Consider the following 94034-nt stretch of genomic DNA (forward strand, 5'->3'; position numbering starts at 1 on the left):
CTGCCGGCACCGCAGATCCACGCCGAAATGCCTTTGGATGATGCTTTCGCCGCAATCATGTGGCACCTGTTGGGCAGCAGCCAGCGCCTGGCCGAGCAATACCGTTTCAACGGCCACTGGCGCTTGCTGCAGGACTGGGTCGAGAACCTGGGTGAGTTGCGCGCGCTGATCGGCAGCCTCGGCCAGGCCGCGCCGCGCCAATCCACCAGCGAACTGCGCAGCGCCCTGGATGCACTGCTGGAGGACTGGCGTCCGCTGGTCCAGGCCGGTGACGACGATGAAGACATTCGCAAAGCCGCGCCGGAGCAGTTCATTGAAGAGTTGCAAGACGTACGCTGGGGCCTGTTCTCACTGAACACCTCGCGCTGGCTGCTGGCCCGCACCTGGACCGCCGAGCGTAACGTGCGCGGCAACCGCCAGGGCGCTGCGCAAATCACCAACTGGCTGCCACGCCTGCTGGCCGACGACGCCGTCGCCCTGCAACTGCCGCGCTACCAGCAACAGCCCGAAGACCTGGCCGAGCAACTGCCGCGCATCGAACGCATCCAGGCCTGGCTGCACCATGCGCGCCATGTGGTAGACATTGCGGAACTGGACCGTTTGTACGGCGAGCTGAACAAGCTGGCGCAGTTGGCTAACCAGCCGATCACCGATGAATCGCTGGATGCGCGTATGCACCAGGCGATTGCGGTGTATCAGAACCGGGCCTGGAAGACCCTCCTGCGCCTGTAAAAACGCCATCGGGAGCAAGCCCCCTCCCACATTGTGTGGGAGGGGGCTTGCTCCCGATGAGGCCCGCCCTGTCAGCGCAATACTGGCAAGCTAGTGGTGGACTTGATCTCCGACAACGCCACGATGGAGTTGACCTCCTGGATCCCCGGCACCATCGATAACTTCTCGAAGAAAAACCGCTCATACGCCTCGATGTCCGAAGTGACGATGCGCAGCAGAAAATCCACCGACCCCATCAGCACATAACACTCCAACACCTCCGCAAATCCGCGAATCGCTTCGGTGAACTCAGTGAAGTTGGAGCGGCCGTGAGCGTTGAGTTTGATCTCGGCGAAAATCTGCGTGTTGAGCCCGATTTTCTTGCGGTCCAAGAGGGTGACCTGGCCCCGGATCACGCCCTCTTCCTTGAGCCGCTGAATGCGTCGCCAGCACGGAGACTGCGACAGGCCGACCTGCTCGGCGATCTGTGCGCTGGAGAGCGAGGCGTCCTCTTGCAGCAGGGCCAGAATGCGGCGATCGTAGACGTCCAACTCGCTGTGCATAGAAATACCTGTGGGTGTGTATTTTTTGAATTGATTGATTCGATAATGCGCCAATAAGGCTCATCTTAGATAAGAAATCTCCGTAGGCGAATGTGAAAATTCCTCCAGTCGATTTTGGAGAGTCAGTATGCACGCCGTCGAAACCGCCCACCCTGTCACCCGCGTCGATGCGTGGGCCGTCAACAGCGCCCAGTGTCAGGCGCACTATCGGATCGTCGCCGAGGCTGAGCCCGACGTGCTGTGCCGGGTGCTGAACTACTTTGCGCTGCAGTTCCTGACGCCAGCCCACGTCAATATGAGCCGGGACGCCGACCTGCTGAATATCGATATCGTGATCGACGGCCTTAGCTGGCACCGTGCCCAAGTCATCGGTGAAAAGATTCGAAACCTGATCAGTGTCTGCGACCTGGAGTTGTGGCCGGCTGATGCCGAGCGGCCTCAGGCACTGGCGGCGACCGCGCGGTAAAAACCTGCAATACACCTGGGAACGAGGATTTCCAGCGGCTGACTAGTCTGGGATTACACCCCAAACCGCCCAGGAAACCTGCATGACCGCTGCCTCCCTCGACCACCCCTTGGAACTGCACCAGTTATTGCCGGCGTTGATCGAGCAAGGGCTGATTACCGCGCAGGCGGCACATAGCATTCAGGCAGCATCTTGCACTCAACATCCCCTGGAATGCATCGCAGCCCAAGGCCCTTGTCTTGAGACCCTGACCCAATGGCTGGCACAACATGCAGGTCAGCCTTACCTGCGCATCGACCCGTTGAAGATCGACGTGGCGAGCGTGGTGCCGTTGATGTCCCATGCCTTCGCCCAGCGCCACGGCATTCTTGCGGTCGCCGTGGATGCCCAAAGCGTCACGATCGCCAGCGCCCAGCCGTATATCAGCGCCTGGGAAGCCGGGCTCGCTCAAGTGCTCAAACGCACCATCAAGCGCGTGGTGGCCAACCCCCGCGAAATCCAGCGTTGCCTCCACGAGTTTTACCGCTTGGCCAAGTCAGTCAGCGGCGCCGATCAGAAAATGGCGATACCCGGCAACGTCGAACTGCTCAGCCTCGGCGCCAGCGACAAGGAGCCCGATGCCAATGACGCGCATATCGTCAATATCGTCGACTGGCTGTTGCAGTACGCCTTTGCCCAACGGGCCAGCGATATTCATATCGAACCCTGTCGCGATCAGGGCCGGGTGCGTTTTCGCATCGACGGGCTGTTGCATGACGTCTATCAATTTCCGCCTCAGGTCACCACCGCAGTGGTCAGCCGCTTGAAAAGTCTTGGGCGAATGAATGTGGCCGAGAAACGCAAACCCCAGGATGGTCGCGTCAAGACCAGGAACCCGGCAGGCGCCGAAGTGGAATTGCGCCTTTCGACCCTGCCGACGGCGTTTGGCGAAAAGCTGGTGATGCGGATTTTTGACCCTCAGGTGCTGCTCAAGGACTTCGACCAGTTGGGCTTGTCGAGCGCCGATCAGCAGCGCTGGCACGCCATGACTGGGCAAGCCAACGGCATCATCCTGGTCACAGGCCCGACCGGCTCGGGCAAGACCAGCACCCTCTACACCACCCTCAAGCAACTGGCGACCCGAGAGGTCAACCTGTGCACGGTAGAAGACCCGATTGAAATGGTCGAGCCGGCGTTCAATCAAATGCAGGTCCAACACAATATCGACCTCAGCTTTGCCAGCGGCGTCCGCGCCCTGCTGCGCCAGGACCCGGACATCATCATGATCGGTGAAATCCGTGACCGGGAAACCGCCGAAATGGCCATACAGGCCGCACTGACCGGGCACTTGGTGTTCTCGACCCTGCATACCAACGATGCGCCCAGCGCCATCAGCCGACTGCAGGAGCTTGGCATTGCTCATTATTTGATCAAGGCCACACTCATAGGCGTCATGGCGCAGCGTCTGGTGAGGGTTTTGTGCACCCACTGCAAGCGTCCGACGGGTGTGGAGAACATAGGCTGCTACAAGGCCGTCGGTTGTGTGGAATGCCGTGACAGCGGTTATCGAGGCCGAGCCGGGCTGTATGAAATCATGCCGTTGGACCCAGCGCTCAAGGCGCTGGTGACTCCCGGTACGGACATACAGGCGCTACGCCGTGAGGCGCTCGCGCAGGGCATGAACAGCTTGCGCATGGCCGGCATCGATAAAGTGAACGCCGGCGTGACCACAATGACGGAAATATTACGGGTCACGCCTGGGGATTCAGAAACAAATCCTTTATTTGTTGGGCCGTGAAACCGTCCTTATCGGTGACCAGACCGCTACAATCGGCCCAACGTCGTTCACTGAAATCTTCAGATAAGGAATCGCTATGCAGATCGGAACCGTACTGCTTCTTTTCGTGGGCTTGGCCATCGCCATCCTGTTCATGGGTTTCAAAGTGGTGCCCCAGGGCTACCAATGGACCGTCGAACGTTTCGGCCGCTACACCAACACCCTCAAGCCCGGCCTGAACATCATCATCCCGGTCATGGACCGCATCGGTCGCAAGATCAACGTGATGGAAAGCGTGCTGGACATTCCGCCCCAGGAAGTCATCACTGCCGACAACGCCACCGTGCAGATCGATGCCGTGTGCTTCTTCCAGGTGGTCAACACCGCCCAGGCGGCCTACGAGGTCAACAACCTCGAACACGCGATCCGCAACCTGCTGCAAACCAATATCCGTACCGTCCTGGGCTCCATGGAGCTTGATGCCATGCTCAGCCAGCGTGATGGCATCAATGAGAAGCTGCTGCGCACCGTGGACGAAGCCACTGCGCCGTGGGGCATCAAGATCACCCGTATCGAGATCAAGGACATCAGCCCACCCGCCGACCTGATGGCCGCCATGTCCGGCCAGATGAAAGCCGAGCGAATCAAGCGTGCACAGATCCTTGAAGCCGAGGGCCTGCGTGCGTCGGCAATCCTGACCGCCGAAGGCAAGAAGCAGGCGCAGATCCTCGAAGCCGAAGGTAGCCGTCAGGCCGCGTTCCTGGAGTCCGAAGCGCGTGAGCGTCAGGCCGAGGCCGAAGCTCGGGCGACACAAGTGGTGTCCGAAGCCATCGCGTCGGGCAATGTGCAGGCGGTCAACTACTTCGTCGCGCAAAAATACATCGATGCCTTGGGCAAGCTGGCGTCGGCCAACAACAGCAAGGTCATCCTGATGCCGCTGGAAGCCAGCCAGGTGATTGGCGCCGTGGGCGGTATCGGCGAAATCGTCAAGGCGACTTTCGGCAACCAGAAAGGCTGAGGCCAACACCATGTGGGACTTTTTGCTGCATTTGTCGTTCTGGGACTGGTTGGCGCTGGGCACTGTGCTGTTGATTCTTGAGGTGTTCGGCGCCGGTGGGTACCTGCTGTGGATGGGTATCGCCGCGGCCGCAGTGGGGGTGATCAAGTTCCTGGTCCCGCCGCTCGGGCTTGAGTGGCAGCTGCTGCTGTTCGCCATGCTGTCGATCCTGACGGCCGTGTATTGGTGGAAGCGCCAACGCAGCAGCGCCAAGGTCAGCGATCAACCGGGGTTGAACGAGCGTGGCTCCGAATTGATCGGGCGCACCTTCATGGTGCATCAGGCGATTGTGGATGGCCGGGGCAAGATTAAAGTCGGCGATGGCGTGTGGATGGTCACCGGTGCCGATGCCCCAGCAGGCGCTCAAGTACGCGTGGTTGGCCAGGATGGGGTGATTTTAGAGGTTGAAACTGTTTAGTCAGTGATGGAACTGGATCGACTTAACTACAATCAAAACGTACAGATAACCCACCGGAGTCACCCATCATGCGTCTTAAATATGCTGTCGCAACCCTCGCTGTGCTTTCCCTACCTGTCGGCTCAGCCATGGCCGATAGCTTTTGGCGTAATGTCATCTCGTCGGGCGCCACCACTGGCTCGACTTACCTGACATTCAAGGACCACAAGCTGGTAGTCGCCGCCCAGGACGACGCCGGCAGCTTCGTCGCCAGCGACGGCGGCATCCGCGGCCCGTACCTGGAAGCGGCCATGCAGAAGGTCCGCGCCGACAACCCTGGCCTTCAGGCCACGGACATGGAACTGGCTAACGCCATCCTGGCGAAGAATGCTGTAACCGAGTAACAGCCGCACCGATAAAAAATGCCGCTTTTTCAAGCGGCATTTTTTTGCCTGCCCTATGACGAATCGTTCATAAGCGACAGGCTATATTCAGTCTTGCCGTGCAACCATGCGTTACTGACACGTTTAACATTCATCGCCTATCTTGAACGGATGCCTTCTTCGTCATGAGCCAACAGCCTTTCCTGCCGTTTTCCAAACCGACCATTGATGAAGCCACCATTTCGGCAGTCGGCGATGTCCTGCGATCCGGCTGGATCACCAGCGGGCCAAAAGTGCAGGCGTTCGAGGCGCAGTTGTCGGAATACTTTGGCGGGCGGCCGGTGCGCACCTTCAACTCGGGCACCTGCACCATGGAGATCGCCTTGCGCATCGCCGGTATCGGGCCTGGGGATGAAGTCATCACGACACCGATTTCCTGGGTGGCCACCGCCAACGTCATCCTCGAAGTCGGCGCTACTCCAGTGTTCGCCGATATCGACCCGATTACCCGCAACATTGACCTGGCCCAGGTTGAGGCGGCAATCACACCACGTACCAAAGCGATCATCCCGGTCTACCTGGCGGGCTTGCCCCTGGACATGCCGATGCTTTACGCGCTGGCCAACAAGTACAACCTGCGTATCGTCGAAGACGCCGCGCAAGCCTTGGGCTCCAGCTGGGACGGGGAACGCATCGGTGCAACCGGTGACTTCGTGTCGTTCAGCTTTCAGGCGAACAAGAACATCACCTCATCCGAGGGTGGCTGCCTGGTGTTGAACAACGCCGAGGAGGCTCGCCTGGCAGAGAAGTATCGCCTGCAGGGCGTGACCCGCACCGGTTTCGATGGCCTGGATGTGGATGTCCTGGGTGGCAAGTTCAACATGACCGACATCGCCGCCGCCATTGGCCTGGGGCAGTTTGCACATATCGAGAAGATCACGGCCCACCGCCAGCACCTGGCACGCCACTACTTCCAGTGTTTTGGCAGTGACTTCGAAGAGAAATATGGCGCGCAACTGCCGCCGGCGGACTTCGAGAACAGCAACTGGCACCTGTTCCAACTGGTGTTGCCGGAGCGCCAAGACGGCTTGCCTGCTCGCGCAACGTTCATGGAGCAGATGCAGGCCCACGGCGTTGGCATTGGCTATCACTACCCGCCGATCCACTTGCTGAGCCTGTATCGGACACAGGGTTTCAAGGAAGGCATGTTCCCGGTGGCGGAGCGTGTTGGGCGTTTGATCGTGTCGTTGCCGATGTTTACGGCGATGACAGAGGCAGATGTGGAGCGGGCTGTAGCGGCGGTTAAAGCGGTACTGAAAAAAGACTGAACACAACCAGCAGGCACACCCCAATCAACTGTGGGAGCTGGCTTGCCTGCGATGCGGGCACCTCGGTGTATCGCTGATACACGGGTGATCCAATCGCAGGCAAGCCAGCTCCCACATTGATGTGTGCTGTTGCAGCTATTGCGTTTAGTCGCCGATAGCGGCTTTGTAGCCGGCAGCGTCGAGTAGCTTGTCCAGTTCAGCCTTGTCGCTTGGCTTGAGCTTGAAGATCCAGGCGCCGTAAGGGTCAGAGTTCAGCAGCTCAGGGCTGCCACTCAGCTCTTCGTTGACAGCAATCACTTCGCCGGCAATCGGCGAGTAGATATCCGAAGCAGCTTTCACCGACTCAACCACACCCGCCTGGCCTTGCGCTTCAAAATTGGCACCCACCTCTGCCAACTCAACAAACACCACATCACCCAAAGCTTCCTGTGCATGGTCGGAGATGCCGACAGTCACGGTGCCATCAGCTTCCAGACGGGCCCATTCGTGACTTTCGGCAAAACGCAGGTCGGCAGGGATATTGCTCATAGTCTGTGTCCTCAAGAAGAAATGTCAGCGGCCATTGGCCTGCCGGAAAATAGTTAGATCAAGGTTTTGCCATGGCGTACGAAGGTCGGCTTGACCACTCGAACCGGGTACCACTTGCCGCGGATTTCCACTTCGGCCCGGTCGGCAGTCGCCGCCGGTACGCGCGCCAGGGCAATGGATTTGCTTAGCGTAGGCGAGAAACTACCACTGGTGATCTCTCCTTCGCCAACATTGGCGATACGAACCACCTGGTGAGCGCGTAAAACTCCACGCTCTTCCAGCACCAGCCCGACCAATTTGAACTGCACACCGGCTGCCTTTTCCGCTTCCAGCGCAGCACGACCGATAAAATTGCGCCCGGCAGGTTCCCAGGCAATGCTCCAGGCCATATTGGCCGCCAGGGGCGATACCTGCTGATGGATATCCTGGCCGTACAGGTTCATGCCGGCCTCCAGGCGCAAGGTATCGCGGGCACCGAGGCCGATAGGTGAAATGCCCGCGCCCACCAGATCGTTGAAAAAACCCGGTGCCTGGTCGGCGGGCAGGACAATTTCCAGACCGTCTTCGCCGGTGTAGCCGGTACGGGCGATAAACCAGTCGCCGTCGGCGTGGCCTTCGAACGGCTTGAGCTGGTGGATCAGGATGCCACGGGACTGAGTGACCAGTTCGGCGATTTTATGCCGGGCGTGGGGCCCTTGGATGGCAAGCATGGCCAATTCGGACCGCTCATGCAGCTGCACCTGGTAAGCGCCCAGTTGCGCCTGCATCCAGGCCATATCCTGATCGCGGGTGGCGGCATTGACCACCAACCGGTAACCGGTTTCGGTGCGGTAGACGATCATGTCGTCCACCACTCCGCCTTGCTCGTTGAGCATGGCGCTGTACAGCGCACGGCCGCAGCCGTGCAATCGATCGACATCATTGGCCAGCAGGTGCTGAAGCCATTCCTTGGCCTGAGGGCCGGTGACATCGATTACGGTCATATGAGATACATCGAACACCCCACAGTCGCGCCGCACCTGATGGTGTTCTTCAACCTGCGAGCCGTAATGCAAAGGCATATCCCAACCGCCAAAATCGACCATTTTCGCGCCGAGGGCGAGATGCAGGTCATACAAAGGCGTACGCTGTCCCATGGGTTTCTCCTTCCGGGCTTGGCGAAGGTGCGCAGAGCTGCCACTTGCGCCGAACACCTTGATTTACAAGGCCCACAGCCACATACAGCAGGTCGATCCGAAAGACGGAGCGCACCGAATGCCGCGCATTGTAGCCTCAAGCCGTAGGACTGGCACCTAACCGATTTGCCGAGCAGAGCGACGGATCAGCCCGATGACCGGCAACAACCCGACCAGCACCAGGGTCAACGCCGGCAAAGAAGCCCGCGCCCATTCACCTTCACTGGTCATCTCGAAGATCCGTACCGCCAGCGTGTCCCAGCCAAACGGGCGCATCAGCAATGTCGCGGGCATTTCCTTGAGTACATCCACGAACACCAGCAGCGCCGCGCTCAAGGTGCCGGGCAACAACAACGGCAGATACACTTTGCAAAACAGTCGTGGACCGCTCACCCCAAGGCTGCGTGCAGCTTCGGGCAATGACGGGCGAATGCGCGCCAGGCTGTTTTCCAAAGGCCCGTAGGCCACTGCCAGGAACCGTACCAGGTAAGCCAGCACCAATGCCGACAGGCTGCCCAACAGCACGGGCCTGCCCGCGCCGCCCAGCCAGCCGGACAGTGGCACCACCAGCTCGCGGTCCAGGTAACTGAACGCCAACATGATCGACACCGCCAGCACCGAGCCCGGCAAGGCATAACCGACATTGGCCAGGCTGATGCCGGAGCGAATCGCCCGGGTCGGCGCCAGGCGGTTGGCAAAGGCCAGGATCATCGCCACGCTGACCGTAATCAGCGCGGCAATACCGCCCAGGTAGAGGGTGTGGACGATCAGGCCCGTATAGCGCTCATCCAGGTCGAAGCGCCCGCGCTGCCAGAACCAGGCCACCAGTTGCAGCATCGGGATCACAAACGCACAGGCAAATACCAGGCCGCACCAGGCGCTGGCCGCCACGGCCTTGAATCCGTGCAGGTGGTACAACGCCTTGCCGCGTGGCCGCTCATTGCTCGGTCGGCTGGCTCCACGCGCGCGCCGTTCGCCATACAGCACCAACATCACAACCAGCAGCAACAGGCTGGCCAGTTGCGCGGCGCTGGAAAGGCTGAAAAAGCCATACCAGGTTTTGTAGATAGCCGTGGTGAAGGTGTCGAAATTGAACACCGAGACGGCGCCGAAATCTGCCAGGGTCTCCATCAACGCCAGGGCCACACCGGCACCAATCGCTGGTCGCGCCATCGGCAACGCCACGCGCCAGAATGCTTGCCATGGCGATTGCCCCAATACCCGCGCCGCTTCCATCAAGCCTTTGCCCTGGGCCAGGAACGCCGTGCGCGCCAGCAGGTAGACGTAAGGATAGAACACCAGCACCAACACGATGATCACGCCGCTGGTGGAGCGCACTCGCGGCAAACGCAGCCCATTGCCGAACCATTCGCGCAGCAGAGTTTGCACGGGCCCTGCAAAATCCAGCAGACCGACGAACACGAAGGCCAGCACATAAGCCGGGATCGCAAAGGGCAGCATCAGCGCCCAATCGAGCCAACGTCGCCCGGGGAATTCGCAGAGGCTGGTCAGCCAGGCCAGGCTGACGCCCAACAGTGTCACGCCAAGACCGACGCCGAGCACCAGGGTCAAGGTGTTGCCCAGCAATCGAGGCATCTGGGTATCCCAGAGATGGGACCAGATCTGATGGTCAATGCTCTGCCAGGACAGCAGCAGCACGCTCAGCGGCAGCAGCACCAGGGCGGCGACGGTGAAGACCGGCAGGTACCAGCGGCGTTGGGCGGGGTGGGCCAAGGAAAAGCTCTCTATAGAACAGACTATTTGAAGACAAACTCAAAACAATGTGGGAGGGGGCTTGCTCCCGATAGCGGAGTGCCAGTCAATGATGATTAGACTGATACCCCGCTATCGGGGGCAAGCCCCCTCCCACATTTACATCTGTGGCAATTTACACATTCAGTTCCAGCCAGCGCGATCCATCAGCCGGATTGCCTCAGCCTGGCGCTTGCCCGCCACTTCTACCGGTAAGGTATCGGCCACGAACTTGCCCCAGCTCGCCACTTCCGCCGATGGCGGTACCGCCGGGTTGGCCGGGAACTCCTGGTTCACGTCGGCAAAGATTTTCTGCGCCTCAGGCGTGGTCATCCACTCCACCAGCGCCTTGGCTGCTTGCGGGTGCGGCGCGTGCTTGGTCAGGCCTATGCCCGACAGGTTCACATGCACGCCACGGTCGCCCTGGTTCGGCCAGAACAGTTTCACCGCCAGATCCGGCTTCTGCTTGTGCAGGCGGCCGTAGTAGTAGGTGTTGACGATACCCACGTCGCACTGTCCGGCATTGATGGCTTCCAGCACGGCGATGTCATCGGAGAACACGTCGGTGGACAGGTTGTTGACCCAGCCCTTGACGATCTCTTCGGTCTTGGCCGCGCCATGGGTTTCGATCAACGTGGCGGTCAGTGACTGGTTGTAGACTTTTTTCGCGGTACGCAGGCACAGGCGGCCTTCCCATTGCTTGTCGGCCAGGGCTTCGTAGGTGGTCAGTTCGCCCGGTTTCACCCGCTCGGTGGAATAGGCGATAGTGCGCGCACGCAGGCTCAAGCCGGTCCAGGCGTGGGCCGATGAGCGATATTGCAGCGGGATATTCTTGTCGATCACAGCGGAAGTGAACGGTTGCAGGATGCCCATTTGCTCGGCCTGCCAGAGGTTGCCGGCGTCGACGGTGAGCAGCAGATCGGCGGTGGCGTTCTCACCCTCGGCCTTGATGCGCTGCATCAGCGGCGCTTCCTTGTCGGTGATGAACTTGACCTGCACCCCGGTCTTCTGGGTATAGGCATCGAATACCGGCTTGATCAGCTCGTCAATGCGCGAGGAGTAGACCACGACTTCGTCGGCTGCCTGCACGGTGGTGCTGCCGATCAGGGTGAGTGCCAGGGCAGTCAGGAGGCGCTTGGGTGCCAACATGGGTGCGGTCTCTCATTTGCAAATTGAGGGCAAATGATAAGGACTCACATTTGGTAACGCTCGGCGGAGGCGTTACCAGATGTTGCACAGCCCGAATATGCGCGAGGGTTGAGGGCCTCATCGGGGGCAAGCCCCCTCCCACAGGGGACTGTATTTCAATTCAGGGTTTAGCGAGTTCTGGTAGATCGCCAGTCAAACCTAGCGCCTGGCGCACAAACACTGCCTTGGCTTCAGGCATCTGGTCGACGATTTTCAGGCCGGCATTACGCAGCCAGCGCAGCGGCAGTTGATCGGCCTGGAACAAGCGCTCGAAGCCTTCCATCGCCGCCATCAGCGCCAGGTTGTGGGGCATGCGCCGCCGCTCGTAACGGCTCAGCACCTTCACATCCGCCAGGCGCTCGCCGCGCTCGGTGGCCGCCAACAACACCTCGGCCAGTACCGCCGCATCAAGAAAGCCCAGGTTTACGCCCTGCCCCGCCAACGGGTGAATCACGTGGGCAGCATCACCGATCAGTGCCAGGCCCTCGGCCACGTAGCGTTTGGCATGGCGCTGGCGTAACGGCACGCAAACGCGCGGGTCGGCACTGACCACAGTGCCCAGGCGCCCTTCGAAGGCGCACTCCAGCTCCCGGCAGAAGCGTTCATCATCCAGGGCCATCAGGCGCTCGGATTCAGCCGGCGTGGTCGACCAGACAATCGAACACCAATCTTCCTGCCCATCCCGTACCAGCGGCAGGAACGCCAGCGGGCCGGTATCGGTAAAGCGTTGCCAGGCCGTGCGCTGGTGCGGCTGGCTGCTGCGCACGCTGGTCACGATCGCGTTATGCAGGTAATCCCACTCGCGGGTCGGGGTGCCGGTCAGGCGGCGTACTGCGGAGTTGGCGCCATCGGCGGCCACCACCAGCGGCGCACGCAATTTGCGCCCATCAGCCAGGGTCAGCAGCCAGTCATCGCCGGAGCGGCGCATCTGCTCAAGGCGCGCATTGGCCAGCAGGCCGAGGTCGCAGTCGTGCAAGCGCTCCAGCAAGGCATCCTGCACCACACGGTTTTCGACGATATGCCCGAGCACCTCGGCATGCACGCTGGCTGCCGAAAAGTGAATCTGCCCGGTACCGCTGCCGTCCCACACCTGCATCTCGCCGTAAGGGCTGGCGCGACGCGCGACGATACCGTCCCACACGCCCAGGCGTTCGAGGATGCGCTGGCTGGCCGCCGACAACGCGCTCACCCGCGGCTCAAACGCCGCCTGCGGTTCAAACGGTTTGACGCTTAGCGGGCTGCCGTCGAGCAGCAGCACCTGCAAGCCGCTGCCCTGCAATGCCAGCGCCAGGGCGCTTCCGACCATTCCGGCCCCGACAATCAGCACATCTGCGCGCATGTCCATGCTTTAAGCCTTGTCTCGTGTGCGGCACAGGCCGCCAATAAAGTGATGGGCCGGCTCAAACATCAGAGCGCACCCCCAGCCCCATTGCCTGGCGGGCGAACCAGCGTTTGGCCGGCGGCAACAGGTCCAGGCCGAGCAGGCCCAGGTTACGGCCCAGCGCCATTAGCGGCTGGCCGCTGCCAAACAAGCGTGTGACCTGATCGGAGAAGCCTACGGTCAGTTGTTGGTCCAGGCGCTGGCGATCCCGATAGCCTTGCAACGTCGCCAGGTCACCTGGCACTGCCGGGCCGGCCAACAAGGCTTCGGCCAAGGCATTGGCATCGCGCAGGGACAGGTTGAACCCCTGCCCGGCAATCGGGTGCAGGCTGTGGGCGGCATTGCCGAGGACCGCAAGATTCGAGCGCACTTGCTCTTCGGCTTCCACCAGGGTCAGCGGGTACAGATGACGGGCGCCCACTTGCTTGAGGGTGCCCAGGCGATAACCGAATACGCCCTGCAACTCGCTCAGGAAGCTGCGCTCGTCAAGATCGGCCAGGCGCTGGGCGTCCATGCCGATGCGGGTCCAGACCAGCGCACAGCGGTTGTCCGGCAGCGGCAACAAGGCCATCGGCCCCTCATCGGTAAAGCGCTCGAACGCTTCGCCATTGTGGGCTTCGCTCGGGGTGATATTGGCGATCAGTGCGCTCTGGTTGTAGGGCCGGGTCTTCACGCCAATGCCCAGTTGCTCACGCAGGCCGGAGCGGCCGCCGTCGGCCAACACCGCGAGGTCGCATTCCAGCACGGTTTCATCGTTGAGGGTCAGGCGATAGCCATCAGGCAGCGGCTCCATGCGCGTGACTTCCGCGGGGCAGCGCCAGCTGACGACGTCTTTATCCAGGCCTTGCCACAGGCATTGGCCCAGCCAGGCGTTTTCCACCACATAGCCCAGGGCCGGTACGCCCTCTTCCATGGCGGACAAGCGCGCGGTAGAGAAACGCCCGCGGTCCGATACGTGGATCTGCTTGATCGGCTCGGCGCGGCGGGCAATGTCCTGCCACAGGCCCAGACGCTGATAAATCTGCCGGGCACCAAAGGACAGCGCCGAAGAACGCGCATCGTAACTGGGCTGGTAGCTGTCGCCCGGGGCAAAGGGTTCGATCAGCACGATCTTCCAGCCACGTGCCTTGGCCCCAGCCTGCAACGCCAGGGCCAGGCTGGCACCCACCAGGCCACCACCAATAATCGCCAGGTTGACCCGGCTCATCGGGCAGCCGCCATCAGTGCTTCGATCTCGGCAACGGTCTTGGGCACCGCGCCGGTCAGGATTTCACAGCCTTGCTTGGTCACTATCACGTCATCCTCGATGCGTACGCCAATGCCACGCCATTTCTTTGCCACGTTCTGGTTGTCCGGGGAAATATAGATGCCCGGTTCCACGGTCAAGGCCATGCCGACTTCCAGCACTCGCCATTCACCGCCGACCTTGTACTCGCCCACATCATGCACATCCATGCCCAGCCAGTGGCCGGCGCGGTGCATGTAGAAGGCGCGGTAGGCTTCGCTGGCGATCAGTTCGTCAACGTCACCTTGCAGCAACCCCAACTTCACCAACCCGGCGGTGATGACCTGCACGGTAGCTTCATGGGCCTGGTTCCAATGCTTGTTCGGTGCGATCTGCGCGAAGGCGGCTTCCTGGGAGGCCAGCACAATCTCGTAGATCGCCTTTTGTTCGGGCGAAAACTTACCGTTGACCGGCCAGGTGCGGGTGATGTCGCTGGCGTAGCAGTCGATCTCACAACCGGCGTCGATCAGCACCAGGTCGCCGTCCTTGAGCAGCGCGTCATTCTGCTGGTAATGCAGGATGCAGCTGTTGCGCCCGGCGGCGACGATGGAACCGTAGGCTGGCATTTTCGCACCGCCCTTACGGAACTCGTAATCCAGCTCGGCCTCCAGGCTGAACTCATGCAAACCCGCACGGCTGGCCTGCATCGCCCGCACATGGGCCGCGCAGGAAATGCGCGCCGCTTCGCGCATCACCCTCACCTCTGCCGCCGATTTATACAGGCGCATATCGTGGAGCAGATGATCCAGGGCAACGAATTCGTTCGGCGGCTGGGCGCCCAGGTGCGCTTTGGAACGGATCACGTTGATCCACTCCATCACATGCCGGTCGAATTCGGCGTTGCTGCCCATGGCCGAATATACCCGGTCGCGGCCTTCGATCAGGCCGGGCAGGATGTCGTCGATATCAGTGATAGGGAATGCGTCGTCGGCGCCAAAGTCGCGGATCGCGCCTTCAGTGCCGGCGCGCAGGCCGTCCCACAGCTCGCGCTCAGCGTTGCGCTCACGGCAGAACAACACGTATTCGCCATGCTGGCGACCGGGCATCAGCACGATCACCGCTTCGGGCTCGGGGAAACCGCTGAGGTACTGGAAGTCGCTGTCCTGGCGGTAGACATGCTCGACATCGCGGTTGCGGATCGCCACGGCGGCGGCCGGCAGGATCGCGATGCTGTTGGGTTCCATCTGCGCCATGAGCGCCTTGCGGCGACGGGTGTATTCCGCTTTGGGGATATGGATCATGGGCAGATGGGGTTCCTTTCTTAATGCAGCGAAGGCTTGGGTGCAGCAGGTTCAGCAGACTTTTTGGTCTCGGTGAACAGCAGCAACGGCGCGACGCGCAGGTATTCCATCACTTCCATATAGTCGCCTTCGCCGTCTTCGGACTCTTCCAGGGCATCTTGCACCTGGGAGATGGCCGCCAGGTCCTGCAGCACTTCCTTGGCGTCGTTGCTAAGCTCCAGGCCACCGGCGTTCACGCCGAAACCGTGGAGGAAACCCTGGCACCATTGGCCCAGCGCGGCAGCGCGCTCAGTGAGCGGGGCGTCGTCGGTCGGCAGCAGCAGAACCACGGTGACGTCGTCACCGGTCAGCTCGCCCTTGACCATCTCTTGCAGGCCGATCAGCGCGTTACGCACGTTTTCGGTCGGTTCGGTTTCGAGCAGCTCGGCCACGTCGGCCAACCAGTTGTCGGCATCAAAGCCCACACCAGTGCAACTGCGGCCCAACAGCACGCCGTGCAGTTCGGCAGGCGAGCATGGGTGACCGCTGGTGCTCAGCAGTTTGGAAAAAGCGTCGTACGGGGAATTCTGAATGGGCATGGTGAGCTAGGCGCCAGACGGCGCAATGTCTAGAATGGAGCGCTGTATCCTAGCACCGGCAGACGCACCAAGACTATCGAGGGCGTCAGATCGTTTATCCTGCAGTTGCCATTCATCAGACAAATCCAGTGGAACCCAATGGAAGACACCGACCTGCAAGCGCTGATGGCCAGACTCGAACTGCTAATTGATCGGGTCGAGCAACTAAAGAGTCAAAACGGACTCCTATTAGCTCAGGAAAAGACCTGGCGCGAGGAACGCGCTCACCTCATTGAAAAAAACGAAATCGCCCGGCGTAAGGTCGAATCGATGATTTCGCGCCTGAAGGCCCTGGAGCAAGACTCATGAGTTCAAGCAATAGCGTTACCGTGCAGATCCTCGACAAAGAATATTCGATCATCTGCCCCCAGGAAGAACGCAGCAATCTGGTGAGCGCTGCCCGTTACCTGGACGGCAAGATGCGCGAAATCCGCAGCAGCGGCAAAGTGATCGGCGCCGACCGCATCGCCGTGATGGCCGCGCTGAATATCACCCACGATCTGCTGCACAAGCAGGAACGCCCTGACGTGCAGGCCAGCGGCTCGACCCGCGAGCAAGTGCGTGACCTGCTCGAGCGCGTGGATCTGGTGCTTTCCACCGATTCCGACGCACCCAAGGGCTGATTGCCGAGTCTGTTTAAGGTATACTCACCCCACTCCCTGGCGTGTTTGCCAGTCGGCGATGTCCCTGAGCCGATTCGCACTACCCTGGAAGTTGCACGTTGGGCTGGTGTGCATGTCCGCTAGACGGAAAGCCTTAAAGCCTACTGCTTCTTCCACCTTGAACTTTCGGGTTCAAGGGCTAAGTCGACAGCGGCTCTGTCGGGGAGCCTGAATTCCCAAACTCAATGCCAGTCCCAGGACTGGCATTGTTTTATGAGCCGATAAGCCATGACCGAACCTGCGCCGCTGTCCCGTCCGCAACTTCGACGCATGTTGCGCAAGGCCCGCCGTGCCCTCACGCCGAGCGAGCAGCGCCAGGCCGCCCTTGGCCTGTACCGGCAACTGGCACAGCACCCGCTGTTTCGCCGGTCCAAACATATTTCCTTATACCTGCCGACGGACGGTGAAATCGATCCGCGCCTGCTGCTGCGCGCGGCGCAGCGCCGTGGCAAGGCCACCTATCTGCCGGTACTGAGTGCCTGGCCGCGCACCAAGATGGTGTTCCAGCGCGTGCGGCCTGGGGATAAGTTGTCGCCCAACCGCTTTGGCATTCTTGAGCCGCGGGTCAATGTCCACCAGCAGCGCAAGGTCTGGGCGCTCGACCTGGTGCTGTTGCCGTTGGTGGGGTTCGATCGCGAAGGCGGGCGCCTGGGCATGGGTGGCGGATTCTACGACCGCAGCCTGGCTTACCTGGCCAGGCGCAAAAGCTGGCGCAAGCCGACCTTGCTGGGGTTGGCCCATGAATGTCAGCAGGTAGACCGCTTGGCGCAGGCAAGTTGGGACGTGCCGCTGGCGGGCACTGTCACCGATAAGCACTGGTATGTTGCAGAAACGTCGCTGGAACCAGCGACGCCTTGAAGCCGTATTAACGCTTGAATTGTTGCTGCACTGGCGAGAGTTCAACCGGTGCGTCGGCCTTGTTCGACCACAAGCTCTGGGCATACCCGGTGGTCACAACGCCCAGACCAAACAAAATAACCAAAATCCATAGTAAATCCGGTTTACGTTGCATCGATTGCCCCCCTTCAGGCACCTCGTACACGATGACAACAACGTTCCAAAGTAGTCCGTTGCAGCTGCGCCAAGCCTAAAAGCGCGCATTCTGCGGTAACGTGAACCAACACGCAAACCTTGACGCCAACCGACTGTCGGTTTGTCATGCAATTGCCCGACAACTTGCCCAATGCCTTTTTCAGGAGCCCAAAAATGGCCTACTGGCTGATGAAATCCGAGCCTGACGAATTGTCCATCAAGGACCTGGAAAAGCTCGGCGAAGCCCGCTGGGATGGGGTGCGCAACTATCAGGCGCGCAACTTTCTGCGCGCCATGGCGGTGGGCGATGAGTTTTTCTTCTATCACTCCAGCTGTCCGGAGCCTGGCATTGCCGGCATCGGCAAAATCGTCGAGGCCGCCTACCCGGATCCTACAGCGCTGGAACCGGACAGCCACTACTTCGACGCCAAGGCCAGTGCGGAGAAAAATCCGTGGAGTGCCATCACCGTGGGCCACGTCAACACCTTCCCCAAGGTGCTGGGCCTGGGCTATCTAAAGCAGCAAACCGCTCTTGCCGAAATGCCGCTGGTGCAGAAAGGCAGCCGGCTTTCGGTCATGGCGGTCACGCCTGAACAATGGGCGGCCATCCTTCAGCTGCTTTAACTGACCGATATCAAGACCCTCACGGGCCAAACCCATCACACTGGACGCTAACGCCGCAGGATGCAGCCATGTCTACGAACCACCATACGTCCCGTCTGTTCGCCATCGCCCTGATCGTCCTCCTGCTGGGGGCGGGGGCCTTTGGCTACTGGCGTTCGACCCAGGATCGCCTGCCCGAGGGCTTGAGCATGGGCAACGGGCGCCTGGAGTCCACCGAAGTACAAATCGCCGCCAAGATCCCCGGGCGCCTGGCCGAAGTGCACGTGGATGAAGGCGACAAAGTGCTCAAGGGCCAGTTGCTGGCACGCATGGACACCCGCACCCTGCAAGCCCAGCGTGCCCAGGCCGAAGCAGAGGTGTTACGCGCCAGGGAAAACTTCGCCTCTGCTGAAGCCAACGTGCGGTTGCGCCAAAGCGAGCAACTGCTGGCCAGCCAGGAACTCAAGCGCACCCAAGAGCTGTACCGGCGCGGCTTTGCCAGCAGCCAATTGATCGACCAGCAGCAAGCGCGCCAAAACACCGGCAACGCGGCAGTGATCGCCGCCCAAGCCCAGGTCAACGCGGTGAAGGCCGCCATCGGCGCAGCCCAGGCCCAGGTGGCCCAACTCACCAGCGAAATCGACGACAGCAGCCTGCGTGCGCCCATCGACGGCATCATCCAATTGCGCTTGGCCGAGCCGGGCGAAGTGCTCGGCGCGGGTGGGCGCGTGTTGCTGCTGATTGACCCCAATGACCAGTACATGAATCTCTACCTGCCCGCCTCCGTCACCGGCCGCCTGACCGTCGGCAGTGAAGCACGCATCCTGCTCGACGCCCTGCCCCAGCAAGCGCTACCGGCCAAAATCAGTTTTGTCGCGGCCAAATCGCAGTTCACTCCCAAGGAAGTCGAAACCCGCGATGAGCGACAGAAACTGGTGTTCCGCGTCAAATTGCGCCTGACTCAGCCCAGCGCCGTGCCACAAGCCAAACCGGGCATGCCCGGCGCGGGCTATGTACGCACGGCCGATGTCGACTGGCCGGCCCACCTGCAATGAGCGGCCTGGCGCTGCACGCCACGGGGATCAACCACCGCTACGGCAAGCAACAGGCACTGCTCGACATTGCCTTCAGCTTGCCAGCCGGTACCCGCTGCGGGTTGATAGGTCCGGACGGCGCCGGCAAGTCGAGCCTGCTGGGTCTGATCGCCGGGGTTAAAAAGCTGCAAAAGGGCCAGTTGCAGGTGCTCGGCGGTTCCATCCAGAACCGTCGCCACCGCAATAGCTTGTACCCGCGCATTGCCTTTATGCCCCAGGGCCTGGGCGGCAATCTGTACCCCGAGCTGTCCATCAGCGAGAACATCCGTTTCTTCGCCACCTTGTTCGGCCTGTCGAAAGCCGATTGCGACCAGCGCATGCACAACCTGCTGCTCGCCACCGACCTCGCACGCTTTGCCGAGCGCCCGGCAGGCAAGCTCTCTGGCGGGATGAAACAGAAGCTCGGCTTGTGCTGCGCACTGATCCATGATCCGGACCTGTTGATCCTCGACGAGCCCACCACCGGCGTCGACCCGCTGTCACGCCGGCGTTTCTGGGAGCTGGTAGACAGCGTACGCAGTGAGCGCCCGCAACTGACACTGCTGGTGGCCACCGCCTACATGGAAGAGGCCGAGCAATTCGAGCATTGCCTGATGCTCGACCGTGGCAGGTTGATCGCCGATGGACTGAGCCGCGAACTGGCGGCGATAACGCCCAGCGGCAAACTGGATGAGGCCTTCACGCACTTCCAGGGCGACAGTGCCCACGACAGCCAGCCGCTGGTAATTCCACCGCGCACAGGCGGCAACGCCGATATCGCTATCCAAGCCCACGACCTGACCCTGCGCTTTGGCGATTTCACCGCGGTGAACAACGTCAGCTTTGCCATTGGCCGCGGCGAGATCTTCGGCTTCCTCGGTTCCAACGGCTGCGGCAAGACCACCACCATGAAAGTCCTGACCGGGCTGATGCCGGCCACCGAGGGCAGTGCAATCCTGCTGGGCAAACCGGTAGACGCCAAGGACCTGGCGACCCGCAAGCGCGTGGGCTTCATGTCGCAGAGCTTCTCGCTGTATGGCGAGCTGAGCGTGCGCCAGAACCTGGTGCTGCATGCGCAACTGTTCGACTTGCCCAAGGCCGACAGCGGTCCGCGCATTGATGAACTGATCCAACGTTTCGACCTGGGTGAAGTGGCCGAACAGCCCTCCGGCGAGTTACCCCTTGGCCTGCGCCAGCGTTTGTCCTTGGCGGTTGCGGTGCTGCATCGCCCGGAAGTGCTGATCCTCGATGAGCCCACCTCGGGCGTCGACCCGGCGGCGCGGGATGATTTCTGGCGGTTGCTGATCGAGTTGTCGCGGCAACAAGGCGTGACCATCTTCCTGTCCACCCACTTTATGAACGAAGCCCAGCGCTGCGACCGCATCTCCTTGATGCATGCCGGCAAGGTGTTGGCCTGCGACACGCCCGAGGCGCTGCAACAGCAGTTCCACGGCGATACCCTGGAGGCGGCTTTCGTCACCTGCCTGGAGCAGGCCCAGGGCGAACCCGAACCCAGCGCGCCCCGTGCAACGGTCAACGATGCCCACGCGCCGCCCGCGAGCACACACGGCTTCAGCCTGGCGCGGTGGTTAGCCGTGGCCAGCCGCGAAGGCAAGGAGCTGCTGCGCGACAAGGTACGCATGGCCTTCGCCCTGCTCGGGGCGATGTTCATGATGGTGATCTTCGGCTACGGCATTTCCCTGGACGTGGAAAACCTCGCCTTCGCCGTCTACGACCAGGACCAGACCCCGCAAAGCCGCGCCTATCTAGAGGCATTTCGCAGTTCGCGCTATTTCGCCGAGCAAGCACCCATTCGCGACGCCAACGAATTGCACCGGCGCCTGCAACGTTCGGAAATCAAGCTGGCCCTGGAGATCCCACCCGGCTTTGGCCGTGACCTCTACGCCGGCCGCCAGCCCACCGTCGCGGCCTGGCTCGACGGCGGCATGCCGTTTCGCGCTGAAACCAGCCGCAACTACGTGGAGGCCGTGCACCAGGGCAACCTTGCGCAACTGGCTGAACTCAGTAGCTTACCCTTGAACAACCGGGCCGCCGTCAAGCTTGAAACACGCTTTCGCTACAACCAGGACGTGGTCAGCGTGAATGCCATTGGCCCTGGCGTGATGGCGCTGATCCTGGCGTTCATTCCGGCCATGCTCACCGCCCTCGGCATTGTGCGCGAGAAGGAGCTGGGGTCGATCACCAACTTCTATGCCACACCACTGACACGCCTGGAGTTTTTGTTGGGCAAACAGGCGCCCTACCTGGTCATCAGCCTGGTCAACCTGGCACTGTTGGTGGCGATGAACCGCTGGTTGTTCGGTGTACCGTTCAAAGGCAGCGGCCTGACCCTGGCTTTCGGTGGCCTGTTGTACGTGCTGGCGACCACGAGCATGGGCCTGCTGATCTCGGCGTTCACCCGCACCCAGATCGCGGCGATCCTCGGCACCATGATCATCACCAGCCTGCCGACCATCCAGTTTTCCGGGCTGATCGTGCCGCGTTCGTCCCTGGAAGGTGCGGCAGCGCTGATGGGCATGCTGTTTCCGGCCGGGCACTTTCTGGATATCGCGGTGGGCACCTTCACCAAGGCCCTGGACCTGCGCCAGTTGTGGCCACAATGCCTGGCCTTGTTCGGATTTTTCGTCGGTTTTACCGGGCTGAGCCTGGTGATGCTCAAGAAGCAGGAGGCCTGATGCACAAGCTCGCCCATATCCTGCGCCTGGGGCTCAAGGAACTCACCAGCCTGCGCCACGACAGCGTGTTGCTGCTGTTTCTGGCCTACGCCTTCACCGTGGCGATCTACATGCCCGCTGCCGGTTCGGTGATTGGCGTGCACAACGCCAGCGTGGCCTTTGTCGATGAAGATCACAGCGCGCTCTCGCGGCAAATGGCCGAGGCCCTGCAACCACCGGAATTCCAGGCGCCGGCGCCACTGGCCTACGACCAGCTGGACAGGGTCATGGACAGCGGCCAATACACTTTCGTCGTCAATGTACCGGCGAATTTCCAGGCCGACCTGTTGGCGGGGCGCCAGCCGGGAGTGCAGGTGAACATCGATGCCACGGCGATGAGCCAGGCATTCATGGGCGCGGGTTACATCGGGCGGATTTTCCAACGCGAACTGCTGACCTACAGCGGCCAGGCCGACGCTGCCGGCAAAGCTCCGGCCCTGCTGACTACTCGGGCGTTGTTCAATACCAACCTGGAAGGTGGCTGGTTCCTGGCGGTGATCCAGATCGTCAACAACATCACCATCCTCGCCATCGTGCTGACCGGTACGGCCCTGCTGCGTGAACGCGAGCACGGCACCCTCGACCATCTGCTGGTGCTGCCCCTGACCGCGCTGGAGATCATGCTGGCAAAAATCTGGAGCAACATGCTGGTGGTGGTGTTGTGTACGTGGCTGTCCCTGGAACTGGTGGTCAAAGGCTTGCTCGGCGTGCCATTGGCCGGGTCGTTGAGCCTGTTCCTGTTGGTGACGGCCCTGTATTTATTTGCGAGTACTGCGTTGGGGATCTTCCTCGCCACTCTCGCCCGCTCGACGCCGCAGTTCGGCCTGCTGGCGATCCCGGTGATCATTCCCATGCTGTTGCTCTCTGGCGGCAGTACACCGCTGGATAGCATGCCCGAATGGTTGCAGTGGGTGATGCAGGGCTCGCCATCGACGCATTTTGTGAGCTTGAGTGCCGCGATTCTATTCAGGGATGCGGGGTTGAGCGTGGTGTGGCCAGACTTGCTGGCCCTGACGGGAATTGGCTTGGTATTTTTTGCGGTGGCGTTGGCGCGGTTTCGCAAGAGCCTGGCTTCCTGAGGCGCCTGGCAGGACCTCGCGAATGGCGCTAAGCGCCGGCTTCACTGGATGATCAGATTGTTGAAGAGCAAATCTTCCACCATCGGCTTGCCGGTCTCGTCATTCATCACTTGCTGGGTTTGTTTCAGGGCTTCCTGACGCAGCTTTTCCTTGCCTTCGACCGTACTCATGGCCTCGCTGGTCTGCTGGGTAAACAGCGCCACCAGCTGGTTGCGGATCAACGGATCGTTGGCTTTGACCGCCGCGGCTGCTTCGGTGCCGGTCACGCGCAGGGCGATATCGGCCTTGTAAACCTTGAGCTTGGCCGTGCCATCCAGGCCGTAGTTGCCCACAAACGGCGGGGTCAGGCTGATATAGCTGACTTTCGGTGCCTCGCCTTCCTTGGCCTCTTCGGCCTGGACGGCCATCGGCAACGTCAGGGCCAGCATCAACAGGATCCACGCTTTCACAGTTCATTCCTCGAATTCGTTTGCCCGGTAGCATAACGCTAGCAAGGCTGAGCACAAGCTTATGGGGGCTTATCAGGCGCGGGTATGCTCGTTGACCCACGGGCGCACCCTCCTACACTTATCGGCCACGATGCCAAAAGGAATAGTCCGATGAAAGCTGTGCTGTGCAAAGCCTTCGGCCCCGCCGAAACCCTGGTGCTGGAAGAGATCGCCAGCCCTGCGATCAAGAAGAACGAAATCCTGCTGGACGTGCACGCGGCCGGGGTGAACTTCCCGGATACCCTGATCATCGAGGGCAAGTACCAGTTCAAGCCGCCCTTTCCATTCTCACCCGGTGGCGAAGCGGCAGGCGTGGTCAGCGAGGTGGGTGAGAAAGTCAGCCACTTGAAGGTCGGTGACCGCGTAATGGCGTTGACCGGCTGGGGCAGCTTTGCCGAGCAGGTCGCGGTGCCTGGCTATAACGTGCTGCCGATTCCGCCGAGCATGGACTTCAACATCGCCGCCGCCTTCAGCATGACCTACGGCACCTCGATGCACGCGCTTAAACAGCGCGCCAACCTACAACCCGGTGAGACCCTGCTGGTGCTAGGCGCCTCCGGCGGTGTGGGCCTGGCCGCGGTGGAAATCGGCAAGGCCATGGGCGCACGTGTGATCGCCGCCGCCAGCAGCGCCGACAAACTCGCGGTGGCCAAGGCGGCCGGGGCTGATGAGTTGATCAACTACAGCGAAACCAGCCTCAAGGACGAGATCAAGCGCCTGACCGATGGCAACGGCGCTGACGTGATTTACGACCCGGTGGGTGGCGACCTGTTTGACCAGGCCGTGCGCGCCATCGCCTGGAACGGCCGCCTGCTGGTAGTGGGGTTTGCCAGCGGGCGCATTCCCGAATTGCCGGTGAACCTGGCGTTGCTCAAGGGCGCGGCGGTAGTCGGGGTGTTCTGGGGCTCGTTTGCCCAGCGCCAGCCGCAGGATAACGCGGCGAATTTTCAGCAGTTGTTCACGTGGTATGCCGAGGGCAAGTTGAAGCCGTTGGTGTCGCAGGTGTATCCGCTGGAGCAGGCTGCCCAGGCGATTAATGATCTGGGGCAGCGCAAGGCAGTGGGTAAGGTCATCGTACAACCCCGCTGACCGAAGTGAAATGCGATCCTTGTGGGAGCTGGCTTGCCTGCTCCCACAGTTGATCTCTGCGGGCTCTGAGGAATTCGTTACGACCACAACTTATCTATTTACGACATGTTCGTAAAAGAACATGCAATTGCTCTCGTTTCCTGTGTTTGCAGATAAGAGGCGATGCTATTTTCGGTAACGAAACTGTAACATTCGCATCCGCAGTCAAAACAAGAAATTTGGAGCTCTTGAATGTTTGCTTTCTTTCGACCTGCCGCACACCAGGCGCCCCTGCCTGAAGAAAAAATAGACAGTACCTACCGACGCCTGCGCTGGCAGATCTTCGCTGGTATTTTCTTCGGTTACGCCGGCTACTACCTGCTGCGCAAAAACTTCTCCCTGGCCATGCCCTACTTGATCGACGAGGGTTACACCCGTGGTGAACTGGGCCTGGCGATGTCGGCGATTGCGATTGCCTACGGTTTGTCCAAGTTCCTCATGGGGCTGGTGTCCGACCGTTCCAATCCACGTTACTTCCTGCCGTTCGGCCTGCTGGTTTCAGCGGGGGTGATGTTCATTTTCGGTTTCGCACCTTGGGCAACCTCCAGCGTGACCATGATGTTCATTCTGCTGTTCATCAACGGCTGGGCCCAGGGCATGGGGTGGCCGCCGAGTGGGCGGACCATGGTGCACTGGTGGTCGCAGAAAGAGCGCGGCGGCGTGGTGTCGGTGTGGAATGTGGCGCACAACGTCGGCGGTGGTCTGATCGGCCCGCTGTTCCTGCTGGGCATGGCGTGGTTCAACGACTGGCATGCTGCCTTCTACGTGCCGGCCACCGTGGCCCTGGCGGTCGCGGCGTTCGCCTTCATCACCATGCGCGACACCCCGCAATCGGTGGGCTTGCCGCCTATCGAGAAGTACAAGAACGATTACCCGGAAGGCTACGACGCCAGCCACGAAGACGAATTCAGCGCCAAGGAAATCTTCGTCAAGTACGTGCTGCGCAACAAGATGCTCTGGTACATCGCCTTCGCCAACGTGTTTGTCTATCTGCTGCGCTACGGCGTACTGGACTGGGCGCCGACCTATTTGAAAGAAGCCAAACACTTCACGGTCGACAAGTCGTCCTGGGCGTATTTCTTCTACGAGTGGGCAGGCATCCCGGGTACGCTGCTGTGCGGCTGGATGTCGGACAAGATCTTCCGTGGCAATCGCGGCCTGACCGGCATCGTGTTCATGGCTCTGGTGACGGTGGCAACACTGGTTTACTGGCTCAACCCGCCGGGCAACCCGATGGTCGACATGATTGCGCTGTTCTCAATCGGCTTCCTGATCTACGGCCCGGTCATGCTGATCGGCCTGCAGGCGCTGGAGCTGGCACCGAAAAAAGCCGCCGGCACTGCCGCGGGTTTCACCGGCTTGTTCGGTTACCTGGGCGGTTCGGTAGCAGCCAGTGCGGCCATGGGTTATACGGTTGACCATTTCGGCTGGGACGGTGGGTTCGTACTGCTGATTGGTGCCTGTGTACTGGCGATCGCGTTCCTGATCCCCACGCTGTGGCACACCAACAGCGTCAGCTCGGCGCGTTAATCGGCAGAGCAATCTTTGGCACAACGCTTGAGCCGCGCCTCCAGGTTTTTATCTGGCATGGCGTGGCTACGCAGGGCGTTCACGGTCTGCTCGACATAATCGCGAGTCGTGCCGTAACGCCCGCAAGCGCTTTGCAGCACATGATTAAGCACAATGTCGGGCAAGTTGCCGGCATAGCTAGGCAAGTGCCGCTCCAGAACAAACCCCAACGCCTGCACGGTGCTGCCATCTTCCAATCGGCAACTGAGCCAGTGCGGCCGGTACGAGGGGTAAGGCATCTCACGTTGCCATAAAGCGTAAAGCGAGGCCTCCAACTGGTCTTCCGGCAAGCGGTAGGCAAACCCGCTGCAGGAACCACCGCGATCCAACCCAAACACCAACCCCGGCAGCTCCGGCGTACCGCGATGCTCGTGTGACCACAAATACAGGCCACGGTGATAACCGTGAACCCGTGCCCGCACCCGCTCGGTCGACGAGCACTCAGGGCGCCAGATCAGCGAACCATACGCAAACAGCCACACCGGCCCCCCCTTGTGCCGAGCCATGGTGGCTTGCATCGAGCTCATCAATTGTTCGTGAGTGAGTTGCGGCCCCAGATCGAGCCGCGGAGGGTAAGCCAATTGCAGAAGATCGGTTTCAATGGCGGTCATGGCGAAAAGCGGTGCGCCTCCTGTGTGTTACCAGTTGTAAGCGACTTTACCGTAATAGAACGCGCCGCTGTAACCGTACGGCGAAAAAGTGCTGTAGGCGAGATTGCCGCTGCTGCTGGCGTAAGCATTAACCTTCTCTGGGTATTTGTCGGTAACGTTGTCGCCACCCAGAGTGAAGGTCCAGTTCTTGAGCTTGTAGTCGGCTGACAGGTCCAGCACCCAGGCGGCCTTGAAGGTCTGGTCGTTGACCTTGTCCGCCTGATAACTGGTGAACTCACCATAGCGCACCAGGTTAGTGTGCAGCGCCCAATTACCGAAGGTGAAGTCGTTGCCCAGGCTCAGCTTGTGCTGGGGCGTGGTATCGCCCAGCAAACCGATACGCTCGCGGCGGTCCACCCGCATCAGGTTGGCCCCCAGGCTGTCGAGAATCGCGGGGTTGGCTTTCACGTCGGTGACTTTGGTGTGGTTGTAGTTGTAGCCCACGGTACTGTTCCAGCGAATGCCGTTATCGAACTGGTAGCGATAATTGGCCACCAGGTCGACCCCATCGGTGCTGGTGTCCGTGGCGTTGGTGAAGTACCGGGCCGTGGTGTAGTTGATATTGCCGACGCCATTGGCTTGCAGGTAAGCCACCGTGGCCGGGTTGAGATTGAGGTTAGACGACAGGCTGATGCGGTCGCGGATGTCGATGCGGTATACATCGAGCGTGACGGTCAGGTCATCGGCCGGCTCCAGCACCAGGCCGAGGCTGTAGTTGCGCGACTTTTCCGCCTTGAGGTCTTCGGCACCGAGCAGGCGCGCCACCTGACTGTTGGCCGGGAAGGTGCCGGCTTCCTGGATGGTGCTGCCGATCAACTGCGATGAGGTGTAGGCAAAATTCTGCTGGGCCAGGGACGGCGCACGGAAACCGTTGGAGATGCTGCCGCGCAAGGCCACCTGGGGGGTGAAGTCGTAGCGGGCCGACAGCGAGCCGCTGACGTTGGAGCCAAAGTCACTGTAATCCTCATGGCGCACGGCGGCCGAGGCGCTGAGTTTTTCGGTGAAGTTGGTTTCCAGGTCCAGGTACTGTGCCCAGTTATGCCGCGTGCTGGTGCCGGCATCGGCATCGCGGAAACCGCCCAGGCCGGAGCTGCCGGTCTGGTAATAGGACGCAGGCTCGCCCGCCTCGATTTCATAGCCCTGATGCAGGTATTCACCGCCGAACGCCACGGAGACCGGATACGGCAGAAAGCCCACATCGAACTCACGGGACAGATCCAGGCTGACTTGCTTCTGATCGTTGCTCAGGGTGCCGTTGTTGAATTTACGCGGCGTTGCCAGGCCCAATGAGGTGTTGATGGTTTCAGTCCCCAGTTCGTACTGGTTCTTGCCGTAGTTGGCCGACAAGTCGTAATGCCAGTTGTAGGCCAGCAGGCCGCGCAGGCCCACCACCAGAGAAGTGTCTTCCAGGTTGCCCTTGATCAGCGGTAGGTAGCCGTTGGGGTTGAGTGCGGCAATGTTATTGGAGGCGTTGCTGGCCCGGTAGAACGCCGCTGTTTCACCGCGGCGCTTGCTGTAGCCACCGAAGGTGTAGAACTCGGCGGCATCGCTGAAGGAATATTCCGAGTTGAACTGGAACTTGCCTTCATTGGTGGCCGGCTCACCTTGGCGGAACACACGCTGGCCGTAGGTGGTAGAGCCGATGCTGCCGGGGCGGTAGTCGTTGCCGGCGCGGTTGGTGTAGTCGTTGTCGGCGCCTTCGGCAGACAGGTTGATAAAGCCATTGTCGCCCAATGCCAGGCCCGTATTACCACTGACATTACGCTGGATACCATCACCCTTTTTGTACTCGCCAAACTTGCTGGACACCGAGCCGCCATGGTCGGCGTTTTTGAGGATCACGTTGATCACCCCGGCGATCGCATCGGAGCCGTAACGTGCAGAAGCACCGTCGCGCAGCACTTCGATATGGTCCACCGCCGACAGCGGAATGGCATTCAAGTCTGCCGGGGCCGAACCGCGCCCAACCGCACCGCCCAGGTTGACGAAGGCGCTGGTATGTCGACGCTTGCCGTTGACCAGCACCAACACCTGGTCCGGCGACAAGCCGCGCAACTGCGCCGGACGCACCAGTTCGGCGCCGTCCACCAGGCTTGGCCGGGGGAAGTTGATCGACGGTATCAGCCGCGCCAATACGGCACCCAGCTCATCGGAGCCGGTACTGCGCAGGTTTTCACCGGAGATTACGTCGATTGGCGACAGCGATGCACTGGCGGTGCGCTCTTGGGCGCGGGTGCCGGTGACGATCACAGTGTCGAGTTTAGGTGCATCAACCGCAGAAGTTTCGTCTGCCAGAACTGGATTGAATCCCACAACGGTCAGCAAATTGGCCGACAAAATCGCCGTGTATAGCGCGTGTTTTCTGTAGCTCCCCATACCGCTCCCCTTTGAATCAAAAATAGAACTGCAATACGCGAAGTTCGTACGATCGATCCGGCTGGCGGGCGGTGGCGGTCAGTATCTGGTTATGGTCGGTGAAGTCGGTAGTCCGTTGCGATATAGCTTAAAGATATTCATCAACCAGAATAAATACCTTAAAAGAATAAGCAAAAGCATAAGCACGCTCGCCCATTCGTCAGGATCCACACGGCTAATCCCGGTACTTTCAGCCCCGGTTCAGCCTGGGCGCGTGCCAAGCCGTCAAACTGCGCGCCTGTAACGACCCACTTAGCCGTTCATCAAATCGACTACCGAGGTCGCCATGAAAAAATTCCGATTGCCTGGCCTGTTATTGCTTGCCCAGGCCACCACTGCACTGGCGAGCGAAACGCCAACGGCGACTGACGACAAAGGCTTCTGGTACGCCCAGACAAGCGTCTACACCCGGCACTTTGCACCCGACCCGCAACACAACAACAAACAGGACCTGATCGGCCTGGAGCGCAATGAGGCGTCGGGCCTGGTGTATGGCGGGGTGACCTTTCGCAACTCGTTTCGCCAACGCTCGTACTATGCCTATGCGGGCAAGCGCTACGACATGGCCGACTACCCGGTGTATGCGAAGTTGACTGGTGGATTGATCCAGGGCTATCGCGGCGAGTATCGCGACAAGATTCCGTTGAATCGATTCGGGGTGGCGCCAGTGATCATTCCGTCTGTGGGTACCCACTACGGACCGGTCGCGGCGGAGCTGGTGTTGCTGGGGTTCAATGCAGCGATGGTGACGACTGGCTTACGCTTCTGACACGACACTGTCCCCTGTGGGAGCTGGCTTGCCTGCTCCCACATTATTCAGCGCAACACTTCAGGGCCGTGGGGCGTAGGCAAACACGTCAGCGCGCATCCGGTGAGCATCCATACCGGCGTCGACCAATGCATCCAGGGTGCCATAAATCATCGCCGGTGAGCCGCTGGCGTAGACATGTACCGTGTTGAGATCGGCAATGTCCTCGCACACCACCTCGTGCAGCAAACCGCAGCGCCCTTCCCAGCCACAGAGGTCGCTGACCACTTTGTGCAGGAACAGATTGGGCAGTTGCAGCCACTGATCCCAGTGCTCGATCTGGTAGAAATCTTCCGGGCGCCGTACGCCCCAGTACAGGTGCACCGGGTGCTTGAAGCCCGAAGCGCGACAGTGCTCGATCAGACTGTGCATCTGCGCCATACCGGTACCGGCGGCCATCAGCACTAGTGGCCCGTCCGGCAACTCGGCCAGGTGGGTGTCACCGAACGGCAGTTCCACACGGGCCATCTGGTTGCGCTGCAATTGTTCGATAAGGTTGCGCGCACTGTCCTCGCGCACCAGCACATGCAGCTCCAACTCACGCCCGGCATGGGGTGCAGAAGCCAGGGAAAACGCCGACTTCTCGCCGTTCTCCCGTTCGAGCATCAAGTATTGCCCGGCGTGGTAACGCACCGCTTTACCGGCCGGGGCGCGCAGGCGCACACGCCACACATCGCCGCCGACTTCGACGCACTCGATCAATTGGCATGACAATTTGCGCAACGGCAACTCTCCTGGCGCGAGTACGCCATCCCACAACACAATGCAGTCTTCCAGCGGCTCGGCGATACAGGTATAGAACTCGCCATGGTCGCGCACTTCACCGGCCTGGCTTACCCGGCCCTCCACCAGCAACGCCGCACACACATGGCACACGCCATTGCGGCAGGCCTGGGGGCATTCGTACCCCAGGCGGCGTGCACCTTCGAGGATTCGTTCGCCAGGGACCAGCTCCAGTACAGCGCCGGAAGGTTGCAGGGTTACACGCATCAATCTATTCCCAATTCTTTCCAGATCGCATCGACACGCGCGGTGACGGCTTCATCCTTGACGATCACCCGGCCCCACTCGCGAGTGGTTTCACCCGGCCATTTGTGGGTGGCATCCAAGCCCATTTTCGAACCCAGGCCCGATACCGGCGAGGCAAAGTCGAGGTAGTCGATCGGCGTGTTATCGATCATCACCGTATCGCGCTTGGGGTCCATGCGCGTGGTAATGGCCCAGATCACGTCGTTCCAGTCCCGCGCATTGATGTCGTCGTCGGTCACGATAACGAACTTGGTGTACATGAACTGTCGCAAAAACGACCACACACCCAACATGACGCGCTTGGCATGGCCCGGATACGACTTCTTCATGGTCACGATGGCCATGCGGTACGAACAGCCCTCGGGCGGCAGGTAGAAGTCGGTGATTTCCGGAAATTGCTTCTGCAGGATCGGTACGAACACTTCGTTGAGCGCCACACCGAGAATGGCCGGCTCATCGGGTGGACGACCCGTGTAGGTACTGTGGTAGATCGGTTTGACCCGATGGGTGATGCGCTCGACGGTGAACACCGGGAAGCTGTCGACTTCGTTGTAATAGCCGGTGTGGTCGCCGTAAGGGCCTTCATCGGCCATCTCACCCGGGTGAATCACGCCCTCAAGGATAATTTCGGCGGTAGCCGGCACCTGCAAGTCGTTACCGCGGCACTTGACCAATTCGGTGCGATTACCGCGCAACAGGCCGGCGAAGGCGTATTCGGACAAGCTATCGGGCACAGGTGTCACGGCGCCGAGAATGGTCGCCGGGTCGGCCCCCAGGGCCACGGACACCGGGAACGGCTTGCCCGGGTGTTTTTCACACCACTCTCTGAAGTCGAGTGCCCCGCCACGGTGGCTCAGCCAGCGCATGATCACCTTGTTGCGGCCAATGACTTGCTGACGGTAGATGCCGAGGTTCTGGCGATCCTTGTTCGGGCCTTTGGTGACCGTCAGGCCCCACGTGATCAGCGGGCCGACATCGCCCGGCCAGCAGGTCTGCACCGGCAGCATGGCCAGGTCGACATCATCGCCTTCGATGACCACTTCCTGGCACACCGCGTCCTTGACCACCTTGGGGGCCATGGCAATGATCTTGCGGAAGATCGGCAGCTTCGACCAGGCGTCCTTCAAGCCCTTGGGCGGCTCGGGCTCCTTGAGAAACGCCAGCAACTTGCCGATCTCACGCAGCTCGCTGACCGACTCGGCACCCATGCCGAAGGCTACGCGCTCGGGCGTACCGAACAGGTTGCCCAGCACCGGAATATCAAAGCCGGTCGGGTTTTCGAACAGCAGCGCCGGGCCCTTGTTGCGCAAGGTGCGGTCGCAAATCTCAGTCATTTCCAGTACCGGAGAAATCGGCATCTGGATACGTTTCAACTCTCCGCGCTGCTCAAGTTGCTGCACGAAATCCCGAAGATCCTTGAATTTCATTAAACATGCCACCCGTAAAATAGGCGTACATCCTACCTGCTCTGAGGGCGGCTGGCAGCTTAATTGGCCGTCACGCCGCGTGATTGCAACGAACTGAACAATGGCTCAAGGAAGGCTTCAATGTGTCGCGCCCCCACGTCTGACAGATGGTTATCGTCGGTATACAGCGCGCGACCATTGAGTTCGACCCGGCACAAACCATCGACGCCGCACAGCAGGGGCGCAGGGTCCAGCACCGCGACACCACTGTCGGCAGCCGCCAGTTCGTCAAACAATTGCGTGATGAACGCCTGGCGCTTCACATGCTCGGCCACGGCCAGCCCTTCACCACTCACGGGCCGGTTCATCATCGCCAATCGGCTGAGACGGTAAGGCACGATGATTTCCTGCAGCGGCACTTCCTTGACCAGCCAGACCTTATGGCCGGCAGCACGCAAACCCTGGATGCGTTCGCGCAAGCCTTGGGCGAAGCGTTGCTCGGCGACGGCACGCACGTACTGGCCAGTGCCGGGGTCCTTGAGCGCATGTTCCTTGTCACCCGACATTTGCCCGTACACATACAGGCTCCAGCGGGCGGCCAACACCACATCGCTGAATGCCTGCTCGGCCATGGCCTTTTCGACGCGATGGTTGAAATGTGCGCACCGGGCAATATTCTCCAAGCCATCGAGCGGTATACAGCCTGCAAAACTGGCCTCAACCAGGCTGATATCGTGGCGATCAGCACCCTCTTTGAGCGCGGGTATCAGCGCCGTAGCGTGACTATCACCCCATACCAGCGCTGAAACCGATTGGCCTTTCGGGCCGAAATGGCAGAACAGGCGCTCATCGGGCGTATCTTTGTCGGCCATGCACGCCAGCAGGTCCGGGCTCCACTTCTTGGCTTGGGCAAAGCGCAACGCCTGCTCGGACAAGCGCGAAGGCACGCCGTCAGCTTCGCGTATCGCAAGGCCAGTGAAACCCAGGCCCAAGATGCCGACGACCGCTGCCGCCAGGATCGCCTTGCGCGGAGCCAGCAAGCGCTTTTCCCGGAACGGCGTTTCCACAAAACGCCAGGACAGATAGCCCAGCACCAACGAAAGCAGCATCAGCCCGGCAAGCTCCAGGGGGCTCAAGCCATCCACCGCGGCATAGTTGGCATACACGAACACCGGCCAGTGCCAGAGGTACCAGGAATAGGAAATCAGCCCAATCCCTACCATCAGCCGGGTGCTCAACAGGCGCCCGACCCAGGTGTGTTGCTGCCCGTTGGCCCAGATCAGACCGACCACACCCAACACGGGCAACAGCGCGGTGGCCCCCGGAAAGGGCGTTTTCGCGTCGTAACCCAATACGGCAATCAGGATCAGCGCCATTGAGGCCAGACTGACACCTTGCGCCAAGGCCGGTGAGGCCCGCCATTCACGCATGGGCAGCACCGCCAGCATGGCACCGGCCAGCAACTCCCAGGCTCGCAGATGCAAGAGGAAGAAGGCTTTCTGCGGTTCATGCTGAACCGCCCAGACGCTCATGCCAAAAGACCCGAGCAACACCGCAAACAGCGCCAGGCGCCAGTGCTTCAAGCGGCTCGAGAGTAATGTCAGCAGCAGCGGGAAGAAAATGTAGAACTGCTCTTCTACCGCCAGCGACCAGGTATGCAACAAGGGTTTGATGTCTGAAGAGACATCGAAATAGCCATGCTGACGCGAGAACAGCAGGTTGGAGGTAAACGTCACCTGATAGTGCGCCGAACGCCCCAACTCCTCATAGTCCTTGGGCGCCAACAGAAACCAACCCACTGCCAGTGTCGCGGCGATCATCACAAACAGCGCAGGCAAGATGCGCCGGGCACGGCGAGCCCAGAAGTCGATGAAACTGAAGCGTCCAGCTTGACGCTCACGCCAGATGATTGACGTAATCAGGAAGCCCGAGATGACGAAGAAGACGTCAACGCCAACAAAACCGCCAGTAATGCCAGGGACACCAAAGTGGAACAACACGACTGCAAGGACAGCGATGGCACGCAGGCCATCTATGTCTCTGCGGTAAGCAAGGGTGGTCATAAGAATGTGGTCAGTCTGCGACGAAAGGGATGAGCGAAGTCACGCGTCAATTTTTGTTACTTAACGGATACTTATGCCACAAAAATCGCAGAATCTCGACGCAAAAAAAATGGCGCCCCATTAAGGGCGCCATTTTTTTGGACCTGAAACGCTGTATTACTTGCGTTTCATCGACAGGAAAAACTCGTCGTTGGTCTTGGTGGTTTTCAGCTTGTCGATCAGGAACTCGATGGCAGCCACTTCGTCCATCGGGTGCAGCAGCTTGCGCAGGATCCACATACGCTGCAGCTCGTCGTCAGCGGTCAGCAACTCTTCGCGGCGAGTGCCGGAGCGGTTGATGTTGATCGCCGGGAACACACGCTTTTCAGCAATGCGACGGTCCAGGGGCAGCTCCATGTTGCCGGTACCCTTGAACTCTTCGTAGATCACTTCGTCCATCTTCGAGCCGGTTTCAACCAGCGCGGTGGCGATAATGGTCAGCGAGCCGCCTTCTTCGATGTTGCGCGCGGCGCCGAAGAAACGTTTCGGTTTCTCCAGGGCGTGGGCATCGACACCACCGGTCAATACCTTGCCGGAGCTCGGGATCACAGTGTTGTAGGCACGGGCCAGACGGGTGATGGAGTCGAGCAGGATCACCACGTCCTTCTTGTGTTCGACCAGGCGCTTGGCCTTTTCGATCACCATTTCGGCAACCTGCACGTGGCGGGTTGGCGGCTCATCGAACGTCGAGGCAACCACTTCGCCGCGCACGGTGCGCTGCATCTCGGTCACTTCTTCCGGACGCTCATCGATCAACAGTACGATCAGGTGAACTTCAGGATTGTTACGCGCGATGTTCGCTGCAATGTTCTGCAGCATGATCGTTTTACCGGCTTTCGGCGGCGCGACGATCAGGCCACGCTGGCCTTTTCCGATCGGGGCGCACAGGTCGATCACACGACCGGTCAAGTCTTCGGTTGAACCGTTACCGGCTTCCATCTTCATGCGCACGGTCGGGAACAGCGGGGTCAGGTTCTCGAAGAGAATCTTGTTTTTCGCGTTCTCGGGGCGATCGAAGTTGATCGTGTCGACCTTGAGCAGGGCGAAATACCGCTCGCCCTCCTTCGGAGGACGGATCTTGCCAACGATGGTGTCACCGGTGCGCAAGTTGAAGCGACGGATCTGGCTCGGCGAGACATAGATATCGTCTGGGCCGGCGAGATAGGAAGCGTCTGCGGAGCGGAGGAAGCCGAAGCCGTCCTGGAGAATCTCCAGCACGCCATCACCGGAGATTTCCTCGCCGCTTTTCGCGTGCTTCTTGAGCAGGGAGAAAATCACGTCCTGCTTGCGCGAACGGGCCATATTTTCTATGCCCATTTCTTCGGCCAGTTGGAGCAGGTCGGTAATCGGCTTTTGCTTGAGTTCAGTCAGATTCATATAGGAATGACGTAATCATTTATGGAGGGGGGAAATTAAGCTTTTGGCTTAATGAGGCCGCGCCGCAGAGAAGGCGACAGGATCGCGTACTAATCGAAAAGGAATGCGTCGGCGACGGCTTGCAGGGGGCAGTGGAGAAACCAGTGCGGGGCCGAATGTACCACCTGAATTTCGGAGCGTCTAGCCCTGTATTACGAAAAAGCCCCGAGATTTTCGGGGCTTTTTTGACGACGCTTAGATGTTCGCGTCGAGGAATGCAGCCAGTTGCGACTTGGACAGCGCGCCAACCTTGGTGGCCTCGACGTTGCCGTTCTTGAACAGCATCAGGGTCGGAATACCACGCACGCCGTGCTTGGCCGGGGTTTCCTGGTTTTCGTCGATGTTCAGTTTGGCAATGGTCAGTTTGCCTTTGTAGGTCTCGGCGATTTCGTCCAGAACCGGAGCGATCATCTTGCATGGGCCGCACCACTCAGCCCAGTAGTCGACCAGTACAGCACCGTCGGCCTTGAGTACGTCAGCTTCGAAGCTAGCGTCGCTAACGTGTTTGATAAGATCGCTGCTCATGGAAGTCTCCAGGTTGTAAGCAAAAAAAACGTTGCCCATCATAGCCGCCCTTCCTTCGTTCAGGAAGCCGCCTCTGATTGAGTCTTGCTATGGCGTTGCATGAGTGGGGATATAGCCACTCATGGCGTCACGGCAGTCACAAACACGATGCCTGTTCGCAACGCCGCATTGCGAACGTGCTCCTGCATGGTTTTCTGCGCTGCCGCACTGCTGCGCCGGGCCAAGGCGCGCAGGATTTTGCGATGTTCCTGCCAGGTCTCCATGGCTCGGTCCGGCCGGATGAACGGTAGTTTCTGGCTCTCCAGAAACACCTCGGCGCTGGCACTGAGAATACTCACCATGGCCTGGTTGCCGCTGGCCAGCAGGATGCGCTGGTGAAATTCGAAGTCCAGCCGGGCGGCGGCTTCGAAGTCACCCACTTTGAGGACCTTGCGCATCGCCTCGACATTGTCTTCCAGGCTGTCGAGTTCGTCCGTGGTCAATGTGACTGCCGCCAAACCCGCAGCGAACCCTTCAAGCGCGTAACGCAGCTGGAAGATGTCCAGCGGTGTGGCCTGCGCCGCAAACGGCCAGGCGAGCTCGGATGGCGGGTCCGGCGCCAGCACGAACACGCCCTTGCCCGCCTGCACACTGACCACACCCAATGCGCTCAAGGAAGATAAGGCCTCGCGCAACGACGCCCGGCTCACACCCAAGCGTATCGCCAAATCGCGCTGAGATGGCAATGCATCGCCCGGCCCAAAGCCTTGTTCCTTGATCAGTTTGCGGATGGCTTGCAAGGCCGCTTCCGGTACGGCTTGGGCGATGGAATTCATAAAAAACTCAAGGTTCCCGTCAGCTGAAGCGCTAGTTGTAAAGCTATTGAAGTCTGGCGGCAAGCCACGCCCCAAAGGGGCTCGTGCGTTTTTTACGGTGCTCGAAAAGAGTGCGAAAAATCCCGCAACTGTTCAGACCAGTAAGACCATGGCACTTCAACGAATCCGTGCCTTACAGACCATTACGAGAGGGCTGGCATGGGCTGTGCACTGAGCAAACTCAGAAAATTCCTTCGCCTTTTTCGGAGAGTTGCCATGACCAAGCGCTACAGCGCCCTGCTAACTGCCCTGTTTGCCAGCCTGATGCTGAGCCAGGCACCCGCCCAGGCTGATGGTCTGGACGATATCGTCGCCCGTGGCACCCTCAAGGTCGCCGTGCCCCAGGACTTCCCGCCGTTTGGTTCGGTCGGCCCCAACATGCAGCCACGTGGCCTGGACATCGACACCGCCAAGCTGCTGGCCGACCAGCTCAAGGTCAAGCTGGAACTGACCCCGGTCAACAGCACCAACCGCATTCCGTTCCTTACCACCGGCAAGGTGGACCTGGTGATCTCCAGCCTGGGCAAAAACCCCGAGCGCGAAAAGGTCATTGATTTCTCCAAGGCTTACGCGCCGTTCTACCTCGCGGTGTTCGGCCCACCCGAGGCGGCAATCAGCACCACCGACGACCTCAAGGGCAAGACTATCAGCGTGACCCGCGGCGCCATCGAGGATATCGAGCTGACCGCCGTGGCGCCCAAGGAAGCCACGATCAAGCGCTTTGAGGACAACAACTCAACCATCGCCGCTTACCTTGCCGGCCAGGTCGACCTGATCGCCAGCGGCAACGTGGTCATGGTCGCAATCAGCGAACGCAACCCCAAACGCGTCCCCGCGCTGAAGGTCAAGCTCAAGGATTCGCCGGTGTACGTAGGCGTAAACAAGAACGAGCCGGCGCTGCTGGAGAAGGTCAACCAGATCCTGGTTGCGGCCAAGGCAGACGGCAGCCTGGAAAAAAACGCACTGCAGTGGCTCAAAGAACCGCTGCCTGCTGACCTCTGAAGCGGAGTTGAACGATGGCCTATCAATTCGACTTTGTGCCGGTGCTGGCCAATACCGACCTGCTGCTGCGCGGTGCGTTGTTTACCCTTGAACTGACGGCCATCGGCGCCCTCCTTGGGGTTGCACTGGGCACCGTCGGTGCCGTGGTGCGGGCCTGGAAGATTCAGCCGTTTGCATGGATCTTTGGTGTGTATGTCGAATTGATCCGCAACACGCCGTTTCTGGTGCAGTTGTTCTTTATTTTCTTCGGCCTGCCGTCCCTGGGGTTGAAAATCACTGAGTGGCAAGCCGCTGTGCTGGCAATGGTGATCAACCTGGGGGCGTACTCCACCGAGATCATCCGCGCCGGGATCCAGGCCATCCCGCGCGGTCAGTTGGAAGCCGCCGCCGCGCTGGCGATGACGCGCTTCGAAGCGTTCCGTCACGTGGTACTGCTACCGGCGCTGGGCAAGGTGTGGCCGGCCCTGAGCAGCCAGATCATCATCGTGATGCTCGGTTCGGCGGTGTGTTCGCAGATCGCCACCGAAGAATTGAGCTTTGCCGCCAACTTTATCCAGTCGCGTAATTTCCGTGCCTTTGAAACCTATGCCCTGACCACCCTGGTGTACCTGTGCATGGCGCTGATGATTCGCCAACTGCTCAACTGGATCGGCCGGCGGTTTGTGATGAGGAACAGTCGATGAGTGAGTTCACCTTCTGGGACATCGTGCGCAACTTGCTTACTGGCCTGCAGTGGACCCTGCTGCTGTCACTGGTAGCATTTGTGGGCGGTGGCCTGATCGGCCTGCTGGTGATGACGATGCGCATCAGCCGCAAAGCTTTCCCACGCAATATTGCCCGCACCTATATCGAACTGTTCCAGGGCACGCCCTTGCTGATGCAGTTGTTCCTGGTGTTTTTCGGCGTTGCCCTGCTTGGCGTGGACATATCGCCCTGGCTGGCCGCTGCAATCGCATTGACCCTGTTCACCAGCGCTTACCTGGCCGAAATCTGGCGCGGTTGCGTAGACTCCATCGCCCATGGCCAATGGGAAGCCTCGGCCAGTCTGGCCCTGAACCCTTTTGAGCAACTGCGTTTTGTGATCCTGCCCCAAGCGCTGCGCATTGCCGTCGCGCCAACGGTGGGTTTCTCGGTGCAGGTGGTCAAAGGCACCGCCGTGACCTCGATCATCGGTTTCACCGAACTGACCAAGACCGGCGGCATGCTCGCCAACGCCACCTTCGAGCCGTTTATGGTCTACGGCTTGGTGGCCCTCGGTTATTTCCTGCTCTGCTACCCCTTATCCCTCAGTGCGCGCTACCTGGAAAGGAGACTGCATGCCTCTGCTTAGAATTTCCGCCCTGCATAAGTATTACGGCGATCATCACGTCCTCAAGGGCATCGACCTGACGGTGGAAGAAGGCCAGGTTGTGGCGATCATCGGCCGTAGCGGCTCGGGCAAGTCCACCTTGTTGCGTACCCTCAATGGCCTGGAGTCGATCAATGACGGTGTGATCGAAGTCGATGGCGAATACCTTGATGCCGCCCGCGCCGACCTGCGCAGCCTGAGGCAGAAAGTCGGCATGGTGTTCCAGCAGTTCAACCTGTTCCCGCACCTGAGCGTCGGCGAAAACGTGATGCTGGCACCGCAAGTGGTGCAAAAAGTGCCCAAGGCCAAAGCGGCACAGTTGGCCAGGCAAATGCTCGAACGCGTTGGGCTGGGCGAGAAGTTCGACGCCTTCCCCGATCGGCTGTCCGGTGGTCAGCAGCAACGAGTCGCCATTGCCCGCGCGCTGGCCATGTCACCCAAGGTGCTGTTGTGCGATGAGATCACCTCGGCCCTGGACCCGGAGTTGGTCAATGAGGTGCTCAGCGTGGTGCGTCAACTGGCCAAGGACGGCATGACGCTGATCATGGTCACCCACGAAATGCGCTTTGCCCGGGAAGTTGGCGACAAGCTGGTGTTCATGCACCAGGGCAAGGTGCATGAAGTCGGCGACCCGAAGGTGCTGTTCGCCAGTCCGCAAACCCCCGAGCTCGCCAACTTCATCGGCTCGGTTGAACAGCCGGGCTGACCAGCTCGAAGCTGCCCTGTCCGTCCAGTACCGTCTGATTGCGTACCTGCAGGGCGGCTGGGGAAAGGTCGGTGTCGATGTCGACCTGGGCAGTCAATTGCTTTCCAGCCGTTTGCGCCACCAGGACCTGGCCCGGTAACAACTGCCCGCTGGCACTCTCACCGGGCACGTGTGACAGCGCCCACCCAACGGCACGCCCGTCCACTTGGGCATGCTTGAGCGTCAGGCGAAAACGCCCCTCACGCCCAAAACGAAAGCCCTGGCCATCCGCTGCTCCGGTAAATCGTAATGCCATTGCCGAAGGCTCTGCGCAAAGTACGCTCAGGTGCACCGTGCGCGTACCCAGCACGACTGAGGGGCTTTCGTCCAATGCCTCCTGGCGAATAACGCCATAGTCGATACGCGGCTGGCTTATAGACAGTCGGCAGTTTTCAGCGCGCACGCCCTCAGCCAGCAATACCCCACAGAGCAGTACGAACCCCATGCTTTTCAGCTTAGCGATCATGGCACACCGCCGATGTTGTCTCATAGAACTTGTCATTGTCGGGTTGAGTCTCGGCGGTAAGGCTTAGCAGGCAGGAGGAAGAGTCCGGCAATGAAACACGCAGGGTTTGCGAGTCGTTGAGGTCGTTCAGGAAAATCATGCCCTCACCCACCACACTGGTCAGGAAACGATTGTCCTTGCCGAACACCGAGGCGCCCTGAGGCAACGGCCGCCCTTGCTGATCGTGGACGGTGAGCAGCACACGGCGCACTTTGACCACATCGAATGCCACGGTATTGAAAGACCCCCGGCCGGCGGCGAGCACATGGGTACCGTTTTTCAGGTCAACACGCTTTGGCAGCGACTGGGTCTGCACTTCGATGCGACTGTTGGTGTACGCGGGCAAGCCAGGTATAACGGCCTGCCCGCTGAAATCGGTCCACACCGGGCCTTGCGGGGTGTCGATTCTTGCAGCGCCGATATCCCCTACCGAGGCAATACCAAACGTGTCCTGCACGGCATACGGCGAAAAGGTTACTCCGCCTCCGTGCGCCACCACGCCGCCTTGCAACTGCCCCGTGTAGTTGGTGCTCAGCGGATCGCGACTAATCCCCAGGCCGATCCGGGTATAACGAGGCATCAGATCCACCTGGCCACGTACCGATTGCTCGCGGGCACTGAGGTCGCGTTCGATACCCACCTCGTAATTCACATACTCATTGACCCGCTCACTCAACGCCGTACCGGCACGAGACTGATCCCCGCGACGACGGATATAGCTGTTCACGCGACGATCACCGCCCAGGGGCACGCTGACCTGCAGGCGCACGGACAACTCATTGTCCCGGGCCGTTTCGCGCCGGCTGCCGACACCGTTGGCGTCGCGGCGCGAATGAGTACCGCCCACCTGCGAGTCGGCGACCAACGCGACATCGACACGATTGAACGATTTATTCCATGACGCAAACACGTGCTCAGCCGTTTGCCCGTCGACTTGAGAACTGCGTGTATAGCCCAGGGAAAATGCGCCCAGCGTGGTGTCGACCCAGCTAACGCCCGCCGTGTACTGATTCTTGAAGCGCGAGTCCAGCACGTCGGCCTTGGTCGGCCGGCCCGCTTCAAGTACCTCGCGATACCCTCGGGTCTGCGTGGTTGCGCTGAGGTTAAGATCTATATCGGCGTACACAGGACTGCTGACGGACACGCTGCTGCGTGACCCGGATACGGCATTACGACTATCCCGAGACACGTTATGGCGTGCACCTACAGAAACCCGCTGGAAAAACACGCTGCTCAGGGTACCGCCTGCCGACCAGTATTCATCGGTGTTCAACAAGCCAAAGCCGGCCGAGGAGTCACGGCCCAGGCCCCACGTGCCGCTGGCCATGGCGACTACCGGCGACGGGGCTTGCTCATGCTCGTTCTCACGCACCTTGCCAAGGGAGAAATAATAGCCTGGTACCGCTGGCGCAGCCCCTGCGAAGGAGGCCGCCGGCACCACGAAACTGCGCCTGGCGCCCCGCACATCGATGACGCTGACCTCCAGGTCGCTGGTGCCGTTGAGCAACGACAAGCCCGTCAGCCGGAAGGGTCCTTCGGGCACCAGCGTGCTGTGGATCAACACGCCTGACTGGCGCACTTCAATCCGCGACTGGCTCTGGGCCAACCCCTCTACCACCGCATTGTTGCTGCCCGCCGGTGCACGCGATTGGCCATCGGGGGAAAACTGCACTCCAGACAGCTGGATGCCGCTGAACAGCGGGTTATTGCTGGAGAGCTGACCCACTTGAAAAGTCGATTGCAACGCGGCGATATCCCGCTGGGCATAGGCATACAGGTGCTCGGTACGGGCCGTCCCATTGTCAGAGACATAGAATTGGCGACTGCGAACAATCCAATCACCCAGGTTGAAACCCGCCTCGGTATTGGCCGAAACGAACCGGCTGGGCCCACTGCTCGAATGGCTGTCAAAACCCTGCACGTCATAGTTGAACAGCGCCGCCGCGCCACCCCGGGCGAACTCCCCGGCCTCCCATTGCGGCTCACGCAGGGCCGCGGTCGGCACCACCAGCGCTACCTCATCGCTGCCGGGCCGCAGCCGCACCATCGTCGTCGGGAAAACCCCGAGGAAGTCGTGGCAGGCCTGATCCTTGGTGGCTGCTTCGCCAACGATGCCAGCGGGTTTCACCAACCCGGCTTTTTCCAGCAGCCCAGGGGTAAAACACAATTGTCCTTGCGAGTCGAACCTCGCATCCACAAGCCCGAGCGGGTTTCCGTTGACCCGCAACCCCACCACATGAACACCTTCGCGAAAACGCGCGGCTGTGCGGAAGTAATCAGAGACTTTCGGGTCAATGCCGTGCGTGGTCAATGCCGCAAGGTCGAAGCCTTCGCCCAACTCCAACGCAGGAACAGCGCCAGGCAAGCTCCACAATGTCGCAACGCCCATGAGCAGCGAGGGTCGACGGGACCAAAACGAGGTCATTAATGGTTTACGCGACAGGTTTGTCATGGGTCGATCAACCCCTATCGGTATTGATCGAGGCCCGATAGCTGCCCGCCGAAAAGCCGTAGACCGTGGCTGGCTGCATCTCAACTGCAGTCATACCCTCCAATAGCCCTTCAACCGTCAATGCCAACGTTTCACCTGGCAAAACGTATGCACGCGGCAAAGTAGCTGGGGTTCCTTGCGGAAGTATCTGCACCTGCGGCGCCAGGCGCACTACGTATGCACTGTCGTTGTGAACCATGAGACGCTCTCCCACACGCCTCCACTCCAGCAGTTCCCATGGAGAATGATGCTCAGGCAGGCCGCGTGGGTGCAGGATCAGCGGCAAACTCTGCCGAAGGGTGATACCAATGGTCGCAGCGCCAGCCGCACGCGCCTGGGGGATACCCTCGAAAGTCACGCGTTTCAACCGCTGGATCTTCAATGGTTCCTTCAAGGTGCTGATGAAACGGACCAACTGGGTTTCACCCGCCTCTACTCGCGTAATGGGAGGTGTCACAATCAATAGCGGCTCCACATCCTCGGGCATGTTGTGCACGACGGAATGAAGCAGCGCGGGCGCCGCATCAGTATTTTTGATATTCATCGTGGCCTCCCCTTGTTCTTCGTAGAGCAAGACCACTGTTGTTTCCGGCAACATTCCATCCGCCGCCGCAATGGGGATAAAACACAACCCCACACTTGCACAAAATACAAAAGCACAATTTTTTACTGAAAGGCCATTCACTCAGTTTCCCCCAAACTTGAAACTGACTACTTGTTGTAGCCAGAAAAAACAGCCGATAAGAAACGGACACTTTCTAACCAGCTGTATTTTATTTCTTAGAGTTCGATGTAGCTCAATTCAAGGGTTGCGCGCCCATCAAGGGTAATCTCACGGCCCAAGTCCAATTCCGTGCTTTTGTTAATAACCGGCCTCACCGCGATAGTGCCGGTCAGTTGAGTAATGGAGGCCGGAGTGTTGGCCGTACTGCTGCGCCACGAATGCTGACTAGGCGATTGGGCGACTTTACCGTCACCGCTCTGCCAGGCACCTGACCCGACACGCATGATGGGATACAGGGTTGTGGTCGGCGACCGAAGGTTTTTGAGAGTGATCGCAAATCCACCGGTCTTACGACCGGATACAGCGCCCAAGCCATAGTTGTGTGCCTCGGTGTAGCCTCCTCCAAGCACATTGAGAATGCCCGGCACCTTACTGCCGGACTGCAGGTCAACAAACTTCAGCCCGAAACGAGCGGCCGTGGTTCCGCAACTGACGGTCAGGGGCGTGGTCTTTTCCGCCAGCGGAGTGAACGCTGTAGGAGACAGCTGCCCAGAGGGAATGTCGCCATAGTTGATAATACCGCCACCGGTCATACTGAGGCTGCACGCGGCGGGCTTGATGGTACCCCTGACGATCAATTCGGCACTGGTGGATGCATGGGCGTTGAGAGCTGCAGCGAGATAAGCAATACCAAGAGTCAAACCAACAATTTTTTTCATATTCAACCTGTCACTGAAATTTATCAGGCATGTTTATTTCGGCCTTGAAGATACAAGGTCATAAATAAATAACACCACGGCAAAATTGCCGAGTGACAGTCTGTCGCTTTGGCACTTCACTGAAGAATAAGACGACACTCCAATTATCGTGGGATCGATAAAAACAAACTGTGGGCCAAGCCTCTCCCAGCAGTAGTCTTAAACAAAAAAACAAATAGAATATCGAAGCTTAGTTTGTAGGCGAAATCATAATCGGCGATAAAACAGCTCTAAGTTAAAAACTCCTACAGCCCTCACGTATACACCAACAGAAGCCCGGAACGGCAACCTACCTTTGCGTCAGGGATTGCTTACAGACAACCTCAGAGAGCTTCCCGAAGCACTACGCGTTGGCGTCAGCGGTCGATCGTGGCACGATGGCAAGGTTATCGACCGAGATCCCCAAACCATGCCGCAATCCCAAGCCAAGAATCTGTCCTTGATCGCCGCCATCGACCTGGGCTCCAACAGCTTTCACATGGTCGTGGCCAAGGCCCAGAACGGTGAGATCCGCATCCTTGAGCGGCTCGGCGAAAAAGTGCAACTGGCCGCCGGGATCGACGACGAGCGCAAGCTCAATGAAGAATCCATGCAGCGCGGGCTCGACTGCCTCAAGCGATTTGCGCAATTGATCAATGGCATGCCGCCTGGCGCCGTGCGCATCGTCGGCACCAACGCGTTGCGCGAAGCCCGAAACCGCAATGAGTTTATCCATCGTGCCGAGGAAATCCTCGGGCACCCGGTGGAAGTTATCTCTGGCCGTGAAGAGGCGCGCCTGATCTACCTCGGCGTTTCCCACACACTGGCCGACACGCCCGGCAAACGCCTGGTGGCGGACATTGGTGGCGGCAGTACCGAGTTCATCATCGGCCAGCGTTTCGAGCCACTGCTGCGTGAAAGCCTGCAGATGGGATGCGTGAGCTTCACTCAACGTTACTTCAAGGACGGCAAGATCACGCCGGCGCGCTATGCCCAGGCTTACACGGCGGCGCGGCTGGAGATCATGAGCATTGAACATGCCCTGCACCGCCTGACGTGGGATGAAGCCATCGGCTCGTCCGGCACCATCCGCGCCATCGGTCTGGCCTTGAAGGCTGGCGGCCATGGCACTGGCGAGGTGAATGCCGAAGGTCTGGCGTGGCTCAAGCGCAAGCTGTTCAAGCTGGGGGATGCGGAGAAAATCGACTTCGACGGCATCAAACCTGATCGCCGCGCCATTTTCCCTGCGGGCCTGGCGATTCTCGAAGCCATCTTCGACGCCCTAGAACTGCAACGCATGGACCACTGTGACGGCGCCCTGCGCGAAGGCGTGCTCTATGACCTACTGGGCCGTCATCACCACGAAGACGTGCGCGAGCGCACCCTCAGCTCGCTGATGGAGCGCTACCACGTCGACCTGGAACAAGCCGCCCGTGTGGAGCGTAAAGCCTTGCACGCTTTCGACCAGGTGGCCGCCGATTGGGACCTGGAAGACGGCGTCTGGCGCGAGCTGCTGGGCTGGGCTGCCAAGGTGCATGAAGTGGGCCTGGACATCGCCCACTACCATTACCACAAGCACGGCGCCTACCTGATCGAGCACTCGGACCTGGCTGGGTTCTCCCGCGAAGACCAACAGATGCTCGCGCTGCTGGTGCGCGGCCATCGCCGCAATATTCCCAAGGACAAATTTGCCGAATTCGGCAAAGACGGCATCAAGCTGATTCGCCTGTGCGCGCTGTTGCGCTTTGCAATCCTGTTCCACCACATTCGTGGCACCCAGGAAATGCCCCAGGTAAAACTGCGCGCTGCTGATGACAGCCTGGAAGTGATCTTCCCCAAGGGCTGGCTGGATGAAAACCAGCTGACCCAGGCGGACTTCGCCCAGGAAGCGGAATGGCTGACGCGGGTGGGGTTCAGCCTGAACCTGCGCTAAAGCGCACTGCAAAACAAATGTGGGAAGGGGCTTGCTCCCGATGGCGGTGGCCCTGCCGACTAATGTGTCGACTGATTCACCGCTATCGGGAGCAAGCCCCCTCCCACATTTTTTAGACCTTGCTGGTGCTGGGTTTTAGTTCACCGCAAGAATCGGGCTACCCAACTTTTCCAGCAACGTCGCCTGCGCGCTGCGCGGGTTCTGGTTGCCGGTCGGGGTGTTGCGTACATAACGCCCGTCCGATTGCAGGCTCCAGCTGTGGGTGTTGTCGGTGAGGTAGCTTTCCAGCTCCTTCTTGACCCGCATGATCAGCTTCTTGCCTTCTACCGGGAAGCAGGTCTCCACACGCTTATCGAGGTTGCGTTCCATCCAGTCGGCGCTGGAGAGGAACATCTGCTCTTCACCACCGTTGAGGAAGTAGAACACACGGGTGTGCTCCAGGAAGCGGCCGATGATCGAGCGCACGTGGATGTTATGCGACACGCCGACAATACCCGGGCGCAGGCAGCACATGCCACGCACCACCAGATCGATGCGCACGCCCGACTGGCTGGCCTTGTACAGCGCGCGGATGATCTTCGGATCGGTCAGCGAGTTGAACTTGGCGATGATGTGCGCCGGCTTGCCATCGAGGGCAAACTGGGTCTCGCGGGCAATCATGTCGAGCATGCCCTTCTTGAGGGTGAACGGCGCGTGCAGCAGCTTTTTCATGCGCAAGGTCTTGCCCATGCCGATGAGCTGGCTGAACAACTTGCCGACGTCTTCGCACAGTGCGTCGTCGGATGTCAGCAGGCTGTAGTCGGTGTAGAGCTTGGCGTTGCCGGCGTGGTAGTTGCCGGTGCCCAAGTGAGCGTAGCGCACGATCTCCCCGGCCTCGCGGCGCAGGATCAACATCATCTTGGCGTGGGTCTTGAAGCCGACCACGCCGTAGATCACCACCGCACCGGCGGCTTGCAGACGGCTGGCCAGTTGCAAGTTGGACTCTTCGTCAAAGCGCGCACGCAACTCGATCACCGCGGTGACTTCCTTGCCGTTACGCGCAGCATCCACCAACGCATCGACGATTTCCGAGTTGGCGCCACTGCGGTAGAGGGTCTGGCGCACGGCCAGAACATGCGGGTCCTTGGCGGCCTGGCGCAGCAGGTCGACCACTGGGGTGAACGACTCGAAGGGGTGCAGCAATAGAATGTCCTGCTTGCTCACAACGCTGAAGATGTTCTCGCTGTTTTGCAGCAGTTTCGGGATCTGTGGCGTGAACGGCTTGTATTGCAGCTCCGGATGGCTGTCCAGGCCGGTAATGCTGAACAGGCGCGTCAGGTTCACCGGGCCGTTGACCTGGTACAACTCGGATTCGGCGAGGTTGAACTGCTTGAGCAGGTAGTCCGACAGGTGTTTAGGGCAGGTATCCGCCACTTCCAGACGCACCGCATCGCCATAACGCCGCGAGAACAGCTCGCCACGCAGGGCGCGAGCCAAGTCTTCGACGTCTTCGGAATCCAGTGCCAGGTCGGCGTTACGGGTCAGGCGGAACTGGTAGCAGCCCTTGACCTTCATGCCCTGGAACAGGTCATCGGCGTGAGCATGGATCATCGACGACAGGAATACATAATTGTCGCCAGCGCCCCCTACCTCTTCCGGTACCTTGATGATGCGTGGCAACAGACGCGGGGCCGGGATAATCGCCAGACCCGAATCGCGACCGAAGGCATCGATACCTTCAAGCTCGACGATGAAGTTGAGGCTCTTGTTCACCAGCAGTGGGAACGGGTGCGTAGGGTCCAGGCCGATGGGGGTAATGATCGGCGAAATCTCGTCCCGGAAGTAACGGCGCACCCAGGTCTTGATCTTGGCGGTCCAGTGACGACGACGAATGAAGCGGACCTGATGCTTTTCCAGTTCCGGCAGCAGGATGTCGTTGAGGATTGCGTACTGGCGGTCCACATGACCATGTACCAGCTCACTGATGCGCGCCAACGCCTGGTGCGGTTGCAGGCCGTCGGCCCCGGCTTGTTCACGGGCGAAGGTGATCTGCTTCTTGAGGCCGGCAACGCGAATCTCGAAGAACTCATCCAGGTTGCTGGAGAAGATCAGCAGGAATTTCAGCCGCTCCAGCAACGGGTAGGACTCATCCAGCGCCTGTTCCAGCACGCGGATGTTGAATTGCAGTTGTGACAACTCGCGATGGATGTACAGGCTGCTGTCATCCAGGTTGGTGACCACGGCCACCGGTGCCGGCGCAGGTGCTTCGGCAACCACCGCTGGCGGGGCAGGCTCCAGCTCCGGCGGGGTCTGGGAAACTTGTTCAACCACCGGGTGAGCGTCTTTTACGGCAACTTCGGAGAGTCCTTCGGTATTCATCGAGTGTTCCTGTGAGGGCTATTGTTGCTCTCTAAGCAATTGGGCAGCGCGGGCGGCGAAGTAGGTCAGAATGCCATCAGCGCCGGCACGTTTAAAGGCAGTCAGGGATTCGAGGATCACCCCTTCACTCAACCAACCATTCTGGATCGCCGCCATGTGCATGGCGTATTCACCGCTGACCTGATAGACAAAGGTCGGCACTTTGAATTCCTCTTTGACCCGATAAAGGATGTCCAGGTACGGCATCCCGGGCTTGACCATCACCATATCGGCGCCTTCGGCCAGGTCGGCCGCCACTTCGTGCAGCGCTTCCTGGCTATTGGCCGGGTCCATCTGGTACGAAGCCTTGTTGGCCTTGCCCAGGTTCAGCGCCGACCCCACCGCATCGCGAAAGGGGCCGTAATAGGCGCTGGCGTATTTGGCCGAGTAGGCCATGATTCGTACATTGACGTGACCGGCCAGCTCAAGGGCTTCGCGAATCGCCTGGATACGCCCGTCCATCATGTCCGACGGCGCAACCACCTGGGCGCCCGCCGCTGCGTGCGACAAAGCCTGCTTGACCAGTGCATCGACGGTGATGTCGTTCTGAACATAACCCTCTTCGTCAAGAATGCCATCCTGGCCGTGCGTGGTGAACGGGTCCAACGCCACGTCAGTGATCACCCCGAGCTCCGGGAAGCGCTCGCGCAGGGCACGGGTGGCGCGCTGGGCGATCCCTCGTGGGTTCCAGGCTTCGGCGGCGTCCAGAGACTTGAGCTGCGGGGGGGTCACCGGAAACAGCGCCAGTGCCGGGATCCCCAGTTCGACCCAACCGGCCGCCTCGATCAGCAACTGATCAATGGTCAAACGCTCCACACCCGGCATCGAGGCGACTGCTTCCCGACGATTTTCACCGTCGAGCACAAAGACCGGCAGGATGAGATCGTTCGTCGTCAGTACATTTTCACGTACCAGGCGGCGAGAAAAATCATCACGACGATTGCGACGCAGACGAGTGGCGGGGAACAGGCGATTGGCAGGGGTAAAGCTCACGACAGACTCCTGAGCCCGCGTTTACGGGCGAGCGTTGCAGTTATAAGCGGCCATTATGACGAAGGAATGACAGTTGTGCTTATCGATGCGACCTGTAGTCGCATTCGTCATTTATGTAGGAATTGTTCACTTCGTGACACATCTCGATACTTTCATGAATCTTCGTGAAGGCGTAGGCTGCGCGTTCATTTCGCCAGCACCCTAGACCATGCTTCAACAATTTCTGCATGACTTCGGCTACTTTGCCCTCTTTCTCGGCACGTTTTTCGAAGGCGAGACCATCCTCGTACTCGCAGGCTTCCTGGCGTTTCGTGGCTACATGGATATCAACCTGGTGGTGGTCGTTGCCTTTTTTGGCAGCTACGCCGGCGACCAGCTTTGGTACTACATGGGGCGCAAGCACGGCCGCAAGCTGCTGGCACGCAAGCCGCGCTGGCAGTTGATGGGCGACAAGGCACTGGAGCATATCCGCAAGCACCCGGATATCTGGGTACTGAGCTTTCGCTTTGTCTACGGGTTGCGCACGGTGATGCCTGTGGCGATAGGCCTGTCCGGTTACCCGCCGATGCGCTACCTGATCCTCAACGGTATTGGTGCGGCGATCTGGGCCGCTGCACTGGGGGCTGCGGCCTATCATTTCGGTGCGGTGCTGGAAGGTATGCTCGGCAGCGTCAAGAAGTACGAGCTATGGGTACTGGGCGCCTTGCTGTTGCTGGGCTTTGGCCTGTGGCTGCGACGTCGCTTCAAGAATGCCCGCATCGCCCGCCAAGCGTGTGCCGAGGCCAAGGCGCGCCAGGCTGTCGAGCAAGCCTCGGTCGAAACGCCTAAGACGCCAACCGAGTAAAACGGCCTCTGCAACAGTAGAGACCAATCACGCTGAGCAGGCTGTAGCTCGCCAGGCCCAGCCAGGCGAGAGGGCTGGCAGGCCACAGGCCGACCAGCGGCGCCAGCCATACCAACGGCAGGTTCAGCGCCAGGCGCGCCAGCTCGGCCTTCAACGCCCATGGGCGATTCTCCAGCGCCACCCCCAACGTAAACAGGCCCAGCGCCATAGCGCCCCAGCCGAGCACCAACGCCGCCGTAGGCAGGCCCTCACCGAAATTCATCAGATAACTGCCAAAGCCCACATAAGCAGCAAATTGCAAGGCGATGTAGACCTGCTGCCGCGCATCCAAAGGCACTTCGAATTTGCGAAACTGGCTCAGGTCAGGCTTGGCTATCGGGTATTTGGCTTTGACGTCCGCCGGGCGCCAGCCGGTGCGCATGAACCAGATGCGCAACTTGTCCCACCAGCTTTCGGTGCGCCGGGCGTCACTCCATAATTGCGCATAAAACTGCAGGTTGGCCCACAGCGGGTTCCAACTGGCCAGAGGTGTGGTTACCCCAAAGATCACCGGCTCGTTGTCGTCTTCCTCTTGAAAAGTACCGAACAGCCGGTCCCAAATAATGAACACCCCGCCGTAGTTACGATCCATGTAGAGAGCATTCTGTGCGTGGTGGGCCCGATGATTGGACGGCGTCACGAAGCACCACTCAAACCAGCCCAGCTTGGGAACGTGGCGGGTATGGACCCAGAATTGATACAACAGGTTGAGCGAAGCCACGCTGATAAACACCACCAGCGGCACGCCGACCACAGCCAGAGGCAGGTAGAAGATCCAGCTCAGCAGAAAACCGGTGCTGGTCTGGCGCAAGGCGGTGGTGAGGTTGTAGTCCTCGCTCTGGTGATGCACCGAATGCGCGGCCCAGAGAATATTGCGCTCATGGCCCATGCGATGCAGCCAGTAATAGCAGAAGTCATAGAACACAAAGGCGAACACCCAGGTCCAGGCACTCTGGGCCGACAACTCGATGAGCGCCAGGTGTTTGAGGGCGAACGCGTAGGTCAGCAGGCCCACGCCCTTGGTCAGCAAACCGGTCGTGGTGGACAGCACACCGGTGCTGAGGCTGTTGATGGCATCCGCTACTCGGTAGTTGCGTGCACCGCGCCAACGGTCGGCCAGCAGCTCCACAACGATCAGGGCGATAAAAAACGGTACTGCGTAAGGCACAAAGTCCATGGGCTAGTCCGGTCTATTTTTGTTACATCAAGATTAGGTGCAGCGACGTGAGATCCCATTGGCAACAGGTTACAAATTAGTAGACATTTAACGCCATGAATCAGGAGAAATGCCCATGAGCAAAAAGATTGCAGTGATCCTTTCCGGCTGTGGCGTATACGACGGCGCAGAGATCCACGAGAGCGTGATCACCCTGCTGCGCCTGGACCAGCGCGGCGCTCAAGTGGAATGCTTTGCACCCGATATTGCGCAATTGCACGTGATCAACCACCTCACCGGCGAAGAAATGCCCGAGTCGCGCAATGTGCTGGTGGAGTCTGCGCGTATCGCCCGGGGCGCAGTGAAGGATATTGGCCAAGCCAACGCCGCCGACTTCGACGCCCTGATTGTGCCCGGCGGGTTTGGCGCCGCGAAGAACCTGTCGAACTTCGCCGTGGAGGGTGCCGGCTGCAGCGTCAACCCGCAGGTGCTGGAGCTGGCTGAAGCGTTCGCCGAAGCAGGCAAGCCGGTGGGGTTGATCTGCATCTCTCCAGCCCTGGCCGCGAAGATCTACGGCCCTGGCGTGACCTGCACCATCGGTAACGATGCCGACACAGCGGCTGCCCTGGACAAGATGGGCGCCACGCACCACGAATGCACGGTGGAAGATATCGTCGAGGACAAGGCGCGCAAACTGGTCAGTACGCCGGCGTATATGCTCGGCAAGAACATCAGCGAAGTGGCGTCAGGGATCAACAAGTTGGTGGATCGGGTGCTGGAGTTGACCCACGAGAACGACTGACGGGTAGGCGCCTGTGGCGAGGGAGCAAGCTCCCTCGCCACAGGTCAGGCTGGGCGCATAAGACGGGTAAGGATTCGGTCCAGGGCATTGGCAAACGCCTGCTTATCCTTCTCGCCATGGGGCGGTGGTCCGCCGCCCATCTGACCTTGCTCACGCAGGTCGGTGAACAGGTTGCGCACCGCCAGGCGCTCACTCATGTTCGCCGGGCTGAACTCCTTGCCTCGCGGATCGAGGGCGGTGACGCCCTTCTTCACCAGCCGATCGGCCAAGGGCACGTCACTGCAAATCACCAGTTCGCCGGGTACGGCGTGCTCAACCAGGTAATCATCGGCCGCGTCGGGGCCACTGGGCACCACGATCAGCTTCACACAGGAAAAGCTCGGTTTGCTCTGGCTCTGCCCGGCCACAAGCACCACCTCGAACTGGCGCTTGAGGGCAAACTTCACTACCTGGTCCTTGGCCGCCCGAGGGCAGGCGTCGGCGTCGATCCATACCCGCATGCTACGCCGCCGCCCGGTGCTTTTCGGTCAGCCGGCTACGGCCATACAGCACCACAATCGCCAGGATCGCCACAGCCTGCGCACCCAACGAATACGCATCGGCATGAATGCCCAGCCAGTCGAAGTCAAAGAACGCCACCGGCCGCGTGCCGAAGATGCCCGCCTCCTGCAAGGCCTTGACACCGTGCCCGGCGAACACCACCGACAGCGCGCACAGCAACGCAGCGTTGATGCCGAAGAACAGCGCCAACGGCAACTTCGCCGAGCCACGCAGGATCACCCAGGCCAGGCCCACCAGCAGCACCAGCGCAGTGGCACCACCGGCCAGCACCGCGTTGTGCCCGGCAGGGCCGGCCTGCAGCCACAGGGTTTCGTAGAACAGGATCACTTCGAACAGCTCGCGATAAACCGAGAAGAACGCCAGCACGGCAAAACCGAAACGGCCGCCGCCGCCCACCAGGCTGCTCTTGATGTAATCCTGCCAGGCCGCCGCGTGACGCCGGTCGTGCATCCACACGCCGAGCCATAGCACCATCACGCTGGCGAACAGCGCCGTGCAGCCTTCGAGCAGTTCTCGCTGGGCCCCGCTGACGTCAATCACATACGCCGCCAAGGCCCACGTAGCCAAGCCTGCCAACAGCGCCAGGCCCCAGCCGACGTTGACGCTGCGCACCGCCGACTGCTGGCCGGTGTTACGCAGGAAGGCGAGGATCGCCGCCAGCACCAGAATCGCTTCCAGGCCTTCGCGCAACAGGATCAGCAGGCCAGAGATATAGCTCAATGACCAGCTCAGGCCATCGCCGCCCAGCAAGCCGGCGGATTCAGTGAGTTTGCCTTTGGCAACGTCCAGACGCTGCTGCACCTGCTCGACAGGCAAACCATCCTGCAACGATTGGCGATAGGCCATCAGGGCCTTCTCGGTGTCTTTGCGCACATTGGCGTCGACGTTATCCAGGGAGCTTTCCACCAGCTCGAAGCCTTCCAGGTAGGCAGCGACGGACAAATCATAGGCCTGCTCGTGGTCGCCGTTGCGGAAGGCCGCGAGGCTCTTGTCCAGCGTGGCGGCCGTGTAGTCGAGCAACTGCGCGGGACCACGCTGAACCTGTGGCGGCTGTGCACGCTGGGCGCGGAACGTCGCCGCAGCGCCAGGGCCGTCAGCGGCGAGCACTTCATTGGGGGTCTGGCGCGCCAGGTCGGCGAGGTTGAACACCTGCTCACTTTTGGCGGCAGCCGGATCGGCGGTGAAACCGGCGATATAGGTCGCCAGGTCCCAGCGCTGGCGATCATCCAGTTGATCAGCGAACGACGGCATATCAGTGCCTTCGACACCCAGGCCGAGGGTGTTGTAGATCGCATACAGGCTCAAGCGATCCAGGCGCGTGGCGTCACGCAGGTTAGCGGGGGGCGGCGTCATGCCCATGCCAGCCGGACCATCACCGGCGCCGACAGTGCCGTGGCACACCGAACAATGCTGGGCATAAAGCGGCGCGCCGCGTGTCGGGTCCGGCGTGATGGCCGGGGCTTGGCTGACTTCATACGCCACGGCCAGCTTGGCGCCCAACTGACGAGCCTGGCGGGCCACGCTCGCGCCGTCCTGATGAGCGGTGACCGCCGCCAGCAATTCATTAACGCCGCTTATCAACTCAGCGCGCTCGGGTTTGTCGGGCAGATCAGCCACCAAACCCTGCAGCACTCCGAGGAACTCCACCTGCTCGCGGTATTCCGAGTCGTCCACCACCTTGCCTGCCTCTACCGTAGGTGGGTAGTCGGCGCCGATGTAATCCAGCAAATGCAGGGCCTGTGGCGCGCCTTCGGCGGTCGCGGCCAAGAGATTGAAGCTGCACGACATCAGCGCCGGCAACAGCAGCCACGCAAGAAAGCGGAAAGGGGCAGTCATGAATGAATCTCAAGTGGAAATACGAAGTAACACTATTGTTGAGCTTTAATGAATTCGACTCAAGGTGTTATTTCATATCACCCCTAAATCCAATGTGGGAGGGAGCCCCTCCCACATTTCGATTCGGTTTCGGCAATTACGCCGTAGCGCGATGCAGGCTGGCGAGAAATCCGGCAGCGCCGACAAACAAGCCGGCGAATGTACGGTTTACGCGCTTCTGTTGTTTAGGCGTACGCAACAGACGCAAGACTTTCGACGCCAACCCCGTGTAACCCGCCATCACGATCATATCGACGCTGATCATGGTCGCACCGAGGATCAGGTACTGAATCAACAGCGGCGCCTGCGGGTTCACGAATTGCGGCAACACCGCCAACATGAACACCAGGGCCTTGGGGTTGCTGGCGTTGACCAAAAAGCCGCGGAACATCATCGCCATCGGCTTGCCGATCGGGCGCACGGCGGCGTCATCGGTCATGTCCATGGGCAGGGCGCGCCATTGCTTGATGGCCAGGTACACCAGGTAGGCCACGCCAAACCATTTGATCGCATAGAATGCGGTAGACGACGCCGCCAGAATGGCCCCCAGGCCACCCGCGACCACGGCAATCTGCATCGCCAGGCCCAGTTGCAGGCCAATGGCGTTCCAGTAGCCCCGGACAAAACCGTATTGCAGGCCGCTGGACATCGAGGCGATGGCACCGGCGCCAGGAGAAAGGGAGATGATCCAACTGGCCAGGAAAAAGGCCAGCCATGTGTCGAGAGCCATTGCGCACCTCAGAAGGGAGTCAGCGATTGTGCCTTTAAGCTAACTCTACCGACCGAAGGCTGGCTATAGATTTTTACAAGATGTAAACGCTAGCGGTCGCCCGGAAATACATGGGTGCCAGGCCAACGGCGCACCGAGCGCTGAAAGAACAAGCTGTTAGGCACTTGCACCATCGCGCTGCTGGTCCCGGCTTCTTCTACTTCGATCAATGTGGTGTAAAGCAGGTTGATCGCCACGACCCTGCCCTTCACGCCGGGTTTGTCGACGGTGTCCACCAACTCGACAATATCCCCAAGGCGGAACGGCCCGACGGTGAAGATCAGAATTGCGCACAACAGGTTGGACAGCACCGACCACATGGCGAAGAACGCCACTGCCGCTACCGCGACAAACCCTGACAGCGCCGTCCACAGCACCGTGGCAGACACTCCCAGGCGCCCCAGCACAAAGATCAGCGCACTGCCCATGATCAGCCAGCGCAAGCCGCCGCGCAGGGGCATCAGCAGTTGCGGCGGGAACGGGTAACGCTCACCCAGGCGCGTCAGGCCCTTGGCGACGAAGCGCTGGGCCAGGTAGCCGGCCAGCAGGATCAGCAGGATTTGCACGCCGATCCATACGGGCTCGACCCATTGCGCCGGTACCGGCAGTTGCAACGCTTCCATCAGGACAGCGCCTCCAGCTCCGCTTGCAAGGTTTCGAGCAGTTCGAGGGCCTCCATCCAGGTTTCCTCCAATTGCCCTTCGCGCACCTTGAGCTTGGCCTGTTCGGCCAGCAGGTCACGCAGCTCATCCTTACGCGCCGCCTCGTACACGGCGCTATCACCCAGGCTGGTTTCGATCTTGGCCAGGCGCTCGTGCACCTTGCCCAGCTCGGCTTCCAGCTTGTCGGCCTCACGCTTGTGCGGCGCCAGTTGCTGGCGCAGCGCGGCGGCGGCCTGGCGCTGGGCTTTCTTGTCAGTCTTGTCCGGGTTGACCGGGGTGTTGCTGGCCGGCGCATTGCGCAGGCGGTAATCGGTCAGCCAGCGTGCGTAGTCGTCCAGGTCGCCGTCGAATTCTTCGACCTTGCCGTCGGCCACCAGCAGGAAGTTGTCGGTGGTGCTCTTGAGCAGGTGGCGATCGTGAGACACCACCAGTACCGCACCGCTGAACTCCTGCAGGGCCATGGTCAGTGCCAGGCGCATTTCCAGGTCCAGGTGGTTGGTCGGTTCGTCGAGCAGCAGCAGGTTTGGACGGTCCCAGGCGATCAGGGCCAGGGCCAGTCGGGCTTTTTCGCCACCGGAGAAATTCAGCACTGGCTCGTCGATCCGTGCGCCACGGAAGTCGAAACCGCCGAGGAAGTCGCGCAGGGTTTGCTCGCGCTCGGTGGGCGCCAGGCGCTGCAGGTGCAACAGCGGGCTGGCCTTGGCATCAAGCGAGTCCAGTTGATGCTGGGCGAAGTAACCCACCACCGTGTTCTCGCCACGGGTCAGGCGGCCAGCCAGTGGCTCAAGCTCACCCGACAGGTTCTTGATCAGCGTCGACTTGCCCGCGCCGTTGGGGCCGAGCAAACCAATGCGTGCGCCCGGCGTGAGCTGCAGCTTGACCTTCTTCAGGATGGTCTTGTCGCCGTAGCCCAAGCGAGCGTCCGACAGATCGAGCAGAGGGCTTGAGATCTTCACCGACTCACGGAACACGAAATCGAACGGCGAATCGACGTGGGCCGCCGACAGTTCTTCCATGCGCTCCAGCGCCTTGATGCGGCTCTGGGCCTGACGGGCCTTGGTGGCCTGGGCCTTGAAGCGGGCGATGTAGCTTTCCATGTGCGCACGTTGCGCCTGTTGCTTTTCAAAGGCCTGTTGCTGCTGGGCCAGGCGTTCGGCGCGTGCGCGTTCGAACGCGGTGTAGCCGCCACGGTAGAGGGTGATTTTCTTCTGCTCGACGTGGGCGATGTTGTCGACCACGGCGTCGAGGAAATCCCGGTCGTGGGAAATCAGCAGCAAGGTGCCCTGGTAGCTCTTGAGGAAATCTTCCAGCCACAGGATCGCATCGAGGTCCAAGTGGTTGGTCGGTTCGTCGAGCAGTAACAGGTCGGAGGGGCACATCAGTGCCTGGGCCAGGTTCAGGCGCATGCGCCAGCCGCCGGAGAAGTCGGCGACCGGGCGGTCCATCTGTTCGTTGGTAAAGCCAAGGCCAGCGAGCATTTTGCGGGCACGGGCGTCGGCGGTGTAGCCGTCGGCACTGTCCAGCTCGGCGTGCAGGCGGGCCTGGGCGGCACCGTCCTGGGCTTTTTCGGCTTCGGCGAGGTCGTGTTGCACCTGGCGCAGGCGCAGGTCGCCATCGAGCACGTAGTCGATCGCGATGCGGTCCAGGGTGTCGATCTCCTGGCGCATATGGGCGATGCGCCAGTCGGCCGGCAGCAGGCAGTCCCCGGAATCCGGGGTCAGCTCACCGAGCAGCAAGGCGAACAACGTGGATTTGCCGGCGCCATTGGCACCGATCAGGCCGGCTTTGTGACCGGCGTGCAGGGTCAGCTCGGCGTCTTCGAGAAGACGTTGCGGGCCACGCTGTAATGTTAGGCTTTGAAGTCGGATCATAATGGCGGCGGAGTCTACCAGCTTCGTTGGCCGCTGGCTTGGGTGTGAATATGTGCGCTGACCTGTGGAGCTTTGCCCTTTCTACCTACGCTCGCCCGGGTGTAGAGGCCGCTTGCCTGCGTTTGCAGGAACATGGCGCGGATGTATGCCTGCTGCTGTGTGGTGCGTGGCTGGAGCGGCGCGGTGTGGCACATACACCTGAGCGGGTGCAGGCGCTGCAACAGCTTGCCCGTCCGTGGCGGGTGCAGGTTGTCGAACCGTTGCGATACCTGCGCGTGCAATGGCGAGCCCTGGCGCAGCAGGATACGCAGCTGGCATCGTTGCGCGAGCGGGTCAAAGCCCTGGAGCTGGAGGCTGAACGAACACTGCTGGCGCGCCTGGAAACCTTGGCGCAGGCATGGCCGATCAATGAGGTGGTGGGTCAGTACGAATGGCTTGAAGGCGTGGCGACCGAAGCCGCCAACCTTGACCACGACGCGCTGCAGGCGCTGCGCGTCGCGGCCACCGACGCTTAGGAAGCGTTGGTTGGGGTGGTGCTTGGCGCTACCGGTGCAGGCGTGGTGCTGGCCGATGCGGTTGGAGCGGTGGATGCTGTCGGTGCCGGTGGAGTGGCTGGCTTGGCGACTGCTGGTTTGGCAGCAGCAGGTTTAGCGGCTGGCTTGGCTGCTGGTTTCGCGGCAGCAGGTTTGGCGGCTGGCTTGGCTGCTGGTTTCGCGGCTGCAGGTTTAGCGGCTGGCTTGGCTGCTGGTTTCGCGGCTGCAGTTTTGGCGGCTGGCTTGGCTGCTGGTTTCGCGGCTGCAGTTTTAGCGGCTGGCTTGGCTGCTGGTTTCGCGGCTGCAGTTTTAGCGGCTGGCTTGGCTGCTGGTTTCGCGGCTGCAGTTTTAGCGGCTGGCTTGGCTGCTGGTTTGGCAGCTGCAGTTTTAGCGGCTGGCTTGGCTGCTGGTTTGGCAGCTGGTTTGGCAGCTGCAGTTTTAGCGGCTGGCTTGGCTGCCGGTTTGGCAGCTGCAGTTTTAGCGGCTGGCTTGGCTGCCGGTTTGGCAGCTGCAGTTTTAGCGGCTGGCTTGGCTGCCGGTTTGGCAGCTGCAGTTTTAGCAACTGGCTTGGCAGCAGCGGTTTTGGCAGCGGGCTTGGCTGCAACTTTTGCGGGTGTACGAGCCCCCAGCGCTTTAGCTACGGCTTCCTTCACACGACCAACGCCTTGGGCCAGCTTCAGGCTTTCTTGAGCGTCTTTTTTGAGTTGGGAAATGTAGCTGCGGGTTTCAGCTTGACGATCCTTGAGGGCGTCCAGCAGGTCCTCAAGTTCTTTGACAGCGCCCTTGGCTTTGGCTTGCGCCTTGGACTTGCCGGCAGTAGCGGCGTCTTGCAGTTTGGTACGGGACTTGTGCAGCTTTTCTTGCGCTTTACCGCGTTGTTTTTCCAGTTTGGCGAGCAGTTTTTCTGCATCGGCCAACGCCTGGGAACATGCGCTTTCCAGATGTTCGAGCAGGCTGCCCGAAAGTTGTTGGAGCAAGTGCAACGGGGTATTTACAGGCTTCTGTTTGGCCGACATGGTTTACCTCCTGGCTGACGTGGGTGCGGCTCATACTAGCCCTCTGCTCTTACCGCCGCTAGCGCATGTTGACAGTATCGTTGGGCTTGCGTTGCACGGTACGAAAATTCTTATCGATATAACGCAAATGCTCACCAGTTTTTACGCACTCACACTGGCATAATCCGTCGCACTTTCGCCGGGAGAATGTCCATGTCGCGTTATCTTTTTCTAGTGCTTGGCTTGGCGATCTTCGTGGCCGATGCGAGCGAGCAATCGCCGTCAAAAACCACTGCCACAGAGGCGCATGATCTAGCCTATAGCTTGGGCGCAAGCCTCGGCGAACGCTTGCGCCAGGAAGTCCCCGACCTGCAGATCCAGGCCCTGATCGACGGCCTCAAGCAAGCCTATCAAGGCAAGCCGCTGGCGCTCGACAACGCGCGCATCGAACAGATTCTTACCGCGCACGAAGCGCAAAACGCCGCCAACGCCCAACTACCTCAAAGCGAAAAAGCACTCGCCGCCGAACAGCAATTTCTAACTCGGGAAAAAGCCGCCAGTGGTGTTCGTGAATTGGCAAATGGGATTCTGCTCACCGAGCTGGCACCGGGCACTGGCAACAAGCCGTTAGCCAGCGATGAAGTGCAGGTGAAATACGTGGGCCGACTGCCTGACGGAACTGTCTTCGACAAAAGTACGCAACCGCAATGGTTTCGCCTGAACAGCGTGATCAGCGGTTGGAGCAGTGCATTGCAACAGATGCCGGTGGGTGCGAAATGGCGTCTGGTGATTCCTTCAGCCCAGGCCTATGGCGCAGACGGCGCAGGTGAGTTGATCCCCCCCTATACGCCGCTGGTGTTCGAGGTCGAACTGCTCGGCACTCGCCACTGACCCATAAAAAACGGTGCGACATGCGCACCGTTTTTTATCTCGCCGCCAAGGATCAGGCCTGGACAGCAGCCTTTTGTTTGTGGGCCGTGTGCAACACTTCGATCAGGCAATCTTCCAATTCGAAACGCTCATGGAGCAGACCGCCGAGCTCCTTGAATTTTTCAGCAACACACTTGCCTTCATCACACAGATCATTGAAGGCCAGCAGCTTCTCGGTGATCACATCAATGCGCGGGTAAAGGGTTTCGGCCAATTCCAATCCGCGTTTGTCATTGAAGGCTTTCGCTTCGCCGGTCAGCTGCTCATAAACCTCAAAATGACCCGCAGACACGTAATCCACCAAAGACCCGCAGAATTCTTGCAGAGGCTTTTGCTTCTCAGCCAATGCATCGGGATGGGCACCAAGAGTGTCATAGGCCTGAATCAGTTCGCGGCGCTCCAACAGCCATCTATCGATCAGCTTGTGCACCCCACCCCAACGTTCCTGAGCATTCTGACAACTTTCCAGCATGATGATCTCTCTTCCCTATAGGGGCGCTGCTGCTCTGTACCTGCGCAACACTTGAAGGATTAAGCAGCAGTCGAACAAAGCCGCTTCTGACAAATGGTTTGGATACGCGTGCGGGCCAGATTATGCCCGCATGACTATGGCTTCAAGGTACGCAGGAGAGAATGTTCATACAAGTGTTTAATCCACTCCTACAACGCGCGTCCCGTTTTCATGACGTTGTGATGCGCAAATGCTTACTGAACAACAGCCGCGAGCATTGCATGACACCCAGGATCAACATCGCCACAAAGAACAACAGGCTCCACTCCGGCAGGCTCAGGTCAAATAGCGTCCAGTTGATTTCAACGCAATCGACAGTCCCGTTGAACACTGACCTCGCCGCCTGCCAGAACGACAGGTTTTCGATCATGTAGTGCAAGCTGGGCCAGCAATCCCGGCCCGCACCTGACGGAATATTCTGCAATAGCACTTGGCGCCCGGCAGTGATGGCGCCCAATAATGCACACACGGTGCTCGCCAGCCCATACAGACAAAGGCCGGAGCGCCCGGGATTATGAAGGGCGGCCATCAGGTTGATCAGCGCAAAAGTGGCCAGAAACAGACGTTGTACCTGGCACAGAAAGCAAGGCCGTAGCAACGCGCCGTATTCCAGATAGAAGGACGCGCCCAACGTCAGCGCACCCGCCATGAACGCCAGCAAAAACAAGGAGCGTAAAGGGGCCAAAGACATTGTTTATCCGCACTGCAAGAGATAGGTCGCTACGGTAGAGGAAAGGCCCGACCCCTTTCAAGACGCCCCGGAGCAGACAATTCCGCGAAGAAGCAAGGACATTCCGCCAAGGCATGGCGGAAATCCAGTTACAACAAGTAGGAATTAGTCATCACGTCAGTTATACCGAGTGTTTATTGGGGTTTTAAGGATCGGGTGTCGGATAGATCCGAGCCAATCCATTCACCCTTTCCTACTTCAAATACGCGCGGGTACTGGCAGAGGCGAGGACAACAGACGATTGTCGAGCAGCCCCAGACCTTCCTGAAACAGCTGGTTGCTGCGCTCGGTGTCGCCCAGTTGGGCCAGCAGGCGGGCCAATTCGGCACAGGCTTCGGGGTTGCGCTGAACTTGCAGGCTGCTTTCCAGATAGTCCCGCGCCTTGCCCCACAGGCTGTTTTGCAGGCACAGACGGCCAAGCGTCAGCAGCAAGCTGGCATCGCCCGGATGGTCCTTGAGCCAGCCTTCGGCAAACTTCAACTGGCGCGCCGGGTCACTGCCACGCAACAGGCCATACAGCCGAATCAGATGGCTGTCATAGTCGCGCTTGAGGGCACCACGCAGCACTTCCTCGGCCTTTGCATCCGCGCCTAGCCGACGCAGTTGGTCGGCATAAGCCAGCACCAATTGTGGCTGCTGGCGCTGGGCCGAGGTCAGTTGCTCCCAGGCCCGTTCCAGAGACTGCAAGCCCGCCTCGCCCTGCTCTTCACGCTGGGCAGCCAGGCTCAGGTTTTCGCCCCAGGCACGACGTTCCAGCTCGGCCAGCTCACTGGCGGGCAAGACTTTGTCCTTGCGCAGTTCAGGCAGCAGGCGAATCACCGAGGACCAATCGCCACGCTGCTGATGCAGGCGCTGTAGCTGCCTGAGTACCTGCGCGTTATGCGGGTGACGCTCGTGCATCGCCTGAAGCGTAACCAGGGCGCCTTCCGTATCGCCGCGGTCCATCTGCAGTTGCGCATGGCTCAGGGCTACGGCCAATTCCGCCTGGGGCTGGCGCTCCAGGGCGCGCTCCAGCAAGCCGTCGGATTCCTCATAGCGGCCCTGCTCATTGGCCGCACGGGCAGCACCGATGTAATAGAGCAGCGGCTGACGCTCTGCTTCGGCAGCGCGGTGCAAGTGGCGCTCGGCACTGGCCCAGCGGCCCTCGGCAAGGTCCATCTGGCCTTGCTCGATCGCGATCTGCACACGGCGGCTGCGGTTGCGTCGCGACCATGGATTGACCACGCCACCGGAGGTCGTGATCAGGCTCAGCAACACACGAACCAGGTAGATCGCCAGGCCGATGGCAAACACCGCCACCAGGGTAGCCCACAGGCTTGACTCGTAATGCAGCAAATGCGGATAGGTAATCAGCACGTAGCCGGTGTGTTTCGAAATACCCACGGCCAGTGCGAGGGCGACTGCAATCGCCAGCACCAGGATCACATAGAAACGCTTCATCAGCTCTACTCCTGGGTCGCCGGGTTGCCGGCCGCAGCCTTGGCTTCGTCGGCAGACAGATGACGACGTTCAAGGTAAGCCTGCACGGCGGCCAGGCTCGCAGCCAGGTCCGGCGTCACCACCGACACGGCCTTGGGCTCAAGTTCAGCTATACGCGCCAGCATCGCCTTGCTCTGCGGGTTGTCCTGATTGAAGTTGTCTTGCAATACGCTGCGCGCTTCGCCCAGCGAGCGGCTGTATACCGCCGACTCGCCGTTGAGCGCGGCCCACTGCGCCTGCTCCAGCGCCAGGCTCAGGGCCAGGCGCACTTGGTTCAAGCCCTGGCCTGCCAACAATGGCCGGATATTGTCATCCGGGTTGAAGTCGATGCGGAAATAGCGGGAAATCTGTTCCCACCACTGGCTCAACTGGTTCTGCGTATCGCTTGTGGGGCGCCCTTGGGAAGCAGGCTCCGTAAGCTGATACTCCGGGGCAATCGCCGCCAGTTGCACGACCTGGTCACGCAAGGCCGCCAGTTGCAGGTACAGGCCGGTGCGGTCTGGTTGCTCAGTGCTGCGCAGTGCGGCAAGGCTCTTGGCCAGTTGCTCACGGGCGGTGAAAGCCCCTGGGTCGCTCTGCTCGCGAAGAATCTCGTCGGCGCCCTGGACCAGCGACTGCGCACTGTTGATGTCTTGCAAGGCAGACAAACGCAAGCTGGCCAGACGGATCAGATGCTCCGCCTCGGCCAGGCGCCAATCCTTGCGGCTGGCGCCCAACACCGTTTCGAGGCGCTGGCTCAGGCGTTGCTGATCGCCCTGCAACTGGGCAACCAGACGGCGGCGTTCTTCCAGCTCGTCCGCACCCGGCAATTGTGCCAGGCGGGCGGCCAACTGTTGCTGGCTTTGCTTGAGGCTCTGGGACTGGTCATCCAGGGTCTGCACTTGGCTCAATTGATGTTGGTTGCTGGCTTGAAGGGCGCGGACCTGCCAGATCCCCCAGCCGCCAGCAGCTACGCCAGCAGCCCCTAGCAGCAAGGCGACGACCGCCAGGCCATTGCCGCGGCGCGGCGCGGTGACCGGTGTCTCGACCGGCGCATCAAGCGCGGGCTGAGCTTCATCTTTAGGCAAGGCTGTTTCGCTCACGTATCCGTCCTTTGCGTATCAGAGAGTGGGAACGGGATAGCTCCCCAACGCCACTAACAAAGCCGCGGCACTTGCGCCGCGACAATCCACAACTTTTTTTGCGCCAGCGGCCCGCGCCATCTCATAGACGCGCGGGCTGGGCACGAACAACGGCAGCTTTGCCACCAGGGGCCAATCACGGCCGGCCAGGGCTTGCAGGTGTAAAAAACCCTGTCCACTGCTGACCACCAGGCCGTTCAAGCGTTCCAACCGGATGCGTTGCATCAGCGCACCCGTCTCGTAGACCGGGAGAAAACGCCGATACAATTCCAGATAGTCGACACTAGCACCTTGCTCACGCAAACGCTCTGCCAGCAACTCTCGGCCGCCCTCGCCACGCAGGATCAGCACCTTGGCGCCCGGCTGTGCGATAGCCTCGCGCAATGCAGGCAATTGAAGCAAGGCCTCGCTGTCATCGCCAGTGGCGGGATAATGAACGTCGAGGCCATGACCGGCCAGGATCTGCGCCGTCGCCGCACCGACGCTGAACCACGGCATTGGTGGCACGGCATTCCCCAACCGTTGCAGCGCCAGGCGCGCGGCCGGCTTGCTCACAACAATGACCGCGCAATAACGCTGCAACGCGTCAAACACCGCTTGTTGCTCAGCCGTAACCGCTAACGCTTGCGTCTCCAGCAACGGCAGACGGCTGCTGTATATACCGGCCTGGGACAATAACGCCGCCAGGGCTGTCGACTCCTCGGCAGGCCGCGTCAGCAGCACTCGCCAGTCGGTCACTGCGGACCGGCCTCGCCATAGACTTTTTGCAAAATGGCACCGGCGCCTTTGTCCAGCAACTCCTCGGCAACCTGAATCCCCAAGGCCGTGGCGTCTCGTTGCGGCCCACGCACCTGGGCAGTCAGCAGGGTACCGCCATCCGGATCCCCCACCAGGCCGCGCAGCCACAGGCTCTCACCTTCGAGTACGGCATAACAGGCGATGGGGACTTGGCAGCCGCCATTGAGGTGTTTGTTCAGGGCGCGCTCGGCGGTCACACGAACTTCGGTATCGGCGTGATCGAGGGGCTTGAGCAGTGCGTGGATTTCGCTGTCGACGGTCCGACATTCGATGCCGACTGCGCCCTGCCCGCCGGCGGGCAGGCTGTCTTCGACGCTGATGGCCGATGTGATGCGATCTTCGAAGCCCAAGCGGATCAAGCCGGCGGCGGCAAGAATGATCGCGTCATATTCGCCGGCATCCAGCTTGGCCAGGCGCGTGTTGACGTTGCCGCGCAAAAAGCGAATCTGCAAGTCGGGCCGACGTGTCAGCAACTGAGCCTGGCGACGCAGGCTGGAGGTGCCGACGATGCTGCCCAGCGGCAAGTCATCCAGGGACGCGTAGGTATTGGAAACAAAGGCATCACGCGGATCTTCGCGCTCGCAGATGCAAAAAAGGCCCAGGCCTTCAGGGAAGTCCATGGGCACGTCTTTCATCGAATGCACAGCGATGTCGGCTTCGTTTTCCAGCAGCGCAGTTTCCAGCTCCTTGACGAAAAGACCCTTGCCGCCGATTTTCGACAGGGGTGAGTCCAGCAGCTTGTCGCCGCGACTGACCATGGGCACCAGGGATACCTTGAGGCCCGGATGAGCCTGCTCAAGGCGTGCTTTGACGTATTCGGCCTGCCACAAGGCCAAGGCGCTTTTACGGGTGGCGATGCGGATTTCGCGAGAGGACATGGATCAATCCGTACTGAATAGATACGGCGGATAATAACAGCTCAGGCAAATACGCTTTGATTTGAATCAGCAAGTGCGGGGCCTCCCTGGCCACATCGCACCGGGATAAGGAAGGCAGACCGCGCCCCAGCCCTTGGGCTAAAGCTGCTGCATCATCTTGCGCACGCCAGCGACATGGCGTCGGCTGACGATCAACGCATCGCCATTGAGCCCCTTCAGGAAGAGCTGAAAGTGCCCCAGGGGTGTGCGCTGCAAGCGCTCGATACGTTCGCGGGCTACCAGCGCGTTGCGATGGATACGCACAAAACGGTCGCCGAATTCATCCTCAAGAGCCTTGAGCGGCTCATCCAGCAGCACTTCGCCGGCTTCATGGCGCAGGGTCACGTACTTGTGATCGGCAATAAAGTAGACCACCTGGTTGAGCGGGATCAGCTCGATGCCTTTGCGGGTGCGCGCACTGATGTGGCTGCGTGGCCCGTTACCACTTTGGGCCGCAGGCTGGGTCAGTGCGGCAAGTTGGGCACGGCTGGGACGCTCGGCTTTTTTCAAGGCTTTGAGCAAGGCCTCGGCGGTGACCGGCTTGACGAGAAAACTGACACTGCTGTCTTCCAGCGTCTGTGCAGAGAACTCTTCCTGGGCCGCGCACAACACCACGGCAGGTGGCGATTCGCGCTCGCTCAGGCGGGCAGCGACTTGCAGGCCATCAAAGCCCGGCATACGGATATCGAGCAGCACCACATCCGGCTTGAGGCTGTCGATCAGCGTCAACGCCTCCTCACCGCTGGTGGCACTCGGTTCAAGGACTGTATAACCCTCGAGTTCACTGACAAGACGGCTCAGTCGCTCGCGGGCTTGGGGTTCGTCATCAACGATCAGGACATTCATATTGCGCTGGATTCCTGCGTGAGTCTCGCACAAGGATAGCGTAGACAGGTGCGGTGACTTGCGTCACAGCGATCCACGCTAAGACTAGCGCGAGCGGCAAAAAGTGCCCTGAGAGCGGCACCCAAATTTACCCGGACCTGTTCAATAGCGCCCAAGACCTGCTGCCTTCGGGCATCGTCGTAGGGTTCACTGATACACAATCCGAATACCCCCCTGTTTAATGGATAGTCTGGTTATGACCGCATCACCAGACTTTGGTGCATTCACACACTAGCAGTCCAACTGTAGACGCTCACTGAGACGATATTGCTCAATCGTCAAATATCGTTTCAACAAGTACGTATCTCCAGTCTCGTCCCGGATGCGTTCGGCGGCAAGGCACTTAGCCATCTAGGACACAAATAAAATTGCCGATCACCCGCGGCACCGCCTTCACGGGCAACCCTGTTATTATCGCCGGTACACCTTCATGCCTCTTTCAAGCAGATCACGAGCGAATCCATGAGCACCGACAAGACCAACCAGTCCTGGGGCGGCCGCTTCAGTGAACCCGTCGACGCCTTCGTCGCGCGCTTCACCGCCTCCGTCACCTTCGACCAGCGCCTGTACCGCCACGACATCATGGGCTCCATCGCCCATGCCACGATGCTGGCCAAGGTCGGCGTGCTGACCGACGCCGAGCGTGACAGCATCATCGACGGCCTGACCACCATCCGCGGTGAAATCGAGGCAGGCACGTTCGACTGGCGCGTCGATCTGGAAGACGTGCACATGAACATCGAGGCACGCCTGACCGATCGCATCGGCGTGACCGGCAAGAAACTGCACACCGGCCGCAGCCGTAACGATCAGGTAGCCACCGATATTCGCCTGTGGCTGCGCGATGAAATCGACCTGATCCTGGCCGAAATCACCCGCCTGCAAAAAGGTTTGCTGGAGCAGGCCGAGCGTGAATCGGACACCATCATGCCCGGCTTCACTCACTTGCAGACCGCCCAGCCAGTGACCTTCGGTCACCATCTGCTGGCCTGGTTCGAAATGCTCAGTCGCGATTACGAGCGCCTGGTCGATTGCCGCAAGCGCGCCAACCGTATGCCGTTGGGCAGCGCTGCGCTGGCCGGCACCACCTACCCGATCGACCGCGAGTACACCGCGCAGCTGCTGGGTTTTGACGCCGTGGGCGGCAACTCCCTGGACGGCGTGTCGGACCGCGACTTCGCCATCGAATTCTGTGCCGCCGCCAGTATCGCGATGATGCACCTGTCGCGCTTCTCCGAAGAGCTGGTGCTATGGACCAGCGCCCAATTCCAGTTCATCGACCTGCCGGACCGCTTCTGCACCGGCAGCTCGATCATGCCGCAAAAGAAAAACCCTGACGTGCCTGAGTTGGTGCGCGGCAAGAGCGGCCGTGTATTCGGCGCGCTGATGGGCCTGTTGACCCTGATGAAAGGCCAGCCCCTGGCCTACAACAAGGACAACCAGGAAGACAAGGAACCGCTGTTCGACGCCGCGGACACCCTGCGTGATTCGCTGCGCGCCTTTGCCGACATGATCCCCGCGATCAAGCCCAAACACGCGATCATGCGTGAAGCAGCCCTGCGTGGTTTCTCCACGGCAACCGACCTGGCGGACTACCTGGTGCGCCGTGGCCTGCCATTTCGTGACTGCCACGAAATCGTCGGCCACGCGGTGAAATACGGTGTGGACACCGGCAAGGACCTGGCGGAAATGAGCCTGGAAGAACTGCGCCAGTTCAGCGACCAGATCGAACAGGATGTGTTTGCCGTGCTGACCCTGGAAGGCTCGGTAAATGCCCGCAACCATGTGGGCGGCACTGCGCCGGCACAGGTCAAGGCAGCGGTCGTGCGCGGCAAAGAATTGCTCGCCAGCCGCTAAAAGCATCGCAGGCAAGCCAGCTCCCACACTTGATTGGGTTCACACATCAAAATGTGGGAGCGGGCTTGCCCGCGATGGCGCCCTTACAGATGCCAAAGGTTTATTTCTTGGCCGCAATCATCGCCATGAATGCCGGCATCGCCGCCTGCCTGTCCGCCTCTACCTTCTGCGCGTTGGGCATTTCATTCAGGCGCCCCAGCAATGCCTTCGCCTGCGGCAACTGCGCCAGCAGGTCCAGCCCGAACAGCTTCTCGCCCACGCCGCACGCCAGGTTCAGGCTGTACATGAAATACAAATCCGCAATGGTGAAGTTCTCCCCAGCCACATAAGGCGCGAACTTACCGTGCCGACCTAACGTACCGATCCCAAGCAGCAGCTCGGCCCTGGATTTCTCCTTGATCGCCTCCGGCACCGTCATGCCGAAAAAAGCCTCGGCGAAACACGCTCGCGCAGGCAGTTCGATGTAGAGCTCGATTTCACGGCACAGCGCCAGCACCTGAGCCCGTTGAAAAGGGTCGGCCGGCAGCAATGAAGGGCCTTCCTGAGTGTGTTCGATGTACTCCAGAATCACGCTGGTTTCATTGATAAACCCTTGCTTGACGCCCAGCACCGGCACTTTGCCTCGCGGGCTCACCGCCAAGGCTTCGGGGGTCTGGCCTGCATAAAAAGGCACCTCCTCGAAAGCCAGCCCTTTCTCCAGAAGTGCAAGCTTGACCATGTTGTAGTAGTTACTGACTGAAAATCCGTAGAGCTTGAGCATTGCAGATGCCTCCAGGCCGGGTGTGGGGTTGGCTGCAAGAGTTATAGTTCCAGGCGCCCGGCCTGACCAGCAGCATCACCTGCCTGAATGGCGGTAGACTGGCACCCTTTCCTTGAGGAGCCTGCCATGAGCGAGCCGACCGATATCGACAATGACGAAGAAGAATTCACCGAAACCACGCTGATCGAAGCCATCGAAAACCAGATCGAAAGCGACAACCCGCCAGCGGCCAAGGCAACGTTCAACAAACTGACCCTGGTGGGCTACGAGCGCGACGACATCCTGAATCTGATGGCTCACGTGCTGGCCTTCGAGATCGACGCCATGCTCGAAGATGACCGCGCCTTCAATACCGATTGGTATGAAACGGCGCTGCGAGCACTGCCCGAGTTGCCGCCGGAAAAGGAATAACCCCGGCACGCAGCAACACGCTGGACAGTTCGGCAAAGTGCGTTCACCTTATGGCCTGCTAGCCTCTAATAAATTTTAGAAAGTCTGGAGTCCTTATGTCGTATACCCCTGAGTTGGTTGCCGAACTGGAAATCCTTGTACTCTTCCCCTTGGACAGCACCAAGGAGGGCTTGAAAGTCCATCAGACCGCCGCTCCTACCGCCATCGCCGCTGCCAAGCGCCTCCATGCGAAAGGACTGATCGATCAGCCGGACGGGGGCTACCTGACGAGCCTTGGCCGGGATGCTGCAGAACAGGCTCAAACCCTGCTGACCATTCTGACCACTGCCAGCACCAAAGAAGCTGCCTGACACCTGATCCCGCCCATGGGGTCCGCCCGTTGCGGACTCCGAGGGCGCTGTTGTGTGGCGCAAAAATTCTGACGCCAAAAAGCCACTTCCCTCTAAAACTCCTACGCTACTGTCTGTAGACTCCTGCATGGCTGCCCACGTCGGGCCCAGCTAGCCACCGAGTTCGACATGACCCGCACCCACGAAATCCGCCCTGATCTGGACGAAGGCATCGACCGCAAGGTGCTGACCCAGTTGCGCGCGCGTTTCATGGCCCTCAATGAGGGCCGCATGGCCCGGGCTGTCGAGGGGCTGACACCACGCCAACAAGGCGTGCTGACTTTGTTGCCGCTGTTTTTCCACGTCAATCACCCGCTGTTGCCGGGCTATGTCTCCAGCAGCACCCCGGCGGGGCTGTCGAATTTCGAACCTGACGCCCAGGCCCTGGCCGAAGCCCAACGCCTGACCCGCTCGTTCTCCTATAAACCGCGCCATGGCAACCCGCCCCGCCCCATCCACGGCCTGTTCCTGATGGGCAGCCTCGGCACGCTGGCCCAGGCCGATCAAAGCGATATGGACGTGTGGGTGTGCCACGCCCCCGACCTGGACGAAAGCGAACTGGCAGAGCTGCGCAAGAAGTGCCAACTGCTGGAAGCCTGGGCCTTGAGCATGGGCGCCGAGGCGCATTTTTTCCTGATCGAACCTACACGCTTTGTCCTGGGTGAACGCGACACGCAACTAAGCTCCGACGATTGCGGTACTACCCAGCACTACCTGCTGCTGGACGAGTTCTACCGCACAGCCATCTGGCTGGCCGGGCGCACGCCGATCTGGTGGCTGGTGCCGGTCTACGAAGAAAAGCGCTACGCCGAATTTACCCACGCCCTGATTTCCAAGCGGTTTATCCGCGCCGATGAAACCCTCGACCTGGGTCACCTGGCCCATATCCCGCCGGGCGAGTTCATAGGTGCCGGGCTGTGGCAATTGTTCAAGGGCATCGAGTCACCGTACAAATCGGTGCTCAAGCTGCTGCTGACCGAGGTCTACGCCAGCGAACATCCGAACGTGTACTGCCTGAGCCTGCGTTTCAAGCGAGCGGTGTTCGCCAACCAAGTGGACCTGGATGAGCTGGACCCTTACATCGTGGTGTATCGCCGCATCGAGGAATACCTCAAGGCCCGCAACGAGCCGGATCGCCTGGAACTGGTACGACGCAGCCTGTACCTGAAGATCAACCGCAAGCTCAGCGCCGGCCAGCGCACCGCCACTTGGCAGCGACTGCTGCTGGAACGCCTGGCCCGGGAATGGGGTTGGGACCAGCGCCAACTGGCCCTGCTGGACAGTCGCAGCCAGTGGAAAGTGCGTCAGGTTGCTTCCGAGCGCCGCGCCCTGGTCAATGAACTGAACTACAGCTACCGTTTCCTCACCCAGTTCGCCCGTAGCGAACAGACTGCCAGCCTGATCAACAAACGCGACCTCAATGTACTGGGCCGGCGCTTGTATGCGGCGTTCGAACGCAAGGCCGGCAAGGTTGAGTTCATTAACCCAGGCATCGCCCCGGACCTGGCCGAAGACACCCTGACCCTGGTGCAGTCGCCCAACCGCAAGGAGCCGGGCCAGCACCATTGGGGTTTGTATAACGGCAACCTGACGGCCTTGGAGTGGGAGCACTTCGCGCCGATCAAACGCAGCCGGGACCTGCTGGAAATGCTCACCTGGTGCCATCGCAACGGCGTGATCGACAGCAGTACCCGCCTGGCGCTACACCCCGGTGTCAGCGACATGACCGAGTTCGAACTGTTCAACCTGCTGGGCAGCCTGCAACAGACCATCACCCTGCCCCTGGCCAGTGTCGATGAGAGCCGCTTGCTGCGCCCGGCAGTGCCGGAAGAGGTACTGTTGCTGATCAACGTCGGCGTGGACCCGCTCAAGCATCATCGCGACCTGAATATCCTGATGACAACAGAGCGCACCGACTCCCTGAGCTACGCCGGTGTACGCGAAAACCTGGTGCTGACCCTGGACCAGGTCATGCTCAACAGCTGGAATGAGGTGATGGTCAGCCGCTACGACGGGCCCCACGCCCTGCTCGACTGCCTGCGCGACTACCTCAACCAACTACCGCCGGGTCATCTGCCACGGCTGCGGGTGCGCTGCTTCTGTCACAACCGTGCGCAGTTCATTGCCCAGCGTGTAGAAGAGGTGTTCGACACCGCACAACACCTGCTGCTTGGCCAAGCCAATCATCGTTACCTGTTGCAGGTGCAACAGCACTATCACGTCATGGAACTGACACCGGGCCAGGCCAATCATGTGTCACTGCCAACCCAGGACGCGCTGATTGCCTACCTCAGTGAGGAACTGGCCAGCTACAGCCCTTGGCACCTTGACGCCATGGCCCTGGAAGACCATGACCTGGCGCTGCTCCTGCCTATGGGCCAGGCCGATTGCGTGCAAGTGTTCTATCGAGTCAATGAAGGCTTCGCCCAGCTGTACGTGCTCGACGAATTCAACGCGCTTTGGCAGCAGCGCTTGCCGTTTCATGATGAACAAAGTCTGCTGGCTCCGCTGCAACGCTTCCTGCAATCGATCCTCTATCGCCGCGAAGCGCTGTCGTCCCTGGATTCCCGACAGCCCCTGGGTGAAGTGCACACCTTGTACTATCAGTTATTGCCATCGGGCAGCAGCCGCGCGCGCGGCGTGGAGCCACGATCGGCGCCGCAGAACCCTGCCAACAAGCCGTTTTATGACGTGCAGGCAATTATCGGCAAAGGTGCGCCTGGCCAGGTGGGGATCACCCTTTACTGCAATCAGCGGGAATTTTGCGAACTGGAATTTGGCGACCAGCTGTTTGCCGTGGTCGCCCGGGAGATCGTCGGGCAACGCCGGGAAACCGAACGTTACCGTTGCTACATCACTGATCTGGACTTGTCAGGACTGCTCGGTGATGTGCAAAGCCCGAGCAATTTGTACCTGCGCTACAAAGCCGAACTGGAACAGTCCCTCAATGCCGCACTGGGCCAGATTTAGAGCGAGAAAGCCCCGCCATCCTTGGGCTGGCCTTCGACACTGAGCAATTCCAGCTTGAGCGTCTTGCCACCCGGTGCAGGCCAGTCGATATGCTGGCCCACTTGCAGACCCAGCAAAGCACTGCCTACCGGCGCCAGGATCGAGATCTTGCCTTCGTCGGCGTTCGCGTCCTTGGGGTAGACCAGCGTCAGGTGATAGTCCTTGCCGCTGCTTTGCTCACGGCAATGCACGCTGGAGTTCATGGTCACGACACCCGCAGTCACTTCATCGTGACCGACCACGTCTTCGGCGCGGTCGAGTTCGGCTTGCAACGCTTCGACGCCGGGAAACTCGTCGCCCAAGCGGTCGATCAGTTGCTCAAGACGCTGCACGTCAAGACGGGTAAGAATGATGGAAGGTGCGGTCATGATTCAGGCAGACTCCTTTTTTCTGCACAAAAAAGCAAAACCCCGCCAGAAAAAGGCGGGGTTCTCACGGACCTCGATGAGTTGAGGTGTACCCGGACACTACCACAGCGACACAAATAAACAAGATGGCATCAGGCGTGTGCCTTGCGCTGCTCTGCCTGGGCACAGATTACCCTGCGCCGCGCATCGTCGGCGGAGCGCCATTCACGGATGTCTTCCACGTGGCGGAAGCAGCCGAGGCAGACTTTCTGCTCGTCCAGGCGACACAAACTGATACAAGGTGACGGCACCGCCGGGCTGACATTGCTGAACAGCGGCTTGGGCGGGCGTACAGGTACAGGCTGGGTCACGGTCAGATCTCTTCGAAGTCCAGGTCAGCACCGGACTGTTCCTTCGTGAGACGAGCAAGCATTTCGCTCAGCAACTCCTCAGTGGTGTCGTGCGTCCAACGGTTTTCCTCTTCATCGTAATCGAAGTGAAAACCACCGGTGCGCGCTGCGAGCCACAGTTGGCGCAACGGCTCCTGGCGACTGAAGATCAACTGAGTGCCGTTCTCGAACTTGACGGTCAGCACACCAGCCGAGTTTTCCAGATCCACATCCAGGTCGCTGTCGTCGAAAATATCTTCCAGCTTCTCCTGGGTGGCATCCACCAGGTCGTGAAAACGGGCTTCGGTCAAACTCATTGTGGCAACCTCAAAAGTGTCTGGTTTTGCTCAAGCGGGGCACAATACGGACGCGCTTCGCCGATTGCAAAGGATACCGATTTCATTACAGATGGCAGTACGAAATATCATCAAGCAGCGTAGCCCGCTTCTTGTGCTCCTCGGCAAAGCCCCGCCGGACGGGTAGTGCGGCGCATAGGCAAGCTGCCGGGTGGTCGGTATACTCGGGCGCAATTAATGCATATTCAAGGATTTCGCCATGAAGCGCCTGATCTCTTCCCTTGCTGCGCTCGTCGCGGTCGCTTGCCTCGTTAGTGCCTGTGGCCAGAAAGGCCCGTTGTACCTGCCGGATGACAGCAAAGATCCGAATGAACAGGCGCAATCGTCGCAAAAGCCGTCAAAAGCGAATAAGCACGACACCTACTAAGGGAAACTTATGGACGCTTTTAACTACCGGGACGGCGAGCTGTTCGCGGAAGGCGTGGCGCTGTCCGCGATTGCCCAGCGCTTTGGTACCCCGACCTATGTGTACTCCCGTGCGCATATCGAAGCCCAATACCGCTCGTTCACTGACGCCCTCGATGGCGTGCCGCATCTGGTGTGCTACGCGGTCAAGGCCAACTCCAACCTGGGTGTGCTGAATGTCCTGGCGCGCATGGGCGCCGGTTTCGACATCGTCTCCCGTGGCGAGCTCGAACGCGTATTGGCCGCCGGCGGCCAGGCTGAGAAAATCGTGTTCTCCGGCGTCGGCAAGACCCGCGAAGACATGCGCCGCGCCCTGGAAGTCGGCGTACATTGCTTCAACGTCGAATCCACCGACGAGCTGGAGCGCCTGCAAGTCGTTGCCGCCGAGATGGGCGTTCGTGCGCCGATCTCCCTGCGCGTCAACCCGGATGTCGACGCCGGCACCCACCCGTACATTTCCACCGGTCTCAAAGAGAACAAGTTCGGCATCGCCATCGCCGACGCCGAAGAGGTGTACATCCGCGCCGCGCAACTGCCAAACCTGGAAGTACTGGGTGTCGACTGCCATATCGGCTCGCAACTGACCACACTGCCACCCTTTCTGGATGCCCTTGACCGTCTGCTGGCCTTGATCGATCGTTTGGGCGAGTGCGGCATCTACCTGCAACACATCGACCTGGGCGGCGGCGTCGGCGTACGTTATCGAGACGAAGAGCCACCGTTGATTAGCGACTATATCCAGGCCGTGCGCGAACGCATCGAAGGCCGCGACCTGACGCTGATGTTCGAGCCGGGCCGCTATATTGTCGCCAACGCCGGCGTGCTGTTGACCCAGGTCGAGTACCTCAAGCACACCGAACACAAGGATTTCGCCATCGTCGATGCGGCGATGAACGACCTGATCCGCCCGGCGCTTTACCAGGCCTGGATGAATGTCACCGCCGTGACGCCGCGCGCCAGCGAAGCCCGCGCCTACGACATCGTCGGCCCGATCTGCGAGACCGGCGACTTCCTGGCCAAGGACCGTCAGCTGGCCCTGGAAGAAGGCGATCTGCTGGCCGTGCATTCGGCGGGTGCCTATGGGTTTGTCATGAGTTCCAACTACAACACTCGCGGCCGTGCCGCCGAGGTGCTGGTGGACGGTGATCAAGCGTTTGAAGTGCGTCGCCGCGAGACGGTAGCCCAGTTGTATGCTGGCGAAAGCCTGCTGCCGGAGTAAGCCATGCTGCTGCGTTTTACCAAGATGCACGGGCTGGGCAATGATTTCATGGTTCTCGACCTGGTCAGCCAGCACGCGCACATCCTGCCCAAACACGCCAAACAGTGGGGCGACCGTCACACCGGCATCGGTTTCGACCAATTGCTGCTGGTGGAGGCGCCGAGCAACCCGGAGGTGGACTTCCGCTACCGGATCTTCAATTCCGACGGTTCCGAAGTGGAACAGTGCGGCAACGGTGCGCGCTGCTTTGCACGCTTTGTGCTGGACAAGCGCCTGACCGCCAAGCGCCAGATTCGCGTCGAAACCAAGGGCGGCGTGATCGAACTGGATATTCGCAGTGACGGCCAGATCAGCGTCAACATGGGCGCGCCACGCCTGGTGCCGGCGGATATTCCGTTCCAGGCCACCGAGCAGGCCCTCAGTTACCCGCTGGACGTGGATGGCAGAACCGTGGATATCGCCGCCGTGTCCATGGGCAACCCCCATGCGGTACTGCGGGTCAACGACATCAATAACGCCCCGGTGCACGAACTGGGGCCGAAGATCGAACATCACCCGCGCTTTCCAGCGCGGGTCAATGTGGGCTTCCTGCAGGTGATCGACCGTACCCGCGCGCAATTGCGCGTTTGGGAACGCGGCGCCGGCGAAACCCAGGCTTGCGGTACCGGCGCTTGTGCCGCTGCCGTAGCCGCGATCAGCCAGGGGTGGATGGATTCGCCGCTGCTGATCGACCTGCCCGGTGGACGCTTGTCCATCGAATGGGCAGGCCCTGGCCACCCGGTGATGATGACCGGGCCGGCCTCGCGTGTATACGAAGGACAGGTCCGTCTATGAGTGAGCCAAGCCAATGACCGATAAGCCTCAAGTACCCGCACACGCCACCCCGAGTGAAAGCCTGGAGGCCGCTGCTGTCGCGGCGTACCTTGAGGCTAATCCGGACTTCTTCGTCGAGCATGAAGAACTGCTGCCGGCCTTGCGCATTCCCCACCAGCGCGGCGATACCGTGTCGCTGGTGGAGCGGCAGATGAAGATCCTGCGCGAGCGCAATATTGAAATGCGCCATCGGCTGTCCCACCTGATGGACGTGGCCCGCGACAACGACCGCCTGTTCGACAAGACCCGCCGCCTGATCCTGACCCTGATGGACGCCGCCAGCCTGGAAGAAACGGTGATTGCCGTGGAAGACAGCCTGCGCGAGGACTTCCAGGTGCCCTTTGTCAGCCTGATCCTGTTCAGCGACAACCCGATGCCCGTGGGTCGCTGGGTCACAGGTGGCGAAGCACAGACAGCCATCGGTGGCCTGCTGTCCGAAGGCAAGACTGTCAGCGGCACCTTGCGTGAACATGAACTGGACTTCCTGTTTGGTGCAGAGCAGCGCAAGCAGATCGGCTCTACCGCCGTCATCGCCGTCAGCCATCAAGGCTTGCACGGCGTGCTGGCCATCGCCAGCCGTGACCCTGCGCACTACAAAAGTTCGGTGGGCACGCTGTTCCTGACCTACATCGCCGAAGTGCTGGGCCGCGTCCTGCCGCGTCACACCACCACACTGCGCGCGGTGCGCTGACCATGGAGCGGCAACTGGACGCCTACTGCGCTCACCTGCGCAATGAGCGCCAAGTGTCGCCCCACACGCTGGAAGCTTATCGGCGGGACTTGAACAAGGTCCTGGCCTATTGCGAAAAACAGCACGTCAGCAGCTGGAAGGCCCTGGATATCCAGGCCCTGCGCAGCCTGATCGCCCGGTTGCACCAGCAAGGCCAGTCCTCGCGCAGCCTGTCTCGCCTGCTGTCGGCAGTGCGCGGCCTCTATCACTACCTCAATCGCGAAGGCCTGTGCGATCACGACCCGGCCAATGGCCTGTCCCCGCCCAAAGGCGAGCGGCGCCTGCCCAAGACCCTGGATACCGATCGTGCCTTGCAGCTGCTCGATGGTGCGGTAGAAGATGACTTCCTGGCCCATCGCGACCAGGCAATCCTTGAGCTGTTCTATTCTTCGGGCCTGCGCCTGTCGGAGCTGACAAGCCTGAACCTCGATCAGTTGGACCTCGCCGATGGCCTGATACAAGTGCTCGGCAAAGGCTGCAAGACCCGCGTGCTGCCGGTGGGCAGAAAAGCCCGCGAAGCCTTGCAGCTATGGCTGCCATTGCGCCTTTTGACCAACCCGGCGGACGATGCGGTGTTCGTCAGCCAGCAAGGCCGACGCCTGGGGCCCCGAGCGATCCAGCTTCGGGTCAAGGCCGCCGGCGAGCGGGAGCTGGGGCAGAATCTGCACCCGCACATGCTGCGCCATTCCTTCGCCAGCCACCTGCTGGAGTCCTCCCAGGATCTGCGCGCCGTACAGGAACTGCTCGGCCACGCCGACATCAAGACCACTCAGATCTATACACACCTGGACTTCCAGCACCTGGCAACGGTGTACGACAGCGCCCATCCACGGGCCAAACGCATCAAAGGCAGCGACTCATGAGTATCAAGCTGATCACCTTCGACTTGGACGACACCCTCTGGGACAACGTACCCGTCATCATCAGCGCCGAAGCGTCGATGCGCGAATGGCTGGCAGCCAACGCCGCCAAGGTGGGCGATCTGCCCCTGGAACATTTCGCCAGCCTGCGCCAGCAGGTGCTGCAGCGTCATCCCGAACTCAAACACCGTATCAGCCTGCTGCGTCATCGCGTGTTGATGCATGCGTTCGAGGAGGCCGGTTATCCCCAGCCTGAGGCCACAGAGATGGCGGATGTCTGCTTCGAAGCGTTCATCCACGCACGCCACCAACTCACCGTGTTCCCGGAAGCCGAGCCGATGCTCAAGGCGCTGCGCCAGCACTTCCTGCTCGGCGTGATCACCAATGGCAATGCCGATGTGCAGCGTGTGGGCCTGGCGGACTACTTTCACTTTGCCCTGCGCGCTGAAGATATCGGCATCGCCAAGCCGGATGCGCGGCTGTTTGACGAAGCGTTGCAGCGTGGAGGGGTGGACGCCAGTGCGGCCGTGCATGTGGGCGATCACCCTGGGGATGATATCGCCGGGGCACAGCAGGCCGGGTTGCGGGCGGTGTGGTTTAACCCCGCGGGCAAGGCCTGGGAGGGTGACAAGCACCCGGATGCGCAGATTCGCAGCCTGACGGAGTTGCCGCCACTGCTGAGTCGCTGGGGTTAACACTACCCCCCAATGTGGGAGCTGGCTTGCCTGCTCCCACAAGGTATTGCAGCGAACTGGTAATGGCTCCAGGCATGAAAAAGCCCGCAGCGACGGCGGGCTTTTTCTTACAAGCAAGAGGCGGACTTCAGATAGGTCGGCTGCCGTACTTGTTATCCGGCTTCTTCGGTGGGTCAGCTACCACGTTAGCCTCGACCTCGACCACTTTGCCACCCTTCGCGAGGAATTCTTCCATCGCTCGGGCCAGGGCATCGCGCTCTTTGTTCTTGGCTTCAACACTCGGCAACTCATCTACCGAAACCGCAGCCTTGGCTTTGCCTTTGGCTTTGGGAGCCGCATCATCGGCACCGCCATCATCGGCATCGTCAGCAACGTCTTCCGCCGCTACGTCAATACTTTCTTCGGTGTCATCGTCGTCACCTACTTCGAGTTCGTCGTTTTCCAGATCATCGTCGCTCATGTTCTACCTCATGACTTGCGAAAAGCAGATTAGTTATAGCCCAGCTTCACCCTCTGTCGAGGTCGCCGGAAAAAAATCAACATCCACCGGGTTTCCAGTGGCTTATGCCTCTTCACCGTGCAAGGTGGCGAGGACTTTACGAGCACCGCCATGATCACGGTGCTCGCCCAGATAAACACCTTGCCAGGTCCCCATCGCCAAGCGGCCGGCCTTGACCGGCAAACTCAGCTGGCAGCCCAGCAGACTGGCCTTGAAGTGCGCCGGCAGATCATCCGGACCTTCGTCATTATGTTCAAAACCTGCGCGGCCCTGTGGCACCAGCAGGTTGAAAAAACGCTCGAAGTCACGGCGAACCGCCGGGTCGGCATTCTCGTTGACGGTCAACGAGGCCGAGGTATGCTGCAGCCACAGATGCAACAGGCCCACACGGCACGCCTTCAATTCAGGCAAGCCGGCAAGCAACTCGTCCGTTACCAGATGAAAGCCCCGGGGCTTGGCCCGCAGGGTAATCAGGGTCTGTTGCCACATACAGTTCTCCGCCCATCGGCGCGCATTCTAGCGCGCTCTGGGAAAAAACAAAGTGCCGAATACGCCTTCATGCCTGTAAGACATTTGCACTCTGAAAAGTGCCGTGTGGATCCCATCACAAAGTTGATAAAAAACCCATACACCTTTAGCCAAAGACAAACACCAGACAAAAAAATGCCCGGCAAGCCGGGCATGTTTTTTTCGCGTACTTACAAGTTGTAGCCGCGTTCGTTGTGTTGCGCCAGATCGAGGCCAACCGCCTCTTCTTCCTCAGTGACACGCAGGCCCATGACCATGTCCAGCACCTTGAGGATGACGTAGGTCACGATCGCCGTGTAGATCACGGTGAAGCCTACGCCTTTGCACTGGATCCAGACTTGGGCCGCGATATCGGTCACAGTGCCGAAGCCACCCAGTGCCGGGGCAGCGAACACACCGGTGAGGATCGCACCGACGATACCGCCGATACCGTGCACGCCGAAGGCGTCCAGGGAGTCGTCGTAGCCCAGCTTGCGCTTGAGGCTGGTGGCGCAGAAGAAGCACACCACACCGGCGACTAGGCCGATCACCAGGGCACCCATCGGGCCCACGGTGCCAGCGGCTGGCGTCACGGCGACCAGGCCGGCCACCACACCTGAGGCAATGCCCAGTGCACTTGGCTTGCCGTGAGTGATCCACTCGGCGAACATCCAGCCCAGCGCCGCAGCAGCCGTGGCAATCTGGGTGACCAGCATCGCCATGCCCGCCGTGCCGTTGGCCGCCGCAGCGGAGCCGGCGTTGAAGCCAAACCAGCCGATCCACAGCATGGCCGCGCCGATCAAGGTATAACCCAGGTTGTGCGGAGCCATCGGTGTGGTCGGGAAGCCTTTACGCTTGCCGAGCACGATGCACGCCACCAGGCCAGCCACACCCGCGTTGATGTGCACGACGGTGCCGCCGGCGAAGTCCAGCACGCCCCAGTCCCACATCAGGCCACCGTTGCCGCTCCAGACCATGTGCGCGATCGGCGCGTAGACCAGGGTGAACCAGATAGCCATGAAGATCAGCATCGCGGAGAACTTCATGCGCTCTGCGAAAGCACCGACGATCAGCGCCGGGGTGATGATGGCGAAGGTCATCTGGAAGGTGATGAACACGGCTTCCGGAAACAGCGCCGCAGGCCCGGTGATGCTGGCCGGGGTGACACCCGCCAGGAACGCCTTGCCCAGGCCGCCGAAGAAGGAGTTGAAGTTGACCACACCCTGTTCCATACCGGTGGTATCAAACGCGATGCTGTAGCCGTAGACGACCCACAGGATGCTGATCAGGCCGGTGATGGCAAAGCACTGCATCATCACCGACAGAATATTCTTGGAGCGGACCATGCCGCCGTAGAACAGCGCCAGGCCAGGGATGGTCATGAACAGCACCAAAGCGGTGGCGGTCAGCATCCAGGCGGTGTCGCCGGAGTTGAGGACTGGAGCAGCCACTTCGTCTGCCGCCATGGCCAGGCTTGGCATTACGATGGACAACAGGGCTCCGAGCCCTGCGAATTTACGCAGAGTCATAGTGTTTTCTCCTGGGGCGTTGGGGTTTGGCGGCTTAGATTGCGTCGGTATCGGTTTCGCCGGTACGGATGCGAATAGCCTGTTCCAGATTGACCACGAAGATCTTGCCGTCACCGATCTTGCCGGTGTTGGCCGCCTTGGTTATCGCCTCGATAACCCGCTCAAGATCCTTGTCGTCAATGGCGACATCAATCTTCACCTTCGGCAGGAAATCGACTACGTATTCCGCGCCACGATACAGCTCGGTATGACCCTTCTGCCGACCGAAGCCCTTGACCTCAGTAACGGTAATGCCCTGCACGCCGATCTCGGACAGTGACTCGCGTACATCGTCCAACTTGAACGGCTTGATGATGGCAGTGACTAGCTTCATGAAAACTCTCTCCCGAATTGGTGGACTTGCCCCAGGAAAACAAACCCGTCTCAAGTCTAAGCGCAGTGCCTGGCTTTGTAACGCATCGTCGCCTCGGCATTTGCCGTTGCGACGCCAGCGATCCACTGGTGACGAAACCTGTACCCCTGATCCGTCGGCGCACTGCATTCGTCACAGCGACTGCATCAGTGCATGGGTCATGATCGTCTAAGCAGAAACCTTGCCAGCTCCGTAAAAATCACTGAAATCAGTCCCTTGCTCACTCGTGCCCACCCACGGGGCGTACGTGCAGCCGCAATGCGCATCAAAACGGTGCGCAGCCGCCCGCTTTGATGCGCGAAAACCGTGCGCAACGCAGCATGAAAAAGACTATAGACGCTGCGTGATACACTGCCGGCCAACTGTTTTCCGGAATATTTCCCATGCTCGCGCCCAAAGACCTCCTCGACGCCCTGAGCGGCCACGCCTCTCGCCTGTTCAGCGGCGACACCCCGCTGCCCCGCAATGAAATCGAAAGCCAGTTCAAGGCATTGCTGCAAAGTGGCTTCAGCAAGCTCGACCTGGTCAGCCGGGAAGAGTTTGACAGCCAGATGGTCGTACTGGCCCGCACGCGTGCGCGGTTGGAGAGCCTGGAGGCGAAGGTGGCTGAGCTTGAAGCGCGGTTGGCGCCATCCTCTGCTGAATAAACACGGTTAGTGTGGGAGCTGGCTTGCCTGCGATGGCCATGGGTATCTACACAACTTTGGTACGCTGCTGCTCCTCTGCAAGGGAGCTTGCTGCCTGTCAGCTTATAGCTATCTAACTGATGCACCGCGATCCAAATGTGGGAGGGGCGGTGCGACGATTCGACTTGCCCCCGATGGCGGCCTCAGGGCCGACCAAGACGCTGGATCAGACTGAGTACATATCCGTTTTTTGGGTAACGGCCACTGTTGGTTCCGCTTTTACAGCGGGTCACTTTTGAAAAGAGCCGGAATGCCGGCCCAGCCAAAAGTAACCAAAAGGCTCTTGCCCCACCACTCGGCACCTCGCTTAGGCTCGGTGTGCCCGTAATCCGACAGTGATTTGGGGGGCCGCCTGAGATCAAAAGCAGATCAAGATCAAGATCAAGAGCGGCTCGCTTCGCATCGTGGTTACCATTGGCGACTACAAAGTTGTGTAGATATCTATGCTGCGATGGCGGTGCATCAGCGGATGATTCTTTGCTGACATACCGCTATCGCAGGCAAGCCAGCTCCCACATTTGTTTTGCATTGCCGCCCGGATACGTTCTGTAAAACCTCCCTCCCTCGCTGGACGCCCCCCTCGTCTACCCTTGAAAAACCCGCAGGAAGCGGCCCCCCATTCAAGGAACGAGCATGTCCCTCGCTATCGTGCACAGCCGCGCCCAGGTCGGCGTCGAAGCCCCCGCCGTCACCGTTGAAGTGCATATGGCCAATGGCTTGCCATCGCTGACGCTGGTGGGCCTGCCGGAAACTGCAGTAAAGGAAAGCAAGGACCGCGTTCGCAGCGCCATTCTCAACTCGGCGCTGCAATACCCGGCCCGGCGCATCACCCTCAATCTCGCGCCCGCCGACCTACCCAAGGACGGCGGGCGCTTTGATCTGGCGATTGCCCTGGGGATCCTGGCGGCCAGTGTGCAAGTGCCGGCCTTGATGCTTGATGACGTGGAGTGCCTTGGTGAGTTGGCGTTATCGGGCGAGGTACGGGCGGTGAAGGGTGTGTTGCCGGCCGCGCTTGCGGCGCGCAAGGCCGGGCGCACCGTGATAGTGCCCAGGGCCAATGCCGAGGAAGCCTGCCTGGCGTCGGGGCTCAAAGTGATTGCGGTGGACCACCTGCTGCAAGTGGTGGCGCACCTTAATGGGCATGTGCCGATTGAGCCCTACAGGTCCGACGGCTTGCTGTACTTGAACAAGCCTTACCCGGACCTGAGTGAAGTGCAGGGCCAACTGGCAGCCAAGCGTGCCTTGCTGATTGCGGCGGCCGGCGCACATAACCTGCTGTTCAGCGGGCCACCCGGTACCGGCAAGACCCTGTTGGCCAGCCGCCTGCCGGGCTTGCTGCCACCGCTGAGCGAGCAGGAGGCGCTGGAAGTGGCCGCGATCCAATCCGTGGTCAGCCTGGCCCCCCTTAGCCATTGGCCTAATCGCCCGTTTCGCCAGCCGCACCACTCGGCATCCGGCCCGGCGCTGGTGGGTGGCGGCTCGAAGCCGCAGCCGGGGGAAATCACCCTGGCCCATCACGGCGTGCTGTTTCTGGATGAGCTGCCGGAATTTGATCGCAAGGTACTGGAGGTGCTGCGCGAGCCATTGGAGTCGGGGCATATCGTGATCTCCCGAGCCAGGGACCGGGTGAGTTTCCCGGCACGCTTCCAGTTGGTCGCGGCCATGAACCCCTGCCCGTGCGGCTACATGGGCGAACCCAGCGGGCGTTGTCGGTGCACGCCGGAGCAGATACAGCGCTATCGCAACAAGCTATCCGGGCCGCTGCTGGACCGGATTGATTTGCACCTGACAGTCGCCCGGGAGGTCACTGCGCTGAGCCCCTCCCAACAGGCCGGTGACACCACCGCGCAAGCGTCCGCCCAGGTGGCGCAAGCCCGTGAACGCCAGCACCAGCGCCAGGGTTGTGCCAATGCATTCCTCGATCTGCCACGGCTACGCGAACACTGCCAGTTGACCAAAGCCGATGAAAGCTGGCTGGAAAGCGCGTGCGAACGACTGACATTATCGCTGCGTGCAGCCCATCGGTTGCTCAAGGTGGCTCGCACCCTGGCGGACCTTGAGCAAGTGGAAGGCATCGCCCGCCATCATTTGGCGGAGGCGCTGCAGTACCGACCAGCCGCTCATGGCTAGCACTTGTCAGGCAAAATCCAGCAGCAGCCTCGCCACTTCCAGCACCTCTTCCAGCACCGCTTCTGCCGACTCTGCGGAAGGCTTGAGCATCAGGTCATCGGCATAGCCCATCGCCAGGGCGAAGATCTGCCGTGCAGCGCGCTGACACGACTCGCAGCGAAAGACGCCATCGGCAACGCCCCGCTCGATCACTTCGGCAAGCATGCCTTGCCACTGGGCGTTGATCACCAGGTAAGCCTGGGCCATTTGCGGGTCGTGCATGGCTTCGTCCCAGGCGTCGAGCCACAGCGCCCAAGCGGCGTCAGCGGTGCTGGGCAGACAGTCGCGCAAGAACCCCATAAGCGCTTCTAGCGGTGGAGCATCGGTCAACGGCTCGCGCACTTCATCCAATTGCTCATTGGCAAAGCGCACAAAAGCTTCGCGACGCAGTTCATTCCAGTCACTGAAGTAGTGATAGACGTGACTACGCGACAGCCCGGCATGTTCGGCCAAGTCACGGGTGGACACATCGGCGAAACCCTTGCTGCGAAACAGCTCAAGAGCGGCGGCGATGATCTGGTCTTTACGGTCGATACGCGACATGGGCAATTCCTTCGGGCGCCGGTAGATGAGCGGCGCTTGCTTTTTGAGCGATCGCTCAAGGATACTTGAGCAGTCGCTCAATAATAGCGTCTATCACTCCTTTGGTGCACCCATGACATCCGTCACCCCACAAATTCTGATCGAACAAAGCCAGAAAATCGGCCAGCAGTCCGCCAGCCAGACACTCAAGGCTATTGCCAAAGCTTATCCCGGCAAGCTGTCTTGCACTTTGTCACTGGTGGCGCTGGAGAACGCACTGTTGTTGGCCTACCCGCTGTTTGCCGGGTTCGCGGTGGATTCGATTATCCGCGGCGATGCCACCAGTGCGTTGTTCTATGCCGCCGTAGTCATGGCGTTCTGGGTGGTCGGGGCGGCACGGCGAGCGCTGGATACACGCACGTTCACGCGCATTTACGCCGACCTTGCGGTGCCAGTCATCCTCAACCAGCGCCAACAGAACCACAGCACCTCGAAATCGGCGGCACGGGTGGTGCTGGCACGGGAGTTTGTCGACTTCTTTGAAAAGCACGTGCCAATCATCGCCACGGCGTTGGTATCGATCGTGGGCGCTGCGGTAATGTTGATCGTGATTGAGCCGTGGGTAGGCATGGCCTGTCTGGCCGCGCTGCTGCTGTGCATCACCTTGTTGCCACGCTTTGCACAGCGCAATCAGGAACTACACGAGCGCCTGAATAACCGCCTGGAGAAAGAAATCGGCCTGGTCGAAAAAGTCGGCGCGCCGACCCTGCGACGTCACTACCAGGTGCTGTCACGCCTGCGCATCTGGCTTTCAGACCGCGAGGCTGCGGCGTACCTGTTTCTCGGTACGCTCGCAGCTTTGCTGTTTGTGGTCGCGATCAGCCAGTTGGCCTTGTCCCCAGCGGTCAAGGCCGGCCACATCTACGCAGTGATGACTTACCTGTGGACCTTCGTGACCAGCATGGATGAAGCGCCAGGCATGGTCGACCAACTGGCGCGGCTCAAGGACATCGGCAAGCGCGTAGACCCAGGGCTGGGCGACCACTAAGCCTCAACGAAACCGGTCCACCTCCTGACGCAGGCCTGCCGCCAGGGTTTCCAGTTCCTTGGCGGTGACTGCCAGGTTCGACACCACTTCACGCTGCTCGCTGTTGGCCAGGGCAATGCTTTGCAAGTTACTGCTGAGCAGGGTTGCGGTGCTGCTCTGCTCCTGGGTGGCGGTGGTGATCGCAGCGAATTGCTGGCCGGCCGAGCGGCTTTGCTCATCGATACGCGCCAGGGCCGAGGCGACGTCGGCGTTGCGCGACAGGCCGTCCTGCATCAATACCTTGCCGTGTTCCATGGTGCTGATGGCGTTGCCGGTTTCCTGCTGGATGCTCTGGATCATCGCCGAAATTTCATCGGTGGCCTGGCGGGTGCGCGAGGCCAGGTTACGCACTTCGTCGGCGACCACGGCAAAACCGCGGCCTTGCTCACCGGCGCGGGCGGCTTCGATGGCGGCGTTGAGCGCCAGCAGGTTGGTCTGTTCGGCGATGGAGGTAATCACACCGACGATCCCGCCGATTTCCTGGGAGCGCTGGCCCAAGGTGTTGATCACTGCGGCTGTGCTGTTCAGGGCAGTGGCAATATGCTCCAGCGACGATGACGCCTCTTGCATCGAGGTGCGGCCGATCCGGGTCTGCTGGGCATTCTCTTGCGCCAGGCGCTCGGTATTGCCCATGTTGTCGGCGATGTTCAACGAGGTAGCGCTGAACTCTTCCACCGCGCCGGCCATGCTGGTGATCTCGCCAGACTGTTGCTCCATGCCTTCGTAGGCACCACCGGAGAGCCCCGACAGCGCCTGGGCGCGGCTGTTGACCTGTTCGGCAGCACTGCGGATATGCGAAACCATGGTCGACAGCGCTTCACCCATCTGATTGAAGCTGCGCGCCAACTGCCCGATCTCGTCATGGCTGGACACGTTAAGGCGTGCGCTCAAGTCGCCCGCACCCAGAGCTTGCGCCTGGCGTACCAAATCACTCAGTGGCGCCAGCTTGCTGCGCAACAGCCACACCGTGGCGCCCACTGCCAGCAACATCGCCAGCACACTGCCGATCACCAGGCGGATCCCGACTTCCCACGTCACGGCGCGAATTTCCGCCTTGGGCATACTTGCCACCACCGCCCAGGGGCCGCCTTCGAACGGCACCGAAACGCTGTAGAAATCTTCGTTTTTGTCGCTCCAGAAACGCCCTGCCCCCGGCGTCTTTGCCAGGTCGAGCATCACGGTAATGGCCTGGTCCGGCGCCTGTACGCCGGCTGGCGGCACCAGCCAATGCTTCTGCTCATCCAGCAGCGCCAGGGAGCCGGTCTGGCCGAGGCGGAAGCGCTTGAGGTTTTCAAACTGGGCGTTCTGCGCGTCGGTGTAATCGAAACCGATAAACAGCACGGCGATGACCTTGCCGTTGCTGTCACGTACCGGGCTGTACTGGGTCATGTAGGAACGGTCGAACAATACCGCACGGCCGATATAGGTTTGCCCGTCGGCAACACGCTGGTATGCCGCGCCTTGGCGGTCAAGCACCGTACCGATGGCACGATTGCCATCCTGCTTGGTCAAGGAAGTGCTCACGCGGATAAAGTCGTCGCCGCTGCGCACGAATACGGTAGCCACACCGCCGGACATTTGCTTGAACTCGTCCACTTCTTCGAAGTTGTTGTTCAGCACCTCATTACCCAGGTACAGGCTCGGCGTCTGTACACCGGCCACGGCCACCGGTTGGTCGGCACGCACACTCAGGCCGGCGCCGAAGCGTTTTTCAAACAGCCCGCTCAAACGCTGGGTACTCTCGCGCAAGGTGCTGTGGAAGGTATTGAGTTGGTCGGCGAGCAAACGCGCCTCGCTGGCCAGGTGCTCCTCACGGGTGTCGAGGTTGGCGGAGTCGAGGGAACGCAGGGCAAACACAGTGCTGCCGCTGATAACGACAGCCAGAATCACGGCAAGGGCGAGACCTAACTGGGAGGCAATCCGGGCACGAGGTTGAGACATGACAGCTCCTGGCCGAGGCCAGGATCATCCTGATCTCATAGCGCTGCTCGGCAAATTATCTAAGTGGGAAACGTTGGTGCACGATGGTTCCAACACACCTTCTTCGGCGGCACTTGGTAATACTTGAGCGAATCACAGGGGTATCCCGCAAACGATTGCATCAACCGCCGGCCCCTACTCAATCGAGACGTTCAACCTGGGGCAACTCCATCGCTTTGACTTCACCTTGAAGAAACTCCGCCAGCCGTCGCAAGCGTTCCCCCCCGGGGCGGGTTTTCGGCCACACCAGGTAGTAACTTTCCCCACTGGCGACTGCCCTGGGCCACGGCAGGCTCAGGCGTCCCTGGGCGACATCTTCGGCCACCATCAACAAATCGCCCATGGACACGCCATAGCCACGCGCCGCCGCGATCATGCCCAACTCAAGGGTATCGAACACCTGCCCGCCCTTGAGAGACACCCGGGACGACAACCCCATGCGCTCCAGCCAGCTGCGCCAGTCACGACGATCAGGCGTGGGATGCAACAACTCGGCACTCGCCAGGCGGGCAGCGTCCCAAGGTCCATCATCCAGCAGGTTCGGCGCGCCCACGGGGATCAGCAATTCGGGGAACAGGTAACTGGCCTCCCAGTCCGCCGGAAAACGCCCATCGCTCAACAACACCGCACAGTCGAAGGGTTCCTGGTTGAAGTCCACTTCATCCACGCTCATCCACGCACTGGTCAGTTGCACCTCATTGCCTGGCTGCAAGGCGCGGAAGCGACTCAGGCGCGCCAATAGCCAGCGCATGGTCAAGGTGGACGGTGCCTTCATACGCAGAATGTCATCTTCAGTATTCAAGGTATGACAGGCGCGCTCCAACGCAGCGAAGCCTTCGCGCACGCCGGGCAGCAACAGGCGCGCGGCTTCGGTGAGCTGCAGATTGCGACCGCTGCGCTGGAACAGGCGGCAGGCGAAATGCTCCTCGAGGGTGCGGATATGCCGGCTGACCGCACTTTGGGTGATGGACAGTTCCTGCGCCGCGCGGGTGAAGGAGTTGTGCCGGGAGGCGGCCTCAAATGCACGCAGGGCATACAAGGGAGGAAGACGACGAGACATAGGGAAAGCTCCAACGGCGCAATATCGGCACCCTACCAGAATCAGTCAGGCATGAGTTTTAATCATGTGAGCGATCGCATTTATCCTTTTGTGCAACGCGCCCAAAGCGCCGAGAATCAATCTCTCCCCCATTTCCTGACTATTTGAGTGTGATGATCATGCAACATCCGGCACGTACCGAACTCTGGGCCATTCTGCGGCTGTCGGGGCCGTTGATTGCCTCACAGTTGGCGCACATGCTGATGGTGCTGACCGACACCCTGATGATGGCGCGCCTGAGCCCCGAAGCCCTGGCCGGCGGCGGCCTGGGCGCGGCCAGCTATTCGTTCGTGGCGATCTTCTGCATCGGCGTGATTGCCGCGGTGGGCACGCTGGTCGCCATTCGTCACGGCGCAGGCGATATCGACGGCGCCACGCGCCTGACCCAGGCCGGGCTGTGGCTGGCGTGGTTGATGGCCCTGGCAGCGGCGCTGCTGCTATGGAACTTGAAGCCGGTGCTGCTGATGTTCGGCCAGACTGAAACCAACGTACAAGCGGCGGGGCAATTCCTCACCATCCTGCCTTTCGCCCTGCCCGGCTATCTGACTTTCATGGCGCTGCGCGGCTTTACCAGCGCCATCGGCAAGGCGACGCCGGTGATGGTGATCAGCTTGTGCGGCACCGTGGTCAACTACCTGCTCAATCACGCGTTGATCGAAGGCATGTTCGGCCTGCCGAAACTGGGCCTGATGGGCATTGGCCTGGTGACCGCCATCGTTGCCAACGGCATGGCGCTGGCGTTGATGTGGTACATCCGCAGCAACCGTGCCTATGCCGCCTACCCGCTAGGCACCGGCCTGCTGCGCCTGAATACCCATTACCTGCGCGAGCTGTGGCGCCTGGGCCTGCCGATCGGCGGCACCTATGCAGTAGAGGTCGGGCTGTTTGCCTTTGCGGCGTTGTGCATGGGCACCATGGGCAGCACCCAGTTGGCCGCGCATCAGATTGCCCTGCAAATTGTCTCGGTGGCGTTCATGGTGCCGGCGGGGATGTCCTACGCGGTGACCATGCGCATCGGCCAGCATTACGGCGCCGGGCAGTTGTTGCACGCACGCATGGCCGGTCGGGTCGGCATAGGCTTTGGTGCCATGGTAATGCTGGGATTTGCCGTGGTGTTGTGGCTGTTTTCCGATCCGTTGATCGGGCTGTTCCTCGACCATGACGACCCGGCCTTCCATGACGTGATCGTCCTGGCCGTCAGCCTGCTGGCCGTCGCCGCGTGGTTTGAATTGTTCGACGGCGTGCAGACCATTGCCATGGGCTGTATCCGTGGCTTGAAGGACGCCAAGACCACCTTCCTGGTCGGCCTGGGTTGCTACTGGCTGATCGGTGCACCCTCGGCCTGGCTGATGGCGTTCACTTTAGGCTGGGGGCCCACCGGGGTGTGGTGGGGCTTGGCGCTGGGACTGGCGTGCGCGGCGGTGAGCCTGACATGGGCGTTTGAGGCGAAGATGAAGCGGATGATTCGACAGGAGCCGGATGCTTCTGTTGGACTCCAAGCGGCACTGCCTGACTAGCCAGCTCCCACATTTGAACCACTTTGAAGGCTTAGCCCAACAACACCTGCTGGCTTTGCCCAAACATCAGGTACTCCACCAGTTCCGCCAACGGCAACGGCTTGCTGATCAGGTACCCCTGGGCCTGGTCACAACCGAACAACCGCAACAGCTCAAGCTGCTCGGGTGTCTCCACGCCTTCGGCCACCACTTCCAGGTTGAGGTTGTGGGCCAGGTTGATCATCGCGTGTACCAATTTGCGGTTTTCTTCGCGCTCTTCCATGCCGCCGACAAAGCTTTTGTCGATCTTCAACAAGGCGATCGGCAGGCTGTTGAGGTGCACAAATGACGAAAACCCGGTGCCGAAGTCATCCAGGGAGAACCGCACGCCGAGGCGGCCCAAGGCGTCCATGGTCTGCTTGACCAGATCGCTGCGGCGCATCACCGCGGTTTCGGTCAACTCGAACTCCAGCCATTGCGCTTCCACGCCACGCTCGGCAATCAGGCGACTGAGTGTGGAGAGCAATTGGCTGTCCTGGAACTGGCGAAACGACAGGTTGACGGCCATGTGCAGCGGCGGCAGGCCGCGTTCGCGCAGGTCTTGCATGTCGCGCAGGGCCCGGGAGATCACCCAGTAGCCCAAAGGCACGATCAGGCCACTCTGCTCGGCCAGCGGCACGAATTCGCTGGGTGGCAACAAGCCGCGCTCACCGTGGCGCCAGCGCACCAGGGCTTCGAGGCCGACGATATGACCGTCGTCCAAGTCCAGGCGCGGCTGGTAATGCAGCTCCAGCTCATCGCGGCGCAAAGCCCGGCGCAGTTCACTTTCCAGGTCGGCCAGGCTGCGAGCGTTGCGGTTGATGCGTTCATTGAAGATGTGAAAGGTGCAGCCCTGGGTGCTTTTGGCCTGCTGCATGGCGATATGGGCGTGCCACATCAACGGGTCAGCGCCGGCGCGGGCGCGGGCATGTGCCACGCCCAGGCTGCAGCCGATCAACAGGCTTTCGCCATCGACCCAGTAAGGCTCGGCCATCACTTCGGTGATGCGCTCGGCCATCCACTCGGCACGCTGGGGCGCGCGACGGGTGTCGATCAGCAAGGCAAATTCATCGCTGCCCAGCCGCGCCAGCTGGTCCCCGGCTTCGAGCTGGCTCTTGAGCCGCGACACCACTTGCAGGATCAACCGATCGCCGGCCTGGTGGCCGAGGGCGTCGTTGGCATGACGGAAGTTGTCCAGGTCCAGGTGGCCCAGAGCCAGGCCGCGGCCTTCGTTGTCCGCCAGCCGAGCCGCCAGCAGTGTCTGGAAGCCCTGGCGGTTGGCGATACCGGTGAGCGGGTCCTGCTCGGCCAAGCGCTGCAAGGTGTTCTCCAGAACGCCGCGCTCGCGCACATGGCGCAAGCAGCGGCGCAATGTTTCAGGGTCCAGCCCATTCAGGATCAACCAGTCGCTGACACCGAGCGGCGACACCAGCGGCTCCTGCTCCAACAGCAATACACACGGCAAGCTGCAGCGGCCAGGACCGGGCTGCAGGCTGGGCGTGGTCAATAACACGGCGCCCTGATCGTCATCGAACAGACGACTCACCGAGTCCCAGTTGGGTGCACTGATCAGCACAGCCCCTTCGCCCATCGGCACCAGGCACTCGCGCAACAACGCTGCCCATGCAGGCTCTTCGGCCAGCAGCAGCAAACGCAAGGGTTCGACAGGCGTAGACAAGCTAACTCCCTAGACTCTGCTAAATTTCGTGAGCGATGGCATTATGACGTGCGGCCTGGCAATGATAAATGCGTGACAAATGCATGACAGATGATAGGTGTTATCAAACACGCAGACTGTGAAAAATAGTCTGAGTATTCCCCACATCCTGCGGCAAAGTAGCAAAACCGGCAAATTTAGATCGAGTGGTACGTCACACCGTCGTTCTAAGGCAGCAGAATCTTGCCAGCCTGTTAAAATGCCCGCCCTTTTGAACAACGACTCCTAAAACTCCGT

91 protein-coding genes and 1 other RNA gene (1 of these 92 only partly in view) are annotated in these 94034 nt (G+C 60.5%); 41 read left to right on the forward strand and 51 right to left on the reverse strand.

Features of this window, described 5'->3' with window-relative positions; genetic code table 11:
- Positions 1 to 732, forward strand: partial view of a CYTH domain-containing protein gene (locus IH404_RS27260; protein WP_005792371.1) — the 3' portion only. It extends 636 nt beyond the left edge of the window; 732 of the gene's 1368 nt are visible here — the last part of the coding sequence; its start codon lies beyond the left edge, outside the window; it ends in the stop codon at positions 730 to 732.
- Positions 733 to 803: 71 nt separating this feature from the next.
- Here the strand turns inward: IH404_RS27260 and IH404_RS27265 are convergent, their stop codons facing one another.
- Positions 804 to 1274 carry an Lrp/AsnC family transcriptional regulator gene (locus IH404_RS27265; protein WP_005792372.1) on the reverse strand — a complete coding sequence of 157 codons (471 nt, stop codon included), beginning with the start codon at positions 1272 to 1274 and terminating at the stop codon, positions 804 to 806.
- Positions 1275 to 1401: 127 nt separating this feature from the next.
- On the opposite strand from IH404_RS27265, the gene IH404_RS27270 reads away from it, so the two are divergent.
- The 6 genes from IH404_RS27270 (at position 1402) to IH404_RS27295 (ending at position 6661) form a co-directional block, all read left to right on the forward strand.
- Positions 1402 to 1740 carry a hypothetical protein gene (locus IH404_RS27270; RefSeq protein WP_005792374.1) on the forward strand — a complete coding sequence of 113 codons (339 nt, stop codon included), beginning with the start codon at positions 1402 to 1404 and terminating at the stop codon, positions 1738 to 1740.
- Between the two features lie 82 nt (positions 1741 to 1822).
- Positions 1823 to 3517: a GspE/PulE family protein gene (locus IH404_RS27275; protein WP_005792376.1), complete on the forward strand. Its 1695-nt coding sequence runs from the start codon at positions 1823 to 1825 to the stop codon at positions 3515 to 3517.
- Between the two features lie 76 nt (positions 3518 to 3593).
- Entirely contained in the window at positions 3594 to 4514 is a 921-nt protein-coding gene (locus IH404_RS27280) for an SPFH domain-containing protein (protein WP_003195285.1), read from the forward strand.
- A gap of 10 nt (positions 4515 to 4524) precedes the next feature.
- Entirely contained in the window at positions 4525 to 4971 is a 447-nt protein-coding gene (locus IH404_RS27285) for an NfeD family protein (RefSeq protein ID WP_005792377.1), read from the forward strand.
- Between the two features lie 68 nt (positions 4972 to 5039).
- Positions 5040 to 5354, forward strand: coding sequence for a DUF2388 domain-containing protein (locus IH404_RS27290; protein WP_003176799.1), 315 nt, complete (start codon positions 5040 to 5042; stop codon positions 5352 to 5354).
- A gap of 164 nt (positions 5355 to 5518) precedes the next feature.
- Positions 5519 to 6661, forward strand: a complete 1143-nt coding sequence (locus IH404_RS27295; protein ID WP_005792378.1) for a DegT/DnrJ/EryC1/StrS aminotransferase family protein — start codon at positions 5519 to 5521, stop codon at positions 6659 to 6661.
- Positions 6662 to 6805: 144 nt separating this feature from the next.
- Here IH404_RS27295 and gcvH read toward each other — a convergent pair whose 3' ends face one another.
- The 8 genes from gcvH to IH404_RS27335 form a co-directional block, all read right to left on the reverse strand.
- Positions 6806 to 7189, reverse strand: coding sequence for a glycine cleavage system protein GcvH (gcvH, locus tag IH404_RS27300; protein WP_005792380.1), 384 nt, complete (start codon positions 7187 to 7189; stop codon positions 6806 to 6808).
- A 53-nt stretch (positions 7190 to 7242) separates the two neighbouring features.
- Positions 7243 to 8325, reverse strand: coding sequence for a glycine cleavage system aminomethyltransferase GcvT (gene gcvT / locus IH404_RS27305; protein WP_032878838.1), 1083 nt, complete (start codon positions 8323 to 8325; stop codon positions 7243 to 7245).
- Between the two features lie 156 nt (positions 8326 to 8481).
- Complete coding sequence (locus tag IH404_RS27310; RefSeq protein WP_005792383.1) at positions 8482 to 10098, reverse strand: iron ABC transporter permease; 1617 nt, start codon at positions 10096 to 10098, stop codon at positions 8482 to 8484.
- Between the two features lie 162 nt (positions 10099 to 10260).
- Entirely contained in the window at positions 10261 to 11265 is a 1005-nt protein-coding gene (locus IH404_RS27315; RefSeq protein ID WP_194439534.1) for an extracellular solute-binding protein, read from the reverse strand.
- Positions 11266 to 11425: 160 nt separating this feature from the next.
- A complete protein-coding gene (locus IH404_RS27320) occupies positions 11426 to 12643 on the reverse strand; it encodes a 2-octaprenyl-3-methyl-6-methoxy-1,4-benzoquinol hydroxylase (protein ID WP_194440717.1) in 1218 nt (405 codons plus the stop codon).
- Positions 12644 to 12704: 61 nt separating this feature from the next.
- Positions 12705 to 13892, reverse strand: coding sequence for a 2-octaprenyl-6-methoxyphenyl hydroxylase (ubiH, locus tag IH404_RS27325; protein WP_005792386.1), 1188 nt, complete (start codon positions 13890 to 13892; stop codon positions 12705 to 12707).
- Positions 13889 to 15211, reverse strand: a complete 1323-nt coding sequence (gene pepP / locus IH404_RS27330; RefSeq protein WP_005792387.1) for a Xaa-Pro aminopeptidase — start codon at positions 15209 to 15211, stop codon at positions 13889 to 13891. Before pepP ends, ubiH begins: the two co-directional genes overlap by 4 nt.
- Positions 15212 to 15231: 20 nt before the next feature.
- The gene (locus IH404_RS27335) at positions 15232 to 15789 is read right to left on the reverse strand and encodes a YecA family protein (RefSeq protein ID WP_005792388.1); all 558 of its coding nucleotides are present in this window, start codon (positions 15787 to 15789) and stop codon (positions 15232 to 15234) included.
- 138 nt (positions 15790 to 15927) lie between these two features.
- Between IH404_RS27335 and IH404_RS27340 the strand changes: the two genes are divergently transcribed.
- The 4 genes from IH404_RS27340 (at position 15928) to IH404_RS27355 (ending at position 17348) form a co-directional block, all read left to right on the forward strand.
- A complete protein-coding gene (locus IH404_RS27340; protein WP_003177365.1) occupies positions 15928 to 16137 on the forward strand; it encodes a TIGR02449 family protein in 210 nt (69 codons plus the stop codon).
- Positions 16134 to 16451: a cell division protein ZapA gene (locus tag IH404_RS27345; protein WP_005792389.1), complete on the forward strand. Its 318-nt coding sequence runs from the start codon at positions 16134 to 16136 to the stop codon at positions 16449 to 16451. The genes IH404_RS27340 and IH404_RS27345 overlap by 4 nt, the downstream gene beginning before the upstream one ends.
- A gap of 30 nt (positions 16452 to 16481) precedes the next feature.
- Positions 16482 to 16660: non-coding RNA, 6S RNA (gene ssrS / locus IH404_RS27350), on the forward strand.
- A gap of 58 nt (positions 16661 to 16718) precedes the next feature.
- Entirely contained in the window at positions 16719 to 17348 is a 630-nt protein-coding gene (locus IH404_RS27355; protein ID WP_194439535.1) for a 5-formyltetrahydrofolate cyclo-ligase, read from the forward strand.
- Positions 17349 to 17355: 7 nt separating this feature from the next.
- Here IH404_RS27355 and IH404_RS27360 read toward each other — a convergent pair whose 3' ends face one another.
- Positions 17356 to 17502 carry a hypothetical protein gene (locus IH404_RS27360; protein ID WP_005792392.1) on the reverse strand — a complete coding sequence of 49 codons (147 nt, stop codon included), beginning with the start codon at positions 17500 to 17502 and terminating at the stop codon, positions 17356 to 17358.
- Between the two features lie 194 nt (positions 17503 to 17696).
- Here IH404_RS27360 and IH404_RS27365 point away from each other — a divergent pair, with 194 nt between their 5' ends.
- The 4 genes from IH404_RS27365 to IH404_RS27380 all read left to right on the forward strand — a co-directional run bounded on the left by IH404_RS27365 (position 17697) and on the right by IH404_RS27380 (position 23012).
- Complete coding sequence (locus IH404_RS27365; RefSeq protein ID WP_194439536.1) at positions 17697 to 18146, forward strand: EVE domain-containing protein; 450 nt, start codon at positions 17697 to 17699, stop codon at positions 18144 to 18146.
- A 68-nt stretch (positions 18147 to 18214) separates the two neighbouring features.
- A complete protein-coding gene (locus IH404_RS27370) occupies positions 18215 to 19180 on the forward strand; it encodes an HlyD family efflux transporter periplasmic adaptor subunit (RefSeq protein WP_194439537.1) in 966 nt (321 codons plus the stop codon).
- Positions 19177 to 21894: a ribosome-associated ATPase/putative transporter RbbA gene (rbbA, locus tag IH404_RS27375; RefSeq protein WP_194439538.1), complete on the forward strand. Its 2718-nt coding sequence runs from the start codon at positions 19177 to 19179 to the stop codon at positions 21892 to 21894. Before IH404_RS27370 ends, rbbA begins: the two co-directional genes overlap by 4 nt.
- On the forward strand, positions 21894 to 23012 hold the full coding sequence (locus IH404_RS27380) for an ABC transporter permease (RefSeq protein WP_005792397.1): 1119 nt from the start codon (positions 21894 to 21896) through the stop codon (positions 23010 to 23012). Before rbbA ends, IH404_RS27380 begins: the two co-directional genes overlap by 1 nt.
- Before the next feature lie 41 nt (positions 23013 to 23053).
- Here IH404_RS27380 and IH404_RS27385 read toward each other — a convergent pair whose 3' ends face one another.
- Complete coding sequence (locus tag IH404_RS27385; RefSeq protein ID WP_005792398.1) at positions 23054 to 23461, reverse strand: flagellar basal body-associated protein FliL; 408 nt, start codon at positions 23459 to 23461, stop codon at positions 23054 to 23056.
- Between the two features lie 150 nt (positions 23462 to 23611).
- On the opposite strand from IH404_RS27385, the gene IH404_RS27390 reads away from it, so the two are divergent.
- Together IH404_RS27390 and glpT are read left to right on the forward strand one after the other, a co-directional pair.
- Complete coding sequence (locus IH404_RS27390) at positions 23612 to 24589, forward strand: NADPH:quinone oxidoreductase family protein (protein WP_194439539.1); 978 nt, start codon at positions 23612 to 23614, stop codon at positions 24587 to 24589.
- Positions 24590 to 24820: 231 nt separating this feature from the next.
- Complete coding sequence (gene glpT / locus IH404_RS27395; protein WP_005792400.1) at positions 24821 to 26158, forward strand: glycerol-3-phosphate transporter; 1338 nt, start codon at positions 24821 to 24823, stop codon at positions 26156 to 26158.
- Here the strand turns inward: glpT and IH404_RS27400 are convergent.
- A complete protein-coding gene (locus IH404_RS27400) occupies positions 26155 to 26808 on the reverse strand; it encodes a gamma-glutamylcyclotransferase (protein ID WP_032878816.1) in 654 nt (217 codons plus the stop codon). The two genes, glpT and IH404_RS27400, sit on opposite strands and share 4 nt — an antisense overlap.
- Positions 26809 to 26835: 27 nt before the next feature.
- A complete protein-coding gene (locus IH404_RS27405; RefSeq protein WP_194439540.1) occupies positions 26836 to 29223 on the reverse strand; it encodes a TonB-dependent receptor in 2388 nt (795 codons plus the stop codon).
- 325 nt (positions 29224 to 29548) lie between these two features.
- Here IH404_RS27405 and IH404_RS27410 point away from each other — a divergent pair, with 325 nt between their 5' ends.
- Entirely contained in the window at positions 29549 to 30031 is a 483-nt protein-coding gene (locus IH404_RS27410) for a hypothetical protein (protein WP_005792403.1), read from the forward strand.
- A gap of 60 nt (positions 30032 to 30091) precedes the next feature.
- Here the strand turns inward: IH404_RS27410 and IH404_RS27415 are convergent, their stop codons facing one another.
- The 6 genes from IH404_RS27415 to IH404_RS27440 all read right to left on the reverse strand — a co-directional run bounded on the left by IH404_RS27415 (position 30092) and on the right by IH404_RS27440 (position 37363).
- Positions 30092 to 31060 (reverse strand): CDP-6-deoxy-delta-3,4-glucoseen reductase, encoded by a 969-nt coding sequence (locus IH404_RS27415; RefSeq protein ID WP_005792404.1) that lies wholly within the window; start codon positions 31058 to 31060, stop codon positions 30092 to 30094.
- Positions 31060 to 32526 (reverse strand): 4-hydroxy-3-polyprenylbenzoate decarboxylase, encoded by a 1467-nt coding sequence (gene ubiD, locus IH404_RS27420; protein WP_003195329.1) that lies wholly within the window; start codon positions 32524 to 32526, stop codon positions 31060 to 31062. The genes IH404_RS27415 and ubiD overlap by 1 nt, the downstream gene beginning before the upstream one ends.
- Positions 32527 to 32585: 59 nt before the next feature.
- Entirely contained in the window at positions 32586 to 34568 is a 1983-nt protein-coding gene (locus tag IH404_RS27425) for an acyltransferase family protein (RefSeq protein WP_005792405.1), read from the reverse strand.
- 156 nt (positions 34569 to 34724) lie between these two features.
- Positions 34725 to 35984 carry a transcription termination factor Rho gene (gene rho, locus IH404_RS27430; RefSeq protein ID WP_003176825.1) on the reverse strand — a complete coding sequence of 420 codons (1260 nt, stop codon included), beginning with the start codon at positions 35982 to 35984 and terminating at the stop codon, positions 34725 to 34727.
- Between the two features lie 234 nt (positions 35985 to 36218).
- Positions 36219 to 36548 (reverse strand): thioredoxin TrxA, encoded by a 330-nt coding sequence (gene trxA / locus IH404_RS27435; RefSeq protein ID WP_005792406.1) that lies wholly within the window; start codon positions 36546 to 36548, stop codon positions 36219 to 36221.
- A 119-nt stretch (positions 36549 to 36667) separates the two neighbouring features.
- Positions 36668 to 37363 carry an FCD domain-containing protein gene (locus IH404_RS27440; RefSeq protein ID WP_194439542.1) on the reverse strand — a complete coding sequence of 232 codons (696 nt, stop codon included), beginning with the start codon at positions 37361 to 37363 and terminating at the stop codon, positions 36668 to 36670.
- 255 nt (positions 37364 to 37618) lie between these two features.
- On the opposite strand from IH404_RS27440, the gene IH404_RS27445 reads away from it, so the two are divergent.
- Genes IH404_RS27445 through IH404_RS27460 form a run of 4 tightly spaced genes read left to right on the forward strand, consistent with a single transcriptional unit; the run spans position 37619 to position 40458 of the window.
- Positions 37619 to 38404, forward strand: a complete 786-nt coding sequence (locus tag IH404_RS27445) for a transporter substrate-binding domain-containing protein (RefSeq protein WP_194439544.1) — start codon at positions 37619 to 37621, stop codon at positions 38402 to 38404.
- A gap of 14 nt (positions 38405 to 38418) precedes the next feature.
- The gene (locus IH404_RS27450; protein WP_005792409.1) at positions 38419 to 39087 is read left to right on the forward strand and encodes an amino acid ABC transporter permease; all 669 of its coding nucleotides are present in this window, start codon (positions 38419 to 38421) and stop codon (positions 39085 to 39087) included.
- Positions 39084 to 39734 carry an amino acid ABC transporter permease gene (locus IH404_RS27455; protein WP_005792410.1) on the forward strand — a complete coding sequence of 217 codons (651 nt, stop codon included), beginning with the start codon at positions 39084 to 39086 and terminating at the stop codon, positions 39732 to 39734. Before IH404_RS27450 ends, IH404_RS27455 begins: the two co-directional genes overlap by 4 nt.
- Positions 39721 to 40458 (forward strand): amino acid ABC transporter ATP-binding protein, encoded by a 738-nt coding sequence (locus tag IH404_RS27460; RefSeq protein WP_005792411.1) that lies wholly within the window; start codon positions 39721 to 39723, stop codon positions 40456 to 40458. The genes IH404_RS27455 and IH404_RS27460 overlap by 14 nt, the downstream gene beginning before the upstream one ends.
- On the opposite strand, the gene IH404_RS27465 is transcribed toward IH404_RS27460, so the two are convergent.
- From IH404_RS27465 to IH404_RS27480, 4 genes are all read right to left on the reverse strand, one after another.
- Positions 40430 to 40963, reverse strand: coding sequence for a hypothetical protein (locus IH404_RS27465; protein WP_005792412.1), 534 nt, complete (start codon positions 40961 to 40963; stop codon positions 40430 to 40432). The two genes, IH404_RS27460 and IH404_RS27465, sit on opposite strands and share 29 nt — an antisense overlap.
- Positions 40953 to 43391, reverse strand: a complete 2439-nt coding sequence (locus IH404_RS27470; RefSeq protein ID WP_050989054.1) for a fimbria/pilus outer membrane usher protein — start codon at positions 43389 to 43391, stop codon at positions 40953 to 40955. The genes IH404_RS27465 and IH404_RS27470 overlap by 11 nt, the downstream gene beginning before the upstream one ends.
- A 70-nt stretch (positions 43392 to 43461) precedes the next feature.
- Complete coding sequence (locus IH404_RS27475; protein WP_087945269.1) at positions 43462 to 44178, reverse strand: fimbria/pilus chaperone family protein; 717 nt, start codon at positions 44176 to 44178, stop codon at positions 43462 to 43464.
- Positions 44179 to 44273: 95 nt separating this feature from the next.
- Positions 44274 to 44936, reverse strand: coding sequence for a DUF1120 domain-containing protein (locus tag IH404_RS27480; protein ID WP_194439546.1), 663 nt, complete (start codon positions 44934 to 44936; stop codon positions 44274 to 44276).
- 448 nt (positions 44937 to 45384) lie between these two features.
- Between IH404_RS27480 and ppx the strand changes: the two genes are divergently transcribed.
- Positions 45385 to 46887 carry an exopolyphosphatase gene (gene ppx, locus IH404_RS27485; protein WP_005792416.1) on the forward strand — a complete coding sequence of 501 codons (1503 nt, stop codon included), beginning with the start codon at positions 45385 to 45387 and terminating at the stop codon, positions 46885 to 46887.
- Positions 46888 to 47022: 135 nt separating this feature from the next.
- Here ppx and ppk1 read toward each other — a convergent pair whose 3' ends face one another.
- Positions 47023 to 49245 carry a polyphosphate kinase 1 gene (ppk1, locus tag IH404_RS27490; protein ID WP_005792418.1) on the reverse strand — a complete coding sequence of 741 codons (2223 nt, stop codon included), beginning with the start codon at positions 49243 to 49245 and terminating at the stop codon, positions 47023 to 47025.
- A gap of 18 nt (positions 49246 to 49263) precedes the next feature.
- Entirely contained in the window at positions 49264 to 50277 is a 1014-nt protein-coding gene (hemB, locus tag IH404_RS27495) for a porphobilinogen synthase (protein WP_194439547.1), read from the reverse strand.
- A gap of 208 nt (positions 50278 to 50485) precedes the next feature.
- Here hemB and IH404_RS27500 point away from each other — a divergent pair, with 208 nt between their 5' ends.
- A complete protein-coding gene (locus IH404_RS27500) occupies positions 50486 to 51121 on the forward strand; it encodes a DedA family protein (RefSeq protein WP_194439549.1) in 636 nt (211 codons plus the stop codon).
- On the opposite strand, the gene IH404_RS27505 is transcribed toward IH404_RS27500, so the two are convergent.
- Positions 51102 to 52337: a sterol desaturase family protein gene (locus tag IH404_RS27505; RefSeq protein ID WP_194439552.1), complete on the reverse strand. Its 1236-nt coding sequence runs from the start codon at positions 52335 to 52337 to the stop codon at positions 51102 to 51104. The genes IH404_RS27500 and IH404_RS27505 overlap by 20 nt on opposite strands.
- A gap of 115 nt (positions 52338 to 52452) precedes the next feature.
- On the opposite strand from IH404_RS27505, the gene elbB reads away from it, so the two are divergent.
- Entirely contained in the window at positions 52453 to 53118 is a 666-nt protein-coding gene (gene elbB, locus IH404_RS27510; RefSeq protein WP_005792422.1) for an isoprenoid biosynthesis glyoxalase ElbB, read from the forward strand.
- A 44-nt stretch (positions 53119 to 53162) separates the two neighbouring features.
- Here elbB and IH404_RS27515 read toward each other — a convergent pair whose 3' ends face one another.
- The 5 genes from IH404_RS27515 to abc-f all read right to left on the reverse strand — a co-directional run bounded on the left by IH404_RS27515 (position 53163) and on the right by abc-f (position 58856).
- Complete coding sequence (locus IH404_RS27515) at positions 53163 to 53618, reverse strand: YaiI/YqxD family protein (protein WP_194439554.1); 456 nt, start codon at positions 53616 to 53618, stop codon at positions 53163 to 53165.
- Between the two features lies 1 nt (position 53619).
- Positions 53620 to 55515, reverse strand: coding sequence for an FTR1 family protein (locus IH404_RS27520; RefSeq protein ID WP_194439556.1), 1896 nt, complete (start codon positions 55513 to 55515; stop codon positions 53620 to 53622).
- 136 nt (positions 55516 to 55651) lie between these two features.
- Entirely contained in the window at positions 55652 to 56284 is a 633-nt protein-coding gene (locus IH404_RS27525; protein WP_005792425.1) for a LysE family transporter, read from the reverse strand.
- 89 nt (positions 56285 to 56373) lie between these two features.
- Positions 56374 to 56946, reverse strand: coding sequence for a mechanosensitive ion channel family protein (locus IH404_RS27530; protein WP_005792426.1), 573 nt, complete (start codon positions 56944 to 56946; stop codon positions 56374 to 56376).
- A complete protein-coding gene (gene abc-f, locus IH404_RS27535; protein WP_194439558.1) occupies positions 56946 to 58856 on the reverse strand; it encodes a ribosomal protection-like ABC-F family protein in 1911 nt (636 codons plus the stop codon). Before abc-f ends, IH404_RS27530 begins: the two co-directional genes overlap by 1 nt.
- 50 nt (positions 58857 to 58906) lie before the next feature.
- Between abc-f and IH404_RS27540 the strand changes: the two genes are divergently transcribed.
- Positions 58907 to 59371, forward strand: coding sequence for a TIGR02444 family protein (locus tag IH404_RS27540; protein WP_194439560.1), 465 nt, complete (start codon positions 58907 to 58909; stop codon positions 59369 to 59371).
- Here IH404_RS27540 and IH404_RS27545 read toward each other — a convergent pair.
- Complete coding sequence (locus IH404_RS27545) at positions 59368 to 60405, reverse strand: AlgP family protein (RefSeq protein ID WP_194439562.1); 1038 nt, start codon at positions 60403 to 60405, stop codon at positions 59368 to 59370. The two genes, IH404_RS27540 and IH404_RS27545, sit on opposite strands and share 4 nt — an antisense overlap.
- Before the next feature lie 192 nt (positions 60406 to 60597).
- Here IH404_RS27545 and IH404_RS27550 point away from each other — a divergent pair, with 192 nt between their 5' ends.
- The gene (locus IH404_RS27550) at positions 60598 to 61275 is read left to right on the forward strand and encodes an FKBP-type peptidyl-prolyl cis-trans isomerase (protein WP_194439564.1); all 678 of its coding nucleotides are present in this window, start codon (positions 60598 to 60600) and stop codon (positions 61273 to 61275) included.
- A 52-nt stretch (positions 61276 to 61327) separates the two neighbouring features.
- Here IH404_RS27550 and IH404_RS27555 read toward each other — a convergent pair whose 3' ends face one another.
- From IH404_RS27555 to IH404_RS27580, 7 genes are all read right to left on the reverse strand, one after another.
- Positions 61328 to 61786: an Rsd/AlgQ family anti-sigma factor gene (locus IH404_RS27555; protein ID WP_005792431.1), complete on the reverse strand. Its 459-nt coding sequence runs from the start codon at positions 61784 to 61786 to the stop codon at positions 61328 to 61330.
- Positions 61787 to 61994: 208 nt separating this feature from the next.
- Positions 61995 to 62516, reverse strand: coding sequence for a disulfide bond formation protein B (locus tag IH404_RS27560; RefSeq protein WP_005792432.1), 522 nt, complete (start codon positions 62514 to 62516; stop codon positions 61995 to 61997).
- 237 nt (positions 62517 to 62753) lie between these two features.
- Entirely contained in the window at positions 62754 to 63995 is a 1242-nt protein-coding gene (locus tag IH404_RS27565) for a heme biosynthesis protein HemY (RefSeq protein ID WP_005792433.1), read from the reverse strand.
- Positions 63996 to 64000: 5 nt separating this feature from the next.
- Positions 64001 to 65116: a uroporphyrinogen-III C-methyltransferase gene (locus IH404_RS27945; RefSeq protein ID WP_242462632.1), complete on the reverse strand. Its 1116-nt coding sequence runs from the start codon at positions 65114 to 65116 to the stop codon at positions 64001 to 64003.
- 18 nt (positions 65117 to 65134) lie between these two features.
- On the reverse strand, positions 65135 to 65893 hold the full coding sequence (locus IH404_RS27950) for a uroporphyrinogen-III synthase (RefSeq protein ID WP_242462633.1): 759 nt from the start codon (positions 65891 to 65893) through the stop codon (positions 65135 to 65137).
- A complete protein-coding gene (gene hemC / locus IH404_RS27575) occupies positions 65890 to 66831 on the reverse strand; it encodes a hydroxymethylbilane synthase (RefSeq protein WP_005792436.1) in 942 nt (313 codons plus the stop codon). Before hemC ends, IH404_RS27950 begins: the two co-directional genes overlap by 4 nt.
- A gap of 138 nt (positions 66832 to 66969) precedes the next feature.
- The gene (locus IH404_RS27580; protein WP_194439566.1) at positions 66970 to 67716 is read right to left on the reverse strand and encodes a LytTR family DNA-binding domain-containing protein; all 747 of its coding nucleotides are present in this window, start codon (positions 67714 to 67716) and stop codon (positions 66970 to 66972) included.
- Positions 67717 to 68217: 501 nt separating this feature from the next.
- Between IH404_RS27580 and argH the strand changes: the two genes are divergently transcribed.
- On the forward strand, positions 68218 to 69612 hold the full coding sequence (gene argH, locus IH404_RS27585; RefSeq protein ID WP_005792438.1) for an argininosuccinate lyase: 1395 nt from the start codon (positions 68218 to 68220) through the stop codon (positions 69610 to 69612).
- Between the two features lie 100 nt (positions 69613 to 69712).
- Here argH and IH404_RS27590 read toward each other — a convergent pair whose 3' ends face one another.
- Positions 69713 to 70372, reverse strand: coding sequence for a glutathione S-transferase (locus IH404_RS27590; RefSeq protein ID WP_194439568.1), 660 nt, complete (start codon positions 70370 to 70372; stop codon positions 69713 to 69715).
- A gap of 126 nt (positions 70373 to 70498) precedes the next feature.
- Here IH404_RS27590 and IH404_RS27595 point away from each other — a divergent pair, with 126 nt between their 5' ends.
- The 3 genes from IH404_RS27595 to IH404_RS27605 all read left to right on the forward strand — a co-directional run bounded on the left by IH404_RS27595 (position 70499) and on the right by IH404_RS27605 (position 74142).
- Positions 70499 to 70783, forward strand: coding sequence for a hypothetical protein (locus IH404_RS27595; protein WP_005792440.1), 285 nt, complete (start codon positions 70499 to 70501; stop codon positions 70781 to 70783).
- Positions 70784 to 70878: 95 nt separating this feature from the next.
- The gene (locus IH404_RS27600; RefSeq protein ID WP_003195403.1) at positions 70879 to 71133 is read left to right on the forward strand and encodes a TIGR02647 family protein; all 255 of its coding nucleotides are present in this window, start codon (positions 70879 to 70881) and stop codon (positions 71131 to 71133) included.
- A gap of 168 nt (positions 71134 to 71301) precedes the next feature.
- Positions 71302 to 74142, forward strand: coding sequence for a class I adenylate cyclase (locus tag IH404_RS27605; protein WP_194439570.1), 2841 nt, complete (start codon positions 71302 to 71304; stop codon positions 74140 to 74142).
- On the opposite strand, the gene rnk is transcribed toward IH404_RS27605, so the two are convergent.
- The 3 genes from rnk to cyaY form a co-directional block, all read right to left on the reverse strand.
- Positions 74139 to 74549 (reverse strand): nucleoside diphosphate kinase regulator, encoded by a 411-nt coding sequence (gene rnk, locus IH404_RS27610; RefSeq protein ID WP_005792442.1) that lies wholly within the window; start codon positions 74547 to 74549, stop codon positions 74139 to 74141. The genes IH404_RS27605 and rnk overlap by 4 nt on opposite strands.
- Before the next feature lie 131 nt (positions 74550 to 74680).
- A complete protein-coding gene (locus IH404_RS27615) occupies positions 74681 to 74899 on the reverse strand; it encodes a DUF1289 domain-containing protein (RefSeq protein ID WP_005792443.1) in 219 nt (72 codons plus the stop codon).
- A 2-nt stretch (positions 74900 to 74901) separates the two neighbouring features.
- Entirely contained in the window at positions 74902 to 75234 is a 333-nt protein-coding gene (cyaY, locus tag IH404_RS27620) for an iron donor protein CyaY (protein ID WP_005792444.1), read from the reverse strand.
- 238 nt (positions 75235 to 75472) lie between these two features.
- On the opposite strand from cyaY, the gene IH404_RS27625 reads away from it, so the two are divergent.
- Genes IH404_RS27625 through IH404_RS27650 form a run of 6 tightly spaced genes read left to right on the forward strand, consistent with a single transcriptional unit; the run spans position 75473 to position 80055 of the window.
- Positions 75473 to 75640, forward strand: a complete 168-nt coding sequence (locus IH404_RS27625) for a lipoprotein (RefSeq protein WP_194439572.1) — start codon at positions 75473 to 75475, stop codon at positions 75638 to 75640.
- Between the two features lie 9 nt (positions 75641 to 75649).
- Positions 75650 to 76897: a diaminopimelate decarboxylase gene (lysA, locus tag IH404_RS27630; protein ID WP_005792445.1), complete on the forward strand. Its 1248-nt coding sequence runs from the start codon at positions 75650 to 75652 to the stop codon at positions 76895 to 76897.
- 3 nt (positions 76898 to 76900) lie between these two features.
- On the forward strand, positions 76901 to 77731 hold the full coding sequence (gene dapF, locus IH404_RS27635; protein ID WP_005792446.1) for a diaminopimelate epimerase: 831 nt from the start codon (positions 76901 to 76903) through the stop codon (positions 77729 to 77731).
- A 13-nt stretch (positions 77732 to 77744) separates the two neighbouring features.
- Complete coding sequence (locus IH404_RS27640) at positions 77745 to 78461, forward strand: DUF484 family protein (protein WP_005792447.1); 717 nt, start codon at positions 77745 to 77747, stop codon at positions 78459 to 78461.
- A 2-nt stretch (positions 78462 to 78463) separates the two neighbouring features.
- Entirely contained in the window at positions 78464 to 79363 is a 900-nt protein-coding gene (gene xerC / locus IH404_RS27645; protein ID WP_005792449.1) for a tyrosine recombinase XerC, read from the forward strand.
- Entirely contained in the window at positions 79360 to 80055 is a 696-nt protein-coding gene (locus IH404_RS27650; RefSeq protein WP_005792450.1) for an HAD-IA family hydrolase, read from the forward strand. Before xerC ends, IH404_RS27650 begins: the two co-directional genes overlap by 4 nt.
- Before the next feature lie 127 nt (positions 80056 to 80182).
- On the opposite strand, the gene sutA is transcribed toward IH404_RS27650, so the two are convergent.
- The 4 genes from sutA to glnK form a co-directional block, all read right to left on the reverse strand.
- Positions 80183 to 80515, reverse strand: a complete 333-nt coding sequence (gene sutA, locus IH404_RS27655; protein ID WP_005792452.1) for a transcriptional regulator SutA — start codon at positions 80513 to 80515, stop codon at positions 80183 to 80185.
- 102 nt (positions 80516 to 80617) lie between these two features.
- A complete protein-coding gene (locus IH404_RS27660; protein ID WP_005792453.1) occupies positions 80618 to 81043 on the reverse strand; it encodes a secondary thiamine-phosphate synthase enzyme YjbQ in 426 nt (141 codons plus the stop codon).
- A 209-nt stretch (positions 81044 to 81252) separates the two neighbouring features.
- The gene (locus tag IH404_RS27665; protein ID WP_005792454.1) at positions 81253 to 82590 is read right to left on the reverse strand and encodes an ammonium transporter; all 1338 of its coding nucleotides are present in this window, start codon (positions 82588 to 82590) and stop codon (positions 81253 to 81255) included.
- 34 nt (positions 82591 to 82624) lie between these two features.
- Positions 82625 to 82963: a P-II family nitrogen regulator gene (glnK, locus tag IH404_RS27670; protein ID WP_005792455.1), complete on the reverse strand. Its 339-nt coding sequence runs from the start codon at positions 82961 to 82963 to the stop codon at positions 82625 to 82627.
- Positions 82964 to 83385: 422 nt separating this feature from the next.
- Between glnK and IH404_RS27675 the strand changes: the two genes are divergently transcribed.
- Together IH404_RS27675 and IH404_RS27680 are read left to right on the forward strand one after the other, a co-directional pair.
- Positions 83386 to 83649, forward strand: coding sequence for an accessory factor UbiK family protein (locus IH404_RS27675; RefSeq protein ID WP_005792456.1), 264 nt, complete (start codon positions 83386 to 83388; stop codon positions 83647 to 83649).
- Positions 83650 to 84321: 672 nt separating this feature from the next.
- Positions 84322 to 85818: a YifB family Mg chelatase-like AAA ATPase gene (locus IH404_RS27680; RefSeq protein ID WP_005792457.1), complete on the forward strand. Its 1497-nt coding sequence runs from the start codon at positions 84322 to 84324 to the stop codon at positions 85816 to 85818.
- A gap of 6 nt (positions 85819 to 85824) precedes the next feature.
- Here the strand turns inward: IH404_RS27680 and IH404_RS27685 are convergent, their stop codons facing one another.
- Positions 85825 to 86400, reverse strand: a complete 576-nt coding sequence (locus tag IH404_RS27685) for a TetR family transcriptional regulator C-terminal domain-containing protein (protein WP_005792458.1) — start codon at positions 86398 to 86400, stop codon at positions 85825 to 85827.
- Positions 86401 to 86512: 112 nt separating this feature from the next.
- Here IH404_RS27685 and IH404_RS27690 point away from each other — a divergent pair, with 112 nt between their 5' ends.
- On the forward strand, positions 86513 to 87427 hold the full coding sequence (locus IH404_RS27690; RefSeq protein ID WP_194439574.1) for an ABC transporter six-transmembrane domain-containing protein: 915 nt from the start codon (positions 86513 to 86515) through the stop codon (positions 87425 to 87427).
- Positions 87428 to 87430: 3 nt separating this feature from the next.
- Here IH404_RS27690 and IH404_RS27695 read toward each other — a convergent pair whose 3' ends face one another.
- Together IH404_RS27695 and IH404_RS27700 are read right to left on the reverse strand one after the other, a co-directional pair.
- A complete protein-coding gene (locus tag IH404_RS27695; RefSeq protein ID WP_005792460.1) occupies positions 87431 to 89407 on the reverse strand; it encodes a methyl-accepting chemotaxis protein in 1977 nt (658 codons plus the stop codon).
- 178 nt (positions 89408 to 89585) lie between these two features.
- Positions 89586 to 90506 carry a LysR substrate-binding domain-containing protein gene (locus tag IH404_RS27700; protein WP_005792461.1) on the reverse strand — a complete coding sequence of 307 codons (921 nt, stop codon included), beginning with the start codon at positions 90504 to 90506 and terminating at the stop codon, positions 89586 to 89588.
- A 152-nt stretch (positions 90507 to 90658) separates the two neighbouring features.
- Here IH404_RS27700 and IH404_RS27705 point away from each other — a divergent pair, with 152 nt between their 5' ends.
- Positions 90659 to 92062 (forward strand): NorM family multidrug efflux MATE transporter, encoded by a 1404-nt coding sequence (locus IH404_RS27705; protein WP_194439576.1) that lies wholly within the window; start codon positions 90659 to 90661, stop codon positions 92060 to 92062.
- Between the two features lie 31 nt (positions 92063 to 92093).
- On the opposite strand, the gene IH404_RS27710 is transcribed toward IH404_RS27705, so the two are convergent.
- Positions 92094 to 93758, reverse strand: a complete 1665-nt coding sequence (locus tag IH404_RS27710) for a bifunctional diguanylate cyclase/phosphodiesterase (protein WP_122733002.1) — start codon at positions 93756 to 93758, stop codon at positions 92094 to 92096.
- Positions 93759 to 94034 lie beyond the last annotated feature (276 nt).

The organism is Pseudomonas sp. OST1909 (assembly GCF_015277575.1).
Taxonomy (GTDB): Bacteria; Pseudomonadota; Gammaproteobacteria; order Pseudomonadales; family Pseudomonadaceae; genus Aquipseudomonas; species Aquipseudomonas synxantha_A.

Coding starts and splice junctions, on each gene's coding strand:
- IH404_RS27480 (WP_194439546.1), bottom strand. CDS start 44,936: ATGAAAAAAATTGTTGGTTTGACTCTTGGTATTGCTTATCTCGCTGCA.
- IH404_RS27605 (WP_194439570.1), top strand. CDS start 71,302: ATGACCCGCACCCACGAAATCCGCCCTGATCTGGACGAAGGCATCGAC.
- IH404_RS27280 (WP_003195285.1), top strand. CDS start 3,594: ATGCAGATCGGAACCGTACTGCTTCTTTTCGTGGGCTTGGCCATCGCC.
- IH404_RS27600 (WP_003195403.1), top strand. CDS start 70,879: ATGTCGTATACCCCTGAGTTGGTTGCCGAACTGGAAATCCTTGTACTC.
- IH404_RS27290 (WP_003176799.1), top strand. CDS start 5,040: ATGCGTCTTAAATATGCTGTCGCAACCCTCGCTGTGCTTTCCCTACCT.
- IH404_RS27540 (WP_194439560.1), top strand. CDS start 58,907: ATGTGCGCTGACCTGTGGAGCTTTGCCCTTTCTACCTACGCTCGCCCG.
- IH404_RS27390 (WP_194439539.1), top strand. CDS start 23,612: ATGAAAGCTGTGCTGTGCAAAGCCTTCGGCCCCGCCGAAACCCTGGTG.
- IH404_RS27440 (WP_194439542.1), bottom strand. CDS start 37,363: ATGAATTCCATCGCCCAAGCCGTACCGGAAGCGGCCTTGCAAGCCATC.
- cyaY (WP_005792444.1), bottom strand. CDS start 75,234: ATGAGTTTGACCGAAGCCCGTTTTCACGACCTGGTGGATGCCACCCAG.
- abc-f (WP_194439558.1), bottom strand. CDS start 58,856: ATGATCCGACTTCAAAGCCTAACATTACAGCGTGGCCCGCAACGTCTT.
- xerC (WP_005792449.1), top strand. CDS start 78,464: ATGGAGCGGCAACTGGACGCCTACTGCGCTCACCTGCGCAATGAGCGC.
- IH404_RS27365 (WP_194439536.1), top strand. CDS start 17,697: ATGGCCTACTGGCTGATGAAATCCGAGCCTGACGAATTGTCCATCAAG.
- IH404_RS27595 (WP_005792440.1), top strand. CDS start 70,499: ATGAGCGAGCCGACCGATATCGACAATGACGAAGAAGAATTCACCGAA.
- pepP (WP_005792387.1), bottom strand. CDS start 15,211: ATGATCCATATCCCCAAAGCGGAATACACCCGTCGCCGCAAGGCGCTC.
- hemC (WP_005792436.1), bottom strand. CDS start 66,831: ATGTCCTCTCGCGAAATCCGCATCGCCACCCGTAAAAGCGCCTTGGCC.
- IH404_RS27500 (WP_194439549.1), top strand. CDS start 50,486: ATGCTTCAACAATTTCTGCATGACTTCGGCTACTTTGCCCTCTTTCTC.
- IH404_RS27625 (WP_194439572.1), top strand. CDS start 75,473: ATGAAGCGCCTGATCTCTTCCCTTGCTGCGCTCGTCGCGGTCGCTTGC.
- IH404_RS27450 (WP_005792409.1), top strand. CDS start 38,419: ATGGCCTATCAATTCGACTTTGTGCCGGTGCTGGCCAATACCGACCTG.
- IH404_RS27530 (WP_005792426.1), bottom strand. CDS start 56,946: ATGGAAGCGTTGCAACTGCCGGTACCGGCGCAATGGGTCGAGCCCGTA.
- IH404_RS27370 (WP_194439537.1), top strand. CDS start 18,215: ATGTCTACGAACCACCATACGTCCCGTCTGTTCGCCATCGCCCTGATC.
- IH404_RS27675 (WP_005792456.1), top strand. CDS start 83,386: ATGCTCGCGCCCAAAGACCTCCTCGACGCCCTGAGCGGCCACGCCTCT.
- IH404_RS27690 (WP_194439574.1), top strand. CDS start 86,513: ATGACATCCGTCACCCCACAAATTCTGATCGAACAAAGCCAGAAAATC.
- IH404_RS27680 (WP_005792457.1), top strand. CDS start 84,322: ATGTCCCTCGCTATCGTGCACAGCCGCGCCCAGGTCGGCGTCGAAGCC.
- lysA (WP_005792445.1), top strand. CDS start 75,650: ATGGACGCTTTTAACTACCGGGACGGCGAGCTGTTCGCGGAAGGCGTG.
- ppk1 (WP_005792418.1), bottom strand. CDS start 49,245: ATGAATACCGAAGGACTCTCCGAAGTTGCCGTAAAAGACGCTCACCCG.
- IH404_RS27345 (WP_005792389.1), top strand. CDS start 16,134: ATGAGTTCAAGCAATAGCGTTACCGTGCAGATCCTCGACAAAGAATAT.
- IH404_RS27285 (WP_005792377.1), top strand. CDS start 4,525: ATGTGGGACTTTTTGCTGCATTTGTCGTTCTGGGACTGGTTGGCGCTG.
- IH404_RS27275 (WP_005792376.1), top strand. CDS start 1,823: ATGACCGCTGCCTCCCTCGACCACCCCTTGGAACTGCACCAGTTATTG.
- IH404_RS27315 (WP_194439534.1), bottom strand. CDS start 11,265: ATGTTGGCACCCAAGCGCCTCCTGACTGCCCTGGCACTCACCCTGATC.
- IH404_RS27455 (WP_005792410.1), top strand. CDS start 39,084: ATGAGTGAGTTCACCTTCTGGGACATCGTGCGCAACTTGCTTACTGGC.
- IH404_RS27700 (WP_005792461.1), bottom strand. CDS start 90,506: ATGTCTCGTCGTCTTCCTCCCTTGTATGCCCTGCGTGCATTTGAGGCC.
- IH404_RS27445 (WP_194439544.1), top strand. CDS start 37,619: ATGACCAAGCGCTACAGCGCCCTGCTAACTGCCCTGTTTGCCAGCCTG.
- glpT (WP_005792400.1), top strand. CDS start 24,821: ATGTTTGCTTTCTTTCGACCTGCCGCACACCAGGCGCCCCTGCCTGAA.
- IH404_RS27335 (WP_005792388.1), bottom strand. CDS start 15,789: ATGCCCATTCAGAATTCCCCGTACGACGCTTTTTCCAAACTGCTGAGC.
- trxA (WP_005792406.1), bottom strand. CDS start 36,548: ATGAGCAGCGATCTTATCAAACACGTTAGCGACGCTAGCTTCGAAGCT.
- IH404_RS27465 (WP_005792412.1), bottom strand. CDS start 40,963: ATGATCGCTAAGCTGAAAAGCATGGGGTTCGTACTGCTCTGTGGGGTA.
- argH (WP_005792438.1), top strand. CDS start 68,218: ATGAGCACCGACAAGACCAACCAGTCCTGGGGCGGCCGCTTCAGTGAA.
- IH404_RS27705 (WP_194439576.1), top strand. CDS start 90,659: ATGATCATGCAACATCCGGCACGTACCGAACTCTGGGCCATTCTGCGG.
- IH404_RS27380 (WP_005792397.1), top strand. CDS start 21,894: ATGCACAAGCTCGCCCATATCCTGCGCCTGGGGCTCAAGGAACTCACC.
- IH404_RS27410 (WP_005792403.1), top strand. CDS start 29,549: ATGAAAAAATTCCGATTGCCTGGCCTGTTATTGCTTGCCCAGGCCACC.
- IH404_RS27425 (WP_005792405.1), bottom strand. CDS start 34,568: ATGACCACCCTTGCTTACCGCAGAGACATAGATGGCCTGCGTGCCATC.
- IH404_RS27580 (WP_194439566.1), bottom strand. CDS start 67,716: ATGAATGTCCTGATCGTTGATGACGAACCCCAAGCCCGCGAGCGACTG.
- sutA (WP_005792452.1), bottom strand. CDS start 80,515: ATGAGCGACGATGATCTGGAAAACGACGAACTCGAAGTAGGTGACGAC.
- IH404_RS27640 (WP_005792447.1), top strand. CDS start 77,745: ATGACCGATAAGCCTCAAGTACCCGCACACGCCACCCCGAGTGAAAGC.
- IH404_RS27360 (WP_005792392.1), bottom strand. CDS start 17,502: ATGCAACGTAAACCGGATTTACTATGGATTTTGGTTATTTTGTTTGGT.
- IH404_RS27320 (WP_194440717.1), bottom strand. CDS start 12,643: ATGCGCGCAGATGTGCTGATTGTCGGGGCCGGAATGGTCGGAAGCGCC.
- IH404_RS27565 (WP_005792433.1), bottom strand. CDS start 63,995: ATGAAGCGTTTCTATGTGATCCTGGTGCTGGCGATTGCAGTCGCCCTC.
- IH404_RS27400 (WP_032878816.1), bottom strand. CDS start 26,808: ATGACCGCCATTGAAACCGATCTTCTGCAATTGGCTTACCCTCCGCGG.
- gcvH (WP_005792380.1), bottom strand. CDS start 7,189: ATGAGCAATATCCCTGCCGACCTGCGTTTTGCCGAAAGTCACGAATGG.
- dapF (WP_005792446.1), top strand. CDS start 76,901: ATGCTGCTGCGTTTTACCAAGATGCACGGGCTGGGCAATGATTTCATG.
- IH404_RS27695 (WP_005792460.1), bottom strand. CDS start 89,407: ATGTCTCAACCTCGTGCCCGGATTGCCTCCCAGTTAGGTCTCGCCCTT.
- elbB (WP_005792422.1), top strand. CDS start 52,453: ATGAGCAAAAAGATTGCAGTGATCCTTTCCGGCTGTGGCGTATACGAC.
- IH404_RS27415 (WP_005792404.1), bottom strand. CDS start 31,060: ATGCGTGTAACCCTGCAACCTTCCGGCGCTGTACTGGAGCTGGTCCCT.
- IH404_RS27660 (WP_005792453.1), bottom strand. CDS start 81,043: ATGTGGCAACAGACCCTGATTACCCTGCGGGCCAAGCCCCGGGGCTTT.
- gcvT (WP_032878838.1), bottom strand. CDS start 8,325: ATGGGACAGCGTACGCCTTTGTATGACCTGCATCTCGCCCTCGGCGCG.
- IH404_RS27515 (WP_194439554.1), bottom strand. CDS start 53,618: ATGCGGGTATGGATCGACGCCGACGCCTGCCCTCGGGCGGCCAAGGAC.
- ubiH (WP_005792386.1), bottom strand. CDS start 13,892: ATGAGCCGGGTCAACCTGGCGATTATTGGTGGTGGCCTGGTGGGTGCC.
- IH404_RS27470 (WP_050989054.1), bottom strand. CDS start 43,391: ATGGGCGTTGCGACATTGTGGAGCTTGCCTGGCGCTGTTCCTGCGTTG.
- rbbA (WP_194439538.1), top strand. CDS start 19,177: ATGAGCGGCCTGGCGCTGCACGCCACGGGGATCAACCACCGCTACGGC.
- IH404_RS27355 (WP_194439535.1), top strand. CDS start 16,719: ATGACCGAACCTGCGCCGCTGTCCCGTCCGCAACTTCGACGCATGTTG.
- IH404_RS27505 (WP_194439552.1), bottom strand. CDS start 52,337: ATGGACTTTGTGCCTTACGCAGTACCGTTTTTTATCGCCCTGATCGTT.
- IH404_RS27545 (WP_194439562.1), bottom strand. CDS start 60,405: ATGTCGGCCAAACAGAAGCCTGTAAATACCCCGTTGCACTTGCTCCAA.
- rho (WP_003176825.1), bottom strand. CDS start 35,984: ATGAATCTGACTGAACTCAAGCAAAAGCCGATTACCGACCTGCTCCAA.
- IH404_RS27405 (WP_194439540.1), bottom strand. CDS start 29,223: ATGGGGAGCTACAGAAAACACGCGCTATACACGGCGATTTTGTCGGCC.
- IH404_RS27550 (WP_194439564.1), top strand. CDS start 60,598: ATGTCGCGTTATCTTTTTCTAGTGCTTGGCTTGGCGATCTTCGTGGCC.
- IH404_RS27665 (WP_005792454.1), bottom strand. CDS start 82,590: ATGACTCTGCGTAAATTCGCAGGGCTCGGAGCCCTGTTGTCCATCGTA.
- ubiD (WP_003195329.1), bottom strand. CDS start 32,526: ATGAAATTCAAGGATCTTCGGGATTTCGTGCAGCAACTTGAGCAGCGC.
- IH404_RS27265 (WP_005792372.1), bottom strand. CDS start 1,274: ATGCACAGCGAGTTGGACGTCTACGATCGCCGCATTCTGGCCCTGCTG.
- IH404_RS27270 (WP_005792374.1), top strand. CDS start 1,402: ATGCACGCCGTCGAAACCGCCCACCCTGTCACCCGCGTCGATGCGTGG.
- IH404_RS27555 (WP_005792431.1), bottom strand. CDS start 61,786: ATGCTGGAAAGTTGTCAGAATGCTCAGGAACGTTGGGGTGGGGTGCAC.
- IH404_RS27650 (WP_005792450.1), top strand. CDS start 79,360: ATGAGTATCAAGCTGATCACCTTCGACTTGGACGACACCCTCTGGGAC.
- IH404_RS27340 (WP_003177365.1), top strand. CDS start 15,928: ATGGAAGACACCGACCTGCAAGCGCTGATGGCCAGACTCGAACTGCTA.
- IH404_RS27685 (WP_005792458.1), bottom strand. CDS start 86,400: ATGTCGCGTATCGACCGTAAAGACCAGATCATCGCCGCCGCTCTTGAG.
- ppx (WP_005792416.1), top strand. CDS start 45,385: ATGCCGCAATCCCAAGCCAAGAATCTGTCCTTGATCGCCGCCATCGAC.
- IH404_RS27590 (WP_194439568.1), bottom strand. CDS start 70,372: ATGCTCAAGCTCTACGGATTTTCAGTCAGTAACTACTACAACATGGTC.
- IH404_RS27295 (WP_005792378.1), top strand. CDS start 5,519: ATGAGCCAACAGCCTTTCCTGCCGTTTTCCAAACCGACCATTGATGAA.
- rnk (WP_005792442.1), bottom strand. CDS start 74,549: ATGACCGCACCTTCCATCATTCTTACCCGTCTTGACGTGCAGCGTCTT.
- IH404_RS27525 (WP_005792425.1), bottom strand. CDS start 56,284: ATGGCTCTCGACACATGGCTGGCCTTTTTCCTGGCCAGTTGGATCATC.
- IH404_RS27460 (WP_005792411.1), top strand. CDS start 39,721: ATGCCTCTGCTTAGAATTTCCGCCCTGCATAAGTATTACGGCGATCAT.
- glnK (WP_005792455.1), bottom strand. CDS start 82,963: ATGAAGCTAGTCACTGCCATCATCAAGCCGTTCAAGTTGGACGATGTA.
- IH404_RS27560 (WP_005792432.1), bottom strand. CDS start 62,516: ATGTCTTTGGCCCCTTTACGCTCCTTGTTTTTGCTGGCGTTCATGGCG.
- IH404_RS27520 (WP_194439556.1), bottom strand. CDS start 55,515: ATGACTGCCCCTTTCCGCTTTCTTGCGTGGCTGCTGTTGCCGGCGCTG.